The organism is Streptomyces bottropensis ATCC 25435 (assembly GCF_000383595.1).
Taxonomy (GTDB): Bacteria; Actinomycetota; Actinomycetes; order Streptomycetales; family Streptomycetaceae; genus Streptomyces; species Streptomyces bottropensis.
Map to the genome: position 1 here is coordinate 1,676,702 of NZ_KB911581.1, position 115,343 is coordinate 1,792,044.

Here is a 115,343-nt window from a genome sequence, read left to right on the forward strand (position 1 = left end):
AGGCGGCGAACTGTCCTTCGGGGACTTGCGCGTTCGTATTACCTTTGCTTGCGAGCCGTGTAATCATGGCGCAAGACTCGCAATGGCACCCATGCGTCATTTTCGTCGACTGCAGAGATACTGTGGCATGATTCTTGAGGACGGCTTTATCAGTCTAAGGGATCCGCAAGCAGGTTTCATTCCTCATCGATACCCTGCAGTGCCTGATGCTTTTATGGAGCGCTGCCTATGGGCTGCTCGACAGATCCCTTCAGGGAAAGTCGTTCCTTCTATCCAATTTCTGACAGCTATCGGGGCTAGTTCATCTTATGCCCGAGTGCTGCCTCGTTGGTTGTCTGCAGCTAATCTGGCCGACGCGCCTGTCCACAGAGTTCTGACCTCCAGGCTGACTAGTCCTTCATGGTGCCCAGATGCCCTTGATCGTCTAGAAGCTGAAGGGGTTGCACGCCCCGATTTGCATATGCACCAATTCGATCTCGCGAGACATCTCTGGCTGAACTGAGAGTGAAGCTTCAGCATATTGCTGCAGCTGAAATGGGTCCGATTGCCGGAAAGGGTGAGTACTGAGGTTGAACTCGTGATGTCGTGCTGTTGGTCAGGCGGGTCTGATGGCCAGGCCGGTCTCTGCGAGGCAGCCGTCTATGAGATGGGTGCGGTACTGGATGTGCCGTAGGCCGCGTCGGATGCGCCGGACGAGGTGTTCGGGAGTACTGAAGGCAACGTTGGAGAGCCAGCCGCGCCGCAGAAGTGACCAGATCCCTTCGACGGGGTTGAGGTCGGGTGCGTAGGGCGGCAGGTAGTAGATGGTCAGCCAGTCCCGGGTTTCCGCCCATTCCCGCAGATCAGCGGCTTTGTGGACGTTGAGGTTGTCCCAGATGAGCACGATGGGGCCGCCGAGCTGCTGATGTGCGGCGATCAGCAGGTCGCGGTAGTCGCGCCAGGAGAAGCTCTTGCGGCCGTCGCGCCGGCCGTCGTCCCGGCGCGGCCGGTAGATCAGCCGGGACCGATGGCCGGACTTGTAGCAGGTCAGCGCGGCGATCGACACTCGCCTGCGGGAACGGCCCCGGACCCGCACCACGGGGGTCCGGCCGCGCTGCGACCAGGTCTTCGCCTGCGGCGGCGTCATGGAGAATCCGGCTTCGTCCTCGAAGACGATCCAGGCTCCACGGGCCGCCGCGAGTCTTCCGCGCACGGCCACACCTCCTTGACCCACCCCGCGACCGCGTCGTCGTCCCGTTCCATGGCCCGTCGGGCCGGGACCTGGCAGGACCACCCATTACGCACCAGGAGCTTGCGCACACCCTGAAGCGTGTAGGACAGGTGGAAGCGCCGGCCGATCACCGTCTTGACCCGCGCCAGCGTCCAACGCTGGTCTTCCCAGCCATGCGCGGCCGGCCCCTTGGCCAGCTCCGCCTCCAACTGTGTGAACTGCTTCTGGCTCAGCCTCGGAAGCGACGCCGGCCCCTGCGACCGCAGAGCCCGCGGACCGCCCTCGTCCCACATCTGACGCCACCGCTGTACCGACCGGACACTGACCCGCAGGTCCTTCGCGATCACCGAGCTCGCCTCACCCTGGGCGAACCTCTCGGCCGCCTTCAGCCGTAACTCCTCGCGGAACTGCTGCCGTTCGGCGGTCAGCCCGCCCCCTTGTGGATACCGCATGCCTTCGGTGATACCGCACGGGCAACGAGTCGTCAGCCCCTACGACTCCACGAGTTCAACCTCAGTAATTGGTGACGTGAGGTCGGCGGATCGGCTCTGGAGTGGCGCTGCTTTGGCGCGAGTGATCATGGCCCGTAGCTTCCGGCGCGTCGGGCAGGCTGTGGACTTGCCCGATAAAGCACGACGCTGGGGCCATGATCTTCGAGGCTCGTGCCAAAGTGGCTCCGTAAAGCCGCGGAGCTGACCGCCCCAGCCACGAGGTACCCCTTCTCTGGCACCATGCGGCTGCATGCTTCGAGCGCGGCGCGGACGCCGGCCGGGCTGGAGCGGGGCGGAGACAGGAGCGCAGGACCGGCCGGGGGCCGGGCCGCGCGCGGTGAGCGGAGCGAGCCGCCTTGAACCAGTAGAGAAAGTTTGAATCACGCGCTCCTGGCACGCTTGTCCGATCCCGGGTGATGCTTGACAGTTCGATCCCAGCTGATGGTTGACGGTGGCCGTGATCGGCTTTGCTGTGCACGTCGTTGCGGCGTGTGGCGGGAGGCCGGGATTGGCGCTGGTGGAGTTGTCGGTTGTCGAGCAGAGATACCGGGCTGTGTTGGCAGTGCTGGCGGGCGCGACGGTGACCGAGGTCGCTGCGTCGCTCGGGGTGTCGCGGCAGACGGTCAGCGGGTGGAAGTCCCGGTATGAGGCCGAGGGGCTGGCGGGTCTGGCGGACCGGTCACGCAGGCCGGCGTCGTGTCCGCATCAGGCATCCGCCGAGGTGGAGACGGCGGTGTGTGAGCTGCGGCGTCAACATCCTCGGTGGGGGCCGCGGCGGATCGCTCATGTGCTGGAGCGGTCCGGGGCGGTGGCGCCGGTGCCGTCGCGGATGACGGTGTATCGGATTCTGGTCCGTCATGGTCTGGTGGAGCCGGGGGTGCGGCGCCGGAAGCGGTCGGATTACAAGCGCTGGCAGCGCGATCGAGCGATGCAGTTGTGGCAGATGGACATCGTCGGTGGGGTGATGCTGGTCAACCCGGTCACTGGCGAGCTGACCGAGGCGAAGATCGTGACCGGTGTGGACGATCATTCCCGGTTCTGCGTGATCGCGTCGGTGGTGGAGCGGGCGACCGGGCGGGCGGTCTGCGCGGCCTTCGTCCGGGCCTTGCAGGCGTTCGGGGTGCCGGAGGAGGTGCTCACCGACAACGGCAAGCAGTTCACCGACCGGTTCGGGCATGGCGGTGAGGTGTTGTTCGACCGGATCTGCCGGGAGAACGGGATCGCGCACCGGCTCACCCAGCCGGCCTCGCCGACCACGACGGGCAAGGTCGAGCGGTTCCATCAGACGCTGCGACGTGAACTTCTCGACGACTGCGGTGCGTTCGAGAGCATCCAGGCGGCGCAGTCGGCGCTGGACGCGTGGGTGCAGGAGTACAACTCCGTCCGGCCGCATCAGGCGCTGGACATGCACTCTCCGGGTGATCGGTTCACGCCGGTTCCCGAGGAGGAGCGGGATGTGCTGGGGCTGAGGGTGCCGGGGGTGCTGGCTCTGGTGCCGCAGCAGCGGACTGCGCCTGCGGAGCGGGGTCCGGCTGAGGCGATGGCCGTCCGTGCCGGGCTGCCCGAGGAGGTCCCGGCATCGGCGGCGATGGAGCCCGGTGGGCCGGTGGAGTTCGAGCGGGTGGTGCCTGCGAGTGGAAATCTGCAGGTCGCGGGGAAGCAGTTCTGGCTGGGGCCGTCCCGTTCGGGGCTGACGGTGACGTTCTGGGCGGACACATCGGTGATCCATCTGCTGGTCGCCGGGGCGCGGATCAAGAGTGTGCGGTCGCACCTGTCGGTGGCGGATCTCGTGCAGTTGGCCGCCCGGGGAGGTCGCGCGGCCGGTCCCTCTCCACTGCCTGCCGGGGACGGGGTGGCGTTCGAGGTGGACCGGGTGGTGAACAACAGCGGGCTGGTGAACCTGGGCGGGCGCCAGGTGCTGGCGGCGGAGATCCTCGGCGGCCGTCAGGTGGGCATCCGGATCGACGAGGAGACGCTGTCGTTCTTCGATCCGTCGTCGCGGGAGCTGCTGCGGGTGCGGCCCAACCCGCTCACCAGCGAGAAGGTGCAGGGGTTGCACGGCCTGCGGCCCGCGGGTCCGCCGCCCCGGCCCCGGGTGGAGCCGGTCCGCGTGCAGCGGCGGGTCAGCGCGGTGGGCACGGTCATGGTCTGCCGCCAGACCGTCTCCCTCGGCCGCCCCTACGCAGGCCAGACGGTGACCGTGCACGTGTCGGACACAACGATCACCATCGAGCTGGACGGGCAGATCCGGGTCATCCGGCGCACGACCGACGTCCCGGTCCGTAACGTGAAAGCGAACAAGCCCCACGGGGCTTCCCAAGTTGTCTAGGCCCACCGTCAAACAACAGCTGGGACCAGAACGTCAGGCATCAACTGGGACCCGACAGCTCCTGGCACGCTTCTAAAACTGCCGATCATCGTTGACACCTGGGTCTCTGATCACTACGGAGATCCACATGTCGAAGACACCCCCGCTCGATCGTGAGGCCAAGCGGCGCCTGGCGGTCATACGTCATGTCGAAGAGGTCACCGGCAACGTCGCCATGAGTTGCCGGTACTTCGGCATCAGTCGGCAGGCGTACTACATCTGGTATCGCCGCTACCAAGCCGAGGGCGTCGAAGGGCTGCGCACGCGCTCGAAGGCGCTCAAGCACAGTCCGAACGCCACGCACGTCGAGGTGGTCGGGAAGATCATCTATCTCCGGCAGAACTACCACTTCGGGCCCGAGAAGATCGCGATGTACCTCAAGCGGTATCACGACGTCACGATCAGCAAGTCGGGCGTGTGGCGGATCCTCAAGCGCCTGGACATGGGCCGTCTGCCGGCCTCTCAGCGGTACAAGCGGCACGACCGCCGGTGGAAGCGGTACGAGAAGCAGCTGCCCGGCCACCGGGTGCAGATCGACGTGAAGTTCATCGAGCCGCTCGCATCCATGCCTCAAGGCCGGCGCGGCGGCCGCAACAAGTACTACCAGTTCACGGCGATCGACGACTGCACTCGGCTGCGGGTCTTGAAGATCTATCCGACGCTCAACCAGGCCACTGCCATCCAGTTCGTCGACTACGTCCTGCAGAGGCTGCCGTTCCAGGTGGAGGTGATCCAGACGGACAACGGAGCTGAGTTCCAGTCCGCCTTCCACTTCCACGTGCTCGACAAAGGCATCGGCCACTCCTACATCAAGCCCCGTACGCCGCGGCTGAACGGGAAGGTCGAACGCTCGCACCGGATCGATGGCGAGGAGTTCTACCGGCTCCTGGAGGGCGTCATCATCGACGATGCCGAGGTCTTCAACGACAAGCTGCGCGAGTGGGAGGACTACTACAACTACCATCGCCCACACGGCGGCCTCGGCGGCCAGACTCCCTACGAACGCCTCAAGCAGAAGACCGCACCCCAGGCGTAAACGATCATCGTCGGTTGCACAGCGTCTTCGCTACCTTCACCGCCCCCTCCTTCGGCCCCGTGCACAACCGCCCCGGCGGCGGCCGGTGCCGCTGCGGCCGACTCCACCCCGACGACGACCCCGCACTCGGCACACCCCTGGACCCCGACCGCTACGACTACCGCGCCGCAGTCCTCTGGAACGCCCACGCTGGCGCGCTCTGGGCCCGCTTCACCACCTACCTGCGCCAGCAACTCGCCGCCCGTGCGGGCCTCACCCGCTCGGAGCTCCGCGACAGCCTCAAGGTCTCGTACGCCAAGGTCGCCGAGTACCAGCAACGCGGTGCCGTCCACTTCCATGCCGTCATCCGCCTCGACGGCCCCGACGGCGCTGAAGACACCCCACCGCCCTGGGCGACGACCGAACTCCTCACCGACACAATCCGCACGTCGGCGCGCCTCGCCGAAGCCCCCGGCCCTGTCCTCGACGCACGCCCCTACACCTTCCGCTTCGGCAAACAGCTCGACGTCCGCCCCATCCACTCGGCCGACTTCGCGGGCACCTCGGAACTCTCCAGCCGCGCCGTCGCCTCGTACATCGCGAAGTACGCCACCAAGGGCGCCGAGACGGCCGGCACCCTCGACCGCCCCATTCGCAACCCGATCACCGACCTGATCGGATCCGGCGTCACCGACCACGCCCGACAGCTGATCCTCACCTGCTGGCACCTCGGAGCCCGCCCCGAACTCGAAGCCCTCCGCCTGCGCAAGTGGGCCCACATGCTCGGCTTCCGCGGCCACTTCTCCACCAAGTCCCGCGCCTACTCCGTCACCCTCGGCGCCCTCCGCCAGGAACGCGCCGACCACAACGAAGCCCTCACCCGCGCCCGCGCCGCCGAAGCAGGTCACCCCCTGCCCGACCCGGACACCGTGCTCGTCCTCTCCCACTGGCGCTTTGCGGGCACTGGTCTGACCGCTGCTGAGACCTGGTTCGCCACCTCGCGGCGACCCGCTATCCCCGACACCGACACGGAAGGAGACTCGGCGTGGATCGCCGACGAGACGAACTGATGACTGTCCCGCAGGTCCTCACCGAGCTGGGTGGAATCTCCCGCCGCACCTTCTACCGCTGGCGTGAGCTGGGACAGGCTCCGGAAGCGATCAAGCTCCCGAATGGTGAACTCCGCTTCTGGCGCAGTGACTTCACTGCATGGCTTCACGGACTCGGGGAGGCGGCGTGAAGTCGCATGACGTGAAGGTGTGGAGCATCCGTAAGCGGCCGTACAAGACGCCGTCCTACGACGTGCGTTGGAAGGTCGGGGACGTCCCACCGTTCTCCGAGACCTTTCGGACCAAGGCGCTCGCTGACAACTTCCGCGCGAAGCTGCTTCGGGCTGCGCAAAAGGGCGAGGCATTCGACACGGAAACCGGGCTGCCGGACTCCATGGCACCGGTCAAAGAGTCTCTCTCCTGGTACGACTTCGCGCGGGCGTACGTCGCCATGAAGTGGCCGCATGCTGCCCCGAACTCGCGTGACAGCCTGAACGAGACGATGACACTCGTCACGACTCAGCTCCTGGGCGACCGGCCCGGTCGTCCGGCAGACGAGGTGTTGCGGCGTGCCCTGCGCGGCTGGGCCTTCGTCGTCCAGGCCCCGGACGAGGAAGCGCCGCCGGTGGACATCGCCAATGCCCTCCGCTGGGTCGCCAAAGCCTCGCTGTCGCTGGCGACGCTCAAGAATGCGGCAGATATCCGCAGCGTTCTCGACTCGCTCAAGCTCACGTTGTCCGGGGCCCCGGCTGCCGCTGAGACGGTGCGGCGCAAGCGGGCCGTCCTGTTCAACGCCCTGGCCTATGCGGTCGAGCTGGGGGAGCTCCCGGAGAACCCGGTCACGCTCGTGAAGTGGAAGCTGCCGAAGGTGGCCAAGGAAGTGGACCGCCGAGTCGTGGTGAACCCGCGGCAGGCTGTTGAACTCCTTGGCGCTGTCTCGTACGTCGGTGGCTACCGTCGGGCTCGTGGGCGCCGCCTGGTCGCGCTGTTCGCCTGCATGTACTTCGGTGGGCTTCGGCCGGCGGAAGCGGTGGCGCTGCGTCGTCCGGACTGCACGCTGCCGGACACCGGTTGGGGCTCGTTGATCCTGGAGAAGAGCCGTCCCACTGTCGGCAAGCGTTGGACCGGAACGGGGGAGGTGCACGACAACCGCGGGCTCAAGAACCGGCCCGCGAACGAGACCCGCATCGTTCCGATTCCGCCCCGCCTAGTCCGCATCCTGCTCGCGCACATCGAGGAGTTCGGTACGGCCAAGGACGGGCGGCTGTTCGCCAATGAGCGCGGGGGAGTGGTCGCCTCCACCACGTACTGGCGTGTCTGGGACGAGGCGCGGCACCTGGCGCTCACTCCGGAACAGGCGGCGTCGCCGCTGGCTGCGCGACCGTACGACCTACGGCACGCCGCGCTCTCCTCGTGGCTCAACGCAGGGGTGGACCCGACCGAGGTGGCGGAGCGGGCGGGCAACAGCGTGGAGGTGCTGCTGAGCCGGTATGCGAAGTGTCTTGATGGCCGTCAAGACATCGCCAACAGTCGGATCGCCGAACTCCTCGGTGAGGACGGCGACCAGGAGCACGACCAGAAAGACGGCCGACCGGACGAGACCTGATTCGACATACCTGCACACAGCGCAGTGGCCCTCGGACTTCAGTCCGGGGGCCACGATATGCAGCCGCTCCGAGTGGCGCACCGCTACGGTACGCGAACCCAGCCGATATGGCGCAATACGGGCAATATGCGAGTCACCGCATAGAAGGCCGCGTGTGTCCCCTCCTCACAGTCCGGCTCGAACAAGGCGCAAAGCTCACCCTTGCCCGGCCGGTCGCGAGTGATGACTTCTCCCTTGGGCCCGATGTCGGTGATGCCGAGTCGGCACGCCGCTTGGATGAATTTGGCATCGCACACAGCGTCGAGGGCGTCGAGCGTGGGCTGTTGCTGATGGAGGGGCCAGCCATCGGGTTGGAAGGTGATAGTCCGAGCAGTCATCCAAGTGTGGTAAGCGTCGCAGTAGTAGACGCCCGCGCGGCGTCGCTCGTAGAACTTGGCCATCTCTCGGGGCATCTCGGGAAGCTGCTCGGACATGATCGTGCGGATGTCGCGCTCTCCGACCTCCCAAGTGATGTCCCGAACAGTGATGCTGGGGCGCCCCTTGACAGTCAGTAGCCAGTCACCAGCGATGCCCTGAGAACGTTCCTTCGTGAAGGTCAGCCCAGTAACGGTGAACGGTTCCTCGGGAGGCGTGAGAGCTATGCCCACGCCGATCTCAATCTCAGACAATGGAGCTGACCTTTCCCCGCGGGTGCGGTGACTCCGGTGCGTCGGACTGCAACGAAAAGAGCAGGGGGTGTGGCGCCGGGCATGATCCAGCCCCCGTTGGTGCATCAGCGGATTGTCGTGACATTCCGATGTAATGCGACTATAGGGCTCCAATCCTCCTCTGCAACATGGGAGTTGAGAGAGCGATGTACTCCTGCTGCAAATCTTGGAGCCTGTCAGCGTGGTGGCCGCACACCAGTGCTGTGCGCAGTTGATGACATTCGCTAGATCAAGGCCTGGTGTCGCAGCACCTTGCGAAGCCACGGTGCAGTGAGGCTGCCCCCTGGATGTCCGTCCGCATGCGGACGAGGACCTGTTCCCAACGATGTGAGCGTCGCACCGCGCCGGTGTTCCCCCGGAGCTGGCGGAAGTCGCCTCCGCCTCCAGAGCTCACGAGTGCCGCACCTTGGGGAGGAGGGTGACCGAGAGGGCAGCCGGCCGGCCGAGACCTGATCCGACACACCCACGCACGGCACAAGGGCCCCCGGACTCCAGTCCAGGGGCCTCGTCGTTTCCCGGGCCCCACCTGCGGATTCGTGCCCTGCAGCCAGTCCACACATAGTCCACAGCACCCGACATACGGCCGCTCCGAGCGGCATACGGCTGCACATACGCGAAGACCCCGTTCTCAGCTAAAGCGCTGATGGCGGGGTCTTTGGGCACCTCATGCAAGGTGCCCCCGGCAGGATTCGAACCTGCGCACACGGCTCCGGAGGCCGTTGCTCTATCCCCTGAGCTACGGGGGCGTGTCGGGCGCCTTGTGGGGCGGCGACGGGTAGAACCCTACCAGCTCTCCGAGGGAGATCATGAACGGTTTTTGGTGGGTGGAGGGTGGGGTTGAGCTGGGGGAGACCGCCCGCAGGGGGTGGAAGTGGGGAAAACCCGGACGCGGCGGTGGGGGCGGACCTACTCTCGAGTTGTGCCAGGCGCGTCCGGCCGGGTGCTTGTTGTAGACGACAACAAGGTCATCCGGCAGCTGATCAGGGTCAATCTCGAGCTGGAGGGCTTCGAGGTGGTGACCGCGGCCGATGGTGCCGAGTGCCTGGACGTCGTTCACCAGGTGCGGCCCGACCTCATCACCCTCGACGTGGCCATGCCCCGTCTCGACGGCCTCCGTACCGCCGCCCGGCTGCGCAGCGACCCCCGGACGCGGCGCCTTCCGCTCGCCATCGTCAGTGCCTGCTCGCAGTACGAGGTCGAGGCCGGCCTCGACGTCGGCGTCGACGCGTTCCTTGCCAAGCCCTTCGAGCCGGCCGAACTCGTCGCCCTCGTACGGCGGTTGGTGGAGAGTGGGGCCTCCGGCGACGGTGAGGCCGAGCCGGCTTACGGGGTCGGTGGCGATGGTCCCGCCCCAGTCGGTGGCACCGAGCACGCGCACGCCGAGCACACCGAGTGCGCGGAGCGGGCCGGTCGCACCGGCAGCTGAACTCCGTGAGCATGGGAGTTTTCCGGACTGCTGGACTGCTGGACGGCGGGTTGCGGGGGCTCGGAACCTCCGGGAGCCGTAGACACCTCGAAACGCCGGCCCTGCCCGTCAGCCCATGACGCGCTGCCCCGCCGCCGTCCCCTCGTAGACGCCTCAGCCGCAGGCGCCCCACCCAACCCTGTCCACATCCCGGACCTCAGGCCAAACCGGCTCGCATACCCACCCCCCTCCTCCCATACCCTTGTCCCGTGACCCCCGTCGAGCTCTCCCGTACCGTGCTGCGCGCGGTGCGTCGTGCTGTGGACGAAGGGGAGCTGAGTGTCGCCGTGCCCGCACATGCCGTCGTGACTCCCCCCGGGCCCGGGGGGAGCGGGGACTACGCGACGAACATCGCGTTGCAGCTGGCCAGGCCCGCCGGGCGACCGCCGTTGCGGGTCGCCGAGATACTGCGGCCCCACCTCAGCGAGACCGCGGGCGTCGCCGCCGTCGAGATCACCGGCCCCGGGTTCCTCAACTTCCACCTCGAACGGGTTGCCGTCACCACCCTGGTACGCCGGATCCGAGGGACGGCGTGCAGCGTTCAGGGAGCCGGGGGAACCCAGGGCGGCGAGGGCTCCGATCCCCTCCCGTACGGCCACAGCGACGACCTCGCCGGGCAGGTCGTCCGGCTGCGGATCCCGTACGACATCCGTGCGGAGGTCATCGCCGACGCGCTCGTGCGGATCGTCGCCAGCCAGGGCGGTCGCGTCGAGGTCGACCACATCCGGTCCCAGGCCGTCGCCGACGAGGGCAAGTTCGACGGTCCCGAGAGCCCCGACGATCCCCTGAGCCCCGACGGCCCCGACGGCCCCGACGGCCCCGCGAACGCCGGTGACCCAGACCTCGCGCACGAACCCTCCGCCCCCGATCGCCCCGGCGGGACCATCACCCCCAGCCCCAGCCTCACCCCCGCCCTCAGCCCTACCCCCATCAACCTCCGCCCCGTCCCCGCCCCCGAGGACCCCACCCCCCTCGGCCCCGACGCCCTCCGCTGGGCCCTCCTGCATCCGGCCGCCCACGACCGCCCCCGGATCACCGCCGACCTCCTCGTGCAGCGGGCCGCGAACCCCCTCTTCCGGGTCCGTTACGCCCACGCCCGAGCCCGCGCGCTCACCCGCAACGCCGCGGCCCTCGGCTTCACCGCCACCCCTGGGCCCCTGCACGCCCCCTGCGCCCCGGGCGACCTCCATACCTCCTCCATCAACACCGAGCGCACCGTCGACCCCACCAACCCCACCGGCCTCACCGACTCCTCCGCCACCCCCGACACGGCCACCCCCCTCGTCACCGCCCTCACCACCTACCCCTCCGCCCTCACCCGAGCCGCCACGCTCCGCGCTCCCGATCGACTCGCCCGGCACCTGGTCGTCCTCGCCGACGCCCTGCTCGCCTTTCAGCACACGGTGCTGCCGCGCGGCGACGAGAAACCCTCGGCCGCCCACCGGGCCCGGCTGGCGCTTGCCGAAGCCGCCGGGACGGTGCTGGCCGGCGGCCTGTCCCTGCTCGGCATCGACGCACCCGAATATCTCTGAGCGAGCCCGCGAAGCCCCAAGCCACCGAGCCGACAGCCGAGAGCCGAGAGCAGACAGCCGAGAGCAGACAGCCGAACGGCGAATTCCCACCGCCGAAAGCCCACCGCCGAAAGCCCACCGCCGAAAGCCCACCGCCCCCAGCGGAAGCCCGAGCCGAAGCCCAGGCCCAGCCCGAAGCCCAGGCCCAGCCAAGGCCACGCCCCGGTCGTCGGCCCTCCGCGCCGCAGCCCAGAGTTCACAGAAAGCCGTACAGACATGAGCCGTTCCGCACACCCCGCCGGTCCCCGTCACGCCGACGTGCTTCCCGAGGGGCACTACTCCGCCCCGCCCGCCGACCTGAACACGCTGGACCCGAAGGTGTGGGCGCAGACCGTCACCCGCGCGGACGACGGGGTCGTCAGCGTCGGTGGGATCGATGTGAAGGCGCTCGCGGAGGAGTTCGGTACGCCGGCGTACTTCGTCGACGAGGCCGACTTCCGGGCGCGGGCGCGCGCCTGGCGCACGGCGTTCGGGCAGGACGCCGACGTGTTCTACGCGGGGAAGGCCTTCCTCTCCCGGGCCGTCGTGCGCTGGCTGCACGAGGAGGGGCTCAACCTCGACGTCTGCTCCGGCGGCGAGCTGGCGACCGCCCTCTCCGCCGGGATGCCCGCCGACCGCATCGCCTTCCACGGCAACAACAAGTCCACCGACGAGATCCACCGGGCCATCGAGGCCGGCGTCGGCCGTATCGTGCTCGACTCCTTCCAGGAGATCGTGCGGGTCGCCCACATCGCGCAGTCGCTCGGCCGGCGCCAGCGGGTGCAGATCCGGGTCACCGTCGGCGTCGAGGCCCACACGCACGAGTTCATCGCCACCGCTCACGAGGACCAGAAGTTCGGGATCCCGCTCGCCGGCGGACAGGCCGCGGAGGCCGTGCGGCGGGCGCTCAAGCTGGACGGGCTCGAACTCATCGGGATCCACTCGCACATCGGGTCGCAGATCTTCGACACATCCGGTTTCGAGGTCGCCGCCCACCGTGTCGTCGGTCTGCTCAGGGACATCCGTGACGAGCACGGCGTCGAGCTGCCCGAGATCGACCTCGGCGGCGGCCTCGGCATCGCCTACACCAGCGCCGACGACCCCCGCGAGCCCCACGAGACCGCCAAGGCACTCACCGAGATCGTCAACCGTGAGTGCGACGCCGCGAAGCTCCGCACGCCCCGGATCTCCGTCGAGCCGGGCCGCGCGATCGTCGGGCCCACCGCGTTCACGCTGTACGAGGTCGGCACCATCAAGCCGCTGGACGGGCTGCGAACGTACGTCTCCGTGGACGGCGGCATGTCCGACAACATCCGCACCGCGCTGTACGACGCCGAGTACAGCGTCTCGCTGGTGTCCCGGACCTCCGACGCCGAGCCGATGCTCGCGCGCGTGGTCGGCAAGCACTGCGAGAGCGGTGACATCGTGGTGCGGGACGCGTTCCTGCCGGCGGACCTGGCACCGGGTGACCTGATCGCCGTGCCGGCGACGGGCGCGTACTGCCGTTCGATGGCGAGCAATTACAACCACGTACTGCGCCCGCCGGTCGTCGCCGTCAATGATGGACAGGCCCGGGTCATCGTCCGCCGGGAGACGGAGGAGGATCTTCTCCGTCTCGACGTCGGCTGAGCGGCTCCTTCGGGCAGGAAAAGCACCGGGCGGAAAGAGTTCCGTGGGCCGAAAGATCTCCGTCTTACGGCCCGGTGAAAATGAAATAGATGTCTCACGATCCGGACGAGGGATAGAAACTCCCGTCCGGTGAGTGAGACTGGTTCCACCGTATTCGGTATGTCGGTATGTGAGGAAACGAGGTCGGATGATGCGTACGCGTCCGCTGAAGGTGGCGCTGCTGGGCTGTGGGGTAGTCGGCTCAGAGGTGGCGCGCATCATGACGACGCACGCCGACGACCTCGCCGCCCGTATCGGTGCCCCGGTCGAACTCGCGGGCGTGGCCGTCCGGCGGCCCTCGCGGGTGCGTGCGGGCATCGACCCGGCGCTCGTCACCACCGACGCGACCGCCCTGGTCAAACGGGGGGACATCGACGTCGTCGTCGAGGTCATCGGCGGTATCGAGCCCGCCCGCACCCTCATCACCACCGCGTTCGAGCACGGCGCCTCCGTCGTCTCCGCCAACAAGGCGCTCCTCGCCCAGGACGGCGCCGCGCTGCACGCCGCGGCCGGCGAGGCCGGCAAGGACCTCTATTACGAGGCCGCCGTCGCCGGCGCCATCCCGCTGATCCGTCCGCTGCGCGAGTCCCTCGCCGGCGACAAGATCAACCGGGTGATGGGCATCGTCAACGGCACCACCAATTTCATCCTCGACAAGATGGATTCCACGGGCGCCGGGTATCAGGAGGCTCTCGACGAGGCCACCGCCCTCGGATACGCGGAAGCCGACCCGACCGCCGATGTCGAGGGGTTCGACGCCGCCGCCAAGGCCGCGATCCTCGCCGGCATCGCCTTCCACTCGCGTGTGCGGCTCGACGACGTGTACCGCGAGGGCATGACCGAGGTGACGTCGGCCGACTTCGCCTCCGCCCGGAACATGGGCTGCACCATCAAGCTGCTCGCCATCTGCGAGCGGGCCGCGGACGGTGGCTCCGTCACGGCGCGCGTGCACCCCGCGATGATCCCGCTGACCCACCCCCTCGCCTCCGTGCGCGGCGCCTACAACGCCGTGTTCGTGGAGTCGGACGCCGCCGGGCAGCTGATGTTCTACGGGCCGGGCGCGGGCGGCGCCCCCACGGCCTCCGCCGTGCTCGGCGACCTCGTGGCCGTGTGCCGCAACCGGCTCGCGGGCGCCACCGGCCCCGGCGAGTCCGCGTACGCGGCCCTGCCGGTCTCGCCGATGGGTGACGTGGTCACCCGCTACCACATCAGCCTTGACGTCGCCGACAAACCGGGTGTTCTCGCCCAGGTGGCGACCGTGTTCGCGGAGCACGGCGTATCGATCGATACGGTGCGGCAGCAAGGACGGCCGGACGGCGGCGGCGAGGCCTCTCTCGTCGTCGTCACGCATCGCGCCTCCGACGCCTCCCTCAGCGGGACCGTCGAGGCACTGCGCAATCTCGACACCGTGCGGGGTGTCGCCAGCATCATGCGGGTTGAAGGAGAGTAACCAGCAATGACCCACCAATGGCGCGGAATCATCGAGGAGTACCGGGACAGGCTGCCCGTCTCCGACAGCACGCCGGTCGTGACGCTCCGCGAGGGCGGCACGCCCCTCGTGCCCGCGCAGGTGCTCTCCGAGCGCACGGGCTGCGAGGTCCACCTCAAGGTCGAGGGTGCCAACCCGACCGGGTCCTTCAAGGACCGCGGCATGACCATGGCCATCACGCGGGCGAAGGAGGAGGGCGCGAAGGCGGTCATCTGTGCCTCCACGGGCAACACCTCCGCCTCCGCGGCCGCCTACGCCGTCCGCGCGGGCATGGTCTCCGCCGTGCTCGTCCCGCGCGGGAAGATCGCGCTGGGCAAGATGGGCCAGGCCCTGGTGCACGGCGCGAAGATCCTCCAGGTCGACGGCAACTTCGACGACTGCCTCACCCTCGCGCGTGAACTGAGCGACAACTACCCGGTGGCGCTGGTCAATTCGGTGAACCCGGTGCGCATCGAGGGCCAGAAGACCGCCGCGTTCGAGATCGTGGACATGCTGGGCGACGCCCCCGACATCCACGTCCTGCCGGTGGGCAACGCGGGCAACATCACGGCGTACTGGAAGGGCTATACGGAGTACGCGGCCGACGGCATCGCGGCCAGGACCCCGCGCATGTGGGGATTCCAGGCTTCCGGTTCCGCGCCCATCGTGCGCGGCGAGATCGTCAAGGACCCGTCGACGATCGCCACCGCGATCCGCATCGGCAACCCCGCGTCCTGGAAGTACGCCCTGGCGGCGCGGGACGAGTCGGGCGGCTTCATCGACGAGGTGACGGACCGTGAGATCCTGCGCGCCTACCGCCTGTTGGCCGCTCAGGAGGGTGTCTTCGTGGAGCCCGCCTCCGCCGCCTCCGTGGCCGGTCTGCTGAAGGCCGCGGAGAACGGCAAGGTCGACCCGGGGCAGACCATCGTCTGCACGGTCACCGGCAACGGCCTCAAGGACCCCGACTGGGCCGTCGCGGGCGCCCCGCAGCCCGTTACCGTCCCGGTGGACGCGGCGACGGCGGCCGAGCGCCTCGGCCTGGCGTAACCTTCGTCCAGCCGTTCGAAAAGACCTGGGAGTCGCGCGTAGACGACGATTCCCGGGGGATAACCCTGACAGGACCCGACAGGGGGTGCACGGGGGGCTTACGACACGCATCGTGCGCCTCTTGTGCGCCCTATGTCGCCACAGAACCTTCCTTCGATAGGCTGTAGTGAACCCGCCCGCCGCATATGCCCCCCAGGGGCGCGGCGCCGCGCCGTCCTGAACGGCGGCAGGGGCCTCACGTACGCATCGAATGTCATTCGACAATCGTCAATCCCGCAGTTCAAGGAGAGTCATCGAGCGATGGCCGGTCCAGCGTTCCGCGCCGCCGCCGTACGGGTGCGCGTCCCCGCCACCAGCGCCAACCTCGGTCCGGGCTTCGACGCCCTGGGCCTGTCGCTGGGGCTCTACGACGACGTGGTCGTCCGGGTGGCCGACTCCGGCCTGCACGTCGACATCGCGGGGGAGGGCAGCGAGACCCTCCCGCGCGACGAGCGGCACCTGCTCGTCCGCTCCCTGCGCACCGCCTTCGACCTGCTGGGCGGACAGCCCCGGGGCCTCGAGATCGTCTGCGCCAACCGCATTCCGCACGGCCGCGGCCTCGGCTCCTCCTCCGCCGCCATCTGCGCCGGCATCGTCGCCGCCCGCGCCGTGACCATAGGCGGCGACAACCGGCTCGACGACGCCGCGCTGCTCGAACTGGCCACCGAGATCGAGGGGCACCCCGACAACGTGGCGGCCTGTCTCCTCGGCGGCTTCACGCTCTCCTGGATGGAGGGCGGCGCCGCGCGTGCGATCAGGATGAAGCCCGCGGATTCCATCGTTCCGGTGGTTTTCGTGCCCGGGAAACCCGTTCTGACGGAGACGGCGCGCGGACTGCTCCCACGCACCGTCCCGCACGTCGATGCAGCGGCCAACGCGGGCCGGGCGGCCCTCCTCGTGGAAGCCCTGACCAGGCGCCCCGAGCTGCTGCTGCCCGCCACCGAGGACCGGCTGCACCAGGAGTACCGGGCACCCGCGATGCCGGAGAGCGCGGCCCTGGTCGAGCGACTGCGGGCCGACGGCATTCCCGCCGTCATCTCCGGCGCCGGACCCACCGTCCTGGCCCTGGCCGACCACGCGAGCGCCGACAAGGTGGCCGATCTCGCGGGTGCGGGCTGGGCCGCGAACCGGCTGGACCTCGACGCCCGAGGGGCGTGCGTCCTGCCGCTCACCACCACCGTCACCGGACCCGGCGCCGACGGCGCCGAGGAATAGCGGAGTCCGGTTGCGGGATTTCGAGAGGGGGAATGTTTGTTGGATCCGGTAGTGTTAACCTCAAGTCTGCACCTGCCCCAGCCATGGCGAGGTGCTTATCGTCCCCGTCAGGGACAACCTTTCTTCCGGGAGTCTCCCAAGCCGCACTGTGCTTCGTACGTCAAGCTGTACGCCGTACGCAGGCACTGAGCGGTCTGCCGAGCAGGCCCCGGAACCGGCGCGTTGCCGAGCCGCGTGACACAGACACTCAGTGCCACGGCCCGGAAAGCGCCGAATCATCAGAAATTTCCTCCGCCGCCTTTGGCGGACCACCGCCCCGGCACGGTCCACCCGAACAGGGCCGAAGCCGGACAGCACAAACGGTCGCCGAGCCAGAAGGCCGACGTCCGCTCCAGGGAAGGACCCTTCGTGAGCGACACCACCGATCTGATGGGCGCACGTGTCGAGGACACCGCTGCCGCGCCCGCCACGGACGCCGCGCCTGCCAGCGGTGCCGGCTCCCGGCGGCGCCGCGGCACCGGCCTAGAGGGCATGGTGCTGGCCGAGCTGCAGCAGGTCGCATCCGGCCTCGGCATCAGGGGCACCGCGCGTATGCGCAAGAGCCAGCTGATCGAGGTCATCAAGGACGCGCAGGCGGGAGGGGGCGCCCCGGCCAAGGCCGAGGCGGCCACCGAGACCAAGCCGAAGCGCCGCGCCACCTCCAAGGCGCGCACGGGCGACGACGCCGCGCCGGCCGAGAAGGCCGCCGCCAAGAAGGCCGAGGCGCCCGCCGAGAAGGCCGAGAAGGCCGTGGCCCAGCAGCAGATCGAGATCCCCGGCCAGCCGGCCGGCGGTGACGAGGCGCCCACCGAGCGCCGTCGGCGCCGTGCCACCGCCGACGCGGGCAGCCCGGAGACGGTCACCGCCGAGGCGAAGGCCGAGCCCAAGGCCGAGACGCCGGCCCAGGCCGAGGTCAAGACCGACGCCGGTGACCAGGGCGAGGGCCGTCAGGGCCGCCGCGAGCGCGGCCGTGACCGCGGCGAGCGCACCGACCGTACGGACCGCACCGACCGTACGGACCGCACCGACCGCACCGAGCGCGGCCGTCGGGGCAAGGGCGACGAGCAGCAGGGCGGCGGCGGTCAGCCGCAGCGTGACCGCGGCCAGCAGCAGGGCCAGCAGCAGGGCGGCGGCCGCCAGGACCGTGACCGTCAGCGTGACAACGGCCCGCAGGACGACGACGACTTCGACGGCGGACGCCGTGGGCGTCGCGGCCGTTACCGGGACCGTCGTGGCCGTCGCGGCCGTGACGAGATCGGCACCCCCGAGCCGCAGCTCGCCGACGACGACGTCCTGATCCCCGTCGCGGGCATCCTGGACATCCTCGACAACTACGCGTTCATCCGGACCTCCGGCTATCTGCCGGGCCCGAACGACGTGTACGTGTCGCTCGCCCAGGTCCGCAAGAACGGCCTGCGCAAGGGTGACCACGTCACCGGTGCGGTCCGGCAGCCCAAGGACGGCGAGCGCCGCGAGAAGTTCAACGCGCTGGTCCGGCTGGACTCCACCAACGGCATGGCGCCCGAACACGGCCGTGGCCGCCCGGAGTTCAACAAGCTGACGCCGCTCTACCCGCAGGACCGGCTCCGTCTGGAGACCGACCCGGGCGTGCTCACCACCCGCATCATCGACCTCGTCGCGCCGATCGGTAAGGGCCAGCGCGGTCTGATCGTGGCCCCGCCGAAGACCGGCAAGACCATGATCATGCAGGCGATCGCCAACGCGATCACGCACAACAACCCCGAGTGCCACCTGATGGTCGTCCTCGTCGACGAGCGTCCGGAAGAGGTCACCGACATGCAGCGGTCGGTGAAGGGCGAGGTCATCTCCTCGACCTTCGACCGCCCGGCCGAGGACCACACGACGGTCGCCGAGCTGGCCATCGAGCGGGCCAAGCGGCTCGTCGAGCTGGGCCACGACGTGGTCGTGCTGCTCGACTCGATCACGCGTCTGGGCCGTGCGTACAACCTGGCGGCGCCGGCCTCCGGCCGCATCCTGTCCGGTGGTGTCGACTCGACCGCCCTGTACCCGCCGAAGCGCTTCTTCGGTGCGGCCCGCAACATCGAGGACGGCGGTTCGCTGACCATCCTCGCCACCGCGCTGGTGGACACCGGGTCCCGCATGGACGAGGTCATCTTCGAGGAGTTCAAGGGCACGGGCAACGCCGAGCTGAAGCTCGACCGGAAGCTCGCCGACAAGCGCATCTTCCCGGCGGTGGACGTGGACGCGTCCGGTACCCGTAAGGAAGAGATCCTGCTCGGCAGCGACGAGCTCGCCGTCACCTGGAAGCTGCGCCGTGTGCTGCACGCGCTCGACTCCCAGCAGGCGATCGAGCTGCTCCTCGACAAGATGAAGCAGACGAAGTCGAACGGCGAGTTCCTGTTGCAGATCCAGAAGACGACGCCGATGCCCGGTAACGGCGACTAGTCGACCCGTCGCCGGACGAAGCGCTGGGGCCACCCTCCATGTGAGGGTGGCCCCAGTTTTCCGTAGAGGACACGTGTACGATCACGGTCTTCATGCTCTGAACAAACGTTGCACTCCCAGGGGGGAATCGAGTGGCTAGACCCTTGTCCGGAGCCCTTGCCGCCGCGATAGCGGGGGCGTTGCTGCTGACGTCGGCGAGCGGGGTCTCCGCCGACACCGGCACGACGCCCGACGCGCTGGACGTGCGGATCGCCAAGGCCATGGCCGCGGACGACACCGCGAACGCGAACCTGCCGGAGCGGCAGCCGTCGTCGAGCACGAGCTCCGACAGTGGCCTGCAGCAGTCCGCCCAGATCATCGGCGGCTCGACGACCACGATCGGCTCGGCGCCGTGGATGGCGCAGCTCTGGTACTACGACCCGACCCAGGACCTCGGCTTCTTCTGCGGCGGCTCGGTCGTCTCGCCGACGAAGATCCTCACCGCCGCGCACTGCGTCGACAAGGACTACTACAACTGGGTCGAGTACGGCGAGATCATCACCGGCACCGACCAGCTGCCCACAGCCGTCTACAACGACGACGGCACCCTCGACCACGTCGACTACCACGGCGGCACCCGCAGCACGCTGTCGCGCCAGTGGAACCACTCCTCGTGGGACGAGATCGCGATCGACAACGACGTCGCGGTCCTGACGCTCTCTGCGCCGGTCAAGGCCACGCCGATCAAGATGACGTCGTCGGACGACACCGCCTCGTACAAGGCCGGCACCTCGGCCAAGGCCTACGGCTGGGGCCGCACCAGCTCCAAGACCGACGACATCTCGCAGACGCTGAAGACGGCCACGCTGCCGATCGTCAGCGACACGACCTGCGGGAACACGTGGGGCGACTACTTCATCAAGGGGCACATGGTCTGCGCGGGCAAGCCCGCCGGCGGCACCGACGCCACGACCACGGCCACCTGCAACGGTGACTCCGGCGGCCCGCTCGTCGTCAACAACAAGGTGGTCGGCGTCGTCTCCTGGGGCGTCACGGACTGCGTCTACAAGGGCGCCTACCCGGTCTTCGCCAAGGTCAGCAAGTACACCGGCGCGGCCTACCCGCGCGTCGACGACGCCGCCATCACCCGCGACGGCAAGGCCGACGTCTTCCTGCGCAACAAGGAGACCGGCACGGGCTACGTCCGCGCCTCCACGGGCTCCAAGCTCGGCGACCGCCAGTCGCTGAGCTCCAACGGCAGCTGGACCGGCTACAACCTCGTCCAGCAGACCGACCTGAACCGGGACGGCTACCAGGACTTCGTGCTGCGCCGCTCCTCCGACGGTGACGTCTTCTGGCGGCGGTACGTGCCCTCGTCCAAGACCTGGACGACGACGCAGATCTTCGACGACTGGAAGACCCGCACCCGGATCGTCACCCCCGGTGACGTCACCGGTGACGCCCTGCCCGACCTGCTCTCGGTCGACTCGGCGGGCGCCCTGTGGATCTACCCGGGCAAGGGCACCGGTTCCTTCGGTACCCGCGTCAAGGTCGGCACCGGCTGGAGCCAGTACAACGCGGTCGTCGGTCACGGCGACTTCAACGGCGACGGCAAGGCCGACCTGATCGCGCGCACCAAGACCGGCTCGAACGTCTACCTCTACAAGGGCACCGGCAAGTCCGGTACGGGCGCCTTCGCCACCCGGATCAAGGTCCGCTCGGACTGGAGCGCCTACAACACGCTCCTCACCCCCGGTGACGTGAGCGGCGACGGCAGGGCGGATCTCCTGGCCCGTACGCCGGCCGGCACGCTGTACCTCTACAAGGGCACCGGCAAGGCAACGAGCGAGATCTTCGGCACACGGGGCTCGGTCGGAACCAGCTACGCCCAGTACGACCTGCTCGGCTGAAACACCAGGTGAGCCCGGCTCCTCGGGCGCACCGGCCACCCACGGTGCCCATCGCGTTCCACGCGGTGGGCACCGTTCGTCGTGCAACCCTTTCCCGGATTACTCCGTCTGACCGAACGGAGTGACCATGGAGCGGTATGGCCACATCCGTCCCGGCAGGCCTGGGCCTGAGCGCAGGGGGTAACCGACCGGAAAGAGAACCGAGGAGCAGATGTCCGCCGAGAACACGCCGGCAACCGGCAACCCGGGCAGTCCCGGCACCAGCGGCCCGCGCCATCGCGCGAACAGGCGCCGCCGTCGCACGACACGCGGCGGGCACAGCAGGGCGGCGGTCGCCGTCGTCTGGGCCGCGGCGGGCGTGCTCGTGCTGGGCGGCACGGGCATCGGCTACCTGTACTTCAAGCTCAACGGCAACATCAAGAACGTCGACATCAATCAGGCCCTCGGTACCGACCGGCCCCTCGACGTCGACAACGGTTCGCAGGACATCCTCGTCCTCGGCTCCGACACCCGCTCGGGCAGCAACAAGAAGCTCGGCGGCGGTGTCGACGACGGCAGTGCCCGCTCCGACACGGCGATGGTCGTGCACGTCTACGAGGGCCACAAACGAGCCACCGTGGTCTCCATACCCCGGGACACCCTCGTCGAGCGGCCGGAGTGCACCGACGCGGACGGCAGGACGCACCCGGCCGCCTCGTACGCGATGTTCAACTCCGCGTACTCCACGGGGGGCGCCGCCTGTGCGGTGAAGACCGTCGAGTCCATGACCGGTATCCGCATGGACCACTACGTCGAGGTCGACTTCGCGGGCTTCGAGAAGCTGATCAACGTCCTCGACGGGGTCGACATCACGACGACCAAGGACATCAAGGACCCGGACAGCCATCTGAACCTGAAGGCGGGGGAGCACACGCTCACCGGCAAGCAGGCGCTGGGCCTCGTCCGCACCCGGCACGGGGTCGGCGACGGGTCCGACCTCGGGCGCATCCAGCTCCAGCAGGCGTTCATCAAGGCCCTCATCGAACAGGTCAAGGACGTCGGCATCCTCAGCGACCCGAAGAAGGCCTACGACCTCGCGGTCTCCGCGACCGACGCCATCACCACGGACTCCGACCTGGACACGGTCAAGGACCTCGCGTCCTTCGCGAGCGGCCTCAAGGGCATCGGATCCAAGAACATGACCATGGTCACGATGCCGGTCCAGTACGACCCCGCCGACCCCAACCGCGTCCTGCTGGACGAGCCGAAGTCGAAGCAGGTCTGGGCGGCCCTGAAAGCCGACAGGACCGTCCCGAAGTCGGCCGTCAAGGGCACGGCGACAGGCACCGCCGAGGGCGTCGTGACCGCCGGCCGAGGCTAGTCAGGGGCCCGCGCAACCGCGCGACCGGCCACGACGGCCCCGCAGCCGCCATGACGGGCGTCGGCGCACCCCGTGGCGCGTGCCGGGGACGACGGTGCGAGAAACCCGGTGGGAATACCTGAGCCCACCCCCTGGTTTGGGTAGATGGCACCAGTGCTGGCAGACTGGTACGTCGGCTCCGGTTCACGCCCCCGCATCCCGCGACGGCGACCCGGCGCCCTCCCGAACCTAGGAGACACCTTGAAGCGCGACATCCACCCCGAGTACGTCGAGACGCAGGTCAGCTGCACCTGTGGCGCGTCGTTCACCACCCGTAGCACGATCGAGAGCGGCAGCATCCGCGCCGAGGTCTGCTCCGAGTGCCACCCGTTCTACACGGGCAAGCAGAAGATCCTCGACACCGGTGGCCGCGTGGCCCGCTTCGAGGCCCGCTTCGGCAAGGCCGCCGCTGCCCAGAAGTAGCGAGCCCCCAGCGCCGGTCCGCGGTGCCCCTCACGGGGGCATCGGGACCGGCGCTTTGCGGTGCAGCGCACAGGCACGGCCCAGGGGCGACGCCCACGGGAGAGGCCCACTCACAACGTTCGTACAGGGAGCCGGAGAGATGTTCGAGGCGGTCGAGGAACTGGTCGGGGAACACGCCGATCTGGAGAAGAAGCTCGCCGACCCGTCGGTCCACGCCGACCAGGCCAACGCGCGCAAGCTGAACAAGCGCTACGCGGAGCTGACCCCGATCGTCGGCACGTACCGCACCTGGAAGCAGACCGGCGAGGACATCGACACGGCCCGCGAATTCGCCGCGGACGACCCGGACTTCGCCGCCGAGGTCAAGGAGCTGGAGAAGCAGCGCGAGGAACTGACGGAGAAGCTGCGGCTGCTCCTCGTCCCCCGCGACCCCAGCGACGACAAGGACGTCATCCTGGAGATCAAGGCCGGCGCGGGCGGCGACGAGTCCGCCCTCTTCGCCGGTGACCTCCTGCGCATGTACCTCCGGTACGCCGAGCGCGTCGGCTGGAAGACCGAGATCATCGACGCCACCGAGTCCGAACTGGGCGGCTACAAGGACGTCCAGGTCGCCGTGAAGACCAAGGGCGGCCAGGGCGCCACCGAGCCCGGCCAGGGCGTCTGGGCCCGGCTGAAGTACGAGGGCGGGGTGCACCGCGTGCAGCGCGTGCCGTCGACCGAGTCCCAGGGCCGTATCCACACCTCCGCGGCCGGCGTCCTCGTCACCCCCGAGGCCGAGGAGGTCGACGTCGAGATCCACGCGAACGACCTGCGGATCGACGTCTACCGCTCCTCCGGGCCCGGCGGTCAGTCCGTCAACACCACCGACTCCGCCGTGCGCATCACGCATCTTCCCACCGGAGTCGTCGCCTCCTGCCAGAACGAGAAGAGCCAGCTGCAGAACAAGGAGCAGGCGATGCGTATCCTGCGCTCCAGGCTGCTCGCCGCGGCTCAGGAGGAAGCGGAGAAGAACGCCGCCGACGCCCGCCGCAGCCAGGTCCGCACCGTCGACCGCTCCGAGAAGATCCGCACGTACAACTTCCCGGAGAACCGCATCTCGGACCACCGCGTCGGATTCAAGTCGTACAACCTGGACCAGGTCCTGGACGGCGAACTCGACGCGGTGATCCAGGCCTGCGTCGACGCGGACTCGGCCGCGAAGCTGGCAGCGGCGTAAGGCACGTACGAGCACGAAGAAGTACGACGGAGGACTTGCGTGAACCTGCTGCTCGCGGAAGTGGCCCAGGCCACCCAGCGCCTGGCCGACGCCGGCGTGCCCTCGCCGCGCAACGACGCGGAGGAACTCGCCGCGTACGTGCACGGCGTCAAGCGGGGCGAGCTGCACACCGTCAAGAACTCCGACTTCGACGCCCGCTACTGGGAGGTCATCGCCCGGCGCGAGCAGCGTGAGCCGCTCCAGCACATCACCGGACGCGCGTACTTCCGCTACCTCGAACTTCAGGTCGGGCCAGGGGTGTTCGTGCCCCGGCCGGAGACCGAGTCGGTGGTCGGCTGGGCCATAGACGCCGTGCGCGCGATGGACGTCGTCGAGCCGCTCATCGTCGATCTGTGCACCGGGTCCGGCGCCATCGCGCTCGCCCTCGCCCAGGAGGTGCCGCGCTCGCGGGTGCACGCCGTGGAGCTGTCCGAGGACGCGCTGACGTGGACCCGCAAGAACATGGCGGGCTCCCGCGTCGACCTGCGCCAGGGCAACGCCCTGGACGCCTTCCGCGACCTCGACGGCCAGGTCGACCTGGTCGTCTCCAACCCGCCGTACATCCCGCTCACGGAGTGGGAGTACGTGGCGCCCGAGGCCCGCGACTACGATCCCGAACTCGCCCTGTTCTCGGGGGAGGACGGCCTGGACCTCATCCGGGGCATCGAGCGCACCGCACACCGGCTCCTGCGGCCCGGAGGTGTCGTCGTCATCGAGCACGCCGACACCCAGGGCGGCCAGGTGCCCTGGATCTTCACCGAGGAGCGGGGCTGGGCCGACGCGGCCGACCACCCGGACCTCAACAACCGGCCGCGGTTCGCGACCGCCCGCAAGGCGCTGCCCTGATGAGCACGAGCACGAGCATGGGCACGCGCCCCACGACAACCCCCCAGCAGCAGTACGTGTACGAGGAGGCCCGCTAGATGGCACGGCGATACGACACCAACGACGCGACCGACCGCGCCACCGGTCTGCGCGAGGCCGCGTCCGCCATCCGCCGGGGCGAGCTCGTCGTGCTGCCGACGGACACCGTGTACGGCATCGGTGCGGACGCCTTCACCTCCGAGGCCGTCGCCGACCTCCTGGAGGCCAAGGGCCGGGGTCGTAGCATGCCCACGCCCGTGCTCATCGGCTCCCCGAACACGCTGCACGGCCTCGTCACGGACTTCTCCGAGATGGCCTGGGAACTGGTCGACGCCTTCTGGCCCGGCGCGCTGACCCTCGTCGCCAAGCACCAGCCGTCGCTGCAGTGGGACCTCGGCGACACCCGCGGCACCGTCGCCGTGCGCATGCCGCTGCACCCGGTCGCCATCGAACTGCTGACCGACGTCGGCCCGATGGCGGTCTCCTCGGCCAACCTGACCGGGCACCCGGCGCCGGAGAACTGCGACGCCGCCGAGGCGATGCTGGGCGACTCCGTCTCCGTCTACCTCGACGGCGGCCCGACCCCCGGCAACGAGCCGTCCTCCATCGTCGACGTCACGGGCAAGGTGCCGGTCCTGCTGCGTGCGGGCGCCCTGTCGGCGGAGGAGCTGCGCAAGGTCGTACCCGACCTCGAGGTGGCGAATTGACGGCCCCTGACGCGGGGCGTGGCATATGGGACGGGGAAGAGACGCGGACCTTCACGGGGCTGCCGCGGGACACCTTCCGCATCCTCCACGTCAGCACAGGCAACGTGTGCCGCTCGCCGATCACCGAGCGGCTGACCCGGCACGCCCTGGCCGACCGGCTCGGGGACCCGCTGTGGGGCGGTCTCGTCGTCGAGAGCGCCGGGACCTGGGGGCACGAGGGGGCGCCCATGGAGGCGAACGCGGAGGCGGTCCTCGCGGACTTCGGCGCGGACGCCTCCGGCTTCACGGGGCGTGAGCTGCTCGACGAGCACGTCATCCGCGCCGACCTCGTGCTGACGGCCACCCGGGACCACCGGGCCCAGGTCATCTCCATGGGGCACTCGGCCGGGCTGCGCACCTTCACCCTGAAGGAGTTCACCCGGCTGGTCCGCGCCATCGACCCCACCACCCTGCCCTCCCTGGAGGAGGGCATGGTCGTCCGCGCACGCGCCCTGGTCCGCGCCGCCGCCGCTCTACGCGGGTGGCTCCTCGCCCCCACCGCCGAGGCCGACGAGGTCTACGACCCGTACGGGGCGCCCCTGCCGTTCTTCCGCTCGGTGGGCGACGAGATACACCAGGCGATCGATCCGGTGGTCACCGCTCTCACGGGGGTGCCCGCCCGGGCTTGATCCCGGCCGCGGGGTGGGCCGGCGCAGCGTCTCGAAGCCGGGAGGCCCGCCAGGGCCGAGCGTCGCGAGAGACGCGTAGGGGAGCCGGGTCCGGTGGTCACCGCTCTCACCGGAGTGCCCGACCGGGCGTAACAGCACCGGCGACACCGGGCGCCCGGAGCACGGCGGGCCTACATTGGTCGTACGTCACCGTCGACGCCCCGGAGCCCATCATGTCGGTCACCCCTGTCCTAGAGGCCGATGTCCTGCGACGGCAGGACCCCGAGCTGGCCGACGTCCTGCTCGGTGAGCAGGATCGGCAGGCTACGACGCTGCAACTCGTCGCCGCGGAGAACTTCACCTCGCCCGCCGTGCTGGCCGCCCTGGGCTCGCCGCTCGCGAACAAGTACGCCGAGGGCTATCCGGGGGCCCGGCACCACGGCGGCTGCGAGATGGTGGACGTCGCCGAGCGGCTGGCCGTGGAGCGGGCGAGGTCGCTGTTCGGGGCCGAGCACGCCAACGTCCAGTCCCACTCCGGCTCTTCGGCCGTGCTCGCCGCGTACGCCGCCCTGCTGCGCCCCGGCGACACCGTGCTCGCGATGGGCCTGCACTTCGGCGGCCACCTCACCCACGGGTCGCCCGCGAACTTCTCCGGCCGCTGGTTCGACTTCGTCGGATACGGGGTCGAGGCGGAATCCGGACTCATCGACCGCGAACAGGTACGGACCCTGGCGCGCACGCACCGCCCCAAGGCCCTCGTCTGCGGGTCGATCTCCTACCCCCGGCACATCGACTACGCCTTCTTCCGCGAGGTCGCCGACGAGGTGGGCGCCTATCTCATCGTCGACGCGGCCCACCCGATCGGGCTGGTCGCCGGGGGAGCGGCGCCCAACCCGGTGCCGTACGCCGACATCGTGTGCGCCACCACGCACAAGGTGCTGCGCGGGCCGCGCGGCGGAATGCTGCTGTGCGGGGACGAGTTGGCCGAACGCGTGGACCGGGCGGTGTTCCCGTTCACGCAGGGCGGCGCGCAGATGCACACCATCGCCGCGAAGGCCGTCGCGTTCGGCGAGGCGGCGACACCCGCGTTCACCGCGTACGCCCATCAGGTGGTCGCGAACGCCCGCGTACTGGCCCGGGGGCTGGCCGAGGAGGGGCTCGTGGTCGTCACCGGCGGCACCGACACCCACCTGCTCACCGTCGATCCCGCGCCACTCGGCGTCGACGGCCGCACCGCCCGAGGACGGCTCGCGGCCGCCGGGATGGTCCTCGACTGCTGCGCCCTGCCCCACGACGACGCCCGTGGCCTGCGGCTCGGTACGGCCGCGCTGACCACCCAGGGCATGGGGGAGACGGAGATGGCCCGGCTCGCCGTGCTGTTCGCGGGGGCCCTGCGCGACGGCGGGAACGGCAAGCGGACACGTGAGGAAGTACGGGAGCTGGCCGGAAGATTTCCGCCGTATCCGCGCTGAGGTGGGGTAGACGCACCACCAGGCACAGCATCACGTGCAACCATCGTCGCTACCCGGATGTCCTCACCCTTATGCGCGCCTCGCTAGGGTGTGGGGCTGTGATGGCCAGCGAGACCTGTGGGGAAGCCCGTGCGTGAATACCTCCTGACGCTCTGCATCACGGCCGCGGTGACGTACCTGCTGACAGGACCGGTACGGAAATTCGCGATCGTGGCCGGAGCCATGCCGGAGATCCGTGCGCGTGATGTCCACCGAGAGCCGACACCGCGCCTCGGCGGCATCGCGATGTTCTTCGGGCTCTGCGCCGGTCTGCTGGTCGCCGACCATCTGACCAACCTCAGCGAGGTCTTCGCCAGCTCCGACGAACCGCGCGCACTGCTCTCCGGGGCAGCGCTGATCTGGCTCATCGGTGTCCTGGACGACAAGTTCGAGATCGACGCCCTGATCAAGCTCGGTGGCCAGATGATCGCCGCCGGCGTGATGGTCATGCAGGGTCTGACGATCCTCTGGCTGCCCGTCCCCGGTGTCGGCATCGTCGCGCTGACCCAGTGGCAGGGCACGCTGCTCACGGTCGCCCTGGTCGTCATCACCATCAACGCGGTCAACTTCGTCGACGGCCTCGACGGTCTCGCGGCCGGCATGGTGTGCATCGCCTCCGCCGCGTTCTTCATGTACGCCTACCGCCTCTGGTACAGCTACGGCATCGAGGCCGCGGCCCCCGCCACCCTCTTCGCGGCGGTCCTGATGGGCATGTGCCTGGGCTTCCTGCCGCACAACATGCATCCCGCCCGGATCTTCATGGGCGACTCCGGCTCGATGATGATCGGCCTGGTGCTGGCGGCCGGCGCGATCTCCATCACGGGGCAGGTCGACCCGGACATTCTGGGCCTATACAACATCTCGGAGCGCAGCACGGTCTACTCGATGGTCCCGGTCTACATCCCGCTGCTGATGCCGTTGACCATCATCGCGATCCCGGCGGCCGACCTGATCCTCGCGATCGTGCGCCGCACCTGGCGCGGCCAGTCGCCGTTCGCCGCGGACCGGGGGCATCTGCACCACCGGCTGCTGGAGGTCGGGCACTCGCACAGCCGGGCCGTGCTGATCATGTACTTCTGGTCGGCGGTGATCGCCTTCGGCACCCTCGCCTACACGGTGAACTCGGCGTCCATGTGGATCGTCCTCGCCATCGCCATGCTCAGCGGGGTCGGTCTCTTCCTCCTGCTGCTGCCGCGCTTCACCCCGCGTGCCCCGCGCTGGGCGCAGCGCTTCGTCCCGCCGCGCTACCGCCGCCGCGCGGTCGTGACGGCGACCCCGGAGCCGGTCGCGGACCGGACCCCGACTCTCAACGGCGCGACGGCGATCGGCGGGCGCGCCCACGCCCACGACCACGAAGCGGAACGCAGCCCGGCGGGTGCGCGCCACTGAGGCGCGGCCCACTGTCGCGCGCGCCGTCGTGGTGCGCCGATGATCTTCACGAAGCGGCCGGGGGCCGTGTGCGTACGTCGCACACGGCCCCCGGCCGTCCGTCGGGCGGGCGCCGGGGCCGGGCGTCGTGCTGACGGCAAGGTAAGAATCTGACTAACGCTTTGCCGACGCCATGCAAGAACCTGACGGTGCAAAACGGCCTTATACCAGACAAGTCGGCCTGGTTTTTGCACAGACGGGCGGGTTCACTCTCATGTGTGACACCTGGCACAGCATTCAGGTAAAGACCTCATCAAATAGTTTGTGATACGGTTCACGAGAACCCGGGACAGAGTCGCAGGACCCCAGTGAGACGGTCCGACGACGCGAGATTTCCGCTCGCCCCCGGGGTCTACGCTCGTCCATGACGACACCCTGCCCCCTCAGCAAGCGGAGTTGCCGCCATGCCGTCCAATGACGTCCGGACCCTCCTTCAGGCTGCCGTGCCCACGGCCGCCGCCGGCGCGATCGCCGCTGTCATCAGCGCTGTGGTCGTCGGAGGCAAGGGGGCTCTCGGTGCCGTCGTCGCGGCGGTGATCACGATCGTCTTCATGGGGATCGGGTTCTACGTTCTGCAGCGCACCGCCAAATCGCTTCCTCATCTGTTCCAGATGATGGGGTTGATGCTCTACGCGGCACAGATCCTGCTGTTGTTCATCTTCTTGTCCGCGTTCAAGAACACCACGCTGTTCCATCCCAAGGCTTTCGCGTTCACGCTCGTCGCCACCACCCTCGTGTGGATCGCGGCACAGACGCGCGCACATATGAAGGCCAAGATCCTCTATGTCGAACCCGATGCGTCCACGGGCAACAAGCCCGAAAAATCGGGGCACTCGTCGTGAGGAGTAGGGCCGGGATAAGGGCGTGTACGAACTCCTGCTATCGTCCGGTGCCAACTGCGGCATCGCGGGCGCGGGCATCTGAGCTGACGCCTGCTCAATCGCGAGGCTTGATGCCCCCCAGCCGCCCCCACATCCGTAACACCAGTCCAGTGCCGACCCGCGGCTGCGCGCCGCGCCGACACAACGAGGTTGCCGTACCCATGCGTCACGCCGAAGGAGCCCGTGGTGAGTGCTGACCAGACCCAGCTCGCCTTTGACTGGAGCTGTCGGATCATGTCCGACAACGGCTGTGGCTTCCCGGCTCCGGGCCTGCACTCGTTCCTCTTCAAGCCGATCGCCACGGTCGGGGGGTTCGAGTTCAACAAGGTGATGCTGCTCGCGCTCATCACCACCCTCCTGGTGATCACCTTCTTCACACTCGCCTTCGGCAAGGCGAAGGTGGTGCCGGGCAAGCTGCAGATGATCGGTGAGGCGGGCTACGACTTCGTACGCCGCGGCATCGTCTACGAGACGCTGGGCCGGCGCGAGGGCGAGAAGTACGTCCCGCTCATGGTCTCGCTGTTCTTCTTCATCTGGGTCATGAACATCTGGTCCGTGATTCCGCTGGCCCAGTTCCCGGTGTCGTCGATCATCGCCTATCCGATGGTCCTGGCGGCCATCGTGTACGTGGTCTGGGTCTCGCTGACCTTCAAGAGGCACGGCTTCGTCGGCTTCTTCAAGAACGTCACCGGCTACGACAAGTCGCTCGGCCCGGTGCTGCCCCTCGTGATGGTCATCGAGTTCTTCTCGAACCTGTTGGTCCGCCCGTTCACCCACGCGGTGCGACTGTTCGCCAACATGTTCGCCGGCCACCTGATGCTCGTCATGTTCACCGTCGCCTCCTGGTACCTGCTGAACAGCTGGATGATCCCGGCGGCCGGTGTCTCCTTCGTCATGACCATCGTCATGATCCTCTTCGAGCTCTTCGTGCAGGCCGTCCAGGCGTACGTCTTCGTGCTCCTCGCCTGCTCGTACATCCAGGGCGCGCTCGCCGAGCACCACTGAGCCCCGCGCGCCACCAGCCCCCAGAACGTCCGGTGGCCAACCCCCGCCGGTCCATGAAAGAGAAGGAAGAATCAGCATGGCTGCCATGGAGACCCTCGCCGCCCTTGAAGGCAACATCGGTTCCGTCGGCTACGGCCTCGCCGCCATCGGCCCCGGCGTCGGCGTCGGCATCATCTTCGGCAACGGCACCCAGGCCCTGGCCCGTCAGCCCGAGGCTGCCGGTCTGATCCGTGCCAACCAGATCCTCGGCTTCGCCTTCTGTGAGGCGCTCGCCCTCATCGGCATCGTCATGCCGTTCGTCTACAACTGACGAGCCCTGACGAGCAAACCTTTCAACGAAAGGCACTGATGTGATCGCCAACCTGGTACAGCTGGCGGCCGAGGAAGAGCAGAACCCGCTCATCCCGCCCGGCCCCGAGCTGCTCGTGGGCGCCATCGCCTTCGCCATCGTGTTCTTCTTCTTCTGGAAGAAGCTCCTCCCGAACATCAACAAGGTTCTGGAAGAGCGTCGCGCGGCGATCGAAGGCGGTATCGAAGAGGCCGACGCCATGAAGGTCGAGGCCCAGAGCGTGCTCGAGCAGTACAAGGCTCAGCTCGCCGAAGCCCGGCACGAGGCCGCGCGTCTGCGCCAGGAGGCGCAGGAGCAGGGCGCCACGCTCATCGCCGAGATGCGGGCCGAGGGCCAGCGGCAGCGCGAGGAGATCATCGCCGCCGGCCACTCGCAGCTGGAGGCCGACCGCAAGGCCGCCTCTTCGGCGCTGCGTCAGGACGTGGGCAAGCTCGCCACCGACCTGGCCGGCAAGCTCGTCGGCGAGTCCCTGGAGGACCACGCCCGGCAGAGCCGCGTCATCGACCGCTTCCTCGATGATCTCGAGGAGAAGGCCGAGGCCACGCGATGAACGGAGCGAGCCGCGAGGCCCTGGCAGCCGCACGAACGCGTCTCGACGCGCTGACGGACTCCACGTCCGTCGACGCGGCGCGGCTCGCCGACGAGCTGGCCGCCGTCACCGCTCTGCTCCACCGCGAGGTGTCCCTGCGTCGGGTCCTCACCGACCCGGCGCAGTCCGGCGAGGCCAAGGCCGAGCTGGTGGGCCGTATCCTCGGCGGCCAGGTCGGCACGACCACCGCCGACCTGGTGTCAGGACTGGTGCGTTCCCGCTGGTCGCAGCCCCGCGACCTGGTGGACGCGCTGGAGCAGCTCGCCGACGTCGCCGACCTCACGGCCGCGCAACAGGCGGGCACGCTCGACGACGTCGAGGACGAGCTGTTCCGGTTCGGCCGGATCGTCGCCTCGAACACCGAGCTGCGGGCCGCGCTGACCGACCGTGCCGCGGGCGCCCCGGCCAAGAGCGAGCTGCTGCGCAGCCTGTTCAGCGGCCGCGCCAAGGCCACCACCGAGCGTCTGGTGACGCGCCTCGTGGCCGCGCCGCGTGGACGTAGCCTGGAAGCGGGACTCGACTCCCTGTCCAAGCTCGCCGCCGAGCGCCGGGACCGCATGGTCGCCACCGTCACCTCGGCGGTTCCGCTGAGCGACCCGCAGAAGCGACGCCTCGGCGCCGCCCTCGCGAAGCTCTACGGCCGAGCCATGCACCTCAACCTGGACGTGGACCCAGGCGTCCTCGGCGGGATCAGGGTCCAGGTCGGCGACGAGATCATCAACGGCTCGATCGCGGACCGACTCGAGGACGCGGGCCGCCGCCTGGCGAGCTAGCACCAAACTTCATAGCAGTACGTACGTATGTCTGCGGCCCGGTTGGGCCGTGCAGAGGATTCACCTCTTTCAGGGGGGAGTCCCCATCCCCCCAAAGTGAAACTTCGGGCCCAACAAGGAGAGCAGGGAACCCAGATGGCGGAGCTCACGATCCGGCCGGAGGAGATCCGGGACGCGCTGGAGAACTTCGTCCAGTCGTACAAGCCGGACGCGGCCTCGCGCGAGGAGGTCGGTACGGTCACCCTTGCCGGCGACGGCATCGCGAAGGTCGAGGGTCTTCCCTCGGCCATGGCCAACGAACTGCTGAAGTTCGAGGACGGCACCCTCGGCCTCGCGCTCAACCTGGAAGAGCGCGAGATCGGCGCCATCGTCCTCGGTGAGTTCAGCGGCATCGAGGAGGGCCAGCCGGTCACCCGTACCGGCGAGGTCCTGTCGGTCGCCGTGGGCGAGGGCTACCTCGGCCGCGTCGTCGACCCGCTCGGCAACCCGATCGACGGCCTCGGCGAGATCGAGACGTCCGGCCGCCGTGCCCTGGAGCTGCAGGCTCCCGGTGTCATGGCCCGTAAGTCGGTGCACGAGCCGATGGAGACCGGCTACAAGGCCGTCGACGCCATGACCCCGGTCGGCCGCGGCCAGCGTCAGCTGATCATCGGTGACCGCCAGACCGGCAAGACCGCCCTGGCCGTCGACACGATCATCAACCAGCGCGACAACTGGCGCTCCGGTGACGTGAACAAGCAGGTCCGCTGCGTCTACGTCGCCATCGGCCAGAAGGGCTCGACCATCGCCTCCGTGCGTGGCGCCCTCGAAGAGGCCGGCGCGCTGGAGTACACGACCATCGTCGCCGCCCCGGCGTCCGACCCGGCCGGCTTCAAGTACCTGGCGCCGTACACCGGTTCGGCCATCGGTCAGCAGTGGATGTACGAGGGCAAGCACGTCCTCATCATCTTCGACGACCTCTCGAAGCAGGCCGACGCCTACCGCGCCGTGTCGCTGCTGCTGCGCCGCCCGCCGGGCCGTGAGGCCTACCCGGGTGACGTCTTCTACCTGCACTCCCGCCTGCTGGAGCGCTGCGCGAAGCTCTCCGACGAGCTGGGTGCCGGCTCGATGACCGGTCTGCCGATCGTCGAGACGAAGGCCAACGACGTCTCGGCGTTCATCCCGACCAACGTCATCTCCATCACCGACGGCCAGTGCTTCCTGGAGTCGGACCTCTTCAACGCCGGTCAGCGCCCCGCGCTGAACGTCGGTATCTCCGTCTCCCGAGTCGGTGGTTCCGCGCAGCACAAGGCGATGAAGCAGGTCTCCGGCCGTCTGCGCCTCGACCTCGCCCAGTACCGTGAGCTGGAGGCGTTCGCCGCCTTCGGTTCCGACCTGGACGCCGCGTCGAAGTCGCAGCTGGAGCGCGGTCAGCGTCTGGTCGAGCTGCTCAAGCAGCCGCAGTACCAGCCGATGCCGACCGAGGACCAGGTCGTCTCCGTGTGGGCCGGTACCACCGGCAAGATGGACGACGTTCCGGTCGCCGACGTGCGCCGCTTCGAGAAGGAGCTGCTGGAGTACCTGCACCGCAAGGAGCAGGGCCTCATGACCTCCATCAAGGAGGGCGGCAAGATGTCGGACGACACCCTCACCGCTGTCGCCGACGCGATCGCCGAGTTCAAGAAGCAGTTCGAGACCTCGGACGGCAAGCTGCTCGGCGAGGACGCCCCGGCCGTCAACGTCTCCAAGTGACGTAAGGAAGGGACCTGACTCATGGGAGCCCAGCTCCGGGTCTACAAGCGTCGCATCCGATCCGTCACCGCGACCAAGAAGATCACCAAGGCGATGGAGATGATCGCCGCCTCGCGTGTCGTCAAGGCGCAGCGCAAGGTGGCGGCCTCCGCGCCGTACGCGGCCGAGCTCACCCGCGCGGTCACGGCGGTCGGTACGGGTTCGAACACCAAGCACCCGCTGACCACGGAGGCGGAGACGGCGACCCGTTCCGCGGTGCTGCTCCTCACGAGCGACCGCGGACTGGCCGGCGCCTTCAACTCCAACGCCATCAAGGTCGCCGAGCAGTTGACGGCGCGCCTTGAGGCGGAGGGCAAGGAGGTCGACACGTACATCGTCGGCCGCCGCGGTCTGGCCCACTACAACTTCCGCGAGCGCAAGGTCGTGGAGTCGTGGTCGGGCTTCACCGACGAGCCCACCTACGCGGACGCGAAGAAGGTCGCGGGTCCGCTGATCGAGGCCATCGAGAAGGACACGGCTGACGGCGGCGTGGACGAACTCCACATCGTCTTCACCGAGTTCGTCTCGATGATGACGCAGTCGGCGCTCGACGCCCGTCTGCTGCCGCTCAGCCTCGACGAGGTGGCGAAGGAGGCGGCGCCGAAGGGCGAGATCCTTCCGCTGTACGACTTCGAGCCGTCGGCGGAGGACGTCCTCGACGCCCTGCTGCCGCGCTATGTCGAGAGCCGTATCTACAACGCGATGCTTCAGTCGGCTGCCTCCAAGCACGCCGCCACGCGCCGTGCGATGAAGTCGGCCACCGACAACGCGGGAGACTTGATCAACACGCTCTCCCGCCTTGCCAACGCGGCCCGCCAGGCCGAAATCACCCAGGAAATCAGCGAGATCGTCGGTGGCTCCGCAGCCCTCGCCGACGCGAACGCGGGGAGTGACAGGTAATGACGACGACAGTTGAGACGGCCGCTGCCACGGGCCGCGTCGCCCGGGTCATCGGCCCGGTCGTCGACGTGGAGTTCCCCGTCGACGCCATGCCGGAGATCTACAACGCCCTTCACGTCGAGGTGGCCGACCCGGCCCAGGACGGCGCGAAGAAGACGCTGACCCTGGAGGTCGCCCAGCACCTGGGTGACGGCCTGGTCCGCACGATCTCGATGCAGCCCACCGACGGTCTGGTCCGCCAGGCCCCGGTCTCCGACACCGGCGCCTCCATCACGGTGCCGGTCGGCGACTTCACCAAGGGCAAGGTGTTCAACACCCTCGGTGAGGTGCTGAACAGCGACGACACCTACGAGGGCGAGCGCTGGGGCATCCACCGCAAGGCCCCGAACTTCGACGAGCTCGAGTCGAAGACCGAGATGTTCGAGACCGGCGTCAAGGTCATCGACCTTCTCACCCCGTACGTCAAGGGTGGAAAGATCGGCCTGTTCGGCGGTGCCGGTGTCGGCAAGACGGTGCTCATCCAGGAGATGATCTACCGCGTCGCCAACAACCACGACGGTGTCTCCGTGTTCGCCGGTGTCGGTGAGCGCACCCGTGAGGGCAACGACCTCATCGAGGAGATGTCCGAGTCGGGCGTCATCGACAAGACCGCGCTGGTCTTCGGTCAGATGGACGAGCCCCCGGGCACCCGTCTGCGCGTGGCCCTCGCCGGTCTGACCATGGCGGAGTACTTCCGCGATGTGCAGAAGCAGGACGTGCTGTTCTTCATCGACAACATCTTCCGCTTCACCCAGGCCGGCTCCGAGGTGTCGACCCTGCTCGGCCGTATGCCCTCCGCGGTGGGCTACCAGCCGAACCTGGCCGACGAGATGGGTCTCCTCCAGGAGCGCATCACCTCGACCCGCGGTCACTCGATCACCTCGATGCAGGCGATCTACGTCCCCGCGGACGACCTGACCGACCCGGCCCCGGCCACCACCTTCGCCCACCTCGACGCGACGACGGTTCTCTCCCGTCCGATCTCCGAGAAGGGCATCTACCCGGCCGTGGACCCGCTGGACTCCACGTCCCGCATCCTGGACCCCCGCTACATCGCGGCGGACCACTACAACACCGCGATGCGCGTCAAGACGGTCCTGCAGAAGTACAAGGACCTTCAGGACATCATCGCGATCCTCGGTATCGACGAGCTGGGCGAGGAGGACAAGCTCACCGTCCACCGTGCCCGTCGTGTGGAGCGCTTCCTCTCCCAGAACACCCACGTCGCCAAGCAGTTCACCGGCGTCGACGGGTCGGACGTGCCGCTGGACGAGTCGATCACCGCGTTCAACGCGATCATCGACGGTGAGTACGACCACTTCCCGGAGCAGGCGTTCTTCCTCTGCGGTGGTATCGAGGACCTGAAGAAGAACGCGAAGGAGCTCGGCGTCTCCTGACGCCCGGCGACTCGTGAACAGTGGGGGGCGAGGCCACACCTCATGGGGTGCGTCCCGCCCCCCTCTGTACTCCCTCTAGAATTGAACCCAACACCCGGCCAAGGCGCCGGGTGGTGACCCGAGGAGCCATCTTGGCTGCTGAGCTGCACGTCGCGCTGGTCGCGGCCGACCGAGAGGTCTGGTCGGGCCAGGCCACCCTGGTCGTCGCCCGTACCACGTCCGGCGACATCGGCGTCATGCCCGGTCACCAGCCGCTGCTCGGTGTGCTGGAGTCGGGCCCGGTGACCATCCGTACGAGTGAGGGCGGCACCGTCGTCGTCGCCGTGCACGGCGGTTTCATCTCGTTCGCGGACAACAAGCTGTCCCTGCTGGCCGAGGTCGCCGAGCTGGCCGACGAGATCGACGTCCAGAGCGCGGAGCGGGAGCTGGAGCGCGCGAAGGCGGCGGGCGACGCCGCCGCCGAGCGCCGCGCGGATGTACGACTGCGTACGGCGGCGGCGCGCTGAGCCCGCACGTCGTGTGATGCTGTACCTCAGCCGCGGCTGGGTCTGGATGTCTTCATCCTGATCCGGCCGCGGCTGAGGCGAATGTGGGTGTTTTTTACGTTCCATTACCTAGCAGTGGCATTACCTAGGAGACGAGGAGGTCGGTGTCGATGGTCCTCGCTCTGACTGTGTGCGGGTCGGTGATCGCGCTCGTGGTGGTGGGGCTCTTCGTCTTCGGACTGCGCCGGCGCCTCATCCAGCGCTCCGGCGGCACCTTCGACTGCAGCCTGCGGTGGAACGCACCCGAGAAACCCGGGGACGACAAGAACGGCAAGGGCTGGGGCTACGGGGTCGCCCGCTACAACGGCGACCGCATCGAGTGGTACCGCGTCTTCTCGTACTCCATCCGCCCCCGCCGCGTCCTGGAGCGTTCCTCGATCGAGGTGGCCGGGCGCCGCACCCCCGAGGGCGAGGAGGAGCTGGCGCTCCTCTCCGACGCCGTGATCCTCGCGTGTCTGCACCGCGGGACCCGGCTGGAACTGGCGATGAGCGACGACGCGCTGACCGGGTTCCTCGCATGGCTGGAGGCAGCCCCGCCCGGACAGCGAGTGAACGTGGCGTAGCCACATCCACTCGCTGGGGGGGGCTCCCCGGACGAGGGTCCGGGGGAGCGTCAACGCAGCGTGATCCTTCAGTCGGTCACTTCAGCCCGTTGCTGATCGCGCTCACCAGCTCCCCGTTGCCGGTGTCGCCGCTGAACTCCCAGAAGAAGGCGCCGCCCAGGCCCTGGTTCTTGGCCCAGGTCATCTTGGAGCCGATCGTGGCCGGGGTGTCGTAGGACCACCACTGGTTGCCGCAGTGCGCGTACGCCGTGCCGCCGACGGTTCCGTTGGCCGGGCAGGAGTTCTTCAGGACCTTGTAGTCCTCGATGCCGGCCTCGTACGTGCCGGGCGCCGCGCCGGTCGCCGTGCCGCCGGGGGCGGACTGGGTGACACCGGTCCAGCCGCGCCCGTAGAAGCCGATGCCGAGCAGCAGCTTCGAGCCGGGGACGCCCTTCGACTTCAGCTTGGCGATCGCGTCGGCGGAGTTGAAGCCCGCCGCCGGGATGCCGGGGTACGACGTCAGCGGCGAGTGCGGGGCGGTCGGACCGTCCGCGTCGAAGGCGCCGAAGTAGTCGTAGGTCATCACGTTGTACCAGTTCAGGTGGGTCGCGGCGCCGCCGTAGTCAGCCGCGTCGAGCTTGCCGCCGGAGGAGCCGTCGGCGGTGATCGCGGCGGTGACCAGGTAGTTCGAGCCGAACTCGGTGCGCAGGGCCGACATCAGGTTCTTGAAGGCCGCGGAGCCGCTGGTGTCGCAGGTCAGCCCGCAGGCGTTCGGGTACTCCCAGTCGATGTCGATGCCGTCGAAGACGTCGGCCCAGCGCGGGTCCTCCACGACGGCCTTGCAGGACTTGGCGAAGGCGGCCGGGTTCTGCGCGGCCTGGCCGAAGCCGCCGGAGTAGGTCCAGCCGCCGAACGAGTACAGCACCTTGATGTGCGGGTACTTGGCCTTGAGCTGCCGGAGCTGGTTGAAGTTGCCCCGCAGCGGCTGGTCCCAGGTGTCGGCGGTGCCGCTGACGGACTGGTCGGCGGTGTAGGCCTTGTCGTAGGCGGCGAAGGTGTCGTCGACGGTGCACTGGCCGTTCTTGACGTTGCCGAACGCGTAGTTGATGTGGGTGATCTTGGACGCGGAGCCCGAGGTCACCAGGTTCTTGACGTGGTAGTTCCGGCCGTAGACGCCCCACTCGGTGAAGTAGCCGAGGTTGACCTTCGAGCCGGGGTTCGGGTTCGTGCCGCCGGTCGTCCGTACGGCCGCCGCGCCGCTCACGGGGCCGGTCTGGTCGGCGGTGTCGCGGGCCTGGACGGTGTACGAGTAGTCGGTGCCGGCGCTCAGGCCGGTGTCCGTGTAGGTGGTGCCGGTGACGGTGGCGACCTTGCTGCCGCCCCGCAGGACGTCGTAGTTCTTGACGCCCTTGTCGTCGGTGGCGGCGCTCCAGCTCAGCTTCACCGAGGTGTTGGTGACGTCCGAGGTGGCCGGGGTGCCCGGGGCGGAGGGTGCCGCGTCACCGGGGACGCTGGGACCGCCGTCGCAACTCCCGCCGTTGAGCTTGCAGTTGGCCGGGGAGCCTGAGCCGCTCCCGTTGAAACCGAAGGAGACGGAGGCACCCGGCGCGAGGGTGCCGTTCCAGGACTTGTTCTTGGCGGTCCAGTGGGTGCCGGAGGAGGTGACGTCCGCGTCCCAGGCGGAGGTGACGGAGGTGCCGGAGGGGAAGTCCCATTCGACGGTCCAGGAGCTGATCGTGGTCGTCCCGGTGTTCTTGACGGTCCACTTGCCTTCGAAGCCGGTGCCCCAGTCCTGGGGCTTGGCGTAGGTGGCGGTCGCTTGCGTGGCCGCCTGCGCGGGGCCGGCGAGGCCGACCAGTGCGGCGAGGGGGAGGAGGAGGGTGGCGAGACCCGCTATGGCTCTGTGCCTGAAGCGCATGTGCGCCTCCTTGTGGGGTGTCTTGAGCACGAGGCTCTTGAGCATGAGCATGACGTGGCGCAGTGTGGCGAGAATAGAAAGGTCTGGACCATAGGTCAATGGGTCTGGACCAGTGCGCTCATGCGGGACACCCCGGTGAGGTCAGACCCCCAATTCCTGCGCCAGCACCGCCGCCTGCACCCGGCTGCGCAGATCGAGCTTCCCCAGCAGACGGCTGACGTGCGTCTTCACCGTCGCCTCGGCCATGTCCAGCCGCCCGGCGATCTCCGCGTTCGACAGCCCTTCACCCAGGCAGGACAGGACCTCCCGCTCGCGCCGGGTGAGCGAGTCCAGGACGGACGGATCGACGGCGGGCTCGCGTACGGGCCTGGCGGCGAACTCGGCGATCAGCCGCCGGGTGACGGCCGGGGCGATCAGACCCTCGCCGCGCCCCACCGCCCGTACCGCCTCGATGAGGTCCCTCGCCTCCGTGTTCTTCAGCAGGAAGCCGGCGGCACCGGCCCGCAGCGCCCCGAAGACGTACTCGTCGAGGTCGAACGTGGTGAGCACCAGCACATCGGCCAGACCCTCGGCGACGACCTGCCGGGTCGCGGACACCCCGTCGAGCCTCGGCATCTGCACGTCCATCAGCACCAGGTCGGGCCGCAGCTCCCGGGCGAGCGCCACCGCCCGCTCGCCGTCCGCCGCCTCACCGACCACCTCGATGTCCGGCGCGCTGCGCAGGATGAGGACCAGTCCGGCCCGTACGGCGGACTGGTCCTCGGCGACGAGCACACGGATCACGCGGGTTCTCCTTCGATGACGGGGAGGGCGGCACGGACGCTCCAGACCTTGCCGTGGGCCATGCTCTCGGGGCCCGCCTCGAACGTGCCGCCCAGCAGGGCGACCCGCTCCCGCATGCCGACCAGACCGGCGCCGGAACCGGGCGCGCTCGGACCGTCGCGGTCGCCGTACGGGCTGGTCACGGCGATGTCGAGGGCGCCGTCCGCCTGGCGCAGCGCGACGGTGACCCGGCCGGGGCAGGCGTGCTTGAGGGCGTTGGTCAGCGATTCCTGGACGATGCGGTAGGCCGCCAGTCCGACCGGGGCGGGGAGGGTGCCGTCGTGGTCGGCGTCGAGGGTGACGTCGAGGCCGTTGGTGCGGGCGCCGTCGACGAGGGAGTCGAGCCCGTCGAGCGTGGGCGCGGCGGACGGCTCGGTGTCGTCGCCGGCGTCCCGCAGGATGCCGATCAGCCGGCGCATCTCGGCCAGGCCCTCGACGCTGTTCTCACGGATGACCCCGAGGGCCTTCTGGGAGGTGTCCGGGTCGTCGATGGAGAGCGCGGCCGTGGAGTGGATCGCGATCGCCGACAGGTGGTTGGCGACCAGATCGTGCAACTCCCGTGCCATGCGCGCCCGTTCGGACACCACCGCCTGGGTGCGGTCCATCTCGGCCAGCAGGGCCGTCTGTTCGGCGCGCAGCCGGGCGGCCTCGGCGGCGTCGCGGTGGTTGCGGACGATCCAGCCGGTGGCGGCGGGGGTGAAGCCGACCAGCCCGACCACCACACCGGTGAGCAGTGCCTCCGGTCGCCGCCACACGGCGATGGGGACGACCGTGGCGGCCACGGTCATCAGCCCGGCGATCCAGGGGACCCGGCGGGCCGTGGCGGGTGAGCCGTACAGCACGGCCGAGTACACCAGATCGGTGAACATCAGCACGGTGAGCAGGCTGCCCCGGGTGATGGTGTCCACGGTCAGCGCGGCCCATCCGACCAGCAGGGCCGTGCGCGGCATGGCGCGGCGCAGCGTCTCGCAGCCGGCGGTCACGACGAGCGGCAGCAGGATCCACCACTGGCCGTGGAGCAGCACGATCCCCTCGTCGGAGGGGCGGGTGTACAGGCCCAGCCCCCACAGCAGCAGGCCTCCGAGCAGTCCGGCGAGGGCCGCGTACAGGTCGAAGCGGTGCGGGCGGGGCGGTCGTACGGCCATGGCTCCATCCAACACGTCACGGGTGCCCGGCGCCTGATCCCCGCGAAGGGTCCTGGACTGCATCTTTCGATGTACCGCGACTTCGTCACCGCCGACGACGCGTCGGCGGTGGCCCGCCGGGAGCCTGGAAGGGTGACCGAGAGGAGCGAGTCGTGATCGTCGCGTTGATCATCGCCTGTGAGGTCGGCTTCTGGGTGCTGCTGGCGCTGGCCCTGGCCGTCCGCTACCTGCTGAAGAGGCGCCGGGCCAGTGTCGTGCTGCTGCTCTGCGAGCCGGTGCTGGAACTGGTGCTCTTCGTCGTGACCGCGATCGACCTGAAGAACGGGGCCGAACCGAGCTGGGAGCACGGCGTGGCGGCCCTCTACATCGGCTTCACCCTGGGCTACGGCCACTACATGATCAGTCGGCTGGACGCCTGGGCGGCGCACCGGCTGGGCGGCGGGCCCAAGCCGCCGGCACCACCGAAGTACGGTCTGGCCCGCGCCCGGCACGAGGGGAGGCTGTGGACGCGGACGGTGGTGGCGGCCGGGGTGGCGCTGGCGCTGCTCCAACTGGCCGTCTGGTACGTCGGCGACGACGGGAACGTCGATTCGCTGAGGTCGTTCCAGTGGGTCGCGCTGCGGGCCGCGGGCATCCACGGCCTGGTCGCCCTGGCCTACACGATCTGGCCGAAGAAGGACCCGGGCGCCGCTAAGGGCGAGGACCGGGTCACCGTCGAGAAGGAGAGGGCCGGGCGATGAGCGGGGCGGCGGCCGGGGCGTCGAGGAACGTCTGGGAAGGGGCCGGCACCTTCGTGATCGGCCTGGTGCTGTGGCTGTTCACGGACGGGGTGGAGGTGCCGGTCGTCACCCTGACCAAGGTCGGCGTGGTGATGATGTGCGTGGGTGGCGTCCTCGTCGCGACGGGCCTCTACCAGCGGGCCCGCGGCACGACGGGCGGGTAGCGCCCCGGCGCGGCGGCTACCGCTCCCCGCCCGGCACCCACAGCACGTCCCCGACCTCCTTGTTCGCCGTTCTCGCCAGGATGAACAGGAGGTCGGAGAGGCGGTTGAGATAGGTCGCGGTGAGGGCGTTCATGTCCTCGCCGTGGGCCTCCAGGGCCGCCCACGTCGAGCGCTCGGCGCGCCGGACCACCGTGCAGGCCTGGTGCAGCAGGGCCGCTCCGGGGGTGCCGCCGGGCAGGATGAAGGAGCGGAGCTTCTCCAGCCGCTCGTTGAAGCGGTCGCAGTCCGCCTCCAGCTTGTCGACGTAGAACTGCTCGACGCGCAGCGGCGGGAACTCGGGGTTCTCGACGACGGGCGTGGAGAGGTCGGCGCCCACGTCGAACAGGTCGTTCTGGACGCGGGTGAGGACCTTGACGATCTCCTCGTCCAGCCCGCCCAGTGCGATCGCCGTCCCGATGGCCGCGTTGGCCTCGTTGGCGTCCGCGTACGCCGAGATCCGCGGATCGGTCTTGGGCACCCGGCTCATGTCGCCGAGGTTGGTGGTGCCCTTGTCGCCGGTCCTGGTGTAGATGCGCGTCAGATTGACCATGCGACCAGCGTAGTTACGCTCCGGCCGTCCGGAAGACACGTGTGCCCACCGTCACGGCGAGCCCCGCGAGACCGACGGCGACCAGGACGCCGTACAGCATGGCGGGGGTGGCGTAGGCGCCGACGTACGCGTCGCGCACGGCGTCCACCAGGTAGCGGAACGGGACCAGGTGGGAGAGGACGTCGAGCCAGCCGGGCGCCAGGGACATCGGCAGCATCAGGCCCGACAGCAGCATCGACGGCATGGTGAGGGCGTTCACCGTCGGGCCGAACTCGTGCTGGGAGCGGGCCTTCATGGCGAGCGCGTACGACAGTGAGGCGAGCGAGACCGTCAGCAGGGCCACGAAGGCGAAGCCGATCAGGACGCCCGCGAGCGGTGCGCGCAGGCCCATGAGCAGGGCCGCGAGGACGAGCAGGACCGCCTGGAACACGAAGACCGCCGCGTCGCGCAGCACCCGGCCCAGCAGCAGGGCGAGCCGGCTCACCGGGGTGACCCGCATCCGCTCGATCACCCCCGTCTGCTTTTCGAGGATCACCATGAAGCCGGCGAACGAGGCCCCGAACAGGCTCAGTTGAAGCAACAGGCCGGGCACCAGCACCTGCCAGGAACTGCCCCGCGAGCCGAGCGGGACGCCGGTGAGCAGAGGGCCGAAGAAGAGCAGATACAGCAGCGGCATCAGCACGCCGAACAGCATCGCGAAGCGGGAGCGCAGGCTCTGGCGGGCGTATCGCCCGAAGATCAGCGCGGTGTCGTGAAGAAGCATCGAAGTCCTCGGACCGGTTCTAGACGGCTACGGCGGTGGTGTCGGCGGGGGAGGGCCCGCGCCCGGTGATGGCCAGGAAGGCGTCCTGGAGCGTGGCGTCGGCCGAGCCGCCGTGCCGCAGTTTGAGCGCGCTCGGGGTGTCGTCCGCCACGACCCGCCCGTGGTCGACGACGACGATCCGGTCGGCGAGGGCGTCCGCCTCGTCGAGGTAGTGCGTCGTCAGGAAGACGGTGGTGCCGTGCTCGTCGCGCAGCCGGCGGACCAGCTCCCAGAGCCCGGCGCGGCTGCCGGGGTCGAGTCCGGTCGTCGGCTCGTCCAGGAAGAGGACCCGGGGGCGGTGGGTGAGCGCCATCGCGATGTCGAGGCGCCGCCGCTGCCCGCCGGAGAGGGCGGCGCACGTGCGGTCGAGCAGTTCGGTCAGGTCCAGCTCGCGGGCCAACTCCTCGGCGCGCTCCACGGCCCGGCTTCTCGTCAGGCGGTAGAGCCGTCCCTGGGTGACCAGCTCCTCCCGCACGGTGATCTGCGGGTCCACCCCGCCCGACTGGGCCACGTATCCGCAGGCCCGGCGCACCCCTGCCGGGTCGGTCGCCAGGTCGTGGCCCGCGACCGTGGCCGCGCCGCCGGTCGGCGGGAGCAGGGTCGTGAGCATCCGCAGGAACGTCGTCTTTCCCGCGCCGTTCGGTCCGAGGAACCCGAGGATCTCGCCGGGCCGGACGGTGAGGTCGATACCGCGCACGGCCTCCAGGGGGCCGCGTTTCGTCCGGAAGGTGTGGGCCAGGCCGGCCGTACTGATGATGGGCATGACCTCAGAAAAACAGAGTCCCTCAAATTTTGCAATGGCTCCAAACTTTAAGAGACCGCAGGGAAATCCCGTCGGCCGACGCGGCGACCTACGATGTGGCCATGGCAGAGGGGCTCAGGGAGCGCAAGAAGCGCGAGACGCGGCAGCGGATCTCGGACATCGCCACCGGGCTGTTCCTGGAGCACGGTTTCGTGACCGTCACCATCGCGGAGGTGGCCGAGGCGGCCGACGTCTCCGTGAACACGGTCTACAACTACTTCCCGGCCAAGGAGGACCTCTTCTTCGACCGCAGCGCGGGCATCGTCGAACGCCTCGCCCGCTGGGTGCGCGCCCGCGACCGGGGCGAGTCGGCCGTCGCCGCCGTCCTGCGCGAACTGCGTGCCGAGGTCGAGGCGGTCTCGCCGCGCGTCGGCCTGATGGAGGGCTACGACCGCTTCATGCGCGCCATCCACGAGGCGCCCGCCCTGCGGTCCCGGCTGTGGAGCATCCAGCAGGAGGTCCAGGGCAACCTGGAGGCGGCCCTGCGGGAGGAGACCGGCGCGGCCCCCGACGACTCGATGCCCACCCTGATCGCGGGTCAGATCAACTGGGTCCACCAGACGGTGATGGCCGTCATCGGACGTGAGATGCTCGCCGGGCGCAATCCGGGCGAAGTGTCCCGAGAGGTACTTCTTCTCCTGGACGGGATGGAGGGCCTGTTGAGCGAGAAGGTGCTCAACTACGCCGTACGCCCCTCCGAGTGAGCGCTGCCGGTGTGACGTCCGCCCCTTGAGACGTGACTCGCGTTACTAAGCGGTCACACGACCCCTCACGAGCGCTAGTGTCCGCCGGAGAGGTAACCCATCGACAGCGCGTACCAGGGGAGTCGCACAGTGGCACGGAAGCTCGCCGTCATCGGAGCCGGGCTCATGGGGTCCGGCATCGCCCAGGTGTCCGCGCAGGCGGGCTGGGACGTCGTCCTGCGCGACGTCACCGACGAGGCGCTGAACCGTGGCATCGGCGGCATCACGGCGTCGTACGACAAGTTCGTGAGCAAGGGCAAGTTGGCCGCCGAGGACGCCGAGGCGGCGCTGGGCCGGATCACCGCCACCACGGACCTCGACGCGGCGGCCGACGCGGACATCGTCGTCGAGGCGGTCTTCGAGAAGCTGGAGGTGAAGCACGAGATCTTCCGGGCGCTCGACAAGGTCGTCCGCGAGGACGCCGTGCTCGCCTCGAACACCTCCGCGATCCCGATCACCAAGATCGCGGCGGCCACCGAGCGCCCCGAGCGCGTCGTCGGCGTCCACTTCTTCTCGCCGGTGCCGATGATGCAGCTGTGCGAACTGGTGCGCGGCTACAAGACGAGCGACGAGACGCTCGCCACCGCGCGGGAGTTCGCCGAGTCGGTCGGCAAGACCTGCATCGTCGTCAACCGTGACGTCGCCGGCTTCGTGACGACCCGTCTCATCTCCGCCCTCGTCGTGGAGGCCGCGAAGCTGTACGAGTCGGGCGTCGCCACCGCCGAGGACATCGACCTCGCCTGCAAGCTGGGCTTCGGCCACGCGATGGGGCCGCTGGCCACCGCCGACCTGACGGGCGTCGACATCCTGCTGCACGCCACGAGCAACATCTACACCGAGTCGCAGGACGAGAAGTTCGCCCCTCCAGAGCTGATGCGCCGGATGGTGGACGCCGGTGACATCGGACGCAAGAGCGGGCAGGGCTTCTACACCTACTGACGCCGATCCACGCGTCACGGGCGGCACTTCCCACGCATGTGAACGCATGAGCCTCTCCGGCCTCACCCCTTGAGGTGAATTCGGTATCGGTTCGCTCACAGACGGCAACCTGGCGGTGTCAAACGCCGTCAGACGTTGCATCACCCACATCACGGAGTACGAGACGCACTCACGGGGAGCGCTTATGTACATCAGGGGCGACCACGCCGAGCTGGTCGTCGGGGGCCGCCTCGACGTACGCAGCGCGGCGGACGCCCGTACGGTCCTGCACTCGGCCGTCGACGACGGAGCCGGCGACCTGGTGCTCGACCTGTCAGAGCTGGACTCCTGGGACGCCACCGGACTCGGGGTGATCATGGGAGCCCACCGGCGGGCGGGACGGTGCGGACGGCGGCTGGTGTTGCGCGAGGTGCCACCGCAGATGCAGCGGCTGCTCGTGGCCACCCGGCTGCACCGCATCCTGGCGATCGAGGGCGGCATCGGTCTGGAGTCGTTGCCCAGAGTCTGAACGCGTGTGTGGATCTCTACGTATGCCTCGGTGTGTGCGGGACACCCGGTCGGCATGACCCACCGGTCGGTACGACCCTTCGGTCGGTATGGACCCTCCCGTCGTCATGGACCCCGAGGGCCGTGGAGACGCAGGGGGTCATGGGGACCATGAGGGCGAAACGCACCACACGCGCAATCCTCACGAGACCGTGATGTCTCGGACGGCGCGGGACCCCGGACTGTCGGAGATACTGTGCAAAGGTTTAGGGTTCGGCTGCCCGCTGCCAGCTACCCTCGCGCGGGTTCCGGACCAGAAGCGACAGCGCGGTGTGCGGCAAGGCCGGGAGGGGCTCCAGCACACGAGACGCTTTTGGGGGGCTTGAACCGATGGACCCGAACAACCGGGGACCCGAAGAGTACGGCCACGACGACGGACAGGCGCAGAGCAAGCGTCCGCCACGGGACGCGCTGACGCAGGACTTCGACCGGCACGCTCCGGCACTCGCCCGCACCGTCCAGCTCGTCTCGGGCGACTTCCTGCTCACCGTCAACCCCGTCGACGGCAGTGAGATAGAGACCTGCCCACCGGCCGAACTGCCTGGTCGGCCCATGAAGCACACGCCGGACGACCGCGCCGCGCTCGACCGCGCCGCCCGTCCGCCGGTGCCCCCGGGCCCCTCGCTGCCCCGGCTCCCCCTGCTCCAGCGCGACGAGGAGAGAGACCGGCTCGTACGGCTCCTCGCCCGCGGCCGCTCCGTCCGCCTCACCGGATCCCCCGGCTCCGGTCGCACCACCCTCCTCGACACGGTCGCCGAGGACTGCGCGGACCTGGCCCCCGACGGCGTCGTCCGGCTGAGCGGTTTCCGGCGCACGGCCGACGACCTGCTGTACGAACTGTTCGCAGCCGTGTACAGCACACCCCTGTTCCGGCCGGCCCGGCAGCAGATCATCGACATCGTGCGGGACATCGGCGCGGTCGTCGTCCTGGACGACCTGGAGTTCGGCGGCATCGCGCTCGACGAGCTGCTCGACGCGACCCCCGAGTGCGCCTTCCTCATCGCCGCCACCCCCGACATCCCCCTGCCGTCCCCCGACGCGCCCCTGGAGGAGATCGTCCTCGGCGGTCTCGACCGGGTCGGCAGCGAGCAGCTCCTGGAGCGCGTCGTCGGGCGGCCGCTCACCGAGGACGAGTCGAACTGGGCCGGCGACCTCTGGTTCGAGTCCGAGGGGCTGCCGCTGCGCTTCACCCAGGCCGGGGCGCTGCTCAGGCAGCGGGACCGGCAGCGGGCCGGCGAGGACGCCGTCGACGAGTTCGGGGTCTTCCAGGAGGCACCGCCCGCCGACGCCCCCTACGACGCCGCCGGCGAGCACGACGTCCCCCTGCCCTCGCTCGCCGAGGGAGCCGCCCCCGCCGCGCTGCTCGCCTCCCGGCTGGGCGCCTCGGCCCGCGAGACCCTCAGGTTCGCGGTCGCCCTCGGCGGGGAGATCCCGCACCAGGCGCACCTGCCCGCGCTCGTGGGCGACACCCACGCCGACGCGGCCCTCGGCGAACTGGTCGGCTGCGCGCTGGTGACACCTGTCGGTACCCGCTACCGGCTCGCCGCCGGGGTGCGCGCCCAACTGGAGGCCGCCGGGTACGCCGACGACGCCGAGACACGCGCCGGCGCCGCCGCCCAGCACTACGCCTGGTGGGCCGGGCACCCCTCGGTCACCCCCGAGCGGGTCTCGGCCGAGGCGGACGCCGTACTGGCCGCCCTCGCCGCGCTCGTCCCGGGCACGACCCCGCCCGGCGAGGACGGCGAGAGCGCCGCCCTGGTGCTGGCCCGGCAGGCCGCGCCCGCGTTCGCGGCGGGGCAGCGCTGGAGCGCCTGGGAGCGGGCGCTGCGGGCCGGCGCCGAAGCGGCGGCCCTCGCCGACGAGACCGGCGAACAGGCCTACTTCCACCACGAGCTGGGTGTCCTCGCGCTCTGCTGCGGGCAGCTGGAGCGCGCCCGGGCCGAGCTGGAGGCCTCCATCGGGCTGCGCAACGTCCTCGCGGACAAGCGCGGCACCGTCGCCGGCCGCCGGGCACTCGCCCTGGTCGCCGACCGCTCCGGGGCGACCCCGCCCGGCGGGCGTACGGCGGTGGGGGAGGAGGTGCCGGGCGCCCGGCACGAGGAGTCGGTCTCACCTCCCGGGGGCGTGCCGTCCGCCTACCCGCCGATGGGCTTCGGGGTGGTCGGCCCGGGGACGACGGGCGCGGCAGCGGCGAGCGGCGGTGGATCGTCGTCGTACCCCCCGGGCCACGACAGCACGCTCGTCACGCACCGGTCCGACGGCGCCTTCGCCGCGCTCCGGTTCGGCGGCTTCAAGAGCCTCGTGGGCGGCGCCCGGCGCAACCTGGTCGCCACGAGCGCGGGGGCCCTGCTCGCGGCCGTCCTGGGCACCGTGGTGATTCTCGGCGCGACCTCCGACCGGGGCGGCGACACCCCGGCGGAGAGGGTCGGCGTCAACCCCTCCGCCAGCGCGGGCGTCGACGACGGCGGGCTCGTCGCGGACCGCCCCAAGACGGGCGAGGACGGGGACGCCCCGGGTGCCGTGCCCGAGCCGACCGATCCGGGCCCCGACGGCACGTACGGCACGTCGGACGACCCGACGCCCACGGACAGCGCGGACCCGTCGGACGACCCGAGCGGTACGGAGGGGCCGACGGGCAAGCCGACGCCGTCCCCGACGAAGTCGTCGCCGAAGCCGACGCCGTCGGAGTCCGAGGACGAGTCCGGCTCGCCCACGCCGACCCCGACACCCACCCCGACGCCGACTCCCACGCCCACCCCGACGCCGACCGGTGGCGGGAGCCAGGACCCGCCGCCGCCGGACGACACCAACAGCGCCAGTGCGCCGACCTCCGGGCGGGCCGTCGAGTCCACCGGTGCCGCGGGCGCCCCGGTGGCCACCGCCGAGTCACGGGGCGGGACGCCCGCCTGAGCTTCCGTGCCGTCCGTTCGACGCCTCGTTCAACGCTTCGTTCGACGCGGGAGGGCCGGGTCCGTCCACCGGACCCGGCCCTCCCGCGTGTTCCTCGAAGGCGCTCAGAACAGCCGCAGCTTGTCGTCCTCGATGCCGCGCAGGGCGTTGTAGTCGAGGACCGCGCAGCCGATGCCGCGGTCGGTGGCGAGGACGCGGGCCTGGGGCTTGATCTCCTGAGCGGCGAAGATGCCGCGGACCGGCGCGAGATGCGGGTCGCGGTTCAACAGTTCCAGATAGCGGGTGAGTTGCTCCACCCCGTCGATCTCGCCGCGCCGCTTGATCTCGACCGCGACCGTCGCGCCGTCGCCGTCCCGGCACAGGATGTCGACGGGGCCGATGGCCGTCATGTACTCGCGGCGGATGAGCGTGTAGCCCTCGCCGAGGGTGTCGATGCGGTCGGCGAGGAGTTCCTGGAGGTGCGCCTCGACGCCGTCCTTGATCAGGCCCGGGTCGACGCCCAGCTCGTGCGAGGAGTCGTGGAGGACCTCCTCCATCGTGATGATGAGCTTCTCGCCCGCCTTGTTGATGACGGTCCAGACGCCCTGTTCGTCCCCCGACCCCTCCTTCAGCGTGCAGGGCGGCGACATCCAGTTGAGGGGCTTGTAGGCCCGGTCGTCCGCGTGGATCGACACGCTGCCGTCCGCCTTCACGAGGATCAGACGGGGGGCCGAGGGGAGATGGGCGGTGAGCCGGCCCGCGTAGTCGACGGAGCAGCGGGCAATGACGAGACGCATGGTCGGCAACGCTACTCGACGCCGACGGGTGCGCGCGATTCGACCGTCGTGAGGGCTCGGCCGGAGGTCACTGCGCCGCTGACGCGTCCGGCAGGAGTCCGTTCGACTGTCAGGCCGATCCCGTGCGGTCGCTGTCGCCCTCCGTCACCTTCCCCAACCCCCTCACGTGGGCTTCCGTCGTCCTCCGGCATGTGCCTCTGACAACTCCTGTTCGGCATTGGCTGATTGTGAGCGTCTCGCGCCGTGTCGGTGCGCGCAATCTCCTGGTGCGGCCCCGTTCGGTTCCTTACCGTAGAAACTGGAGGTCGCGAACCATGCACTCTGCGTGTCCGGCGCGCGCCCTCCGCCCTTGTCCGTCAACCCCTGTTGTTGTGGGGGTGCGAGAGGAGAACCCATGTCGCTCGACGTCTCACCGGCCCTACTCGAACAGGCCGAGCGAGGCGAGGTCGACGAAGCCGCCTTCGTCGACTGCGTCCGGACCTCCCTGCCCTACGCCTGGGAGATGATCAGCTCTCTGGTGGCCCAGCTGAAGGTCGACGGCGGAGAGTTCGCCGACAACCAGACGCCCCCGCCGGACGAGCAGGCACGCGGACAACTGCTGCGCGCGCTCGCCAGCGACGCGATCCGCGGCGCGCTGCAGCGGCACTTCGGTGTACGGCTGGCCTTCCAGAACTGCCACCGTGTGGCGGTGTTCCCTCTGGACCCGTCCGTGGACGACAGGCTGGCCCGCTTCACCTCGATCCGTGGCCAACTCCTCAACCAGTCCCCGGAACTCAGGGACTGCTGAGGTCGTGACGCAGCACGGCTTGCCGCTCCGACCGCGGGAGGTGCATCGGTAACCGGGGCGGCAAGCTCCCCGTAGTGGCTCAGCCGAGGTGAGGCAGCACCTCGGCACCGAGTCGTCGTACGTTCTCCTCCGTGGCCGCCAGATCGCCGGAGCCCTCGACGAGCAGGGCGAAGCGGGAGATGCCCGTCCGCTCGCTGGTGGCCGCGAGGCGGTCGGCGCACAGCCGGGGGGTCCCCACCGGATGCAGCCCGCAGAGCAGTTCGGTGTACGCCAGCGGGTCGCGCATGGCGCGGGCGCGGCCGTCGACGGTCACATGGGCGTCGAGGCCCTGCTTCAGCCAGCCCGGCATCGCCTTGGTGAGCGCCTCCACGGCGTCGGTGCGCCGGTCCGCGATCTGGCAGACGCCGGCCGAGACATGGGCCGCGCCGGAGATCTCCTCCGGTGAACGGCCCGCCGCCCGGGCGTGCTTGCGCCACAGGGCGACCATCTCGGACTTCTCCTCGTCCCCGACGTGCATCCCGAGGAGCATCGACAGCCCCCGCTCGGCGGCCAGCCGTACGCTCGTGGGTGAGGTACAGGCGACGACGACCTCCGGACCGGGCGTCTCGTCCAGGTCCTCGGCGGGCCTCGGGACGACCGGGACCTCGCGGAAGCTGAATCGTTCCCCCGACGCCGACACCGACGGCTCGCGCAGCCAGCGCATGAGCAGATCGAGTGATTCCGGGAACCCCTTCTCGTAGGCCTCCAGTCCGGCGCCGAAGACCTCCAGGTCGACCCACGGGCCGCCGCGTCCGACGCCCAGGGAGAAGCGTCCGCCGGACGTCACATGCAGCAGGGCGGCCTGCTCGCCCAGGGCCACGGGATGGACGGTGGGCAGCACGCTGACCGCCGTGCCGACCCGGATGCGCCGGGTGCGGCCCAGCAGCAGCGCGGCGAGGGTGATCGCCGACGGGCAGGTGCCGTACGGCACGAAGTGGTGCTCGGCCAGCCAGACCGCGTCCAGCCCGGCCTCCTCGGCCACTTCCGTGGTCCGTACCGCCCGGTGGAGCGCCTCCCCCTGGCCCTGGCCGGGGAACTGGGCGCCCAGTACAAATGTTCCTACGTGCATCGATCTTCCTGCTTCCTCGGCTCCGAATCGGGAGCTCCCCCACCGGCATAACCGTGTGACACGTGCCGAAGTCACGGCCTGGCGGCGAGATTTGCCGATTGTCTGCAGAATGGGCCGAGCGGAGGGCGATCTGGGGGGTTTGGTGACGTACGCGTACCCCTGCCGGGCGCGCGTAGGCTGGACCAATCCTGCTCCCTGTATAGCCCCGTGAGGTGTCCCGTGTCCCCGCGTCGCAACCGCCCCAAGGACCAGGGTTCGTCGGGTCCGTCGGGTCCGTCAGGCCGCAGCGCGGAGGACGACCGGTCGGACCGCTACGGCGGCTGGCAGACCAGCGAGCCCTGGCGGGGCGAGGAGTGGAGCGTGCGTCATGTGGCGGGCGCGAGCGCGGCGGGCAAGACCTACCGCTGCCCCGGCTGCGACCAGATGATCCCCTCCGGGGTGCCGCACGTCGTCGCCTGGCCCGAGCACTCGGGCGTCGACGAGCGCCGCCACTGGCACAAGGCGTGCTGGAACGCGAAGGACCGCCGCACCTCGCGGGTGCAGCGGTCCCGTAACGCGCCGAGGTTCTGACACCCCTCGGTCCCCGGTCACACGTCCCGCTGCTCCAGCAGCGCGTAGGCGCCGACGAACGCCGCCCCCGTCAGCGCGAACATGATCCACAGAGGCTCCCAGCCGGACGGGCCGGACTGGCTGAGCTCCGCGCCGTAGAAGACGCTCAGCTGGCTGGGGATCGAGTACTCCAGCAGGAACTCCTGGACCTCCTTCAGCGACTCCGAGAACATGAAGATCGCGATGACCAGCGGGGCGAGGAAGACGCCGAGCATGAGGGTGATCGCGCCCGCGGAGTGCCGGATCAGCGAGCCCATCAGCAGCGCCAGCAGCCCGAACAGCGCGAGGAACAGGCTCACGCCGACGGTGGCCTTGAACCACTCCTGGCCGTCGGGGCTCGTGGCGCCGTTGCCCTCCAGGATCGCGACCTGGGCGAAACCGACGAACGCGGTGGTGACCAGGGTGACCGTGAACGTGAGCGCGAAGAACACGATCGCCTTCGCGGCCAGGACCCGGCCGCGGTTCGGGCACGCGGTCATCGTGGTCCGGATCATGCCCGTGCCGTACTCGGAGGCGGTGGTCAGCACCCCGAGCGTGAGGACGCAGACGCTGCCGATCATCAGTCCGAACAGACCGAGGCCCAGCGGGGACTCGCCCTCCAGGTTCATGTCCGTGGAGGAGGCGATCAGGGCGAAGAGCAGACCCAGGCCGATCACCAGGACGACGAAGACGCCGAGCGTCCAGATCGTCGAGCGGACCGACTTGATCTTCGTCCACTCGGAGGAGATCGCGTGCCCGAGGTGGGTGCGCACCACCGGGATCGGCGAGGTGTACGACGTGCCCGGCGCGCCCTGCCACTGGGGGGCGGGCGGCGCTTGCGTGAGGGGCGGCTGGGGCGTGCTCATCGGGCGTCCTCGGACTTCGTCAGGTCGGCGGCGGGCGCGGCGGAGGCGGCCGGTGCCGGGGCCGGCGCGGCGGCGGGCTGCGCGGGGGCCTGGGGCGCGGCCTGGGCGTACGGGTTGGGCTGGGGCAGGCCGGGCGCCGGAGCCCCGTAGGGACCGGCAGGCGGCTGGCCCTGCTGCCCGGGCGCCACGGGCCGGCCCTGCGGCGCGTACGGCCGGCCGTTCTGGGGCGCCGGCGGGGCGTACCAGCCCGGCTGGCCCTGACCGGGCACCGGCATCGGCGGCTGCGCGCCGGGCGGCAGGGGCTGCTGGAGGCCGGCCTTCTGGTCGGTCGTCGAGCGGTAGTCGACGGCGCCCTGCGTCATCCGCATATACGCCTCCTCCAGCGACGCCTGGTGCGGCGACAGCTCCCACAGGCGTACGTCGGCGCCGTGCGCGAGATCGCTGATGCGGGGGAGCGGCAGACCCATGACCCGCAGCGCGCCGTCCTGCTCGGGCAGCACCTGGCCGCCCGCCTCGGTCAGCGCGGACGTCAGCTTCTCGCGCTGCTGCGGCTCGGCGTCCGGCGTCCGGACCCGCGCGAAGTCGGCGGAGTTGGCCGAGATGAAGTCCTTGATGCTCATGTCGGAGAGCAGCTGCCCGCGCCCGATCACGATGAGGTGGTCGGCGGTCACCGCCATCTCGCTCATGAGGTGCGAGGAGACGAAGACCGTACGGCCCTCGGCGGCCAGCGCCTTCATCAGGTTGCGGACCCAGAGGATGCCTTCGGGGTCGAGGCCGTTGACCGGCTCGTCGAAGAGGAGCACCTGCGGGTCGCCGAGCAGGGCGGCGGCGATGCCGAGCCGCTGGCCCATGCCGAGGGAGAAGCCCTTGGAGCGCTTCTTGGCCACGTCCTGGAGGCCGACGACACCGAGCACCTCGTCCACCCGGCGGGCCGGGATACCGGACAGCTGGGCCAGGGACAGCAGGTGGTTACGGGCGTGCCGGCCGCCGTGCACCGCCTTGGCGTCGAGGAGGGCGCCGACCTGCCGGGCCGCGTTCGGCAGTTTGCGGTACGGATAGCCGCCGATCGTCACCTGCCCGGAGGTGGGGTTGTCCAGGCCCAGGATCATGCGCATCGTCGTCGACTTGCCGGAGCCGTTGGGCCCCAGGAAGCCGGTGACGGCCCCCGGCCGCACCTGGAAGGAAAGGTTGTACACGGCCGTCTTGGCGCCGTAGCGCTTTGTCAGGCCGACTGCCTCGATCATGCTCCGCACCCATCGAACGGTTCAGGACGTCCGCGGACGTCGGGGCGCACGCCCCCGTATGGATGAGGAGCTTATCGGGGCGTTGACGGTTCCGCCCAAGAGGGAGTAAAACCTCGCAGGTCACCGCCCCATCGACTTGGCATGTACGTAACCGCTGGTCAGGCCGCTGGTCAGGCCGCTGGTCAGGCCGCCGGTCACGGGGGACGGCCGGTGCGCGACGCTCACGCGTCCCGTTGCCTCAGCATCAGATACCCGCCGAGCAGGGCCGCCGCCACCCACAGCGCCATGATGGCGAGACCGCCCCACGGGCCGTACGGCGTGTCGTCGTCCAGGGGGGTGACGACCTGCATGATCTTGCTGCCGGCCTGGTCGGGCAGGTACCGGCCGACCTTCTCGGTGGCGCCGACGTTGCCGAGGATGTTGGAGATCAGGAAGAAGAACGGCATCAGGATGCCGAGCGACAGCATCGGGCTGCGCAGCATCGCCGCGACGCCCATGGAGAACATGGCGATGAGGGTCATGTAGAGCCCGCCGCCGAAGACCGCGCGCAGGACGCCCGGGTCACCGATCCCGGCGCGGTGCGAACCGAGCATCGCCTGCCCCAGGAAGAAGGTCACGAAGCTCGTCACGAGCCCCACCGCGAAAGCGAGGGCGGTGGCCACCGCGATCTTGCCGAAGAGGAAGGTGCCGCGCTGCGGGACGGCGGCCAGTGAGGTCCGGATCATGCCGGTGCTGTACTCGTTCGACACGACCAGCACCCCGAACACGATCATCGCCAGCTGTCCGAGGGTCATCCCGGCGAAGCTGATGAACGTCGGGTCGAACGACAGCCTGTCCTGGCGGCTCAGATTGTCGAACTCGTTCTTCGACAGCAGCGAGATCAGCACGCCGAGGGCGATCGTGACGACCCCGGCCAGCGACAGCGTCCACACCGTGGACGCCACCGAACGGATCTTGGTCCACTCCGAGCGGACCACCTGGGCGGCGGCCATGGTCAGCCCTCCCGCTTCCAGGTTCCGCCCCAGCCGGCGACGGGGGCCGGGGTCCGCGCCGGGGTGCCGTCGTGCGCGTGGTACTCCACCGACTCGGCCGTCAGCTGCATGAACGCCTCCTCCAGTGAGGCCTGTTGGGGGCTCAGCTCGTGCAGCACGATCTGGTGCTGGGCGGCCAGCTCGCCGATCTCCTCCGGTTTCCCGCCGTCCACCTCCAGCGCGCCGCTGCCCGTCTCCACGACCATCAGGCCGACGGCGTGCAGCACGTCGAGCAGTCGCTCTCGCTGAGGTGTGCGAATGCGTACGTACGAGCGTGAGTTCTGCCGGATGAACTCCGCCATCGAGGTGTCGGCGAGCAGCCGGCCCTGCCCGATGACGACGAGGTGGTCGGCGGTCAGCGCCATCTCGCTCATCAGGTGCGACGACACGAAGACGGTCCGGCCCTGCGCCGCGAGGGACTTCATCAGGTTCCGGATCCAGTGGATGCCCTCGGGGTCGAGGCCGTTGACCGGTTCGTCGAACATCAGGATGCGGGGGTCGCCGAGCAGCGCGCCTGCGATCCCGAGCCGCTGCCCCATCCCGAGGGAGAACCCCTTGGCCTTCTTCCGCGCGACCGTGGTGAGGCCGACGGTGTCCAGCACCTCGTGCACCCGTGCCCGGGGGATCCCGTTGCTCTGGGCCAGACAGAGCAGGTGATGGAAGGCGCTGCGGCCGCCGTGCACGGCCTTGGCGTCCAGCAGCGCTCCGATGCGGGTGAGCGGATCGCGGAGACCGGCGTAGTGCGTGCCGTCGATCCGTACGTCCCCCGCGGTGGGCCGGTCGAGCCCCAGGATCATCCGCATCGTCGTCGACTTCCCGGCCCCGTTCGGCCCGAGAAACCCGGTCACGATCCCGGGCCGCACGGCGAAGGTCAGATTGTTCACCGCCACCTTCTCGCCGTACCGCTTGGTCAGCCGGTCGATCTCGATCATGCGGCAACGCTAGAACGGGCCCCGGAGCCCTGCCACCGGAACACCCGCCGACCACCACCCAGCCCTCCGGGCGCCGCACCGGGACACCAAAGACCCGCGCCCCCCGGAGGGGAGACGCGGGTCCGTTGCCTCGTCCGGCCGCTGCCGACAGGCGAAGGCGTTACCGGGACTGCTGCGCCGGAACCCCACGCGAGATCGGCTCGTCGTCGGCGACCGGCGAGCCGGCCGCGGCGACGGCCGCTCCCGTGAGGGTCGCCAGCATCTCGCGCACGTTCGTCAGCTGGGCGTTGATCGAGTCGCGGCGGTTGGTGAGCGCCGCCAGCTCGCGCTCGGATTCCGAACGGATCCGGTCGGCCTTGGCGTTCGCGTCCGCGACGATGTCCTCGGCCTGACGCTGCGCGGTCTCCACCGTCTGGCGGGCGCGACGCTCGGCGTCGGTGCGCAGCTTCTCGGCCTCCAGGCGAAGCTGCTCCGCGCGGTGCTCGATCTCGGCGAGACGCTTCTCCGCCTTCTGCTGACGCGAGGCCAGGTCCCGCTCGGACTGTTCGCGCCGCTTGGCGAGGTTCGTCTCGAAGTCGGCGGCGGCCTGAGCGGCCTTGGCGCGGGTCTCCTCGAAGAGGGCGTCCGCCTCCTCGCGCTTGGACTGAGCGTCCTTCTGCGCCTCGGCACGCAGCTGCGAAGCGTCGCTCTTGGCCTTCTCGACGATCCGGACGCCCTCGTCCTCGGCCTTGGCCTTGCGCTCCGCGGAGAAGGACTCCGCGTCGTTGCGCACCTGCTGGGCCGCCGACTCGGCGAGCTCGCGGTGCTGCTCCGCGGCGCGGCGGGCCTCTTCGCGCAGGTCCTTCGCCTCCTCCTCGGCGAGGCGGAGGATCTTCTCGACGCGCGCGCCGAGACCGGCGTAGGACGGCTCGGCGTCGGTCACCGCGGCCTGGGCGTTCTGCGTCTCGAGGTGGAGCTCCTCGATGCGCTTCTCCAGAGCGGTGATGCGGGCGAGAGCGGAGTCACGGTCGGAGACGAGCTTGGAGATACGTTCGTCCACCTGAGCGCGGTCGTATCCACGCCGCACAAGCTCGAAGCCGTAGGGGGAAGTGTCGCTCATGGGGTTCCTGTCGAATGAGACCGGTGAGGTGATAGGTGGAATCCTAGGGGGCGAAGCGGCGTGTCATCGAGCAGATGCACGTTTGATCTGGAGAATGACACCCCTTTTGGTGGCCGACCATCGGAATACTTGCCAGAAACTTTGCATAACCGCCTTGGCAAGCACAGAACGGGCACGAATAGGTCTCCGTAGCGCCCGAGGCGGGGCGGGAACATACCCGCAACGCCCCGGTACCGCTAGCTGTCTGACGACTTGCCACCCGAACGGGTCGCACCCGCCGTGGCGCCCGTCTTGACTCCACCGTCCTTGCCGCCCGACGGGGCCTCAAAAGACTCCAACGCCACCAGGACGTCCTGGACACGGGAGATCTCCGCATTGATGTCCTCGCGGCGCCGGACCAGAACCTCCAGCTCGCGCTTGCCCTCCTCGACCGTGCGGCGCGCCTCGCGGATCGCCTCGGCCTTCAGCTCCTCGGCCTCGCGGATGAGCGTGGACTTCTTCTGCTCGGCCTCCTTCAGGAGACCCTCGGCCTTCTTCACCGCGGCGATACGGACCTTGCCCGCCTCGGAGTTGGCCTCGGAAACGATCTCCTTGGCCTTCGACGTCGCCTTCTCCAACTGCTCCTCGGCCGCTTTGATGAGCGCGTCACAGCGGTCGCCGGTCGATTTCATCGTCTCGGCGGCCTCACGGCGGGCCCGCGTGTGCAGTGCCTCGATCTCGGCGGTGATGCGGTCCCGCAGCTCCTCGGCCCGCTCCCTTATGGCGGTTGCGTCCCGGCGCGCCCCGACCAGCAGCTCGTCGGCGTCCGTGCGGGCCCTCTCCACGGTGGAGTTGCCCTCGACGGTCGCCTCGGCGACCAGCCGGTCGGCCTCCTTGCGGGCCGCGCCGACCATGGAGTCGGCCTGCCCCTCGGCGTCCGCGGTGGTCTTCAGGGCCTGCGACTGCGCCTCGGCGAGCAGCTTGTCGGCCTCGGCGGCCGTCTCGGTGATGAGCGTGTCGACCTGCTCGGCGGCCTCGGAGCGCCGCTTGTTGGCGTCCTTGCGGGCCGCGTCGAGCGTGTTGTCGGCCTCGTCGCGGGCGTGCGCCATGAGCCGGTCCGCCTCCGCCTCCGCCTCGGCCCGCGCGCGTTCGGCGTCGGCCCGGACCCGCTCGGCGTGCTGCTGTGCGGAGCCCACCGTCGCGGCCGCCTCGGCCCGCAGCCGCTCGGCCTCGTCGGTGGCCTCGCCGATCAGCCGGTCGGCCTTGGCGACGGACTCGGCCCGGACGCGCTCGGCCTCCTCGTTGGTCTCCCGCGTCAGCCGCTCGGCCTCGGCCGTGACCTCGGTGATGAGGGTGTCGGCCTGGGTGGCCGCGTCCGACCGCATGCGGTTGGCGTCGTCGCGGGCCTCCGCCCGGGTGCGCGAGGCGTCCTGGTCGGCCCGCGCGATGGCGTCCGAGGCCTCCGTACGGACCCGCTGGGCGTGCTCGGACGCCTCCGAACGGATGCGTTCCGCCTCGCTGATGGCCTCGCCGACCGTGCGCTCGGCGAGCGCCTTGGCGGCGTCCGTCTCGTCCCGGGCCTGCCGGCGGACCCGGTTGGCGTCCTCGGTGGCCCGCTCCCGCTCCGCGTAGGCGTCGGCGCGGACCCGGTCGGACTCCTCCTCGGCCTCCCGGCGCATACGGTCCGCCACGTGCTCGGCGGTGTTGCGCAGCCCGGCGATCTCCTCCTGGGCCTGCTCGTGCAGCCCGGCGACCGACTCCCGTACCTGCTGGGCGTGCTGCTCGGCCGCCGACACCATCTCGCCGGCGCGCCGCTCGGACTCCTCGACCAGCCGTACGGCCTCGGTCTGGGCCTCCTCCACGCGGGTGCGCGCCGAGGCCAGCAGCTCCTCGCTCTGCTCGCGGGCCCGACGGCGCTCCTGGTCGGCCTCATGCCGGGCCGCGCCGAGCAGCTCCTCGGCCTCGCGGCGGCGCCGGGCGGCCTCCTCCTGCGCGGCGGCCAGGGTCTCCGAGGCCTCCGTGGCGAGCCGCTCGGCCGCGGCCTGCGCCTCCGCCCGTACCCGGTCGGCGGTGTCCTTCGCCTCGGACTTCAGCCGCTCCGCCTCGGCCGCGGCCTCGGAGCGCAGCCGTACGGCGACGGACTCGCCCTCGGCGCGGGACACGGACGCGTCGGCCGCGGCCTCGTCGCGCAGCCGCTCGGCCTCGGCCTCGGCCTGCGCCTGGAGCGTACGGATGCGCTCGGCGGCCTCGGAACGCAGCCGGTCGCTCTCCTCGCCGGCCTCGCGGCGGATCCGCTCGGCCTCGGCGCGGGCGTCGGCGAGCGCCTCCTCGGCGGAGGCCAGACGGCCCTCGGCCTCGGTGTGCAGCCGGGTCAGTTCCTCGGCGGCCTCGGCCTTGCGGGCCTCGACGCCCCGCTCGGTCTCCTCGCGCAGCTCACGGGCGGCGCGCTCGGCCTCGGCCTTCAGCTCCTCGGTCTGCTCGGCGGCCTCGGCGCGGTAGCGCTCGGCCTCCTTGCGGGTGCGCTCCAGGGTCTCCTCGGCCTGGCGGCGCAGCGTGGACGCGCGCTCGATGGCCTCGGTGCGGACCTTCTCGCTGTCCGCGGTGGCCGTCTGGCGCAGTTCGTCGGCGTCCGTGCGGGCCTTGGCGAGCAGCTCCTCGGCGGTCTTGGCCGCCTCCTCGATCTGCTGGACGGCCTCGCGCCGGGCCTCGGAGCGGATCCGCTCGCCCTCGGCGACCGCGTCGGAGCGCAGCTGCTCGGCCTCGCCGCGCAGCCGGCGCGCCTCCTCCTGCAGCTCGACCGTCTTGGCGCGGTACTCCTCGGTGTCGTCCTTCGCCGTGCCCTTGAGCTGTTCGGCGAGGTCGTGTGCCTCGGCGCGCAGCCGGTCGGCCTCGGCCTCGGCCTCGGCGCGGATGCGCTCGGCCTCCTCGACGGCGGCCTTGGTGGTGCTCCTGGCCTCCTCGGACGCCTTGTTCAGCACGTCCTCGGCGGTCTTGGCCGTCTTGGCGAGCTGGGAGGCGGACTCCTCCGCCGTGATCGAGCGGGCCTTCTCGGAGGCCTCGGCGACGATCTTCTCGGCCTGGGCCCTGGCGTCCGCGACGGCTTCCTCGGCGGCCGCCTTGGTGGCCTCGGCCTCCTTCGTGGCCTCCGTGACCAGCCGGGCGACCTGCTCCTTGGCCGTACGCGTGCGCTGCTCGTTGGTCGACTCGGCGCCGGCGACGGCCTTGGCCGCGTTCTCCTTCGCCTCCGTGACCAGCTTCTCGGCCTCGGCGCGAGCCTCGCGCAGGGCCGTCTCGGCCTCCGCCATGCGCTGCTCGGCGGTCCGGCTCAGCTCGGAGGCCTGGCGGCGGGCCGAGTCCGACTCGGTGGCGGTGGAGCTGCGCAGCTGCTCGGCGTGCTCGGTGGCCTCCTGGGCCTGGGTGGAGGCCGCGTTCAGCAGCCGCTCCGCCTCGGCACGGGCCCGGCGCAGGATCTGGTCGGCCTCGCCGCGGGCGGCCTCGGCATCGCTCTGCAGCCGCTGGCGGGCCTCGGTGGCGAGCCGCTCGGCCTCGGCGCGGGCGGCGGCCAGCGCCTGCTCGGCCTCCGCGCGGGACTCGTCGACGAGCCGGCGGGCCTGGGCCTCGCTGCGGGCGCGCAGCTGCTCGGCCCACGCCACGTTCTCGTTGACGTGCGACTCGACCGTCTGGCGGCGCTCGGAGAGCTCCTGGTCCAGCTGCTGGCGACGGGTGACGGCCTCCTGGTGCAGCTCCGCCTGGAGCCGCGCGGCCTGCTCGGCGTGCTCCTGCAGGATCCGCTGGGTCTGCGCCCGCGCCTGGCTCAGCTCGCGCTCGGCGTCCGTGCGCAGCTGGTCGGCCTGCATCTGGGCCTGGCGGAGCATCTGCTCGGCCTGGTACCCGAGGTCGCCACCGTTGTCGTAGGCGGGCCGGGACATGAGGGTGCGGCGCGCCTCGTGCAGCTTGGCGCGCAGCACCTCGACCTGGTAGCCGAGGTCCTCGGCGTGCTGGATCGCCTTTTCCCGCTCGGTCTTCAGCCGCTCCATCTCGGCCTCGAACCGAGAGAGGTGGTCGACGTCAGCCGCCGGCTCTCGCTCCTGGCGTTCGTAGCCCCGCACTGCGCGGTCCCATCCGTCCCCTGGTCGCAACCTCTGGCAAACGGGCTCCGTCCAACCGCCGAACGGTGCCCCCCGGGGAATGGTGTCAGATCAACGGCGGAGCACGGGCTGCCGCCCTCACCCTCGTCCCCCGAAACCTGGACCCCGGCCCTCGGGCAGCCGCTGATGGATCGCCGCGGTGCCCTTGGATCCCGCTCGTCGCAAGGCGGCGGAACCCGGGCCGTCCCCCTCGAAGGCGACGGCCGACCCCAACCCTACCGGCCCATATGTACGGGGGTCAGTGCTCAGGTGACTCAACTGGCGCCGAAGTGACCAGTTCTGTCAGTACGCCATGGCAATCCTTGGGGTGCAGAAACGTGATCCGTGACCCCATGGAGCCGATGCGCGGCTCCTCGTACAGGACGCGTACGCCCTTTTCCTTGATCGCGGCGGCCTCGCCGTCGACGTCCGCCGTGCCGAAGGCGATGTGGTGGACCCCCTCGCCGTTCTTGGCCAGCCACTTCGCGACGGTGGAGTCCTCGCGGGTGGGCTCCAGGAGCTGCAGGTAGGAGGCTCCGCCGTCGTCCGTGCTGTTGATCCTGAGCATGGCCTCGCGCACGCCCTGCTCCTCGTTGACCTCGGAGTGGTACACCTCGAAGCCGTAGGTGGCCCGGTAGAACTCGACAGTCCTGTCCAGGTCGAAACAGGCGATCCCGATGTGGTCGATTCGCGTCAGCATGGTGTCAGTGCAGCGCCCCGGCGCCGGTTACGCAACGTGCGCGCGATCACACCGACAGCCCGGTGACGGCACGGAGTGCCACTCAGTACATTCGAAGTAAACCCTCGTTCACTCACTTCTCGGCTGTGCAAGCTGGAAGGGGATCGCACCTCATGACTGGAACGAACGGCAGGACCTCGGTCATCGTCGCGGGCGCCCGTACGCCCATGGGACGACTGCTCGGTTCGCTGAAGTCCTTCTCCGGAGCCGACCTCGGCGGATTCGCGATCAAGGCCGCACTGGACCGCGCGGGCATCGGCGGCGACCAGGTGCAGTACGTGATCATGGGCCAGGTGCTCCAGGCCGGGGCGGGGCAGATCCCGGCACGCCAGGCCGCCGTCAAGGCGGGCATCCCCATGAACGTGCCCGCGCTCACGATCAACAAGGTCTGTCTCTCGGGCCTCGACGCCATCGCCCTGGCCGACCAGCTGATCCGCGCCGGCGAGTTCGACGTGATCGTGGCCGGCGGCCAGGAGTCCATGACGAACGCCCCGCACCTGCTCCCGAAGTCCCGTGAGGGCTACAAGTACGGGGCGATCCAGATGCTCGACGCGATGGCGCACGACGGGCTCACGGACTCCTTCGAGAACATCGCCATGGGCGAGTCCACGGAGAAGCACAACACGCGCCTCGGCATCCTGCGCCCCGAGCAGGACGAGATCGCCGCCCAGTCCCACCAGCGGGCCGCCGCCGCCCAGAAGAACGGCCTCTTCGAGGCGGAGATCACGCCGGTCGAGATCCCGCAGCGCAAGGGTGAGCCGGTCGTCTTCAGCCAGGACGAGGGCATCCGCGGCGAGACGACCGCCGAGTCCCTCGGCAGGTTGCGGCCCGCCTTCGCCAAGGACGGCACGATCACGGCCGGGTCGGCCTCGCAGATCTCCGACGGCGCGGCGGCCGTGGTCGTCATGAGCAAGGAGAAGGCGCAGGAGCTGGGCCTCACGTGGCTCGCCGAGATCGGCGCCCACGGCAACGTCGCGGGCCCGGACAACTCCCTGCAGTCGCAGCCCTCGAACGCGATCCTGCACGCCCTGAAGAAGGACGGCCTGGACGTCGCCGATCTCGACCTGATCGAGATCAACGAGGCCTTCGCCGCGGTCGCCGTGCAGTCAATGAAGGATCTCGGTGTTTCCCCGGAAAAGGTGAACGTCAACGGTGGCGCGATCGCCCTCGGGCACCCCATCGGCATGTCCGGTGCCCGTCTCGTCCTGCATCTGGCCCTGGAGCTGAAGCGGCGCGGCGGCGGTGTCGGCGCGGCCGCGCTGTGCGGTGGCGGCGGGCAGGGTGACGCGCTGGTCGTGCGGGTACCCAAGGCCTAAAGCCTCGGTGCACGACGTACCGCCTTCCTCGTGAACGGAGCTGTGATGCAGGACGTCTCCACCCTGGTGGCCCAGGCCAGGGAAGGCCGGCCGCGGGCCGTGGCCCGGCTGATCTCCCTGGTGGAGGGGGCGTCCCCGCAGCTCCGTGAGGTCATGGCGGCACTGGCCCCGCTGACCGGCGGGGCGTACGTCGTCGGTCTCACCGGCTCGCCCGGCGTGGGCAAGTCCACGTCCACGTCGGCGCTGGTGACGGCGTACCGGCGGGCCGGGAAGAGGGTGGGCGTGCTCGCCGTCGACCCCTCGTCGCCCTTCTCGGGCGGCGCCCTCCTCGGCGACCGGGTCCGGATGTCGGAGCACGCCTCCGACCCCGGCGTGTACATCCGTTCGATGGCGACGCGCGGCCATCTGGGTGGTCTGGCGTGGTCGGCCCCGCAGGCGATCCGGGTGCTGGACGCGGCCGGGTGCGAGGTGATCCTGGTCGAGACGGTCGGCGTGGGCCAGTCCGAGGTGGAGATCGCCTCGCAGGCGGACACGTCCGTGGTGCTGCTGGCACCCGGCATGGGGGACGGCATCCAGGCGGCCAAGGCCGGAATCCTGGAGATCGGTGACGTCTACGTCGTCAACAAGGCCGACCGGGACGGCGCCGACGCGACCGCGCGCGAGCTGAACCACATGCTGGGGCTGGGCGAGTCCCGTCGTCCCGGGGACTGGCGCCCGCCGATCGTCAAGACGGTCGCGGCGCGGGCCGAGGGGATCGACGAGGTCGTCCAGGCCCTGGAGAAGCACCGGGCCTGGATGGAGGAGCGCGGGGTCCTCGCGGACCGCCGGCGGGTCCGGGCCGCGCGCGAGGTGGAGACCATCGCGGTGACCGCGCTGCGGGAGCGGATCGGGGACCTGCACGGCGATCGCCGCCTGTCGGCTCTCGCCGAGCGGATCGTGGCGGGGGAACTGGATCCCTACCGGGCGGCGGACGAACTGGTGGCGGGCCTGACGGAGGGCTGAGCCCGGCCGTCGCCCGCCCCGCACCCACCCGAAAGCCCCTGGGGACGTGTCGCGGGCGGCTGCTAGTTTGACCGCATGTTCCTTCACCGTGCGTAGAGGCGGACCCTCCCGCCGGCGACGTGTCGTCGCCGCGCGGGACATCGGTGTCCCCCTTTTCGCCTCCAGGTGAGGAACATTTCGCATGTCCGCGACCATTCCGCGGCCGTCGTACGCCTCGGTGCTCCGCATCCCGTACGCCCGCCGCGCCTTCGCCGCCGTGCTCGTCGGCCGGCTCTCCTACGGCATGGTGTCCATCGCCGTGCTGCTCGCCGTGACCCGGACGACCGGGTCGTACGCCGTCGCCGGCACGGTGATGGCCCTGTTCGGGGCCACCAGTGTCCTGCTGTCGCCCGCGCGGGCGGCGCTCGTCGACCGCTACGGCCCCCGCCGCGCGCTGCTGCCGATGGCCTCGTCGTACGCCGCGCTGCTCGGGGCGCTGGCCGTGGCGAGCTGGCGGCCGGGGGCGTCGGGGGCGGTGCTGGGGGCCGTCGCGGTGGCGGCGGGGGCCTGTACGCCGCCGCTCGGCCCGACGATGCGGACGGTGTGGAGCGAACTCGCCGCGGACCCGGGGCTGCTGCGGCGCGCGTACAGCCTCGACGGGGTCGCGGAGGAACTGCTGTTCGTGTCGGGGCCGCTGGTGGTGGGCGGGATCGTGCAGGTCGCCGCCCCGGCCGCCGCCGTGGCCGGGGCGGCGCTGCTGGTCGTGGCGGGAACGTGCGGGTTCGTGACCTCTCCGGCCGTGGCGCGTGTGCCGGGGCGTGCGCCCGCGCCGCAGGAGGGGGCCCGGAAACGGACGCCCCGGATGGTGACCGGGATCGTGCCGCCCGTCGTCGCGGCCGGCGGGGTCGGCCTGTCGCTCGGCGCACTCGACCTGCTGGTGCTGGCCTTCGCCGAGCACCACGGGCGCGGGGACACCGTCGTGGCCTGGATCTTCGCCGCGCTGTCCGCCGGAAGCGCGGTGGGCGGCCTGGCGTACGGCGCGATCGAGTGGCGCTCCGGCGCCCGCGTACGGTTGTCGCTGCTGACGGGAGGCCTCGGCCTCGCCCTCGCCGCCGCCGGGCTCGCCCCGAACCTCGCGGCACTCACCGGCGCCGTCGTCTGTGCCGGCCTCTTCGTCGCACCGGCCCTGACCACCGCGTACCTCGTCGCCGACGCCTCCGCCCCGTCCACCGCACGCACCCAGGCCGGTGCCTGGGTCAACACGGCCGTGAACGCCGGTATCTCGGCGGGCGCGGCCGCCTCGGGCCTGCTGGTGGCCCACTTCCCCCCGGCCCTCGGCTTCGCCCTCGCGGGCGGCGCGGCCCTGCTCGCGGCGAGCGCCGTCGGCCTCGGGCTCCGTACGGCGGGCGACGCCGGCTGAAACGGCGGTAGGGGCACCCGGTGCCATGCGCCGGGTGCCCCTACCTGTGGGGGGAGAGTGAAGCCTGGTGGCCGAGGGGTGCGGGAGGTCAGTCCTCGGTGCGGTCGGCGGTGAGCTTGCCGGAGTCGAGGGCGACCCTCCAGTCGCTGCCGGTGCCGTCGGCGGCGGTGGTGTCGACCTCCCACGCCCGGTCCGTGCTCTCCTCGTCGAGGTCGACGGAGGTCACGGTGCCCTTCGCGGCGGCGGCCTCGGCGGCCTCCGCGGCGGTCACCTCGCTGCCCTTCAGCGCGGCGCGGATCTGCCGGGTCTCGGCGGCGTCGTCACCGTCGTCGTCGCGGTCGGCGTGGGAGCCGAGGACCTTGCCGTTGCCGGGGTCGACCTGGACGCTGAACCACTTGCCGCCGTCGGTCAGCACGTCGACGTCCCACACCAGGGTCGTGCCCTCGTCGTCGAGGTCGGCGGAGACCGCCGTACCGGACCTGTGCTTCAGGGCCGTCGCGATCGCGTCGGCGGCCGTGACCTGGCCCGCCTTCGCCTCGGCGGCGTTCTCGGCCTTGTCCTCGGCGTCCTGGTCCGTGTCGCGGGCGGCCTTGTCCTCGGCCCTGTCCTCCGCCTTGTCCCGGGCCGAGTCGTCGCGGTCGTCCGGGTCGTTGACGTCGTCGCGGTCGTTGTCGTCGTTCGACACCGACACGGTCTTCTTCGCGGGCGCCTCGTCGTCACCCGCCACCGCGATGGCGGTCGCGGTGCCGCCGCCGATCAGCGCGACGGCCGTGAGGGTGGCGATGACGATGTTGCGCTTCATGGGTTTCCTCCAGAATGCGACTGGCTGCAACCAGTTACGGATGATCTCGCCGGTTGCAGGCGGCTTGTCGGCCTCGTCTGCTTGCGACGAGGACCAATCTGGCGGACCGACGCTGAAGCGGACCTGAAGCCCCCTGAAGACCGCTTCAGGTTCGGTTTGCCAAGCTGAAGGCATGCGCCTGTTGATCGTGGAAGATGAGAAGCGGCTCGCGGTGTCGCTGGCCAAGGGGCTGACGGCCGAGGGGTACGCCGTGGACGTCGTCCACGACGGGGTCGAGGGCCTGCACCGGGCGAGCGAGGGGGCGTACGACCTCGTGATCCTCGACATCATGCTGCCCGGCATGAACGGCTACCGCGTGTGCGCCGCCCTGCGCGCCGCCGGACACGACGTGCCGATCCTGATGCTCACCGCGAAGGACGGCGAGTACGACGAGGCGGAGGGCCTGGACACGGGCGCCGACGACTATCTGACCAAGCCGTTCTCCTACGTCGTCCTCGTCGCCCGGGTGAAGGCACTGCTGCGGCGGCGCAACGCCTCGGGCGGCGCCTCGCCCGTGCACGAGGTCGGCGAGCTGAAGCTCGACACCGCCGCCCGGCGCGTGTTCCTCACCGAGGAGGAGATCACCCTCACCACCAAGGAGTTCTCCGTCCTGGAGCAGCTCGTGCTGAGAGCCGGTGAGGTCGTCTCCAAGGCCGACATCCTGGAGCACGTCTGGGACTTCGCCTACGACGGCGACCCGAACATCGTCGAGGTCTACATCAGCACCCTGCGCCGCAAGCTCGGCCCCACGCTCATCAAGACCGTGCGCGGGGCCGGTTACCGACTGGAGGCCCGCCCGTGAGACGCCGCCTGGGTTCGGTGCGGGCCCGCGCCACCCTCGCCGCGACCGTCGTCGTCGCCGTCGCCCTGGTCGCGGCGGGCACCGCCGTCCTGCTCTCGCTGCGGTTCACCCTCGTCGACAAGGCGGACACCGAGGCCGACTCCGTGGCCCGCAACGCCGCCTCGGCGCTGGCGAACGGGTTCGCCTACGACGAGCTGAGACTGCCGGACGGCGACGAGAACCCCGTCGAGGTCCTGGACCGCGCGGACAAGCCCGTCGCGGTCGGCGAGGACGTCGAGGGCATGAACGTGACCGCCGTCGCCTCGGACCGGCTGAACTCCGAGACCAACGACGACGTCGACGACCGGGCGGAGGGCGACCGGGACGCCGAGGACGACGGCACGCTCGGCGCCCGCGAGGTCGCCGACGAGAGCTGGTACGGCGAGGGCACCGCGACCGTCGAGGGGGTGACGGCGGACTACCGGTTCGCCGCCGTCGACGTGGTCACGCCCGCCGGCGTGCCGCTCACCGTCTACGCGGGCGCCCCGCTGTCCACCGAGGAGGACGCCGTCGGCACCACGCTGACGACGATGCTCATCGGCCTGCCGCTGCTGCTGCTCACCGTCGGCGGGGTGACGTACGCCGTCACCCGGCGGGCGCTGCGCCCCGTGGAGGGCATCCGGTCCGAGATGGCCGCCATCACCGCCTCCGAGGACCTCTCCCGACGTGTCCCCGAGCCGGACACGCACGACGAGATCGCGCGGCTGGCGCGGACGACGAACGAGACGCTGGCCGCGCTGGAGACCTCGGTGAAGCGGCAGCGGGCGTTCGTCGCGGACGCCTCGCACGAGCTGCGCAGCCCGATCGCGTCCCTGCGCACCCAGCTCGAAGTGGGCGCGGCACACCCGGAGCTGCTGGATCTGGAGGGGGCGGTCGAGGACACCGTACGGCTGCAGAGCCTCGCCGCCGACCTGCTGCTGCTCGCCCGGCTGGACGCGGGGGAGAAGCCGCCGCCGGAGGCGCGGTTCGACCTGGCGGAGGTCGTACGGGAGGAGGTGGCGTCCCGGGAGGGCGTGACCTGGGACGGCGAGGAGTCCGTCGAACTGCGCGGCTCGCGCACCCAGATCTGCCGCGTTCTCGGCAACCTCCTGGACAACGCCCGCCGTCACGCCCACGACCGGGTCGCCGTCACTCTGAGCACCACCCCGCAGTGGGCGATTCTCCAGGTCACGGACGACGGCGCGGGCGTCCCCGAGGCCGACCGTGAACGGGTCTTCGAACGCTTCGTCCGGCTGGACGAGTCCCGGGCCAGGGACGACGGCGGCGCGGGCCTCGGCCTGGCCATCGCCAGGGACATCGCGCTCCGCCACGCGGGCACCCTGACGATCGGGGACGCACCCGGCGGGGGAGCGCTGTTCGAACTCCGGCTGCCCCGGGAGAGCCAGGGGCGCGGGGCGGCGACACAGGCGGCTCCGCCCCGGGGGCGCGAGCGGCGACGGGGGACCCGCGGCCGAAGCTGAGGCCGCGGTCCCCGGTCGTCACCGAAGGAGGGTCACGGCCTGCCGCGATGGCTTCGGAGGTGATCCGCGATCGGTGTCAGCGACTTGTGCAGTTCCTCCAGCGACTCCTCCGGCAGCAGGTCGATGAAGTGCCGTCGTACCGAGGCGACATGGTGCGGCGCGACCCGCTGCATCGTCTCCAGACCGTGCTCCGTCAGCACGGCGAACAGTCCGCGCCGGTCGGACTCGCAGTTCTCCCGGCGCACCAGGTCCGCGTTCTCCATGCGGGTGACCTGGTGCGAGAGACGGCTCTTGGACTGGAGGGTGGCGGCGGCGAGGTCGCTCATCCGCATCCGGCGGCCCTCCGACTCGGAGAGGTTCACCAGGATCTCGTAGTCGTTCATCGTCAGGCCGAACGGCTGCAGGTCTCTTTCGAGCTGGTGGGTCAGCAGCCTGTTGACGTCCAGATGGGTGCGCCAGGCGCACTGCTCCGCATCGGTCAGCCAGCGTGTGGCCGTTTCGGTCTCCATGAATGAAGTCTACCTAAAATGTTGAAAGGCGAACTAGTGAGGGTGAGGTCGTTCCGGTCGTACGGACAGGTCAGGTCTTACGGGGGTGGAGCATGACAACGCGCACACGTTCGATGTCACACTCCGCAGACTACCGCTCACAGCCCGAAGCGACGCTGGAGGTCCCCCAGCTGTCCGGGAAGGCGCGGTGCCCCCGCCGGCTGTCCGTGCTGACCCGGTACCCCACCGCCACCGGGTACGCCGGGCTCGTGCGGAACCATGCCCGTGGCCTGCTCGGCCATGAGGGTCTCGGAGGACTGGAGCAGGACCGTGCCCGCCCCGACGAACTCGAACTGGTGCTCCTCCCCGGAGGCGCCGCCGAGGCCCGTCATCGCACGTAGACCGCCCATGAGGCCCGCCATGTAGCCGTGGTCGTAGTGGTGGCAGGGCGAGGGGCAGTCGGCCCACCCGACCAGGGCCTGCGGATCCACCCGGATGGGGGGTTCCATGAACACCACCGGGCCGTTGGAGGCCGCCACGAACTTGCCCGTTCCGATGAGGGTCAGGAAGCCCGGAACGATCGACTGCTTGAGCGCGAGACTTGGCTGAAAAGCGAGGAGATTGCCCGAGCGAATGGTCAGGTTGCCGTCCTCCAAGTCATACGAATTGACGTCGAAGGCCCGGTCGGCGAGGAGCATCTTGCCCGACCCCTCCGCCACGACCCAGTCGCTCGCGTGCAGAGGCGAATGGAACGACGTACGGACGAGACCGCCGAATCGGCCGTGCCCGATGCCGTTGAACTCCATCTGGCCGTAGTAGGCGATCATCTTGCCCTTCTGCAGGAACCACTGGCTCCCCTTGAGCTCCACGCAGAAGGTGTAGTTGTTGACGTTGTCGTCGGACGGCAGCGTCATCGGGTCGAAGACGGCCGGGCCGGCGACCGGGGCCCCGTACATGCTCACAGCTTCTCCTCCGAGGCCTGGACGTACACCGCACCACTGCCGCTCAGCTCCAGCTGGAACGCCTCGCCGGAGCCCCGGCCCACCATGTCGCGCCAGCCGAGCGCGGTGGAGAGCTTGTTGCGTACGTCGCCGTGGTGCGCCACGTACGCCTGCGGGTCGACGTGGACCGGGCGCTGGGGGGTGATCGGCACCTCGATGACCCCGCCGTGCGCCATGACCGCGACCGCCCCGTGCCCCTTGAGGGTGGTGGTGAACAGGCCCTGGCCCGTCACCTGACCGCGCACCATGCCCATGACGCCGCCCTGGGAGCCCATGAACATCGTGCCCTGCTGGAGGGTGCCGTCGAAGGCCAGCAGACGGTCGGCCTCCACGTACAGGGTCTCGCCCGTCAGGCTGATCACCTGGATGTGGTGGCCGCCGTGCCCGAACAGCACCGTGCCGCTGCCCTCGACGGTCATCAGCGGGGTCGCCTCGCCCGCCACCCGGCGGCCGATCATCGAGGCGATACCGCCCTGACCGCCCTGCACGTTCGGCGTGAAGGACACCTCGCCCTTGTAGGCGAGCATCGCGCCGCGCTGGCTGAACAGCCGCTGGCCCGGCATCACGGTCGCCTCGATCATCTTCGAGTTGATCTCACGGAAGGCCATGTCACACGTCTCCCGCCACCGTGTTGCGCTCGCTGGGCTGGACGTAGACGAGTCCGTCGCCCTCGAAGCGGATCTGGAAGGCCTCGCCGCCGCCCTCGCCCATGAGCGTGCGGAACGTCACGCCGGACTGGAAGGACTGCTGGAGGTTGCCCTGGTGCGCGATGTACGCCCCCGGGTCGACCGTCAGCGGGTACTGGTGACTGACCCGCAGTACCACCGCCGGGCCGTCGGACATGATCGCCGCCTGGCCGTGGCCCTCTATGGTCGTCGTGAACAGGCCGTTGCCCTGCGAGGCGCCGCGCAGCCCCGTGAAGCTCGTGCCCGTCCGCAGCCCGGAGTCCGTCGCGAGCAGGTTGCTCGACTCCACGAACAGCTTGTCCCCCTGAAGATTCACCAGGTTGATCTCGGACGCCCGGTCCGCGAACCAACAGGTCCCCTGGCCGGTCACCTCCATCAACGTCATCTGTTCACCCGTGAGGCGCCGCGTCACCATCCCGCGCAGACCCTCACCGCCGCCGCTCAGTTTCTTGAACGACATCTGACCGTCGTAGGCGACCATCGAGCCGTTCTTCGCCTTCACGGCGTCCCCGGTCATGTCGACGGCCAGCACCTTGCTGCCTTGAAGTCGGAACATTGCCACGGGGTGACGGTAACCGGCCGAAGGCGGGACAGGACAGGTCCCAGAGGAGGATCTCGACCCTGAAGGGACCCCTGGGACATCCGAAGGTTGACGGATGCCAGAATGGACGTCGCTTGTGCTTCCTTTCACAAGGATCCCCGAGCGACGCGACGACTCCCCCGCCGACCCCGCCGACCTCACCGAAGGTGACCCGTGGACATACAGACCGCCTCCGCCCTCCGCCGCCTGCGCCTCGTCTCCGCCCCCGAGGCCGTCTCCTTCCTGCTGCTGCTCGTGTGCTCGGTGCTCAAGCGCACCACGGAGTTCAACGCGGTGCCGGTGATGGGCTGGGTCCACGCCGTCCTCTTCCTCCTGTACCTGCTCTTCTGGGCCGACGCCTGGAACCGCACCAAGTGGCCGCTGAAGACCGCCGCGCTCTACTTCGCCCTCTCCGTCCTGCCCACGGGTGGCTTCTTCGCCGACCGCAGGCTCCGCCGCGAGGCCGAGAGCGCGGTCGGCGTGGCGCTCGCGTCCCGCGCGCGCGGCGACGAGAGCGAAGGAGCCGTGAAAGCGTGATCGTCGCCTTCTCCGTGACCCCGCTGGGCGTCGGCGAGGATGTCGGTGAGTACGTCGCCGAGGCCGTCCGGGTCGTCCGTGACTCCGGTCTGCCGAACCGGACCGACGCCATGTTCACCTCGATCGAAGGTGAGTGGGACGAGGTGATGGACGTCGTGCGGCGCGCCGTCGCCGCCGTCGAGGAGCGCGCGCCCCGCGTCTCGCTCGTCCTCAAGGCCGACATCCGGCCCGGTGTGACGGACGGCCTCACGTCGAAGGTGGAGACGGTGGAGCGCCACCTGTCGGCGTAGCCGCCGTCCCGCTGCCGCGAGACCCCGGTCCTTGTGGGCCGGGGTTTTTGCGCGCCCACTGATTGAGCGATCGCTCAAAACCGTGTACGGTCCTGTGCCATCGGGGTTGAGCAGTCGCTCAAAAACGTCACCGACCTGGGGGAACGGGCATGGGGCTCTATGTGGAGGTACGGATACGGGCCGATCTGGAGGAGCTGTGGGCACGCAGCCAGGACCCGGCCCGCCATCAGCGCTGGGACCTGCGCTTCACCGAGATCCGCTACCTCCCGCGCGCGGAGGGCGAGCCGCAGCACTTCCGGTACGCCACCCGCGTCCTGCCAGGCCTGGCGATCGCCGGGACCGGGATCTCGGCCGGCGAGCGGGAGCGGCCGGACGGCACCCGGACCTCGGCACTGCGGTTCGCCTCCCCGCACGCCCTCTCCCTGATCGCCGAGGGCAGCGGCTACTGGCGTTACGTACCCGACGGCGACGGGGTCCGCTTCCTCACCGGCTACGACTACCGCCCCCGCTGGGGCCGCACCGGCGCCCTCGCCGACCGGCTGCTGTTCCGGCCGCTCATGGGCTGGGCCACCGCCTGGTCCTTCGACCGCCTGCGCCTCTGGCTGGAGCGGGACATCACCCCCGAGCGGGCCCTGCGCCACTGGCTCGCCGAGGCCGCCGTCCGCGCGCTGACGATCGTGGCCGCCTGCGCGGGGCTTGCGTACGGGGCGCTGGTGGACCCGGCCGGACCCCTCGCCCCCCTGGCACTGTTCGCCACGCCGGTCCTTGCCGTGTCGGCGGTCCTGGCCGCCCTGATCGTGCCGCCGCTGCCCGGCACCCCGTCCGCCCGCCGCTGTCTGCGGACCCCGCCCCCGCGCGCGCGTGCGCCGCGTCTGCTCGCGACCCTGAAGGGATAGCCGCCGTGCACGGAACGGTTCCGAGGACTTCTCCCTCCTCTCCCTCCTCTCCGCCCTCGATCTTCCGGACGGTCATGGGCGCGGACTTCGACCGGCTCCATCCCGAGCTGCGCCGGCGTTTCTCGGTCGGGCTGGCGAGCGGTGAGGCCTGCACCGGCCGGGGCACGATGGAACGGATCTGGCACGGCCGGGGCCTGGTGAAGCCGTTCCTCGCGCTCGGCGGCACCCGCAACATCCTGGTCCCGCGCGAGGGGCGGAACGTCCCCTTCACCATCGAGAACGTGCCGTACGCCGACCGCTTCGGCCGTGAGACGGTGACCTTCGTGCGTACTTTCGACCTGCCCGGCCGCTCCCGCCGGTTCGACGCCCAGATGGTGCTGAGCCCGAAGGGCGACCGCGTCCTCGACTATCTCGGCACCCACCAGCACCTGGCCAGCGACCTGTACTTCGGCGCGGAGGCCGACGGGTCGCTGCTGATCCGCTCGGGGGAACACCGGTTCCGGGAGGGGCCCGTCGACGTCCGGGTCCCGGAACTCGTCGGCGGGGAGGCGGAGGTGCGGGAGCGGTTCGACGAGCGGACGGGGCGTTTCCGGATCCGGGTGCGGGTGGTGAACCGGCACTTCGGGCCGCTCTTCGGTTACGAGGGGTCGTTCGCCGCGACCTACGAGGACATCCGGGTGCGCGGGGTCCGGGCGGGGCTGCGGCCGGTCCGTGAGGAGGCGCGGGCGTGAGCGAGGCGACCCGGGCGAAGCTGCTGGAGGGCGCGCTGCGCACGCTCGTCGAGCAGGGGATCGCCAAGACGTCCGCCCGCTCGATCGCCGCGACCGCCGGGGTGAACCAGGCGCTCGTCTTCTACCACTTCGGGTCCGTGGACGAACTCCTCGCGGCGGCCTGCCGGTTCGGGGCCGAGCAGCGGGTCGCTCGTCACCGGGAGCGGCTGGCGGCGATCGGCTCGCTCGGCGAACTGCTGGCCTTCGGGCGGGAGATGCACGCGGAGGAGCGGGCACAGGGGCATGTGGCCGTGCTGGGGCAGCTTCTCGCGGGGGCGCAGACCCAGCCGCGGCTGGCGCCGGCCACCGCGGCCGGGCTGGAGCTGTGGATCACGGAGGTGGAGGGGGTGCTGCGGCGGGTCCTGTCGGGCTCGCCGCTCGGGGAGTTCGCGGACGCGGGCGGGCTGGCGCGGGCCGTGGCGGCGTCGTTCGTGGGTCTTGAGCTGTACGAGGGGGTCGATCCGCAGGGTGCGGAGGCCGCCCTCGGCGCGCTCGAACAGCTCGCGGCGCTCGCGGCCGCGCTCGACGCTCTGGGACCCGTGGCCCAGCGGGCGGTCCGTCACCACCTCCGGAAGACCGCGGGGCGGTGACGTCCGCAAGGGCCGACCGTCGCGGCCGGGGCTCCGACCGGAAGCGGTGGTACGGGGGCGAGGTGTACCGAAAGGCGAGACGGGGCTGACCAGCATATGACCGGCCGGTAAGGTCGATGCCGTGCCGAAGCCGCTCAGCCTCTCCTTCGACCCCATCTCGCGCGCCGACGAGCACTGGAAGCAGCGCTGGGGAAGCGTCCCGTCCATGGCCGCGATCACCTCGATCATGCGCGCCCAGCAGATCCTGCTGGCGGAGGTCGACGCGGTGGTCAAACCGTACGGGCTGACGTTCGCGCGCTACGAGGCCCTCGTGCTGCTCACCTTCTCCCAGAAGGGCGAGCTGCCGATGTCCAAGATCGGCGAGCGGCTGATGGTGCACCCCACGTCCGTGACGAACACCGTCGACCGTCTGGTGAGGTCCGGCCTCGTGGACAAACGCCCCAACCCCAACGACGGCCGCGGCACCCTCGCCTCGATCACCGACAAGGGCCGCGAGGTCTGCGACGCGGCCACCCGCGACCTCATGTCCATGGACTTCGGCCTGGGCGTCTACGACGCCGAGGAATGCGCGGAGATCTTCGCGATGTTGCGACCGCTGCGGGTGGCCGCGGGGGACTTCGAGGAGAGCTGACCGTCCCCGTCGACGGGCGGATTGCCCGGCGACGGCGGGCCGAGCGCCCTCGGGTCCGTCCCGGCTCAGGCCGCGGCGGGGTCCGGGACCGCGTCCTTGATGATCAGCGGCTCGACCTCGCGGCTCACCTGGCGTTCCACGAAGAAGGCGGCCGTGGGGACGGTACCGGCGAGCAGCACCCAGGCGAGGCGGCCCAGCGGCATCTTCGCCTTGCTGCCGAGGTCGAAGGCGAAGACCAGGTACAGCACGTACAGCCAGCCGTGCGCGAAGCCGACCACCGTGACGAAGCTGTCGAAGCCGTCCAGGTCGAGCAGACGCTTCCCGATCACGCCCGCCGTCAGCAGGATCAGCAGGACGGCGGTGACGTAGGCCATCACCCGGTAGCGGGTCAAGACGCTCTTCTTCATGGCGTCGAGCGTAACGGGTGCTTTTCGGTGCCTCGCGCGCGCGTCCCGGCCCGCGTCCCCGGGCATTTACTAGGACGTCCTAGTAAATTGGAGGCATGGACGCTGACGCCATCGAAGAGGGACGCCGACGCTGGCAGGCACGTTATGACTCCGCCCGGAAGCGGGAGGGGGACTTCACGAGCCTTTCCGGGCAGCGGGTGGAGCCCGTGTACGGGCCCCGGCGCGGGGACGTGTACGAGGGCTTCGAGCGGATCGGATGGCCGGGGGAGTATCCGTTCACGCGGGGGCTGTATCCGACGGGCTACCGGGGGCGGACCTGGACGATCCGGCAGTTCGCCGGGTTCGGGAACGCGGAGGGGACGAACGAGCGGTACCGGTCGATCCTCGCCAAGGGGGGCGGGGGGCTGTCCGTCGCGTTCGACATGCCGACGCTCATGGGGCGGGACTCGGACGATCCGCGCTCGCTCGGTGAGGTCGGGCACTGCGGGGTGGCCGTCGACTCCGCCGCCGACATGGAGGTGCTGTTCCGGGGGATCCCGCTCGGGGACGTCACCACGTCGATGACGATCAGCGGGCCCGCCGTCCCGGTCTTCTGCATGTACGTCGTCGCCGCCGAGCGGCAGGGTGTCGACCCGGCCGTCCTCAACGGCACCCTCCAGACCGACATCTTCAAGGAGTACATCGCGCAGAAGGAGTGGCTCTTCCCGCCCGAGCCCCATCTGCGCCTCATCGGCGATCTGATGGAGTACTGCGCGGCCCGGATCCCCGCCTACAAGCCGTTGTCCGTCTCCGGCTACCACATCCGTGAGGCCGGGGCCACGGCCGCGCAGGAGCTGGCGTACACGCTGGCGGACGGGTTCGGGTACGTGGAGCTGGGGCTCAGCCGTGGGCTGGACGTGGACGTGTTCGCGCCGGGGCTGTCGTTCTTCTTCGACGCGCACCTCGACTTCTTCGAGGAGATCGCCAAGTTCCGCGCCGCCAGGCGGATCTGGGCGCGGTGGATGCGGGACGTGTACGGGGCGCGGACCGACAAGGCGCAGTGGCTGCGCTTCCACACCCAGACCGCCGGGGTCTCGCTGACCGCGCAGCAGCCGTACAACAACGTGGTGCGTACGGCGGTGGAGGCGCTGTCCGCGGTGCTCGGCGGGACCAACTCCCTGCACACCAACGCCCTCGACGAGACGCTGGCGCTGCCGAGCGAGCGGGCGGCGGAGATCGCGCTGAGGACGCAACAGGTGCTGATGGAGGAGACCGGGGTCGCCAACGTGGCCGATCCGCTGGGTGGTTCGTGGTACGTCGAGCAGCTGACGGACCGCATCGAGGCCGACGCCGAGAAGATCTTCGACCAGATCAGGGAGCGGGGTCTGCGGGCGCGTCCCGACGGGGTGCATCCCGTCGGGCCGATGACGTCCGGGATCCTGCGGGGGATCGAGGACGGGTGGTTCACCGGGGAGATCGCGGAGGCCGCGTTCCGGTATCAGCAGGCCCTGGAGAAGGGAGAGAAGCGGGTGGTCGGGGTCAACGTCCACCAGGGGTCGGTGACCGGGGATCTGGAGATCCTGCGGGTCGGGCACGAGGTGGAGCGGGAGCAGGTGCGGGTGCTGGACGGGCGGCGGGCGCGGCGGGACGGTGGGGCCGTGCGGGCGGGGCTCGACGCGATGGTCGCCGCCGCTCGGGACGGGGGCGACATGATCGGGCCGATGCTCGACGCGGTGCGGGCCGAGGCGACGTTGGGGGAGATCTGTGGGGTGTTGCGGGAGGAGTGGGGGGTGTATATGGAGCCGGCGGGCTTCTAGTGGGGGCTCCTTCAGGCGGCTTCACGGGCGGGGTGGGGGCCGGTGGGCGTCACGGACCCGGGGCTCGCCCCGGACCGCGTTCGCACAGTTCCCCGTGCCCCTGAGAAGCGCCGGGGCCCCGCACCCCGCACAACGACAGGGCCCCCTCACTCGGACGGAGTCGCTGCCGTGCCCTTCAGGCCCGTCAGCAGCAGCCTGGTGAAGTCGCCCACCCATTGTTCGTCCGCCGGGCCCGCGCTGATCAGGGTGCGGTGGACCACCGCGCCGGCCACGACGTCGAAGATGAGGTCGACGGTGCGGGAGGCGGTGGTGGCGTCGGGTTCGAGGGGCAGTTCGCCTCGGGTCTGGGCGCGGGTGCGGCCCTCCAGGACGAGGCGTTTCTGGCGGTCGACGATGGACGCGCGGATGCGTTCGCGCAGGGCGTCGTCGCGGGTGGACTCCGCGATGACCGCCATCAGGCCGCTCCTGGCCTCGGGCCGGGCCAGGATCGCCGCGAATTGGAGCACGACGCCCTCGATGTCGGCCGCCAGGCTGCCCCGGTCGGGAAGGCGCAGTTCGTCGAAGAGTTCCGCGACCGCGTCCACGACCAGTTCGTTCTTGCCCGCCCAGCGGCGGTAGAGCGTCGTCTTCGCGACGCCGGCCCGCGTGGCCACGTCACCCAGGGTCAGCTTCGACCAGCCGAGATCGACCAGCGCCTCCCGGGTCGCCGCCAGGATCGCGGCGTCCGCGGCGGCACTGCGCGGTCGGCCGCCCGTGGCGCGGGAGGCGGGGGTGCGGCTCTGCATCCGCCGACCATATCCGGCCGTTGTCGAAATCCTGGGTGGTGGCGTGAGGCAGATCACTGCGGAGTGGGTAGTGAGGGGTACAGGGAGTCGCCCGGGGCAGTTACGCTACGAGTCGTAGCGAAAGCTGGGGGTGGGCACCTGGCTCTCGGGACGCTTTTCACCCGCGCGCTCGGAAGGGGGAGGATGTACTCATGCAGCCACGGAACATGTCCATGAGCGGAGTCGTCGACCTCGCCGCGGTGAAGGCGGCCCAGGAGGCCAAGGCGAAGGCGGAGCAGGCGCGCGCCGAAGCGGCACGGCAGGGCGGCGGAGGGGCGGTGTCCCCGGCCGACCTGGTCATCGACGTCGATGAGGCCGGGTTCGAGAGCGAGGTTCTGCAGCGGTCCACCGAAGTGCCCGTCGTCATCGACTTCTGGGCCGAGTGGTGCCAGCCCTGCAAGCAGCTCAGCCCGGTGCTGGAGCGGCTGGCCGTCGAGTACGCCGGCAAGTTCGTCCTCGCCAAGATCGATGTCGACGCCAACCAGATGTTGATGCAGCAGTTCGGTATCCAGGGGATCCCGGCTGTGTTCGCCGTAGTAGCCGGGCAGGCGCTGCCCCTCTTCCAGGGAGCCGCCCCCGAGCAGCAGATCCGCTCGACCCTCGACCAGCTCGTGCAGGTCGCCGAGGAGCGCTTCGGGCTCACCGGCCTCGTGGTGGACCCGGACGCCGAGGCCGGCGCCCCCGTCCAGGCGGCCCCGCAGATCCCGGCCGGCCCGTACGACCACCTGCTCGAAGCCGCCGTGCACGCCCTGGACGCGGGCGACTTCGGCGGCGCGGTGCAGGCGTACAAGAACGTGCTGAGCGACGACCCGGGCAACACCGAGGCCAAACTGGGCCTCGCACAGGCCGAGTTGCTGCAGCGTGTGCAGGGAGCCGATCCGCAGGACGTGCGCAAGGCGGCCGCCGACAACCCCGGTGACGCGCAGGCGCAGATCGCCGCGGCGGACCTCGACCTCGTCGGCGGACATGTGGAGGACGCGTTCGGTCGACTCATCGACACCGTGCGGGTCACCGCGGGGGACGACCGGGAGGCCGTACGGACGCGGCTGCTGGAGCTGTTCGAGGTGGTCGGCGGCGACGATCCGCGGGTGGCCACGGCGCGGCGCGCGCTGGCGCGGGCGCTGTTCTGACCCGCTGGTGAACCCTCGTCCCGGCTGAGCGCCGGCTCCGCCGGGCGGGGGGTTCGGGGGCCGGGGGGCCTTCGTCCCGGAGTGCCGGGACGTGTGTTGCGCGAGTGAGAGATTTGGCGACACAGCGACACCGCGGCCGCGTTTTGCCAAATCTTGGTAAACGCGGCCGCTGTTACTGGCAGTAAGAGAATCTCGTCGATCTGTCGGACTCTGTCCATCTGTCAGCCGTTGTGTCACCTCACTCGGCGACACCCTGGGTCGCTGGCCGATGCCGATGGGTCGTTGTTCGGTTATCCGTCCGTTACTAGCCAGTAACGACCCCCCTTGCGGGGGCGGCGAGAATGCACCACGATCGGCGACGCTCGGTCCTTCCCCGTACCCCGCCAACCAGGCGGGTCAACGGTTTTCTGGGTCCCCACCGAGTAGAGCGGGCGACAGTGGCGCCTTGCTCTTGGACAGGGGGGTCTCCGCCCGAGGGTGGAGCCTGTCCAGCAGGTTGTGCGTGATGCGTGTCAGGCGCGGCCAGTGGTTGTCGCTCGGGGGTGATCGCCGGTGAGTTCGGGCGCTGTTCGCGCCACCGAGCGCGGGCGCTCTCCTTCCCGAGGACGTAGCACTTCTCCCATCCCTGCCTGGCTGAGCCGCCACCTATGGGGGCGAGCCGGTGTCAGGAGATGTACGTCCGAGAAGGAGGAAATATGGAGTCCCAGGTGCGTGGCGGGACCAGATGGAAGCGGTTCGCTGTGGTCATGGTGCCCAGCGTCGCCGCTACGGCAGCGATAGGTGTCGCCCTCGCGCAGGGTGCTCTCGCAGCGTCGTTCAGTGTGTCGGGCCAGTCGTTCAAGGTGACGGCTGACCAGCTCGACGGTACGGGCTTCTCGCAGTACGGAGCGCTCGACGAGGGGTACACCCTCAAGGGCGAGAAGACGGTTCACCCCGTCGCCGTCTCGGCGTTCAAGTCCGCGTCGATCACCAACATGTGCCAGTCGGTCGTCACCCCGGGCGTCCCGTTGCTCGGTAGCGTCAGCCTCAAGCTGACCGCCGGTACGGGTGGCAAGAAGGTCGAGGCCGAGAACCTCTACATCGACGTCGAGGACCTCTCGGCGGATGCCGTCTTCCGCGGCATCGACATCGGTGTGGCGGCCAAGGACGCCAAAAAGGGTCCGGGCATGAAGGGTGGCTCGGAGCAGGCCAACCCCTACGGGTTCGCCCAGCAGGCCGACTCGGCCTCGCTGACCGACGTGAAGCAGACGGCGTGGGCCACCACTGCCGGAACCTTCAAGCTGAGCAACCTGAAGATGTCGCTCCACAAGGGCACGGTGGAGTGCTACTAGGCACTCCCTGGGCGGGTGAGGGGGCCTGTGCTTCCTCGCCCGCCCGTCCCCCAGCGCCGTGCGCTCCGCCGCGCACGCGCAGTCCGTACGTGAATTCCGTACGCGCGCTTCGGCGTACGTGAACTTGTCACAGCAACACCGTTCCAGGGAGCTGTTGTCCATGAGCGCCGAGTCAACGGGGCAGAACGAAGACTATCTCCGCGTCCTCCGGCGGCGCTTCCGCGACTGGAGGGGCAGCCGTCCCTTCTGGGCGGGCCTGTTGGTACTGCTCAGCGGCTTCCCGATCATGTACTTCCCGTACGCGAACCTGCAGCTCGGTCACCTCACACTCGCCATGGCGACGACGGGCGGTTCGGGCTCCCTCATCATCGGCGTGCTGCTGGTGGTGCTCGGGGTCAGCCTGTGGTTCCAGCGGCACGTACGCACCTTCGCCGGTACGGCGGCGATCCTCCTGGCCCTCGTGTCCATCCCCGTCTCCAACCTCGGAGGCTTCGGCTTCGGCTTCCTGCTCGCCCTGATCGGCGGCGCGCTGGCCATCGCCTGGGCGCCCGGTCACGACGAGGCGCCGGTGCCGTCCACGTACCGCACCCCGGCTCGGGCCGGGGCCGCCCAGGACGCGACCGCCGGGAACACGACGGCTGAGAGCACGGCACAGCAAGGTGCGGTCCTCCTGCACAAGGGCGACGCCCCCGAGCCCGCGACAGCGGGTTCGATGAGCGGGGCGGCCAACGGCGAGGGCGACGACCTGTCAGGTACCACCCCCACGAACGGGACGAACGGGAGGCACAGTGCCGGCTGACGAGGTGACCCACGGGACTTCGGTGGGAGAGTCCCGTGCGAGATCCGGACCGCGGCACGCGGCACCCAGGAAGCCCCTTCTCACCCGGCTGAACATGCCGGCGGGCAAGGCGATAGCCCTGGCGGCCATGCCTACGGCGGTCCTCATGGGCATGGGCTTCACCCCCACCCTGGCACTCGCCGAGGACCCCGCGTCCAAGAGCCTGACGGCCGACGAGTACAAGGACTGCGTGACGGCCCTGGAGGCCGCCGAGGACGGCAAGGACACCTCCGCCTCCCCGACCCCGACGCCGTCCGCCTCCGCCACGGAGAGCGCCGACTCCTCGGACGACGAGGCGAAGGACGAGGACAAGCCCGCGGGCGACGACGCCGCGGACGACTCCGCCTCCGACGACACGCCCTCCGACGACTCCTCTTCGCCGGATTCAGGTTCCGACGACAAGGAGACGGGGGACGACTCCGCGCCGACGGACACCTCCGACAAGCCGGCCTCGGACGACGCGGCCTCCGACAAGGCGGCCGCGGACACGGCGTCGGACTCCGCCTCGGAGAGCGGCAGCGGCGGCAACGTCCTGGAGGACATCGGCAGCGCGCTCGAGGACCTGTTCACGCCCGACGACAAGGAGTCGGGGAGCGACACCCCGTCCCCGTCCACCAGCCCGTCCCCGTCGCCCTCGGCGGCGGACAGCGGCTCCGGCGAGGACACGGACGACGACAAGGACTCCGGCAAGGACGGCAAGGGCTCCGTCGACGTCACCGACAAGGTCGAGGACTCCGCCAAGGACGTCACCGGCACCGCCGACGACGAGACCGACGAGAAGACCGACGACAAGACCGACAAGGCCGACGACGCCGAGGACACGGCGAAGGACACCGCCGCCGACGCCACCGCGACGCCGAGCCCGTCCCCGAGCGAGAGCACGGACCTGGACGACTGCTTCGTCGCCACGGACGACGAGAGCGGCGTCGAGAAGGGCATCCCCGCGCTGCCCTCCGACCCCTGGTACCTGAACGCAAGCTCGCTGCTCCTCAAGGGCGCCGACTACAAGGGCGTCGTCAAGGTGCGGACCGCCGACGGCAAGGTCAAGGAGGTGCTGAAGTACGTCATCTCCGACGGCACCGACATCGGCGACCTCCACCAGACGGTCGACGACAAGCAGGCCGGCGTGACCTACCACGTGCAGGCCGGCAAGGGCACGACGTCCACCATCCGCGACGGCCAGACGGTCATGTACACCGAGAGCATCTCCGGCAACCTGCTCGGTCTGATCCCGGTGACCTTCGACCCGAAGCACCCGCCGCCGCTGAACATCCCGCTGATCTACTTCACCAAGGTGAAGGTCGTCCAGGCGGGCCAGTTCGGCGGGACGCTCACCGTGCCGGGGCTGCACCAGTTCACCACCAAGTGAGCACCCGCCTCCCCGCGGCCCGCTGAGCGCCGCACAGGACCCTTCCGGGAGCCGCACAGACCGAGGGCGCCCCCTGTTCCAGGGGGCGCCCTCGGCGCTCTTGCGGACGATCTCGGGCCGCGTCAGTCGCGGGCGCCGCCGCCCAGGTGGTGCACCCGGACCATGTTGGTCGTGCCCGGGACACCGGGGGGCGAGCCGGCGGTGATGACCGCGATGTCGCCCTCCTGGAAGCGCTTGAGCTTGACCATCTCCTGGTCCACCAGGTCGACCATCTCGTCGGTGCTGTTCACGAACGGCACGACGTGCGACTCGACACCCCAGCTGAGCGCCAGCTGGTTGCGGGTGGACTCGTCGGTGGTGAACGCGACGATCGGCTGGGAGGCGCGGTAGCGCGACAGCCGGCGGGCGGTGTCACCGGACTGCGTGAAGGCGACCAGGGCCCGGCCGCCGAGGAAGTCGGCGATCTCGCAGGCGGCACGGGCGATCGAACCACCCTGCGTCCGCGGCTTCTTGCCCGGCACCAGCGGCTGCAGGCCCTTGGAGAGCAGCTCCTGCTCGGCCACCGTGACGATCTTCGACATCGTGCGGACCGTCTCCAGCGGGTACGCGCCCACGCTGGACTCCGCCGACAGCATGACCGCGTCCGCGCCGTCCAGGATGGCGTTGGCGACATCGGACGCCTCGGCGCGCGTGGGGCGGGAGTTGGTGATCATCGACTCCATCATCTGGGTCGCCACGATCACCGGCTTGGCGTTGCGGCGGCACAGCTCGATGAGCCGCTTCTGCACCATGGGGACCTTTTCGAGCGGGTACTCGACGGCCAGGTCGCCACGGGCGACCATCACGCCGTCGAACGCCATCACGACGTCCTCCATGTTCTCCACGGCCTGCGGCTTCTCCACCTTGGCGATGACGGGGACCCGGCGGCCCACCTCGTCCATCACCTTGTGGACGTCCCGCACGTCCTCGGCGTCCCGCACGAAGGACAGCGCCACCAGGTCGCAGCCCATCCGCAGCGCGAAGCGCAGGTCCTCGACGTCCTTCTCGGACAGCGCCGGCACGTTGACGGCCGCGCCGGGCAGGTTGATGCCCTTGTGGTCGGAGATGACCCCGCCCTCGATGACCTCGGTCCGCACCCGCGGGCCGTCGATCTCCAGGACCTTCAGCTCGACGTTGCCGTCGTTGATGAGGATCTGGTCGCCGGGGGAGACGTCACCGGGCAGACCCTTGTACGTCGTACCGCAGATCTGCTTGTCGCCCGGCACGTCCTCGGCGGTGATGGTGAACTCGTCACCGCGCACCAGCTCCACCGGGCCCTCGGCGAAGGTCTCCAGGCGGATCTTGGGGCCCTGCAGATCGGCGAGGACACCGAGAGCCACACCGGTCTCGGCGGAGGCGGCCCGGACCCGGTCGTAGCGACCCTGGTGCTCGGCGTGGCTGCCGTGGCTGAAATTGAAACGGGCCACGTTCATGCCGGCCTCGATGAGGGCGACCAGTTGCTCGTGGGAGTCGACCGCGGGGCCGAGAGTACAGACGATTTTCGAACGGCGCATGGGACGATCCTATCGGTTTGTTTCGCTGCGGAATATTCCGTCTGATGGAATAGCAAATGTGCGGCTATGCGCTCAGGCGTGTTACCGGTGTGTATTACTCGGCTGTTCTCCGCTCACTCACGTCCTCTTCGCTCATGTGACGACCAGGGCATACGTTTGTGTCGCGATCTCCAGTTCCTCGTCCGTCGGCACCACCGCGACCGCGACCCGGGCGCCGGCCGGCGAGATCAGCCGCGGCTCCCCACCGCGTACGGCGTTCAGCTCGCCGTCGACCGCGAGGCCCAGCCCCTCCAGGCCCGCCACGGCGGCCTCCCGCACGGGCGCGGCGTTCTCGCCGACTCCGGCGGTGAACACGACCGCGTCCACCCGGCCGAGGACCGCGCAGTAGGCGCCGATGTACTTCTTCAGCCGGTGAATGTAGATGTCGAAGGCCAGCTTCGCCCGCTCGTCGCCCTCGTCGACACGGCGGCGAATTTCCCGCATGTCGTTGTCGCCGCACAGTCCGATCAGACCGCTCTTCTTGTTGAGGAGAGTGTCGATCTCGTCCGTGGACATTTCGCCAACGCGCATCAAATGAAAGATGACGGCCGGGTCCAGGTCTCCGGACCGTGTACCCATCACGAGTCCCTCCAAGGGCGTGAGCCCCATGGAGGTGTCCACGCACCGCCCGCCCTCGACCGCCGAGGCGGACGCCCCGTTGCCGAGGTGCAGCACGATCACGTTCACGTCCTCGGGGGCCCTGCCGAGCAGTGCGGCCGTGGCCCGGGAGACGTACGCGTGCGAGGTGCCGTGGAAGCCGTAGCGCCGGATGCGGTGGGCGTCGGCGGTCTCCACGTCGATCGCGTAACGGGCCGCGGACTCCGGCATCGTCGTGTGGAACGCGGTGTCGAAGACGGCGACCTGGGGGAGGTCGGGCCGCAGGGCCCGGGCGGTGTGGATACCGGTGAGGTTGGCCGGGTTGTGCAGCGGCGCCACGGGGATCAGGCGCTCGATCTCGGCGAGGACGGTGTCGTCGACGACCGTCGGCTGCGTGAAGCTCTGCCCGCCGTGCACGACACGGTGCCCGATGGCGGCCAGCTCGGGGGAGTCGAGGCCGAGCCCGTCGGCCGCCAGTTCCTCGGCGACGGCCTTCAGGGCGGCCTCGTGGTCGGCGATCGGGCCGGTGCGCTCACGGGAGACGCCGCCGCCGGTGAGCGGGGTGTGCTTCAGCCGGGAGTTCTCCTCGCCGATCCGCTCGACCAGCCCCACGGCCAGCCGGCCGCTGTCGCGCATGTCGAGCAGCTGGTACTTCACCGAGGAGGAGCCGGAGTTGAGGACGAGTACGCGGGTGGCGGTCACGGTCTGCTTCCTGACGGGGTTCACTTGCCGGGGGTGCCGAGGGTGCCGGGGGTGCCGGGGGTGCCGGGGGTGCCGGGGGTGCCGGGGGTGCCGGGGGTGCCGAGGGCGGCGGTGGTCTGCGCCTGGATCGCCGTGATGGCGACCGTGGTGACGATGTCCTGGACGAGCGCGCCCCGGGACAGGTCGTTGACCGGCTTGCGCAGCCCCTGGAGGACCGGCCCGACCGCGAGCGCGCCCGCCGACCGCTGCACGGCCTTGTAGGTGTTGTTGCCGGTGTTGAGGTCCGGGAAGATCAGCACCGTCGCCTGGCCCGCGACCTCGGAGTCCGGCAGCTTCGTCGCCGCGACACTCGGCTCGACGGCGGCGTCGTACTGGATCGGCCCCTCGATCAGCAGGTCGGGCCGTCGCGCGCGCACCAGCTCGGTGGCCTGGCGCACCTTGTCGACGTCGGCGCCCGAGCCGGAGGTTCCCGTGGAGTACGACAGCATCGCGATCCGCGGTTCGACCCCGAACTGCCGCGCGGTGGCGGCCGACTGGACGGCGATGTCGGCGAGCTGCTCGGCGTTCGGGTCCGGGTTGACCGCGCAGTCCCCGTAGACCAGCACCTTGTCGGCGAGGCACATGAAGAACACGGACGAGACGATGTCCGCGTCCGGCCTGGTCTTGATGATCTCGAAGGCCGGGCGGATGGTGGCGGCGGTGGAGTGCACCGACCCCGACACCATCCCGTCGGCGAGCCCCTCCTGGACCATGAGCGTGCCGAAGTAGTTCACATCGGACACCACGTCGTACGCCAGCTCGACGCTGATGTTCTTGTGGGCGCGGAACCGGGCGTACTTCTCGGCGAACATGTCCCGCCACGTGGAGGTCGCCGGGTCCACCAACTGGCTGTCGCCCAGGTCGATGCCGAGGTCGGCGGCCTTCTTGCGGATCTGCTCGACCGGGCCCAGCAGCGTGAGGTCGCAGACCCCGCGCCGCAGCAGTACCTCGGCCGCGTGCAGGACGCGCTCCTCGGTCCCCTCGGGCAGGACCACGCGACGCCGTTCGGAGCGGGCCTGCTCCAGCAGCGTGTGCTCGAACATCATCGGCGTGACCCGGTCGCTGCTCGGCGCGGAGACCCGGCCCCGCAGCTCGACGGTGTCGACGTATCGCTCGAACAGCCCGAGCGCGGTCTCCGCCTTGCGCGGTGTCGCCGCGCTCAACTTGCCCTCCATGGAGAAGAGTTCGGAGGCGGTGAGGAAGGAACCCGTCTCGACGGCGACCACGGGGGTGCCGGGCGCGAGCCGGGACGCGAGGGTCAGCACCTCCTTGCTGGGCCGCTCGTTCAGGGTGAGCAGCACACCGGCGATCGGCGGGGTGCCGGCGCTGTGGGCGGCGAGGGCGCCGACGACGAGGTCCGCGCGGTCGCCGGGGGTGACGACCATGCAGCCCGGGGTCAGGGCGTTGAGGAAGTTCGGCAGCATGGCCCCGCCGAAGACGAAGTTCAGCGCGTCGCGGGCGAGGCCCGCGTCGTCGCCGAGGAGGACCTTGCCGCCGAGGGCGTGGGTGATCTGGGCGACGGTGGGCGCGGAGAGCGCCGGCTCGTCGGGCAGGACGTAACAGGGCACGGGCAGGGGCAGCCGGGAGTCGCCGAGCCGCTCGGCTATCTCGGTGCGGTCGGCGGGCGCGACCCGGTTGACGACCATGGCGAGCACGTCGCAGCCGAGGCTCTCGTAGGCGCGGAACGCGTTGTGCGTCTCGGCGGCCACCGAATCGGCGGTCTGCTTGCGGCCGCCGACGACCGGGATGACGGAGGCGCCGAACTCGTTGGCGAGCCGGGCGTTGAGGGAGAGCTCGTCCGGGAACTGGGTGTCGGCGAAGTCCGTACCGAGGACGAGGACGACGTCGAAGTCGCGCGCGACGGCGTGGAACCGGTCCACGAGCGTCGACACCAGCTCGCCCGTGCCGTGCTCGGCCTGGAGCGTGGACGCCTCGTGGTAGTCCATGCCGTACACGGTCGCCGGGTCCTGGGTGAGCCGGTACCGTGCGCGCAGCAGATCGAAGAGGCGGTCCGGTCCGTGGTGCAGCAGCGGCCGGAACACCCCCACCCGGTCGACCTGGCGGGTCAGGAGCTCCATGACCCCCAGCTCGACGACCTGGCGGCCGTCGCCGCGGTCGATCCCGGTCACGTACACGCTGCGCGTCACGTGTGCTCTCCGTTTCATGTGGGACGTGTAGGACGTGTGGTGCGGTTGGTGGGGGCTCGGTCGGCAGGGGTGAAAATCACCGTCGCGGCGGACAGAAACCCTCTTGACAATACCCTTGACCATGGATAAGGCGCCCATCAGCCCGTCGTGGTGCCCGGGCGGGAGCGGACGGGCGCGGCGACCCCCTGGGAGCCGTGAAACAATCGGACTGGCTCATAAGTACCAGCACCGAGCAGGACCGATCAGGACGATCAGGAGACACAGCACGATGCGTATCGGAGTTCTCACCGCAGGCGGCGACTGTCCGGGCCTGAACGCAGTGATCCGGTCGGTCGTGCACCGAGCGGTCGCCCAGTACGGCGACGAGGTCATCGGCTTCGAGGACGGCTACGCCGGCCTGCTCGACGGCCGCTACCGCAGCCTCGACCTGGAGTCCGTCAGCGGCATCCTCGCCCTCGGCGGCACCATGCTCGGCTCCTCCCGCCTCCAGCGCGACCGCCTCCGCGAGGCCTGCGAGAACGCGCAGGACATGGCGAACCGGTTCGGTATCGACGTACTCATCCCGATCGGCGGCGAGGGCACGCTGACGGCGGCGCGGATGCTGTCGGACGCGGGCCTGCCGGTGGTCGGCGTCCCGAAGACCATCGACAACGACATCTCCTCGACGGACCGCACCTTCGGCTTCGACACGGCCGTCGGGGTCGCCACCGAGGCGATGGACCGCCTGAAGACGACCGCCGAGTCGCACCAGCGCGTGATGGTGGTCGAGGTCATGGGCCGGCACGCGGGCTGGATCGCGCTGGAGTCGGGCATGGCGGCTGGCGTGCACGGCATCTGCCTGCCCGAGCGCGCGTTCGACCCGGCCGATCTGGTGAAGATGGTCGAGGAGCGCTTCGCGCGCGGCAAGAAGTTCGCGGTGATCTGTGTCGCCGAGGGCGCCCACCCCGCCGAGGGCTCGATGGACTACGGCCACGGCGCGATCGACCAGTTCGGCCACGAGCGCTTCCAGGGCATCGGTACCGCGCTGGCGTACGAGCTGGAGCGCCGCCTCGGCAAGGAGGCCAAGCCGGTCATCCTCGGCCACGTCCAACGGGGCGGCACCCCGACCGCGTACGACAGGGTGCTCGCCACCCGCTTCGGCTGGCACGCGGTGGAGGCCGCGCACCGGGCCGACTTCGGCCGGATGACCGCGCTGCGCGGCACCGACGTGGTGATGGTGCCGCTGGCGGAGGCCGTGACCGAGCTGAAGACGGTGCCGAAGGACCGGATGGACGAGGCGGAGTCGGTGTTCTAGACCGGTTGCCGGTGAGGAGGGCGTCCCGGCCCCTTCAGTGGGCCGCCGTTCTCCGCACGAGTGCCCAGAAGTGGCCGACGACGTGGTCCAGGTAGTCACGGCCCGCTTCGCCGGAGTCGGTGGCGGCGGTGCCGTCGGCCCAGGTGAGGGTGGCGGTCATCAGGTCCTGGTAGTCGGTGTGCATCTCCCGCAGGACGTCCTCCAGCAGACGCCGGTCGAGGTGTCTGTCGAGGGACAGCAGCTTGAGGGCGGGCCGCACATACGCCTGCCAGCGGGTGGTCACCGCGCTGCGCAGCAGTTCCCTGAGCCGTTCCTCGCGTCCGGTGGCGACGACGAGTTCGGGGATCGTGAGATCGAGTGCGACGCCGAGGGCGGCGGACTGGCGGTCGGTGCCGCGCCACTCCTCGCTCTCCTCCATCCCCAGATAGGCGGAGACTTCGAGCCCGACCGCGCGGGCGACGTCCTCGGCGGCGATCCCCCGCGCCGTGCGGTGCTCGCGCACGGACCGGGGCGTGCCGATGAGTTCGCTGGTCGAGCACCACAACACACCGGCGAGCGCGGTGAGTTCGGGGCCGGTGGGCGCGATGCCGCCGCGCTCCCAGGCGGCGACCAGGTCCGGGGTGACATGGGGGAGCCCGTACGAGGAGCGCATGCCGTACGCGACGTGCTCGGGCCCCATGCCGAGGGCGATACGCAGTCGCCGGGCCGCGGGGGCGTTGAAGGGCGGAGTGGGGGTGTCGGCTGTCCGGGGTTCCGGGGGCGGCTGGTGGAGCTGCCGTTCGGGTTCGTTGGCTGAACGTCGGTGCACGCGCACACCGTAGATCCGCGCGGCGCCGATGACTACGGGCTGTTCGGCCACAATCACGGATGGTGGGAACCCCTGGCCGGTGAGACGTCTGTGACTCGTCGGTTCCGGCGCGCCTCGGCGAGGATGCCCGGGTAGGAATGACCGCATGACGAAGCTGGACGGACACATGCGCGAGCGCCTACTGGCGCCGAACTTCTGGCACTTGGCGACGGTCGGGCCGGACGGCGCGCCTCAGGTATCACCCATGTGGGTGGACATCGAGGCCGTCGGCGACACCGAACACGTCATGGTCAACACCTCCGTCGGGCGGGTGAAGGAGGAGAACCTGCGCCGCAACCCGCTGGTGTCCCTGTCCCATCACGACCCCGAGAACCCCTACGACCGGGCCGAGATCCGGGGGCGGGTGGTGCGGTTCGTGGAGGGTGACGAGGCGCTGCGCGCCATGGACCGGCTCACCCGCAAGTACATCGGGCAGGAGCGGTATCCGTGGCTGCTGCCCGGGGAGCGGCGGCTGATGATCCTGATCGAACCGCTGCGGGTACGGCGGGTCGTGGGCGTGGAGCCGTTCCGGGCGGGGGTGCTGCCGCAGGGGTGAGGGGAGGGGACCCCGGCCGGCCGCGGAAGCCGGCCGGCCTCACCCCTTGACCGCCCCGCCCAGCGCGAACCCACCGCCCAGCCGCCGGGCCACCGCCACGTACAGCAGGATCACCGGCGTCGAGTAGATCACCGAGAACGCCGCCAACTGGCCGTAGACCACCGTTCCCCGGTTCCCGAAGAAGTCGTTGATGCTGACGGCCGCCGGCATCTGTTCCGGGGTGAGCAGGAGCATGAACGGGACGAAGAAGTTCCCCCACATCATCACGAAGGAGAAGACGGTCACCACGGCGACGCCCGGTCCCATCAGCGGGAGCACCACCCGCAGCAGCGACTGCGACGACGACGCGCCGTCCGTCCACGCCGCCTCCTCCAGTTCCTTCGGCACCCCGTCCATGAAGTTCTTCATCAGCCAGATCGCGAACGGCAGTTGGGAGGCGGCGAAGAAGAAGATCGTGCCCTGCATGGTGTCGATCAGGTTCACCTGGACGAAGAGCGCGTACACCGGGACCATGATCGCCGTGATCGGCAGGCTCGTCGCGAAGAGGATCGTCAGAAGGAAGGGGCGGTTCAGACGGGAGCGGAAGCGGGAGAGCGGGTAGGCCGCCAGAGCCGAGCACACCACGGTCAGCGCCGTGCCCGCGCCGCACAGGAGCAGGCTGTTGAGCAGCGGCGTGAAGGTGATGTCCGGGGTCAGGACGGCGTCGAAGTTGTCGAGGGTCACGCCGTCGGGGATCCTCACCGTCAGGTCCGCACGCGGATCCACGGAGGAGAGGACCACCCAGGCCAGCGGGAGCACGAAGGCCGCGGCGACGACGAGGAGGCCGCCGTCGGCGGCCAGCCGGTGGCGGACCGCGCGGCGGGAGAGAGGGGCCCGGGTCTTCGGGGCCACGGGAGTCACACCTCCGTCCGCAGCAGGCGCAGATAGAGCACCGAGAACAACGAGCCCACCACCAGCAGCAACAGGGCCACCGCGGTGCCGTAGCCGATCATGCTCTTCTGGAACGCCTCCTCGTACATGAACAGGGGCAGGGTCTGGCTCCGGCCGCCGGGGCCGCCTCGCGTCATCACCCAGATCAGGCCGAACACGGACAGCGTCTGCAGGGTGATGAGCATCAGGTTGGTGCCGATGGAGCGGCGGATCATCGGGAGCGTGATGTGCCACATGCGGCGCATGCCGCTCGCGCCGTCGACCTCCGCCGCCTCCGTGATCTCCTTCGGGATCTCGTTCAGGGCCGCCGAGTACACCAGCATCGAGAACGCCGTGCCCCGCCAGACGTTCGCGAACGACACGGCCAGGATCGGCAGCGTGTAGAGCCAGTTCTGGGACGGCAGACGGAGCCAGTCCAGGACCGCGTTCAGCGTCCCCTCGCGGCGGAAGAACGCGTAGAGGAGGAAGCCGGCCACGACCTCCGGCAGGACCCAGGCCGTGACGACGATGCCACCGACCAGCGTGCGCACGGGTTTCGAGGCGCGCCGCATCAGGGCGGCCAGGACCAGGCCGAGGGTGTTCTGGCCGAGCAGCGCCGAGACCACCGTGAAGACCAGGGTGAGCCAGACCGCGTTGAGGAACGCCTCGTCCCCGAACGCCGTACGGAAGTTCTCGAAGCCGACGAAGGAGTCCTCGGCCTGGCCGGTGAGCTGGAGGTCGGTGAAGGCGATGTACGCGCAGTAGCCGATGGGGCCGGCGAGGAAGAGGAGCAGGAGGACGGTGGCGGGGGTGAGGGGGAGGGCCCGGGTGAACGCCCGGAACGCGGGGCGGGGCGGTCCCTTCGCGGCCGGCCCCTTCATGCGCGGGGGCTCATTCCTCGGTCACCTGGCCGTCCGTGGCCGCCCGCAGTTCCTCGTCGTAGTTCTCGGCCGCCTCGGACACGGACGCGTCGCCCGTCGTCACGGATTCCATCGCTTCCTGGATGGCCGTGGAGACCTTGGGATAGGCCGGGTACGCCGGCCGGTAGTGCGTGCTCGACACCAGGTCCGTGAAGAACTCGATGCCGGGCTGGGCCTTGGCGTACGCCGGGTCCTCGGCCACGTCCCTGCGGACCGCGATCCCCGAGTTGGCGATGTACCACTTCCGGGCGTTGGCCTTGGACTGCATGGTCTTGACGAACGCGAAGGCGAGATCGGGGTTCCCGGCCTTGTCGGGGATCGCCCAGGTCCAGCCGCCGGACATGCTCACCTTGCCGGGGGACTGGCCGTGCTGGGTGGGCATGGGGGCGAGGCCGAGCCTCTGCGACCACTGGGGCCATGCGTGGCCGCTGCCGGGCAGCCAGTCCTGGGGGAGCCAGGAGCCGTCGAGGTTGATGCCGAGCCTGCCCTCGGGGAGGAGTTCACCGCGCACCCGGGTCGCGATGTTGGGGTCGAGGGCGTCGGAGACCTCCGGCCCGAGCTTCTCCTTGAAGACCGTCTCCACGAAGCCGAGGGCGTCCTCGAAACCCTGGGTGCCGGCCTTCCACTTCTTCGACTTCTCGTCGTACAGCGGGTCACCGGCCCCGGCGGCGGTGGCCCCCTCCGTGCCGTAGAGGAGCATCTCGAAGCCCTGCATGGTCGCCGCCTCGCCCGCCGGTTTCCCCGTGTAGATGTTCAGGGGGATGACGCCGGGGACCTTCCGCTTGATCGTGCGGGCCGCGTCCAGGACGTCGGCCCAGGTCTTCGGCCGCCAGTCCGCCGGCAGCCCCGCCTTGTCGAAGACCGCCTTGTCGAACCACAGCCCGCGGGTGTCCGTGCCGTCCGGGATGCCGTACGTCTTCCCGTCCTCGGCCTTCGCCGCCGCCTTGGCCGTGTCGATGAACTGGTCCCAGTCCTTCCAGTCGGCCAGATAGTCGTCCAGGGGCCGCAGATAACCGCTCGTGATGTCGGAGTTGATGAGGAAGGTGTCCTCGTAGACCAGATCCGGTGCCGTCTTCGGCGACCGCAGCATCTGCTGGACCTTGGTGTAGTACTCCGAGTCCGGGGCCTTGATCGGGACGAGCTTCACCTTCTTGCCCGGATTCGCCTTCTCGAACTGCTTCTTGACGTCGGCGAGGAAGGTGTCCATCACCCGGACCTGGTTGTCCGTGGACTGTTTGTAGGAGACCTCCACGGTGTCCGGGTCACTGCCGGAACCGCCGCCGCAGGCCGTGAGGACGCCGGGAGCGGTGATCGCCAGAGTCGCGGTGAGGAGGAGACGGAGGGGGGATCGGTGGGGGCGGGGTGCGGTGGGGCGCACGGGCACGACCTCCTGCTGGCTACGTCGTTGTGGCCTTGGGTGGTGCCCGGTGACGGTACGAGGAATGGTCTAGTCAGGTCAATGCGTCTGCACCGATCCCCGGGAGGGCCGCGGAGATCCGCCGGAAGGGCCCTACCCCTTCACCCACCGGTACTGCAGCTCCGGCCGCCCCACCTGCCCGTACTGCGGACTCCGCGCCGCCCGCCCCCCGTCCACCAGGTGCTCCAGGTACCGGCGGGCCGTGATGCGGGAGATGCCGACCGCCTCCGCGACGCCGGCCGCCGTCAGGCCCTCGCCCGCGTCGCGCAGGGTCACCGTCACCCGCTCCAGGGTCGGCGCGCTCAGCCCCTTCGGCAGGGCCGCCGGGCCCGGGGCCCGCAGGGTCGCCAGGGCGCGGTCCACCTCGTCCTGGCCACTCGCCTCGCCGGCCGCCGCGTGGAACTCGGCGTAGCGGATCAGACGGTCGCGCAGGGTCGCGAACGTGAAGGGTTTCAGGACGTACTGGACCACGCCCAGCGACACGCCCTCGCGCACCACCGTCAGGTCCCGGGCCGACGTCACCGCTATCACGTCCGCGTGATGGCCGGCCGCGCGCAGGGAGCGGGCCAGCTGCAGACCGTGCACGTCCGGGAGATGGAGGTCCAGCAGCAGCAGGTCCACCGGCATACGGTCCAGCGCGCGCCGCGCCTCCGCGCCCGTGTGCGCCTTGCCGACCGCCGTGAAGCCGGGGACGCGGCCGACGTACATCATGTGCGCGTCGGCGGCCACGGGGTCGTCCTCGACGACCAGGACTCTGATGGGATCGGCACCGGTCATACGTCGTCGCCTCCAGCCACAGTGGCCCGAGGGGCCTGGACAGCCTTGTCCCGCACGGCCGGGACCGTCCGGTCGCCGCCGCCCGCGCCCAGCGGCAGCCGCACCTCGAACCGGGCCCCGCCCCCGGCCGCCTCCGACACGGTCAGCGTTCCGCCGTGGCGGCGCGCGGTCTGCCGTACGAGGGCCAGACCCAGCCCCCGGCCGCCGGGGCCCGCGGGCTTCGTCGAGAAGCCGCGCTCGAACACGGCCTCCGCGTGGGCCGGGTTGATGCCGCTGCCGGTGTCCGACACCCGCAGCACCAGCACGGGGTCGTCCACCGGTCCGTCCGCGCCGTCCGGCGGGCAGGTCTCGTCCGTGTACGCCGTCACCGTCACCCTCGCCCCCACCGAACCCTGCGCCGCGTCCACCGCGTTGTCGATCAGGTTGCCCAGGACCGTCACCAGGTCACGCGCGGGCAGCGACTGCGGGAGCAGGCCGTCGTCGATGCGGCTGTCCTCGGACACCACCAGCTCCACGCCCCGCTCGTTCGCCTGGGCCGCCTTGCCCAGCAGCAGGGCCGCCAGCACCGGTTCGCTCACCGCCGCGACGACCTTGTCCGTGAGGGCCTGCGCCAGTTCCAGTTCCGCCGTCGCGAAGTCGATCGCCTCGTCCGAGCGGCCCAGTTCGATGAGCGACACGACCGTGTGGAGGCGGTTCGCGGCCTCGTGCGCCTGCGAGCGCAGCGCCTCGGTGAAACCGCGCTCGGAGTTCAACTCGCCCGTGAGGGACTGCAGTTCCGTCACGTCCCGCAGCGTGACCACCGTGCCCCGGCGCTGGCCTCCCGACACCAGGGAGGTGTTCACCACGAGCACCCGTTCGGCGGTGAGGAGCACCTCGTCCACCCGGGGCTCGGAGGACAGCAGGGCGCCCGTCAGCGGGGCCGGCAGGTTCAGGTCCGCCACCGAGCGGCCGACCACGTCGTCCGTCACCCCCAGCAGCTCCCGGGCCCCGTCGTTGATGAGCGCCACCCGGTACTGCCCGTCGAGCATCAGCAGGCCCTCGCGCACGGCGTGCAGGGCGGCCTGGTGATAGTCGTGCATGTTGCTCAGCTCGGCGGCGTTCATGTTGTGCGTGTGGCGGCGCAGGCGGGCGTTGACGACGTAGGTGCCCATGCCGCCGAGGGCCAGCGCACCGAAGGCGACGCCCATGAGGGCCGTGAGCTGTTCCTGGACCCGGTCGCTGATCGCCTGGACCCGGATACCGGCGCTGACCAGGCCGATGACCTTGCCGTTCTCCATGATCGGGGTGACCGCGCGAACCGACGGGCCGAGGGTGCCCGTATAGGTCTCGGTGATCGAACCGCCCTGCCGCGCCTTCTCTATGTGGCCGAGGAAGTGCTCACCGATCCGGTCGGGGTCCGGGTGCGTCCAGCGGATGCCGTCGGGGGTCATGATCGTCACGAAGTCGACGCCGGCGTGCCGCTGCACCTCGGTGGCGTACGGCTGGAGCCGCGCGGTGGGATCGGCGGTGCGGATCGCCGCCCGGACCGAGGGGGCGTCGGCGACGGTGGCCGCGACGGCGAGGGCCTGGCGGGTTCCCGCCTCCTCCGCCTGCGAGCGGTCGCTGACGTAGGTGAACAGCGCGTATCCGGCCAGGAGGGCGGCGATGAGCACCGCCTGCACGGCGAAGAGCTGGCCGGCCAGGCTGCGGGGGCGGAGGCGGTGCGGGACGCGCATGGCAACAGTCTGCACGCACGGGTTGGCGTGAACTAAATGAACGGAAGGGTGACCGCCCTCACAGGGCGGGGGATAGTCAGCGCATCGGCTCGTCCAGCACATGGACACCGACACGGAGTACGACTCCCGCACCGGGACCTCTACCCCGAGCCGCCGGGAGCCCGTCTCCCACCCCAGGGAGGCACCTCTCCCACCACCGGGAGCCCCCCAGCTCCCAACCGCCGGAAGCCCCCCAGCCTCCGGCCCGGAAGCCCGCCGGCTTCCACCGCCGGGAGCCCCGGCTCCCACACCCCACGGGAGCCCCGTTCCCACCGCCGCCGGAAGTCCCCCAGCTGCCGGCTCCGGGAGCCCGCCGGCTCCCGACCCCGGGAGCCGGTCTCCCACCCGGGAACCCGCCGGTTCCCACCCTGGGAGACCGTCTCCCGAATTCCCCCGGTCGTGAGCCGCACGCCGGAACAGCGAGCCGACGACGTCGTCGACGAGGAGGGCAGCCGTGGCCAGCAGCACCCATACGGCACCTACCGCTCCCGCCAAGCGGGACCGCACCCACTACCTGTACATCGCCGTGATCGTGGCTGTGGCCATCGGCATCGCCGTGGGCCTCATCGCCCCGGACTTCGCCGTCGAGCTCAAGCCCATCGGCACCGGCTTCGTGAACCTGATCAAGATGATGATCTCGCCGATCATCTTCTGCACGATCGTGCTGGGCATCGGCTCCGTACGGAAGGCCGCGAAGGTCGGCGCCGTCGGCGGTATCGCCCTCGCCTACTTCACGGTGATGTCGCTGGTCGCCCTCGGTATCGGCCTGGTCGTCGGCAACATCGTCGAGCCGGGCACCGGCCTCGCGGTCACCGACGCGATCAAGGAGACCGGCCAGGCGCAGGTGTCGGCCGAGGCCAAGGACACCACCGAGTTCCTGCTCGGCATCATCCCGACGACGATCGTCTCCGCCTTCACCGGCGGCGAGGTCCTCCAGACGCTGCTCGTCGCGCTGCTCGCCGGTTTCGCGCTCCAGGCCATGGGTGACGCCGGTCAGCCGGTCCTGCGCGGTGTCGAGCACATCCAGCGCCTCGTCTTCCGCATCCTCGCCATGGTGATGTGGGCCGCCCCGATCGGTGCCTTCGGCGCCATGGCGGCCGTCGTCGGCTCCGCCGGTCTGGACGCGCTCAAGAGCCTCGCCGTCCTGATGCTCGGGTTCTACGCCACCTGCTTCCTCTTCGTCTTCATCGTTCTCGCCGCGCTGCTGCGGATCGTCGCCGGCATGAACATCCTCTCGCTGTTCAAGTACCTGGGCCGTGAGTTCCTGCTGATCCTGTCCACCTCCTCCTCCGAGTCGGCGCTGCCGCGCCTCATCGCGAAGATGGAGCACCTGGGTGTCAGCAAGCCCGTCGTCGGTATCACCGTCCCGACCGGCTACTCCTTCAACCTCGACGGCACCATGATCTACATGACCATGGCGTCCCTGTTCATCGCCGACGCCATGGGTACGCCGATGTCGGTCGGGGAGCAGATCCCGCTGCTGCTCTTCCTGCTGGTGGCCTCCAAGGGCGCGGCCGGTGTCACCGGCGCGGGTCTGGCCACCCTCGCGGGCGGTCTGCAGTCCCACAAGCCGGCCCTGGTGGACGGTATCGGCCTCATCGTCGGCATCGACCGCTTCATGAGCGAGGCCCGCGCCCTCACCAACTTCGCGGGCAACGCGGTCGCCACGGTCCTCATCGGCACCTGGACCAAGGAGATCGACAGGGAGCGCGTCGACCAGGTCCTCGCCGGACAGCTGCCCTTCGACGAGAAGACGCTGCTGGACGACGGGCACGGTTCCGCGGCGCCCGCGGCCGAGCCCGACGGCGAGAAGGAACTCGCCAAGGCGTGACGCGCCCCGGAGGGGCCCAAGGCCCCCCCGAGAACCCCGTACGGCCGGGTCCTCCCCCCGTAGACCCGGCCGTACGGTTCCAGGACACACAACTGAACAGCTTCCCAGAACACCGAGCGGCCAGGTCCTCCCCCTATAGACCTGGCCGCTCGGCTTTCGCCGTCGTGGTGCGCGGGCTTTCCCTGACGTCGGCGTCAAGGAATACCGTTCTCGTATGCGCATCGGGGAGCTGGCGGAACGCGCCGGGACGACGACACGGGCTCTGCGGTACTACGAGGCGCGGGGGCTGTTGCCCGCGCGGCGGGCCGGGAACGGCTACCGGACGTACGACGAGGCGGACCTGAGGCTGCTGCGGCAGATCCGGACGCTGCAGGACTTCGGGTTCGACCTGGAGGAGACGCGGCCGTTCGTGGAGTGTCTGCGGGCGGGGCATCCGCAGGGCGACTCGTGCCCGGCGTCGCTGGCGGTGTACCGGCGGAAGCTGGACGAACTCGACGCGCTGATCGGTGAGTTGGCGGCCGTGCGGGCGTCGGTCGGCGAGCAGTTGGCGCGGGCCGAACGGGCACGGGAGCGGCTGGCGGCCGAGGCGGAGGTTCCGGGGGGCCCGGAGCCGGAGTGTGAACTGGGAGGCGGACAGCTGTGATCAGGGCGGCCGGTGTGGCAGAGGTGACGGACGCGGACTTCGAGGCGGAGGTGATCGGGGCGGAGCTGCCGGTACTGGTGGAGTTCACCGCCGACTGGTGTCCGCCCTGCCGGCAGATGGGTCCGGTGCTCAGCGCCCTCGCCGCCGAGGAGGGCGGGCGGCTGAAGGTGGTGCAGCTGGACGTGGACACCAGTCCGGAGACGACCAACGCGTACCGGGTGATGTCGATGCCGACGTTCATGGTGTTCAAGGGCGGTGAGCCGCTGAAGTCCATGGTCGGCGCGCGGCCGAAGCGGCGGCTGCTGGACGAACTCGCCGACGTGCTCTGAAACCCTGACGTATACAGGAAATCCCCCGAGCAATTGCGCTCGGGGGATTTCCTTGCGTATATTTGATGGTTCGCGACTTCAATCTTATTGAGTCGCAGAGAAGTTCAGTGAGCACAGTATATCCGGGCGGGAGTGGAATTGTCAAACACCGGCTATTCGCACGATGAATTGCGGCGCGAGCAGGAATTCATCGACGGGGTGTACGCCCGGGTGGACGCCCTGCGCGGTGAGACCGAGGGCTCGGTCACGGACGCGCTCGCCCAGGGCAACACGCCCATGCAGGCCCGTCTGGAGCGGGACATCCTCGTCGCCGAGCGCTCGGGGCTGCTGGCCGCGCTGAACGCCGTCGACGGTTCGCTCTGCTTCGGCCGGCTCGACCTCGCCGACGGGGGCGTCCACCACATCGGCCGCATCGGGCTGCGGGAGGACGACGCCGAGCGCACACCGATCCTCATCGACTGGCGCGCCGACGTCGCCCGCCCCTTCTACCTCGCCACCGGCCACACCCCGATGGGTCTGCGCCGCCGCCGGCACCTGACCACCGAGGGCCGCCGGGTGACCGCCCTGCACGACGAGATCCTCGACCTCGGCGACGCCACCCGCACCGGCTACGAGGACCCCACCGGCGACGCCGTCCTGCTCGCCGCCCTCGACTCCGCCCGCACCGGCCGCATGGGCGACATCGTGCAGACCATCCAGGCCGAGCAGGACCGCATCATCCGCGCCCCGCACCAGGGCGTGATGGTCGTCGAGGGCGGCCCCGGCACGGGCAAGACCGCCGTCGCCCTGCACCGGGCCGCCTTCCTCCTCTACGAGCAGCGCGAACTCCTCGCCAAGCGCGCCGTCCTCGTCGTCGGCCCCAACCCCGCCTTCCTCGGCTACATCGGCGAGGTGCTCCCCTCGCTGGGCGAGACGGGCGTCCTGCTGTCCACCGTCGGCGAGCTGTTCCCCGGCGTGCGGGCGACCGCGGCCGACACCCCGCGGGCGGCCCGGGTGAAGGGAAGCGCCGCCATGGCGGAGGTGCTCGCGGCCGTCGTACGGGACCGGCAGACCCTGCCCGACCCGGTCGTCGCCATCGAGCACGACCGGGAGATCCTCATGCTCGACGACGACCTCGTCCGGGTCGCCCGCGAGCGCACCCGTGAGGCGAAACTCCCGCACAACGCCGCCCGTGAGTACTTCGAGGGCCACATCCTCAACACCCTCACGGAGATGGTCGCCGAACGCATCGGCACCGACCCGTACGACGGCTCCAACCTCCTGGACGCCAGTGACATCACCCAGATCCGCGACGAGCTGGCCGAGAACCCCGAGGTCTGGGCCGCCATCGGCCGGCTGTGGCCCCGGATCACCCCGCGCCGCCTGATCGCCGACTTCCTCGCCGAGCCGGACGCGTACCTCTCCCCGGAGGACGCCGACGCCGTACGCCGTCCCGTCACCCGGGCATGGACCGTCGCCGACGTTCCCCTGCTCGACGAGGCCGCCGAACTGCTCGGCGAGGACGACCGGTTGGCGCGGGCGCGGGCCGAGCGCGAGCGGGAGACACAGATCGCGTACGCGCAGGGCGTGCTGGAGGTGTCGTACGCCTCCCGGACGTACGAGTTCGAGGACAAGGAGGACAGCGACCCCGACAGCTCGGAGGTGCTGTCCGCGCACGACATCATCGACGCCGAGCGGTTCGCCGAGCGGCACGAGGAGGACGACCACCGCAGCGCCGCCGAGCGGGCGGCGGCCGACCGGACCTGGGCGTTCGGGCACATCATCGTCGACGAGGCGCAGGAGTTGTCGCCGATGGCCTGGCGGCTGCTGATGCGACGCTCCCCGACCCGCTCGATGACCCTCGTCGGCGACCCGGCCCAGACCGCGGAGGCCGCGGGCGTCGGCTCCTGGGCCGACATCCTCGCTCCGTACGTCCAGGACCGCTGGGAGCACACCCGGCTCGGCGTCAACTACCGCACCCCCGCCGAGATCATGGCCGTCGCGGCCGCGGTCGTCCGCGCCGAGCGGCCGGACTTCGAGCCGCCCAGCTCCGTACGGTCCACGGGTGTACGGCCCTGGGCGCGGCGCGCGGCGGCGAAGGAGCTGCCCGCCGAGGTGGCCAAGGCGGCGGCCGAACTGACCCCCGCCGAGGGGCGGCTCGCCGTCATCGCGCCGCGCGAACTGCACCGGGCGCTCGCGGCCCGGCTGGACGGGGTGACGGCGGGCGCGGAACCCGACCTGACCAGGACCGTCGTTCTCCTCGACCCCCGGCAGGCCAAGGGCCTGGAGTTCGACTCCGTCCTCGTCGTCGAGCCGGGGCGCCTCGGCACCAGCGATCTGTACGTCGCGCTGACCCGGGCGACCCAGGCGCTCGGCGTCGTCCACGCGGAGGACCTGCCCCGGGCGCTCGGGGAGGAACTGACGCCGGCGTGAGGCCGACGGCGGGAGCCGTCTGCCTGCTAGCGGGCAGACGGTGTTCCGGTCACCGTCACCACCGGTGCATCGGGGATCACCAACCCGTAACAGTTCTGGTCATCGTCACTGCTTGTGCACGGTTCATGCGGTATGCGTGTCGGTCATGGAAACACATCCGTTCGCGGCCGCTCCCGCCGGTGGCCCCGGCCTGGAATCGCTGCGCGTGGAGCCGTTGCTGACCTCGGAGTTCGACGCGGACCCGGGCGGCGTCTACGAGCGACTGCGGAGCACGTACGGTCCCGTGGCACCGGTGGGGCTGCTGGGGGTCCCGGCGTGGCTGGTTCTCGACTACCGCGAGGTGCTGGAGGTCCTGCGCAACGACACCGTCTGGCGGCGCGACGTGCGGCACTGGCGGGCGCGGGCGGAGGGGCGGCTGCCGAGGGACTGGCCGCTCCTCGCCGGGTACGAGGTCCGGCAGACCATGTTCTTCGACGACGAGGAACACCGGCGTGCCCGGCTGAGCCACCACTCGGCGCTGCGGCCCTTCCAGGACGGTCACTCGCCCGAGGGCTGGGAACTGCGGGCGGCCGTCGCACGGTACGCCGACGAGCTGATCGCCGTGCTCGCGGCCGAGTCCGGGACCACCGGGTTCGCCGATCTCGCGGCGCAGTACACCCGGCCGCTGCTCCTCATGGTGACGACCAAGCTGTTCGGGTGCCCCGTCGAACTCGGCGACGAGATGGTCATGGACCTGTGGCGGATGCTGGACGGCGGGCCGGACGCGGGGCCGGCCACCGAACGGTCGCTGGGCGCGATGATCCGGCTGGCGGCTCATCGGCGCTCGCGTCCCGGGGAGGACCTGACCTCCTACATGCTGCTGTCCGACCCCTCGCTGAGCGACGAACAGCTGGGCCGGGAGCTGTTCATGAACGCGGTCTATCTGAACGACATCACCGGGAACATGGTCTGCAACACGCTGCTGGAGGTGCTGCGGGGCAACGCCACGGTCCGCCGCAGCCTGTCCGACGGGCAGCTGGGGGAGACCGTGAACAGGGCGGCGCTGGCGAATCCGCCGACGGCCAATCTCTGCTTCCGGTTCGCGGCGCGTGATGTACGGCTGGGGAACTACCTGATCCGAGCCGGTGACATCGTGTCGCCGTCGGTGGCGGCCGCGCACCGGGACCTGCTCGCGGTCGGCTCCTCCCACATCGTCGACTCCACGATCAGCACGCGGGCCCATCTGGCGTGGGGGGCGGGGCCGCACCAGTGCCCCAGCGCCGCGCGGGAGTTGGCGGGGACGATCGTGACGACCGCGGTCGGGCGGATCTTCGACCACTTCGCGCGGGCGGAGCTGACCCTGCCGCCGGACCAGCTGCCGTGGCGGTCGGGGCCGGTGGTGCGGGGGCTGCGGTTGCTGCCGGTGCGGTACGAACTCGCGGTGCACAGCGCGGCTCGGGGGGCGGCGGGGCGGCGAGGGCCGGACGGGGGCGGGGGTGTGCCGTCCATGCCGCCGCCGGTGACGCCGTCGGCGCAGCGGGTGACTCCGTCGGTGGAGCCGGTGGGGGAGCGGGGCGGGAGAGGGTTGCTGGGGGCGTTGCGGCGGATGATGTTCGGGGGACGGAGGGGCGGGTGACCCGTCGCCCGGGGGCGCTCGTCTGCCGCTTCGGTGGGGGCCGGCCACGCGGTTCCCCGCGCCTCTAGGGGCGCGGGGAACCGCGAGACAAGCCCTCACCGCGCCTGCGGACGATCTCAGGCCGGGCGGAGCCAGACCGTCGACAGGGGCGGCAGCGTGACGCGGATGCTGGCCGGGCGGGCGTGCCAGGGGAGCGGGTCGGGTTTCACCGGCGCGGAGGTCGTGGCGCCGGTCCCCCCGTAAGCCTCCGCGTCCGTGTTGAGGACCTCGCGCCAGGCCGGGACGTCCTCGGGCACACCCAGCCGGTACTCCTGCCGGAGGACCGGGCTGAAGTTGGACACGGCCAGCAGGGGCGTACCGTCCTCGGCGAACCGCAGGAACGCCAGGACGTTGTCGTCCGCGGAGTCACCCGTGATCCAGGAGAACCCGGCGGGCCGGGTGTCCTGCTGCCAGAGGGCCGGAGTGTCGCGGTAGGTGGTGTTGAGGTCACGGACCAGGTCACGCACCCCCCGGTGGTCGGCCTCGGCGCCGTACGCGGGATCGAGCAGCCACCAGTCGGGGCCGTGCGCCTCCGACCACTCCGCGCCCTGGGCGAACTCCTGCCCCATGAAGAGGAGTTGCTTGCCGGGGTGGGCCCACATGAATCCCAGGTAGGACCGGTGGTTCGCCCGCCGCTGCCACCAGTCGCCCGGCATCTTCGACACCAGTGAGCCCTTGCCGTGCACGACCTCGTCGTGGGAGATCGGCAGGACGTAGTTCTCGCTGTACGCGTACACCATCGAGAAGGTCATCTCGTGGTGGTGGTGCTTGCGGTGGACGGGGTCCTTGGCCATGTAGTCCAGCGAGTCGTGCATCCAGCCCATGTTCCACTTCAGGCCGAAGCCGAGACCGCCGAAGCCGCCGGGGCCGGTGTGGTGGGTGGCGCGGGTGACGCCGTCCCAGGCCGTGGACTCCTCCGCGATCGTCACGACGCCCGGCACCCGCCGGTACACCGTCGCGTTCATCTCCTGGAGGAAGGCGACCGCGTCCAGGTTCTCCCGGCCACCGTGCTCGTTCGGCGTCCACTGGCCCGGCTCGCGCGAGTAGTCGAGGTACAGCATCGACGCGACGGCATCCACCCGCAGCCCGTCGATGTGGTACTCCTCGCACCAGTAGACGGCGTTCGCCACCAGGAAGTTGCGCACCTCGCGGCGGCCGTAGTCGAACTCCAGCGTCCCCCAGTCGGGGTGCGCCGCCCGCAGCGGGTCCGCGTGCTCGTACAGCGGACGCCCGTCGAACTCGGCCAACGCCCAGTCGTCCCGCGGGAAGTGGGCCGGCACCCAGTCCATCAGCACACCGATCCCGGCCCGGTGCAGGGCGTCGACCAGGTACTTGAAGTCGTCGGGGGTGCCGAGGCGGGCGGTCGGGGCGTAGAAGCCGGTGACCTGGTAGCCCCAGGAGCCGCCGAAGGGGTGCTCGGCGATCGGCAGCAGCTCGACATGGGTGAAGCCGAGGTCGGCGACGTACGCCGGGAGCTGCTCCGCCAGTTGCCGGTACGTCAGGCCCGGTCGCCAGGACGGCAGATGGACCTCGTAGACCGAGAACGGCGCCTCGTGCGCCGGGGTCTGCGTACGCCGGGCCAGCCACTCCTCGTCGTTCCACTCGTACCGCGAGGCGTGGATGACGGACGACGTGTTCGGCGGGACCTCCGTGCGGCGGGCCATCGGGTCGGCCCGGAGCGTCTTCGACCCGTCCGGCCGGGTGATCTCGAACTTGTACAGCTCGCCCTCGCCGATCCCGGGCACGAACAGCTCCCACACGCCCGAGGAGCCCAGCGAACGCATCGGGTACCCCGTGGCGTCCCAGAAGTTGAAGGTCCCGGCCAGCCGCACGCCGAGCGCGTTCGGCGCCCACACGGTGAAGCGGGTGCCGGTCACGCCCTGGTGGGTCATGGGCTCGGCGCCGAGTACCTTCCACAGCTCCTCGTGCCGGCCCTCGTTGATCAGATGCTGGTCCAGCTCACCGATCGCGGGCAGGAAACGGTACGCGTCCTCCGTCTCCTGCACGGCGCCCTCGTACGACACCAGCAGCCGGTACGCCCCCGGCACCTCCCGCAACGGCATCAGCGCCGAGAAGAAGCCGCCCCCGTCGTCGTGCAACTCCGCCCGCAGCGACTCCACGACCACACTCACGCCGAGCGCGTAGGGCCTGAACGCCCGGAACACCACACCCCCGGGCACGGGGTGGGCCCCCAGCACGGAGTGCGGCGCGTGATGGGTCCCGGCCAGCAGCCGCTCGCGATCGGCGCCGTGCATCGCGGGGGAGACGACGGGGTGGGCGAGGGCGGGGTCGTCCTGGGGGATGCCGGACGCCTCGGGGGTGTCCTGCCGGGGGACCGACGGCTGCGGGGCCGGCGGCTCGGCGGCGCTCTGCTCGGGAACCACCGGCTCGGCGGAGGCCTGCTGGGGCAGCACGGCCTCCGGGGCCGGTGCGTCGGCCGGCCCCGGTGGGGGAGGGGCCGCCCCGGCGCCCGGCGGGACGGCGGGGACCAGCACCGGGCTCTGCGCCCTCTTCGCCTGCCGCGGCGTCCGCACGGCACTCTTCGCGGCGGTGCGCCTGGCGGCGGCCTCGGTCGTGACGGCTTCCCCGGACGCGGACGTCTCGACGGCTGCCTTCTTGGCGGCTGCTTTCTTGACGGCGTCGTTCTTGACTCCCGCCTTCTTGGCGGCCGTCTTCTTCGAGCCCGTGGCCTTCGTGGCGGCCTTCGTCGACGCGTCGGGCTTCACCGCGGCGGTCTTCGCGGCGGCGGCTTTCGCGACAGCGGTCCGAGCGGCGGTGGTGGTGGCGGGCTTCGCGGTGACGGCTTTCTTCCCGACGGTCTTCTTCGCCACGGCCTTGTCCGCGACGGTCTTCTTCGCCACGGTCTTGTTCGTGACCGCCTTCTTCGCCACCGCCTTCTTCGCCACGGCCTCGGCCTTCTTCGCCGTGGATTTCGTCGTGGTGGCCTTCTTCGCCGGTGCCTTCGCGGCCACACCCTCGCGCTCGGCGGCCTTTCCCGGCGCGGACGTCCCGGCGGCCGGCTCGCCCTCGATCGGCTCCTTCGCCGCCGGTGCCCCCTCGCCGGCCCTCTCGGCCGCCGCCTCGATCTCGGCGGCCTTGACGCCCGCCGTCTTCCTGGGCTTCCGCGTCCCGCCGGCCGTCCGCACCGGCTGCGGGGTCTCCTCGGCAGCGGCGGTGGGCGTGCTGCCGGCAGACGGGGTCGTCGCTTGCTTCGTCGCCGCCTTTTTCGTCGCCGTCTTCTTCGCGGTCGCCTTCTTCGCCACGGCTTTCTTCGCGGCCGTCTTCTTCACGGCCGTCCTCTTCACCGGGGCGGGCCCCTCGTCGGCGGGGCCGGTGGGCTGGGTGCTGTCGTCGGACGGCGGGCGGGGTGTCACAGGTACTGCCTCCTCGGCAGGGCTGGGCTGGGGCGTGTCAGGGGGTGTCGGCGTTGGGGTCCGTGGCGAGCCGGTGCACGGCGGCCAGGGGGACCGGTAGCCAGTCGGGGCGATGGCGGGCCTCGTAGAGGACCTCGTACACGGCCTTGTCGGTCTCGTAGGCGCGCAGCAGCACGGGATCCGTACGGGGGTCGGCCCCGGCGACGTCCGCGTAGCCGGAGCAGTACGCGGCCCGGCAGGCGGTCGCCCAGTCGGCGGCCGGGGGCTGCAGGGAGTGCGCGGCGTAGTCGAAGGAGCGGAGCATGCCGGCGACGTCACGGGCGACGGGCTGCGGCATCCGCCGCTCGGCCAGCGGCTTCGACGGCTCGCCCTCGAAATCTATGAGCGACCACTCCCCGGAGGGCGCGCGGAGGCACTGCCCGAGGTGGAGGTCGCCGTGTATGCGCTGGGCGGTCCAGGTGCGCCCCTCGGCGGCCAGGTCGGCGAGCGCCTCGAAGGCGGTGTGCAGACCGGGGGCGTACGGCCGCAGCGCGGGTACGGCCTGCGCGGCGGACTCCAGACGGCCGGTCATCCCGTCGACGAGCGACTCCAGCTGCTGTCGGCCCAGGGTGACCGTGGGCAGGGCCCGCCCCAGCGCGGTGTGCACCTCGGCGGTCGCCCGGCCCAGCGCCCGCGCCTCGGCGGTGAAGTCCTCGCCCTTGGCCAGCATGCTCAGCGCCAGTTCCCAGCCGTCGGCCGCGCCGTGCAGGAACGGCTGGAGGACGCCCAGGACGTGGTGGCCCTCGGCGCCGGTGCCCCGGTCCAGCTCCGCCACCATCCAGGCCACCGGCGCGGGTACCCGGGGGCAGCCCTCCAGGGACAGCTCCCTCGGCAGTTCCAGGTCGGGGTTGTCGCCGGGCACGACCCGGCGGAACAGCTTCAGAATGAACGTATCGCCGTAGACGAGCGAGGAGTTGGACTGCTCCGAGGTGATCAGGCGGGGCACCAGGCCCTCGGGGATGTCGTGCCGGGTGTCCCGCCCGCAGCGCAGCTCCCCGACGTGCGCCTCGGTCCGCATCGCCTCCAGGAGGACCTCGGCCAGGCGCGGGTCGTGCATGGCCTCGTAGACCGTGCGTCCGGCCAGGGGCCCCTCCGCCACGTGCCCGATCAGCGCGGGCGCCAGCCGGGGCGGCAGCGTCTCGCGCACGCCGAGCAGCAGTTGGTAGCAGTCGCCGGGGTGGGCCGGGGCCCCCTGGGACGGCACCAGCGGCTGGTGGGCGCGGACGAGCAGATGGAGCAGCCCGGCCTTGGCGGTGCCCACCGGCAGCAGCTCGGTGGCCGCGACCAGACTGAACCCGGCGACCGGCCGGCCCTTCCCCGCGAACCAGCGCTGCCGTGGCAGCCACTCCCGCAGCAGCGGCTCCAGGGAGAGGAGCAGCCCGGGGGCGGGCTCCGTGGCGGGCGGTGGAGCAGGACTTGGCGCGGTGGGGTGCGTGGCGGCTTCCGACATGGCCTCGCGTCCTTTCCCCGGGGGCGGGGTGTTCCTGTCTGCGTGCCCCGGGCGGGCCGGGAGAAACCGGCCCGCCCGGGGTTCGGGTGGGCTTACACGGTGTCCTTCCGCAGGCGGAACCAGTAGAAGCCGTGGCCCGCGAGGGTGAGGAGATAGGGCAGTTCACCGATGGCGGGGAAGCGCACTCCGCCGATGAGTTCGACGGGGTGGCGTCCTTCGTAGGCGCGCAGATCGAGTTCGGTGGGCTGCGCGAAACGCGAGAAGTTGTTCACGCACAGAACCAGGTCGTCCCCGTCCCCCTCGGTCGAGGGCGCCTCCCTGAGGAAGGCGAGGACGGCCGGGTTCGACGACTGCAGCTCGGTGTAGCTGCCGAGGCCGAACGCCGGGTTCTGCTTGCGGATCTCGATCATCCGGCGGGTCCAGTGCAGCAGCGACGAGGGTGAGGACATCGACGCCTCGACGTTGGTGACCTGGTAGCCGTAGACCGGGTCCATGATCGTCGGCAGCGACAGCCGTCCCGGGTCGCAGGAGGAGAAGCCGGCGTTGCGGTCCGGCGTCCACTGCATGGGGGTGCGCACCGCGTCGCGGTCGCCGAGCCAGATGTTGTCGCCCATGCCGATCTCGTCGCCGTAGTAGAGGATCGGCGAGCCGGGCAGGGAGAGCAGCAGGGCGGTGAAGAGTTCGATCTGGTTGCGGTCGTTGTCCAGGAGGGGGGCGAGGCGGCGCCGGATGCCGATGTTGGCGCGCATGCGCGGGTCCTTGGCGTACTCCGCGTACATGTAGTCGCGCTCTTCGTCGGTGACCATCTCCAGGGTCAGCTCGTCGTGGTTGCGCAGGAAGATGCCCCACTGGCAGCTTGAGGGAATGGCCGGGGTCTTGGCGAGGATTTCCGAGACCGGGTAGCGCGATTCCCTGCGCACCGCCATGAAGATCCTCGGCATCACCGGGAAGTGGAACGCCATGTGGCATTCGTCGCCGCCGCTGGGGAAATCGCCGAAGTAGTCGACGACGTCCTCCGGCCACTGGTTCGCCTCGGCCAGCAGCACGGTGTCCGGGTAGTGCGCGTCGATCTCCTTCCGCACCCGCTTCAGGAAATGGTGGGTCGCGGGAAGGTTCTCGCAGTTGGTGCCCTCCTGTTGGTACAGGTACGGCACGGCGTCCAGCCGGAAGCCGTCGATGCCCAGGTCCAGCCAGAAGCGCAGCGCCGAGATGATCTCCTCCTGCACGGCCGGGTTCTCGTAGTTGAGGTCCGGTTGGTGGGAGAAGAAGCGGTGCCAGTAGTACTGCTTGCGGACGGGGTCGAAGGTCCAGTTGGAGGCTTCGGTGTCGACGAAGATGATGCGGGCTTCGGGGAACTGTTTGTCGTCGTCGGCCCAGACGTAGTAGTCGCCGTAGGGGCCGTCGGGGTCCTTGCGGGACTCCTGGAACCACGGGTGCTGGTCGCTGGTGTGGTTCATGACGAAGTCGATGATGACGCGCATGCCGCGTTGGTGGGCGGCGTCGACGAATTCCACGAAGTCGGCGAGGTCGCCGAATTCGGGGAGGACGGCGGTGTAGTCGGAGACGTCGTAGCCGCCGTCGCGCAGGGGGGATTTGAAGAAGGGCGGCAGCCAGATGCAGTCGATGCCGAGCCACTGCAGGTAGTCGAGTTTGGCGGTGAGGCCCTTGAGGTCGCCGACGCCGTCGCCGTTGCTGTCCTGGAAGGAGCGGACGAGTACCTCGTAGAAGACGGCGCGTTTGAACCAGTCCGGGTCCCGGTCCTTCTGCGGAGTGTCCTCGAAGGTGTCAGGAACGGGCTCGTTGACGATCATCGTGTGGGTGACCCCCCGATCTGCGGGTTGGACGGTCGCAGGACGGTCAGTACGTGGGCGGGCGTGCGTCCCGGTTCCAGCCGTACGTAGTTGTTCCTGCCCCAGGTGTAGACCTCACCGGTGAGCTCGTCTCGTACCAGCACGGACTCGTGCCAGTCGAGGCCGAGTTGCGGCATGTCCAACGAGACCGTGGCCTCCTGGGTGTGGTGGGGGTCGAGGTTGACGACCACCAGAACCGTGTTCGAGCCCGCCCGCTTCGAGTAGACGATCACCGCGTCCTGGTCGGCGTGGTGGAAATGCAGATTCCGCAACTGGCGCAGCGCCGGGCTCCGACGCCTGATCTCGTTGAGCTTGCCGAGCAGGGGGGCGATGGTGTGTCCGTCCCGTGCGGCTGTGTCCCAGTCTCGGGGGCGGAGCTGGTACTTCTCGGAGTCGAGGTATTCCTCGCTGCCGGGTTTGAGCGGGGTGTTCTCGCAGAGTTCGTAGCCGGAGTAGATGCCCCAGGTGGGGGAGAGGGTGGCGGCGAGGACGGCGCGGAGTTCGAAGGCGGGGCGGCCGCCTTCCTGGAGGAAGGCGTGGAGGATGTCGGGGGTGTTGACGAAGAAGTTGGGCCGCATGTAGGCGGCGGCCTCACCGGCGAGTTCGGTGGCGTAGTCGGTGAGTTCGGCTTTGGTGGTGCGCCAGGTGAAGTAGGTGTAGGACTGCTGGAAGCCGGTGGCGGCCAGGGTGTGCATCATCGCGGGGCGGGTGAAGGCCTCGGCGAGGAAGATGACGTCGGGGTCGGTGGCGTTGATGTCGGCGATGACCTGTTCCCAGAACACGACCGGTTTGGTGTGGGGGTTGTCGACGCGGAAGATGCGTACCCCGTGGTCCATCCAGTGCCGCAGGACGCGGGTGGTCTCGGCGATGAGGCCGGGCAGGTCGGCGTCGAAGGCGATGGGGTAGATGTCCTGGTACTTCTTGGGCGGGTTCTCCGCGTAGGCGATGGTTCCGTCGGGGCGGTGGTGGAACCATTCGGGGTGCTTGTCGACCCAGGGGTGGTCGGGGGAGCACTGCAGGGCGAAGTCCAGGGCGATCTCCAGGCCCTGGGCGCGGGCCTGGGCGACGAAGAAGTCGAAGTCGTCCAGGGTGCCGAGGTCGGGGTGGACGGCGTCGTGGCCGCCCTCGGGGGAGCCGATCGCCCAGGGCACGCCGACGTCGTCGGGGGTGGGGGAGAGGGTGTTGTTGCGGCCCTTGCGGTAGGTCGTGCCGATGGGGTGGATCGGGGGGAGGTAGACGACGTCGAAGCCCATCGCGGCGATCGCGGGCAGGCGGCGGGCGGCGGTGCGGAACGTTCCGTGGGGCTGGGCCGGGGTGCCCTCGGAGCGGGGGAAGAACTCGTACCAGGAGCCGAACAGGGCCCGTTCCCGCTCCACCAGCAGCGGCAGCGGCTCGGAGGAGGTGACCAGTTCCCGCAAGGGATGACGGGTCAGGACCTCGTCCACCTCCGGCGCCAACGCCGCCGCCAGCCGGGAGGACGCGGGCCTGGCCGTGTCCCGCAGCGCGTCCACGGCGGCACGGAGGGTGGCCCGTCCGCTCTCGCCCTCGGGGATGTCGTCGGCGGCGCGTTCGTACAGCCGCGCGCCCTCCTCCAGGACCAGTTCGGTGTCCATGCCGGCCGGGATCTTGATGCGGGCATGATGGCGCCAGGTGGTGACCGGGTCGCCCCAGCCCTCCACGGCGTAGGACCAGACGCCCTCGCTCGGTACGGAGACGGTGGCGCCCCAGCGGTCCGTGCCGGGGGCGACTTCGCGCATCGGGGTCCAGCCGGCCGGGCGGCCGTCCGGGTCCGTCAGCACGACGTTGGCGGCGACCGCGTCATGGCCCTCCCGGATGACGACGGCCGAGATCTCGAATTCCTCGCCCACGACCGCCTTCGCCGGGCGGCGGCCGTGGTGGACGGCCGGCCGTACGTCGATGACCGGTATGCGCCCGATGGTGGGGGCGCCCGGCCTCCCGGGGGCCTTGCGGGGTGGCGTGGCCGGGGCGGGCGGACCCGTGCGCGCGGGGCGTGCGGCGGTGCTCTGTGGTGTGGCGCTGGTGGTACTGGTCGTCGGGGGTGGTGACGAATGGTGCGTGGCGGGCATGACCGCTCCTGTCCGCGTCAACGTGGGTGGGCGGATAAGGGTGTGGGGAGGTGGGGCCAGCGGGACTACCGGTGGAGCCTTCCCACACAGTGCGGGTGGGCATTCCGGCACTTTGTTAACTACTCACGCGTATGTCTACACACAAGACCGGCCTCGTCCGAAAGGGTCGGGGCCGGTCACTGTAGTCGCTCTCGGTAAAGAGACCTTCACCTCCGGTGTTACGGACTCCTACGAATAGTCGACTTGAAGAAGCCTGTTCGGGGAGCCCGCCTTCCTGTCCTTCACCTTGCCCGAAACCGCTCGCTCAACCAGGGCCCCGCCCACCTCGGCCGGTGACGCCCTCGGACGGTCGGCCAGATACAGGGCCGCCGCGCCCGCCGCGTGCGGGGCGGCCATGGACGTACCGGAGTGGGTGGCCGTGCCGGTGTCGCTCCGGTGGGACGCGGACGGCACGGACACACCGGGGGCGAACAGGTCCAGGCTCGGGCCCCAGTTCGAGAACGCGGCGCGGACGTCCTTCCTGCCGGTGGCGCCGACGGTGATCGCCTGTTTCACCCGGGCGGGTGAGGAGAGGCTCGCGGCGAGCCCGTCGTTGCCCGCCGCGACCGTGTAGGTGACCCCGGACGCGATGGAGTTGCGTACGGCCGCGTCGAGCTGGGCGTTGCTCCGGCCGCCGAGGCTCATGTTGGCCACGGCCGGCTTCACGGCGTGCCCGGTGACCCAGTCGATGCCCGCGATGACCTGGGCCGTCGTCCCCGCGCCCGCGTCGTCGAGCACCCGTACGGCCACGATCCGGGCCTTCTTGGCGACGCCGTGGACGGTGCCGGCGACGGTGCCCGCGACATGGGTGCCGTGGCCGTTGCCGTCCTGCGCGGTCCGGTCGTTCTGGACGAAGTCCCAGCCGTTCACGGCCCGGCCGCCGAAGTCCTTGTGCGTGACCCGTACGCCGGTGTCGATCACGTACACGGTGACGCCCCTGCCCGCCGACCGCGGCCAGGTGTAGCTCCTGTCGAGGGGCAGGCCCGGCTGGTCGACGCGGTCCAGGCCCCACGCGGACGGGTTCGGCTGCCGGTGCCCGCTCGGGGCCCGGTCGTAGGTCACCTTCGTGTCCTGGACGACCGAGGCGACGCGGGAGTCCCCCGCGAGACGCCTGGCCTCCGTCTCACCGGCCGTCACGGCGTAGCCGTTCAGCGCGGTGCCGTACATATGGCGTATTTCCGCCCCGTACTTCGCCGCTACGCCCTTTCCGTCCGGCGACGGAGCCCGGATGCCCGCCTTCAGGGTCACGATCCAACTGCCCTTGACGGAACCGGGAGCACCGACCCCCTGGACGAGCCCCTCCGGGGCGGCCCGCGCGGGCAGGGTGACGGCCGAGAGCACCACGGCGG

The 115,343-nt window shown here is 70.3% G+C and carries 99 protein-coding genes, 1 tRNA gene and 1 pseudogene (1 of these 101 cut by a window edge); 62 read left to right on the top strand and 39 right to left on the bottom strand.

The window, feature by feature from the left end:
- Positions 1-595 precede the first annotated feature (595 nt).
- A protein-coding gene (locus STRBO_RS45880; protein WP_425336017.1) for an IS630 family transposase occupies positions 596-1,662 on the bottom strand; the annotation gives its coding sequence in 2 pieces (ribosomal slippage) (positions 596-1,213 and positions 1,216-1,662; 1,065 coding nt in all).
- Positions 1,663-2,224: 562 nt separating this feature from the next.
- On the opposite strand from STRBO_RS45880, the gene STRBO_RS0107560 reads away from it, so the two are divergent.
- The 5 genes and pseudogenes from STRBO_RS0107560 (at position 2,225) to STRBO_RS0107580 (ending at position 7,739) form a co-directional block, all read left to right on the top strand.
- Complete coding sequence (locus tag STRBO_RS0107560) at positions 2,225-4,030, top strand: IS481 family transposase (RefSeq protein ID WP_425336034.1); 1,806 nt, start codon at positions 2,225-2,227, stop codon at positions 4,028-4,030.
- 127 nt (positions 4,031-4,157) lie between these two features.
- Positions 4,158-5,105 (top strand): IS481 family transposase, encoded by a 948-nt coding sequence (locus STRBO_RS0107565; protein WP_020114018.1) that lies wholly within the window; start codon positions 4,158-4,160, stop codon positions 5,103-5,105.
- Between the two features lie 23 nt (positions 5,106-5,128).
- A pseudogene (locus STRBO_RS0107570) lies at positions 5,129-6,154 on the top strand (replication initiator); the annotation flags it as partial.
- Positions 6,154-6,324: a helix-turn-helix transcriptional regulator gene (locus STRBO_RS0107575; protein WP_005480293.1), complete on the top strand. Its 171-nt coding sequence runs from the start codon at positions 6,154-6,156 to the stop codon at positions 6,322-6,324. The pseudogene STRBO_RS0107570 and the gene STRBO_RS0107575, both read left to right, overlap by 1 nt.
- Positions 6,321-7,739 (top strand): tyrosine-type recombinase/integrase, encoded by a 1,419-nt coding sequence (locus tag STRBO_RS0107580; protein ID WP_005480292.1) that lies wholly within the window; start codon positions 6,321-6,323, stop codon positions 7,737-7,739. The genes STRBO_RS0107575 and STRBO_RS0107580 overlap by 4 nt, the downstream gene beginning before the upstream one ends.
- Positions 7,740-7,822: 83 nt before the next feature.
- Here the strand turns inward: STRBO_RS0107580 and STRBO_RS0107585 are convergent, their stop codons facing one another.
- Both STRBO_RS0107585 and STRBO_RS0107590 read right to left on the bottom strand, forming a co-directional pair.
- Positions 7,823-8,407 (bottom strand): hypothetical protein, encoded by a 585-nt coding sequence (locus STRBO_RS0107585; RefSeq protein WP_020114019.1) that lies wholly within the window; start codon positions 8,405-8,407, stop codon positions 7,823-7,825.
- Positions 8,408-9,120: 713 nt separating this feature from the next.
- Positions 9,121-9,192: transfer RNA gene (locus STRBO_RS0107590), tRNA-Arg, on the bottom strand.
- 194 nt (positions 9,193-9,386) lie between these two features.
- Here STRBO_RS0107590 and STRBO_RS0107595 point away from each other — a divergent pair.
- The 26 genes from STRBO_RS0107595 (at position 9,387) to STRBO_RS0107720 (ending at position 38,298) form a co-directional block, all read left to right on the top strand.
- Positions 9,387-9,872, top strand: a complete 486-nt coding sequence (locus STRBO_RS0107595) for a response regulator (RefSeq protein WP_020114020.1) — start codon at positions 9,387-9,389, stop codon at positions 9,870-9,872.
- A 248-nt stretch (positions 9,873-10,120) separates the two neighbouring features.
- Positions 10,121-11,443, top strand: coding sequence for an ArgS-related anticodon-binding protein NrtL (gene nrtL / locus STRBO_RS0107600; protein ID WP_028796529.1), 1,323 nt, complete (start codon positions 10,121-10,123; stop codon positions 11,441-11,443).
- 255 nt (positions 11,444-11,698) lie between these two features.
- A complete protein-coding gene (gene lysA / locus STRBO_RS0107605) occupies positions 11,699-13,090 on the top strand; it encodes a diaminopimelate decarboxylase (RefSeq protein WP_005480288.1) in 1,392 nt (463 codons plus the stop codon).
- 190 nt (positions 13,091-13,280) lie between these two features.
- Positions 13,281-14,579 (top strand): homoserine dehydrogenase, encoded by a 1,299-nt coding sequence (locus tag STRBO_RS0107610; RefSeq protein WP_028796530.1) that lies wholly within the window; start codon positions 13,281-13,283, stop codon positions 14,577-14,579.
- 6 nt (positions 14,580-14,585) lie between these two features.
- Positions 14,586-15,644 (top strand): threonine synthase, encoded by a 1,059-nt coding sequence (gene thrC / locus STRBO_RS0107615; RefSeq protein WP_005480286.1) that lies wholly within the window; start codon positions 14,586-14,588, stop codon positions 15,642-15,644.
- Between the two features lie 300 nt (positions 15,645-15,944).
- Entirely contained in the window at positions 15,945-16,898 is a 954-nt protein-coding gene (thrB, locus tag STRBO_RS0107620) for a homoserine kinase (RefSeq protein WP_005480285.1), read from the top strand.
- Positions 16,899-17,306: 408 nt separating this feature from the next.
- Positions 17,307-19,364, top strand: coding sequence for a transcription termination factor Rho (rho, locus tag STRBO_RS0107625; RefSeq protein WP_028796531.1), 2,058 nt, complete (start codon positions 17,307-17,309; stop codon positions 19,362-19,364).
- 179 nt (positions 19,365-19,543) lie between these two features.
- Positions 19,544-21,253, top strand: coding sequence for a trypsin-like serine protease (locus STRBO_RS0107630; protein WP_005480276.1), 1,710 nt, complete (start codon positions 19,544-19,546; stop codon positions 21,251-21,253).
- Positions 21,254-21,464: 211 nt separating this feature from the next.
- Positions 21,465-22,613: an LCP family protein gene (locus STRBO_RS0107635; RefSeq protein ID WP_005480274.1), complete on the top strand. Its 1,149-nt coding sequence runs from the start codon at positions 21,465-21,467 to the stop codon at positions 22,611-22,613.
- 240 nt (positions 22,614-22,853) lie between these two features.
- Positions 22,854-23,075 (top strand): 50S ribosomal protein L31, encoded by a 222-nt coding sequence (gene rpmE / locus STRBO_RS0107640; protein ID WP_005480273.1) that lies wholly within the window; start codon positions 22,854-22,856, stop codon positions 23,073-23,075.
- 139 nt (positions 23,076-23,214) lie between these two features.
- Positions 23,215-24,291 (top strand): peptide chain release factor 1, encoded by a 1,077-nt coding sequence (gene prfA / locus STRBO_RS0107645; RefSeq protein WP_005480271.1) that lies wholly within the window; start codon positions 23,215-23,217, stop codon positions 24,289-24,291.
- Positions 24,292-24,330: 39 nt separating this feature from the next.
- Positions 24,331-25,176: a peptide chain release factor N(5)-glutamine methyltransferase gene (gene prmC, locus STRBO_RS0107650; protein ID WP_005480269.1), complete on the top strand. Its 846-nt coding sequence runs from the start codon at positions 24,331-24,333 to the stop codon at positions 25,174-25,176.
- A gap of 77 nt (positions 25,177-25,253) precedes the next feature.
- Positions 25,254-25,901: an L-threonylcarbamoyladenylate synthase gene (locus tag STRBO_RS0107655; RefSeq protein WP_005480267.1), complete on the top strand. Its 648-nt coding sequence runs from the start codon at positions 25,254-25,256 to the stop codon at positions 25,899-25,901.
- The gene (locus tag STRBO_RS0107660; RefSeq protein ID WP_005480266.1) at positions 25,898-26,569 is read left to right on the top strand and encodes an arsenate reductase/protein-tyrosine-phosphatase family protein; all 672 of its coding nucleotides are present in this window, start codon (positions 25,898-25,900) and stop codon (positions 26,567-26,569) included. The genes STRBO_RS0107655 and STRBO_RS0107660 overlap by 4 nt, the downstream gene beginning before the upstream one ends.
- 212 nt (positions 26,570-26,781) lie before the next feature.
- On the top strand, positions 26,782-28,020 hold the full coding sequence (locus STRBO_RS0107665; RefSeq protein WP_005480264.1) for a serine hydroxymethyltransferase: 1,239 nt from the start codon (positions 26,782-26,784) through the stop codon (positions 28,018-28,020).
- Positions 28,021-28,149: 129 nt separating this feature from the next.
- Positions 28,150-29,448 carry an MraY family glycosyltransferase gene (locus STRBO_RS0107670; RefSeq protein ID WP_005480262.1) on the top strand — a complete coding sequence of 433 codons (1,299 nt, stop codon included), beginning with the start codon at positions 28,150-28,152 and terminating at the stop codon, positions 29,446-29,448.
- Positions 29,449-29,891: 443 nt separating this feature from the next.
- A complete protein-coding gene (locus tag STRBO_RS0107675) occupies positions 29,892-30,329 on the top strand; it encodes a Cg1360 family ATP-synthase-associated protein (protein WP_005480260.1) in 438 nt (145 codons plus the stop codon).
- Between the two features lie 225 nt (positions 30,330-30,554).
- A complete protein-coding gene (atpB, locus tag STRBO_RS0107680; protein ID WP_483414622.1) occupies positions 30,555-31,373 on the top strand; it encodes a F0F1 ATP synthase subunit A in 819 nt (272 codons plus the stop codon).
- A gap of 76 nt (positions 31,374-31,449) precedes the next feature.
- Entirely contained in the window at positions 31,450-31,683 is a 234-nt protein-coding gene (gene atpE, locus STRBO_RS0107685; RefSeq protein ID WP_013000660.1) for an ATP synthase F0 subunit C, read from the top strand.
- 40 nt (positions 31,684-31,723) lie between these two features.
- Positions 31,724-32,272 carry a F0F1 ATP synthase subunit B gene (locus tag STRBO_RS0107690; RefSeq protein ID WP_005480253.1) on the top strand — a complete coding sequence of 183 codons (549 nt, stop codon included), beginning with the start codon at positions 31,724-31,726 and terminating at the stop codon, positions 32,270-32,272.
- Positions 32,269-33,084 (top strand): F0F1 ATP synthase subunit delta, encoded by an 816-nt coding sequence (locus STRBO_RS0107695; protein WP_005480251.1) that lies wholly within the window; start codon positions 32,269-32,271, stop codon positions 33,082-33,084. The genes STRBO_RS0107690 and STRBO_RS0107695 overlap by 4 nt, the downstream gene beginning before the upstream one ends.
- 135 nt (positions 33,085-33,219) lie before the next feature.
- Positions 33,220-34,815 (top strand): F0F1 ATP synthase subunit alpha, encoded by a 1,596-nt coding sequence (atpA, locus tag STRBO_RS0107700; protein ID WP_005480248.1) that lies wholly within the window; start codon positions 33,220-33,222, stop codon positions 34,813-34,815.
- Between the two features lie 21 nt (positions 34,816-34,836).
- Complete coding sequence (locus tag STRBO_RS0107705) at positions 34,837-35,754, top strand: F0F1 ATP synthase subunit gamma (protein ID WP_005480245.1); 918 nt, start codon at positions 34,837-34,839, stop codon at positions 35,752-35,754.
- Positions 35,754-37,190: a F0F1 ATP synthase subunit beta gene (gene atpD, locus STRBO_RS0107710; RefSeq protein WP_005480242.1), complete on the top strand. Its 1,437-nt coding sequence runs from the start codon at positions 35,754-35,756 to the stop codon at positions 37,188-37,190. The genes STRBO_RS0107705 and atpD overlap by 1 nt, the downstream gene beginning before the upstream one ends.
- Positions 37,191-37,321: 131 nt before the next feature.
- A complete protein-coding gene (locus tag STRBO_RS0107715) occupies positions 37,322-37,696 on the top strand; it encodes a F0F1 ATP synthase subunit epsilon (RefSeq protein ID WP_005480240.1) in 375 nt (124 codons plus the stop codon).
- A 149-nt stretch (positions 37,697-37,845) separates the two neighbouring features.
- Positions 37,846-38,298 carry a DUF2550 domain-containing protein gene (locus STRBO_RS0107720; protein WP_005480238.1) on the top strand — a complete coding sequence of 151 codons (453 nt, stop codon included), beginning with the start codon at positions 37,846-37,848 and terminating at the stop codon, positions 38,296-38,298.
- 76 nt (positions 38,299-38,374) lie between these two features.
- Here the strand turns inward: STRBO_RS0107720 and STRBO_RS0107725 are convergent, their stop codons facing one another.
- The 3 genes from STRBO_RS0107725 to STRBO_RS0107735 all read right to left on the bottom strand — a co-directional run bounded on the left by STRBO_RS0107725 (position 38,375) and on the right by STRBO_RS0107735 (position 42,162).
- On the bottom strand, positions 38,375-40,195 hold the full coding sequence (locus STRBO_RS0107725) for a glycoside hydrolase family 18 chitinase (protein ID WP_028796532.1): 1,821 nt from the start codon (positions 40,193-40,195) through the stop codon (positions 38,375-38,377).
- A 141-nt stretch (positions 40,196-40,336) separates the two neighbouring features.
- Positions 40,337-40,978 carry a response regulator gene (locus STRBO_RS0107730; protein WP_005480228.1) on the bottom strand — a complete coding sequence of 214 codons (642 nt, stop codon included), beginning with the start codon at positions 40,976-40,978 and terminating at the stop codon, positions 40,337-40,339.
- On the bottom strand, positions 40,975-42,162 hold the full coding sequence (locus STRBO_RS0107735) for a sensor histidine kinase (protein ID WP_020114025.1): 1,188 nt from the start codon (positions 42,160-42,162) through the stop codon (positions 40,975-40,977). Before STRBO_RS0107735 ends, STRBO_RS0107730 begins: the two co-directional genes overlap by 4 nt.
- 152 nt (positions 42,163-42,314) lie before the next feature.
- Here STRBO_RS0107735 and STRBO_RS0107745 point away from each other — a divergent pair, with 152 nt between their 5' ends.
- Both STRBO_RS0107745 and STRBO_RS0107750 read left to right on the top strand, forming a co-directional pair.
- The gene (locus STRBO_RS0107745; protein ID WP_005480224.1) at positions 42,315-42,902 is read left to right on the top strand and encodes a hypothetical protein; all 588 of its coding nucleotides are present in this window, start codon (positions 42,315-42,317) and stop codon (positions 42,900-42,902) included.
- Positions 42,899-43,105 (top strand): DUF5708 family protein, encoded by a 207-nt coding sequence (locus STRBO_RS0107750; RefSeq protein ID WP_005480223.1) that lies wholly within the window; start codon positions 42,899-42,901, stop codon positions 43,103-43,105. Before STRBO_RS0107745 ends, STRBO_RS0107750 begins: the two co-directional genes overlap by 4 nt.
- Positions 43,106-43,121: 16 nt before the next feature.
- Here STRBO_RS0107750 and STRBO_RS0107755 read toward each other — a convergent pair whose 3' ends face one another.
- Genes STRBO_RS0107755 through STRBO_RS0107765 form a run of 3 tightly spaced genes read right to left on the bottom strand, consistent with a single transcriptional unit; the run spans position 43,122 to position 45,259 of the window.
- Entirely contained in the window at positions 43,122-43,694 is a 573-nt protein-coding gene (locus STRBO_RS0107755; RefSeq protein WP_005480221.1) for a cob(I)yrinic acid a,c-diamide adenosyltransferase, read from the bottom strand.
- A 13-nt stretch (positions 43,695-43,707) separates the two neighbouring features.
- Positions 43,708-44,457, bottom strand: coding sequence for an ABC transporter permease (locus STRBO_RS0107760; protein ID WP_005480218.1), 750 nt, complete (start codon positions 44,455-44,457; stop codon positions 43,708-43,710).
- Positions 44,458-44,476: 19 nt separating this feature from the next.
- Complete coding sequence (locus tag STRBO_RS0107765) at positions 44,477-45,259, bottom strand: ABC transporter ATP-binding protein (RefSeq protein ID WP_005480216.1); 783 nt, start codon at positions 45,257-45,259, stop codon at positions 44,477-44,479.
- 101 nt (positions 45,260-45,360) lie between these two features.
- On the opposite strand from STRBO_RS0107765, the gene STRBO_RS0107770 reads away from it, so the two are divergent.
- The 4 genes from STRBO_RS0107770 (at position 45,361) to STRBO_RS0107785 (ending at position 50,436) form a co-directional block, all read left to right on the top strand.
- Positions 45,361-46,002, top strand: a complete 642-nt coding sequence (locus STRBO_RS0107770; protein WP_020665511.1) for a TetR/AcrR family transcriptional regulator — start codon at positions 45,361-45,363, stop codon at positions 46,000-46,002.
- A gap of 129 nt (positions 46,003-46,131) precedes the next feature.
- Positions 46,132-46,980, top strand: a complete 849-nt coding sequence (locus tag STRBO_RS0107775; RefSeq protein ID WP_005480214.1) for a 3-hydroxyacyl-CoA dehydrogenase family protein — start codon at positions 46,132-46,134, stop codon at positions 46,978-46,980.
- Between the two features lie 184 nt (positions 46,981-47,164).
- Complete coding sequence (locus tag STRBO_RS0107780; protein WP_005480213.1) at positions 47,165-47,488, top strand: STAS domain-containing protein; 324 nt, start codon at positions 47,165-47,167, stop codon at positions 47,486-47,488.
- 368 nt (positions 47,489-47,856) lie between these two features.
- A complete protein-coding gene (locus STRBO_RS0107785; RefSeq protein ID WP_005480210.1) occupies positions 47,857-50,436 on the top strand; it encodes a hypothetical protein in 2,580 nt (859 codons plus the stop codon).
- A 104-nt stretch (positions 50,437-50,540) separates the two neighbouring features.
- Here the strand turns inward: STRBO_RS0107785 and nucS are convergent, their stop codons facing one another.
- The gene (nucS, locus tag STRBO_RS0107790; RefSeq protein ID WP_005480208.1) at positions 50,541-51,212 is read right to left on the bottom strand and encodes an endonuclease NucS; all 672 of its coding nucleotides are present in this window, start codon (positions 51,210-51,212) and stop codon (positions 50,541-50,543) included.
- A 394-nt stretch (positions 51,213-51,606) separates the two neighbouring features.
- Between nucS and STRBO_RS0107795 the strand changes: the two genes are divergently transcribed.
- Positions 51,607-51,999, top strand: a complete 393-nt coding sequence (locus STRBO_RS0107795) for an SCO5389 family protein (RefSeq protein WP_005480204.1) — start codon at positions 51,607-51,609, stop codon at positions 51,997-51,999.
- A 79-nt stretch (positions 52,000-52,078) separates the two neighbouring features.
- Here STRBO_RS0107795 and STRBO_RS0107800 read toward each other — a convergent pair whose 3' ends face one another.
- Complete coding sequence (locus tag STRBO_RS0107800; RefSeq protein WP_005480201.1) at positions 52,079-53,107, bottom strand: LLM class flavin-dependent oxidoreductase; 1,029 nt, start codon at positions 53,105-53,107, stop codon at positions 52,079-52,081.
- 219 nt (positions 53,108-53,326) lie between these two features.
- On the opposite strand from STRBO_RS0107800, the gene STRBO_RS0107805 reads away from it, so the two are divergent.
- Positions 53,327-53,677 (top strand): hypothetical protein, encoded by a 351-nt coding sequence (locus tag STRBO_RS0107805; protein WP_005480199.1) that lies wholly within the window; start codon positions 53,327-53,329, stop codon positions 53,675-53,677.
- 17 nt (positions 53,678-53,694) lie between these two features.
- Here STRBO_RS0107805 and STRBO_RS0107810 read toward each other — a convergent pair whose 3' ends face one another.
- From STRBO_RS0107810 to mce, 7 genes are all read right to left on the bottom strand, one after another.
- Complete coding sequence (locus STRBO_RS0107810; protein WP_005480198.1) at positions 53,695-54,561, bottom strand: ABC transporter permease subunit; 867 nt, start codon at positions 54,559-54,561, stop codon at positions 53,695-53,697.
- Positions 54,558-55,805, bottom strand: coding sequence for an ABC transporter ATP-binding protein (locus tag STRBO_RS0107815; RefSeq protein WP_005480197.1), 1,248 nt, complete (start codon positions 55,803-55,805; stop codon positions 54,558-54,560). Before STRBO_RS0107815 ends, STRBO_RS0107810 begins: the two co-directional genes overlap by 4 nt.
- Positions 55,806-56,026: 221 nt before the next feature.
- Entirely contained in the window at positions 56,027-56,797 is a 771-nt protein-coding gene (locus STRBO_RS0107820) for an ABC transporter permease (protein WP_005480196.1), read from the bottom strand.
- Positions 56,798-56,799: 2 nt separating this feature from the next.
- Positions 56,800-57,768, bottom strand: coding sequence for an ABC transporter ATP-binding protein (locus STRBO_RS0107825; RefSeq protein ID WP_005480195.1), 969 nt, complete (start codon positions 57,766-57,768; stop codon positions 56,800-56,802).
- A gap of 160 nt (positions 57,769-57,928) precedes the next feature.
- On the bottom strand, positions 57,929-58,867 hold the full coding sequence (locus tag STRBO_RS0107830; protein ID WP_005480194.1) for a coiled-coil domain-containing protein: 939 nt from the start codon (positions 58,865-58,867) through the stop codon (positions 57,929-57,931).
- Positions 58,868-59,103: 236 nt separating this feature from the next.
- Positions 59,104-62,955 (bottom strand): polarized growth protein Scy, encoded by a 3,852-nt coding sequence (gene scy, locus STRBO_RS0107835; protein ID WP_020114026.1) that lies wholly within the window; start codon positions 62,953-62,955, stop codon positions 59,104-59,106.
- 277 nt (positions 62,956-63,232) lie between these two features.
- Positions 63,233-63,673: a methylmalonyl-CoA epimerase gene (gene mce, locus STRBO_RS0107840; protein WP_005480187.1), complete on the bottom strand. Its 441-nt coding sequence runs from the start codon at positions 63,671-63,673 to the stop codon at positions 63,233-63,235.
- 152 nt (positions 63,674-63,825) lie between these two features.
- Here mce and STRBO_RS0107845 point away from each other — a divergent pair, with 152 nt between their 5' ends.
- The 3 genes from STRBO_RS0107845 to STRBO_RS0107855 all read left to right on the top strand — a co-directional run bounded on the left by STRBO_RS0107845 (position 63,826) and on the right by STRBO_RS0107855 (position 67,429).
- The gene (locus tag STRBO_RS0107845; RefSeq protein WP_005480186.1) at positions 63,826-65,028 is read left to right on the top strand and encodes an acetyl-CoA C-acetyltransferase; all 1,203 of its coding nucleotides are present in this window, start codon (positions 63,826-63,828) and stop codon (positions 65,026-65,028) included.
- Positions 65,029-65,073: 45 nt separating this feature from the next.
- On the top strand, positions 65,074-66,030 hold the full coding sequence (meaB, locus tag STRBO_RS0107850; protein ID WP_005480185.1) for a methylmalonyl Co-A mutase-associated GTPase MeaB: 957 nt from the start codon (positions 65,074-65,076) through the stop codon (positions 66,028-66,030).
- Positions 66,031-66,211: 181 nt separating this feature from the next.
- Positions 66,212-67,429: an MFS transporter gene (locus tag STRBO_RS0107855; RefSeq protein ID WP_005480184.1), complete on the top strand. Its 1,218-nt coding sequence runs from the start codon at positions 66,212-66,214 to the stop codon at positions 67,427-67,429.
- 88 nt (positions 67,430-67,517) lie between these two features.
- Here the strand turns inward: STRBO_RS0107855 and STRBO_RS0107860 are convergent, their stop codons facing one another.
- The gene (locus STRBO_RS0107860; RefSeq protein ID WP_005480183.1) at positions 67,518-68,231 is read right to left on the bottom strand and encodes a PepSY domain-containing protein; all 714 of its coding nucleotides are present in this window, start codon (positions 68,229-68,231) and stop codon (positions 67,518-67,520) included.
- 172 nt (positions 68,232-68,403) lie between these two features.
- Between STRBO_RS0107860 and STRBO_RS0107865 the strand changes: the two genes are divergently transcribed.
- Both STRBO_RS0107865 and STRBO_RS0107870 read left to right on the top strand, forming a co-directional pair.
- The gene (locus STRBO_RS0107865; RefSeq protein WP_005480182.1) at positions 68,404-69,072 is read left to right on the top strand and encodes a response regulator transcription factor; all 669 of its coding nucleotides are present in this window, start codon (positions 68,404-68,406) and stop codon (positions 69,070-69,072) included.
- Complete coding sequence (locus STRBO_RS0107870; protein ID WP_020114028.1) at positions 69,069-70,571, top strand: sensor histidine kinase; 1,503 nt, start codon at positions 69,069-69,071, stop codon at positions 70,569-70,571. Before STRBO_RS0107865 ends, STRBO_RS0107870 begins: the two co-directional genes overlap by 4 nt.
- A 32-nt stretch (positions 70,572-70,603) precedes the next feature.
- Here the strand turns inward: STRBO_RS0107870 and STRBO_RS0107875 are convergent, their stop codons facing one another.
- From STRBO_RS0107875 to STRBO_RS0107890, 4 genes are all read right to left on the bottom strand, one after another.
- A complete protein-coding gene (locus tag STRBO_RS0107875) occupies positions 70,604-71,080 on the bottom strand; it encodes a MarR family winged helix-turn-helix transcriptional regulator (protein ID WP_005480174.1) in 477 nt (158 codons plus the stop codon).
- Positions 71,081-71,217: 137 nt separating this feature from the next.
- Positions 71,218-72,015, bottom strand: coding sequence for an AIM24 family protein (locus STRBO_RS0107880; RefSeq protein ID WP_005480173.1), 798 nt, complete (start codon positions 72,013-72,015; stop codon positions 71,218-71,220).
- A gap of 2 nt (positions 72,016-72,017) precedes the next feature.
- Positions 72,018-72,668 (bottom strand): AIM24 family protein, encoded by a 651-nt coding sequence (locus STRBO_RS0107885; protein ID WP_005480172.1) that lies wholly within the window; start codon positions 72,666-72,668, stop codon positions 72,018-72,020.
- 1 nt (position 72,669) lies between these two features.
- A complete protein-coding gene (locus tag STRBO_RS0107890) occupies positions 72,670-73,302 on the bottom strand; it encodes an AIM24 family protein (RefSeq protein ID WP_005480171.1) in 633 nt (210 codons plus the stop codon).
- 198 nt (positions 73,303-73,500) lie between these two features.
- On the opposite strand from STRBO_RS0107890, the gene STRBO_RS0107895 reads away from it, so the two are divergent.
- From STRBO_RS0107895 to STRBO_RS0107920, 6 genes are all read left to right on the top strand, one after another.
- On the top strand, positions 73,501-73,863 hold the full coding sequence (locus STRBO_RS0107895; RefSeq protein ID WP_005480169.1) for a DUF3817 domain-containing protein: 363 nt from the start codon (positions 73,501-73,503) through the stop codon (positions 73,861-73,863).
- A complete protein-coding gene (locus STRBO_RS0107900) occupies positions 73,860-74,153 on the top strand; it encodes an MTH1187 family thiamine-binding protein (protein ID WP_005480167.1) in 294 nt (97 codons plus the stop codon). The genes STRBO_RS0107895 and STRBO_RS0107900 overlap by 4 nt, the downstream gene beginning before the upstream one ends.
- 149 nt (positions 74,154-74,302) lie before the next feature.
- A complete protein-coding gene (locus STRBO_RS0107905) occupies positions 74,303-75,049 on the top strand; it encodes a hypothetical protein (RefSeq protein ID WP_005480160.1) in 747 nt (248 codons plus the stop codon).
- 74 nt (positions 75,050-75,123) lie between these two features.
- Positions 75,124-75,780, top strand: coding sequence for a DUF4166 domain-containing protein (locus STRBO_RS0107910; RefSeq protein ID WP_020114031.1), 657 nt, complete (start codon positions 75,124-75,126; stop codon positions 75,778-75,780).
- Positions 75,777-76,409 (top strand): TetR/AcrR family transcriptional regulator, encoded by a 633-nt coding sequence (locus tag STRBO_RS0107915; RefSeq protein WP_005480155.1) that lies wholly within the window; start codon positions 75,777-75,779, stop codon positions 76,407-76,409. The genes STRBO_RS0107910 and STRBO_RS0107915 overlap by 4 nt, the downstream gene beginning before the upstream one ends.
- Before the next feature lie 121 nt (positions 76,410-76,530).
- Complete coding sequence (locus STRBO_RS0107920; protein ID WP_005480153.1) at positions 76,531-77,040, top strand: MarR family winged helix-turn-helix transcriptional regulator; 510 nt, start codon at positions 76,531-76,533, stop codon at positions 77,038-77,040.
- Between the two features lie 65 nt (positions 77,041-77,105).
- On the opposite strand, the gene STRBO_RS0107925 is transcribed toward STRBO_RS0107920, so the two are convergent.
- Positions 77,106-77,447 carry a DUF3817 domain-containing protein gene (locus STRBO_RS0107925; protein WP_005480151.1) on the bottom strand — a complete coding sequence of 114 codons (342 nt, stop codon included), beginning with the start codon at positions 77,445-77,447 and terminating at the stop codon, positions 77,106-77,108.
- Positions 77,448-77,542: 95 nt separating this feature from the next.
- Here STRBO_RS0107925 and icmA point away from each other — a divergent pair, with 95 nt between their 5' ends.
- Positions 77,543-79,243, top strand: coding sequence for a coenzyme B12-dependent isobutyryl-CoA mutase large subunit (gene icmA, locus STRBO_RS0107930; protein ID WP_020114032.1), 1,701 nt, complete (start codon positions 77,543-77,545; stop codon positions 79,241-79,243).
- 146 nt (positions 79,244-79,389) lie between these two features.
- On the opposite strand, the gene STRBO_RS0107935 is transcribed toward icmA, so the two are convergent.
- Entirely contained in the window at positions 79,390-80,028 is a 639-nt protein-coding gene (locus STRBO_RS0107935; protein WP_005480148.1) for a TetR/AcrR family transcriptional regulator, read from the bottom strand.
- A 191-nt stretch (positions 80,029-80,219) separates the two neighbouring features.
- Between STRBO_RS0107935 and STRBO_RS0107940 the strand changes: the two genes are divergently transcribed.
- From STRBO_RS0107940 to STRBO_RS0107955, 4 genes are all read left to right on the top strand, one after another.
- The gene (locus tag STRBO_RS0107940) at positions 80,220-81,197 is read left to right on the top strand and encodes a tetratricopeptide repeat protein (RefSeq protein WP_005480146.1); all 978 of its coding nucleotides are present in this window, start codon (positions 80,220-80,222) and stop codon (positions 81,195-81,197) included.
- A gap of 695 nt (positions 81,198-81,892) precedes the next feature.
- Positions 81,893-82,528: a DUF6230 family protein gene (locus tag STRBO_RS0107945; protein ID WP_020114033.1), complete on the top strand. Its 636-nt coding sequence runs from the start codon at positions 81,893-81,895 to the stop codon at positions 82,526-82,528.
- A gap of 160 nt (positions 82,529-82,688) precedes the next feature.
- Complete coding sequence (locus STRBO_RS0107950) at positions 82,689-83,327, top strand: DUF6114 domain-containing protein (protein ID WP_020114034.1); 639 nt, start codon at positions 82,689-82,691, stop codon at positions 83,325-83,327.
- Positions 83,317-84,735 carry a hypothetical protein gene (locus STRBO_RS0107955; RefSeq protein ID WP_028796534.1) on the top strand — a complete coding sequence of 473 codons (1,419 nt, stop codon included), beginning with the start codon at positions 83,317-83,319 and terminating at the stop codon, positions 84,733-84,735. Before STRBO_RS0107950 ends, STRBO_RS0107955 begins: the two co-directional genes overlap by 11 nt.
- A gap of 122 nt (positions 84,736-84,857) precedes the next feature.
- Here the strand turns inward: STRBO_RS0107955 and pyk are convergent, their stop codons facing one another.
- From pyk to pta, 3 genes are all read right to left on the bottom strand, one after another.
- Complete coding sequence (gene pyk / locus STRBO_RS0107960) at positions 84,858-86,288, bottom strand: pyruvate kinase (protein ID WP_005480139.1); 1,431 nt, start codon at positions 86,286-86,288, stop codon at positions 84,858-84,860.
- Positions 86,289-86,420: 132 nt separating this feature from the next.
- Complete coding sequence (locus STRBO_RS0107965) at positions 86,421-87,626, bottom strand: acetate kinase (protein WP_020114035.1); 1,206 nt, start codon at positions 87,624-87,626, stop codon at positions 86,421-86,423.
- Positions 87,627-87,646: 20 nt separating this feature from the next.
- Positions 87,647-89,812, bottom strand: coding sequence for a phosphate acetyltransferase (gene pta, locus STRBO_RS0107970; protein ID WP_005480136.1), 2,166 nt, complete (start codon positions 89,810-89,812; stop codon positions 87,647-87,649).
- A 268-nt stretch (positions 89,813-90,080) separates the two neighbouring features.
- Here pta and STRBO_RS0107975 point away from each other — a divergent pair, with 268 nt between their 5' ends.
- Entirely contained in the window at positions 90,081-91,106 is a 1,026-nt protein-coding gene (locus STRBO_RS0107975; RefSeq protein ID WP_005480133.1) for an ATP-dependent 6-phosphofructokinase, read from the top strand.
- A 34-nt stretch (positions 91,107-91,140) separates the two neighbouring features.
- Here STRBO_RS0107975 and STRBO_RS0107980 read toward each other — a convergent pair whose 3' ends face one another.
- Entirely contained in the window at positions 91,141-91,914 is a 774-nt protein-coding gene (locus STRBO_RS0107980; protein WP_245170581.1) for a helix-turn-helix domain-containing protein, read from the bottom strand.
- A gap of 145 nt (positions 91,915-92,059) precedes the next feature.
- Between STRBO_RS0107980 and STRBO_RS0107985 the strand changes: the two genes are divergently transcribed.
- Positions 92,060-92,509, top strand: a complete 450-nt coding sequence (locus tag STRBO_RS0107985) for a PPOX class F420-dependent oxidoreductase (RefSeq protein WP_005480129.1) — start codon at positions 92,060-92,062, stop codon at positions 92,507-92,509.
- A gap of 39 nt (positions 92,510-92,548) precedes the next feature.
- Here the strand turns inward: STRBO_RS0107985 and STRBO_RS0107990 are convergent, their stop codons facing one another.
- From STRBO_RS0107990 to STRBO_RS0108010, 5 genes are all read right to left on the bottom strand, one after another.
- Positions 92,549-93,400 (bottom strand): carbohydrate ABC transporter permease, encoded by an 852-nt coding sequence (locus tag STRBO_RS0107990; protein WP_005480128.1) that lies wholly within the window; start codon positions 93,398-93,400, stop codon positions 92,549-92,551.
- Positions 93,401-93,405: 5 nt separating this feature from the next.
- On the bottom strand, positions 93,406-94,299 hold the full coding sequence (locus tag STRBO_RS0107995; RefSeq protein WP_005480126.1) for a carbohydrate ABC transporter permease: 894 nt from the start codon (positions 94,297-94,299) through the stop codon (positions 93,406-93,408).
- A 10-nt stretch (positions 94,300-94,309) separates the two neighbouring features.
- Positions 94,310-95,722: an extracellular solute-binding protein gene (locus tag STRBO_RS0108000; RefSeq protein WP_425336018.1), complete on the bottom strand. Its 1,413-nt coding sequence runs from the start codon at positions 95,720-95,722 to the stop codon at positions 94,310-94,312.
- Positions 95,723-95,848: 126 nt separating this feature from the next.
- Entirely contained in the window at positions 95,849-96,532 is a 684-nt protein-coding gene (locus STRBO_RS0108005) for a response regulator (protein ID WP_005480122.1), read from the bottom strand.
- Entirely contained in the window at positions 96,529-98,247 is a 1,719-nt protein-coding gene (locus STRBO_RS0108010; RefSeq protein ID WP_005480119.1) for an ATP-binding protein, read from the bottom strand. Before STRBO_RS0108010 ends, STRBO_RS0108005 begins: the two co-directional genes overlap by 4 nt.
- A 493-nt stretch (positions 98,248-98,740) precedes the next feature.
- Between STRBO_RS0108010 and STRBO_RS0108015 the strand changes: the two genes are divergently transcribed.
- The 5 genes from STRBO_RS0108015 (at position 98,741) to STRBO_RS0108035 (ending at position 105,116) form a co-directional block, all read left to right on the top strand.
- Complete coding sequence (locus STRBO_RS0108015) at positions 98,741-100,117, top strand: C4-dicarboxylate transporter DctA (RefSeq protein ID WP_005480115.1); 1,377 nt, start codon at positions 98,741-98,743, stop codon at positions 100,115-100,117.
- Positions 100,118-100,331: 214 nt separating this feature from the next.
- Entirely contained in the window at positions 100,332-100,760 is a 429-nt protein-coding gene (locus STRBO_RS0108020) for a MerR family transcriptional regulator (protein ID WP_005480114.1), read from the top strand.
- 14 nt (positions 100,761-100,774) lie between these two features.
- Positions 100,775-101,089 (top strand): thioredoxin family protein, encoded by a 315-nt coding sequence (locus tag STRBO_RS0108025; RefSeq protein ID WP_158690964.1) that lies wholly within the window; start codon positions 100,775-100,777, stop codon positions 101,087-101,089.
- Between the two features lie 168 nt (positions 101,090-101,257).
- Complete coding sequence (locus STRBO_RS0108030) at positions 101,258-103,501, top strand: HelD family protein (RefSeq protein WP_005480111.1); 2,244 nt, start codon at positions 101,258-101,260, stop codon at positions 103,499-103,501.
- Between the two features lie 145 nt (positions 103,502-103,646).
- Entirely contained in the window at positions 103,647-105,116 is a 1,470-nt protein-coding gene (locus STRBO_RS0108035; protein WP_037627124.1) for a cytochrome P450 family protein, read from the top strand.
- Positions 105,117-105,232: 116 nt separating this feature from the next.
- On the opposite strand, the gene glgB is transcribed toward STRBO_RS0108035, so the two are convergent.
- From glgB to STRBO_RS0108065, 5 genes are all read right to left on the bottom strand, one after another.
- Complete coding sequence (gene glgB / locus STRBO_RS0108040) at positions 105,233-108,529, bottom strand: 1,4-alpha-glucan branching enzyme (protein WP_005480109.1); 3,297 nt, start codon at positions 108,527-108,529, stop codon at positions 105,233-105,235.
- Positions 108,530-108,566: 37 nt separating this feature from the next.
- Positions 108,567-110,018, bottom strand: a complete 1,452-nt coding sequence (locus tag STRBO_RS0108050; protein ID WP_005480108.1) for a maltokinase N-terminal cap-like domain-containing protein — start codon at positions 110,016-110,018, stop codon at positions 108,567-108,569.
- Positions 110,019-110,110: 92 nt separating this feature from the next.
- Positions 110,111-111,829, bottom strand: coding sequence for a maltose alpha-D-glucosyltransferase (gene treS, locus STRBO_RS0108055; protein WP_020114037.1), 1,719 nt, complete (start codon positions 111,827-111,829; stop codon positions 110,111-110,113).
- Positions 111,826-113,955 carry an alpha-1,4-glucan--maltose-1-phosphate maltosyltransferase gene (locus STRBO_RS0108060; RefSeq protein ID WP_020114038.1) on the bottom strand — a complete coding sequence of 710 codons (2,130 nt, stop codon included), beginning with the start codon at positions 113,953-113,955 and terminating at the stop codon, positions 111,826-111,828. The genes treS and STRBO_RS0108060 overlap by 4 nt, the downstream gene beginning before the upstream one ends.
- A gap of 228 nt (positions 113,956-114,183) precedes the next feature.
- Positions 114,184-115,343, bottom strand: partial view of a S8 family peptidase gene (locus STRBO_RS0108065; protein WP_020114039.1) — the 3' portion only. Its footprint extends 40 nt past the window's final position; only the last 1,160 of its 1,200 coding nucleotides appear in the window; its start codon lies off the right edge, out of view — the gene reads right to left on this strand; it ends in the stop codon at positions 114,184-114,186.

Coding starts and splice junctions, on each gene's coding strand:
- STRBO_RS0107770 (WP_020665511.1), top strand. CDS start 45,361: ATGGCAGAGGGGCTCAGGGAGCGCAAGAAGCGCGAGACGCGGCAGCGG.
- thrC (WP_005480286.1), top strand. CDS start 14,586: ATGACCCACCAATGGCGCGGAATCATCGAGGAGTACCGGGACAGGCTG.
- icmA (WP_020114032.1), top strand. CDS start 77,543: ATGGACGCTGACGCCATCGAAGAGGGACGCCGACGCTGGCAGGCACGT.
- STRBO_RS0107865 (WP_005480182.1), top strand. CDS start 68,404: ATGCGCCTGTTGATCGTGGAAGATGAGAAGCGGCTCGCGGTGTCGCTG.
- STRBO_RS0107910 (WP_020114031.1), top strand. CDS start 75,124: ATGGGCGCGGACTTCGACCGGCTCCATCCCGAGCTGCGCCGGCGTTTC.
- STRBO_RS0108060 (WP_020114038.1), bottom strand. CDS start 113,955: ATGCCCGCCACGCACCATTCGTCACCACCCCCGACGACCAGTACCACC.
- STRBO_RS0108005 (WP_005480122.1), bottom strand. CDS start 96,532: ATGACCGGTGCCGATCCCATCAGAGTCCTGGTCGTCGAGGACGACCCC.
- lysA (WP_005480288.1), top strand. CDS start 11,699: ATGAGCCGTTCCGCACACCCCGCCGGTCCCCGTCACGCCGACGTGCTT.
- STRBO_RS0108020 (WP_005480114.1), top strand. CDS start 100,332: ATGCGCATCGGGGAGCTGGCGGAACGCGCCGGGACGACGACACGGGCT.
- STRBO_RS0107765 (WP_005480216.1), bottom strand. CDS start 45,259: ATGCCCATCATCAGTACGGCCGGCCTGGCCCACACCTTCCGGACGAAA.
- STRBO_RS0107705 (WP_005480245.1), top strand. CDS start 34,837: ATGGGAGCCCAGCTCCGGGTCTACAAGCGTCGCATCCGATCCGTCACC.
- STRBO_RS0107760 (WP_005480218.1), bottom strand. CDS start 44,457: ATGCTTCTTCACGACACCGCGCTGATCTTCGGGCGATACGCCCGCCAG.
- STRBO_RS0107795 (WP_005480204.1), top strand. CDS start 51,607: ATGTCGCTCGACGTCTCACCGGCCCTACTCGAACAGGCCGAGCGAGGC.
- STRBO_RS0107855 (WP_005480184.1), top strand. CDS start 66,212: ATGTCCGCGACCATTCCGCGGCCGTCGTACGCCTCGGTGCTCCGCATC.
- atpD (WP_005480242.1), top strand. CDS start 35,754: ATGACGACGACAGTTGAGACGGCCGCTGCCACGGGCCGCGTCGCCCGG.
- STRBO_RS0107925 (WP_005480151.1), bottom strand. CDS start 77,447: ATGAAGAAGAGCGTCTTGACCCGCTACCGGGTGATGGCCTACGTCACC.
- prfA (WP_005480271.1), top strand. CDS start 23,215: ATGTTCGAGGCGGTCGAGGAACTGGTCGGGGAACACGCCGATCTGGAG.
- STRBO_RS0107845 (WP_005480186.1), top strand. CDS start 63,826: ATGACTGGAACGAACGGCAGGACCTCGGTCATCGTCGCGGGCGCCCGT.
- STRBO_RS0107780 (WP_005480213.1), top strand. CDS start 47,165: ATGTACATCAGGGGCGACCACGCCGAGCTGGTCGTCGGGGGCCGCCTC.
- STRBO_RS0107750 (WP_005480223.1), top strand. CDS start 42,899: ATGAGCGGGGCGGCGGCCGGGGCGTCGAGGAACGTCTGGGAAGGGGCC.
- treS (WP_020114037.1), bottom strand. CDS start 111,829: ATGATCGTCAACGAGCCCGTTCCTGACACCTTCGAGGACACTCCGCAG.
- STRBO_RS0107735 (WP_020114025.1), bottom strand. CDS start 42,162: ATGGCCGTACGACCGCCCCGCCCGCACCGCTTCGACCTGTACGCGGCC.
- STRBO_RS0107755 (WP_005480221.1), bottom strand. CDS start 43,694: ATGGTCAATCTGACGCGCATCTACACCAGGACCGGCGACAAGGGCACC.
- atpE (WP_013000660.1), top strand. CDS start 31,450: ATGGCTGCCATGGAGACCCTCGCCGCCCTTGAAGGCAACATCGGTTCC.
- pyk (WP_005480139.1), bottom strand. CDS start 86,288: ATGCGCCGTTCGAAAATCGTCTGTACTCTCGGCCCCGCGGTCGACTCC.
- mce (WP_005480187.1), bottom strand. CDS start 63,673: ATGCTGACGCGAATCGACCACATCGGGATCGCCTGTTTCGACCTGGAC.
- STRBO_RS0108035 (WP_037627124.1), top strand. CDS start 103,647: ATGGAAACACATCCGTTCGCGGCCGCTCCCGCCGGTGGCCCCGGCCTG.
- STRBO_RS0107860 (WP_005480183.1), bottom strand. CDS start 68,231: ATGAAGCGCAACATCGTCATCGCCACCCTCACGGCCGTCGCGCTGATC.
- STRBO_RS0107655 (WP_005480267.1), top strand. CDS start 25,254: ATGGCACGGCGATACGACACCAACGACGCGACCGACCGCGCCACCGGT.
- STRBO_RS0107940 (WP_005480146.1), top strand. CDS start 80,220: ATGCAGCCACGGAACATGTCCATGAGCGGAGTCGTCGACCTCGCCGCG.
- STRBO_RS0108050 (WP_005480108.1), bottom strand. CDS start 110,018: ATGTCGGAAGCCGCCACGCACCCCACCGCGCCAAGTCCTGCTCCACCG.
- STRBO_RS0107565 (WP_020114018.1), top strand. CDS start 4,158: ATGTCGAAGACACCCCCGCTCGATCGTGAGGCCAAGCGGCGCCTGGCG.
- STRBO_RS0107885 (WP_005480172.1), bottom strand. CDS start 72,668: ATGGCCTTCCGTGAGATCAACTCGAAGATGATCGAGGCGACCGTGATG.
- STRBO_RS0107975 (WP_005480133.1), top strand. CDS start 90,081: ATGCGTATCGGAGTTCTCACCGCAGGCGGCGACTGTCCGGGCCTGAAC.
- STRBO_RS0108010 (WP_005480119.1), bottom strand. CDS start 98,247: ATGCGCGTCCCGCACCGCCTCCGCCCCCGCAGCCTGGCCGGCCAGCTC.
- STRBO_RS0107815 (WP_005480197.1), bottom strand. CDS start 55,805: ATGATCGAGGCAGTCGGCCTGACAAAGCGCTACGGCGCCAAGACGGCC.
- atpA (WP_005480248.1), top strand. CDS start 33,220: ATGGCGGAGCTCACGATCCGGCCGGAGGAGATCCGGGACGCGCTGGAG.
- STRBO_RS0107905 (WP_005480160.1), top strand. CDS start 74,303: ATGGGGCTCTATGTGGAGGTACGGATACGGGCCGATCTGGAGGAGCTG.
- STRBO_RS0107935 (WP_005480148.1), bottom strand. CDS start 80,028: ATGCAGAGCCGCACCCCCGCCTCCCGCGCCACGGGCGGCCGACCGCGC.
- STRBO_RS0107825 (WP_005480195.1), bottom strand. CDS start 57,768: ATGATCGAGATCGACCGGCTGACCAAGCGGTACGGCGAGAAGGTGGCG.
- STRBO_RS0107820 (WP_005480196.1), bottom strand. CDS start 56,797: ATGGCCGCCGCCCAGGTGGTCCGCTCGGAGTGGACCAAGATCCGTTCG.
- STRBO_RS0107830 (WP_005480194.1), bottom strand. CDS start 58,867: ATGAGCGACACTTCCCCCTACGGCTTCGAGCTTGTGCGGCGTGGATAC.
- STRBO_RS0107785 (WP_005480210.1), top strand. CDS start 47,857: ATGGACCCGAACAACCGGGGACCCGAAGAGTACGGCCACGACGACGGA.
- STRBO_RS0107810 (WP_005480198.1), bottom strand. CDS start 54,561: ATGAGCACGCCCCAGCCGCCCCTCACGCAAGCGCCGCCCGCCCCCCAG.
- STRBO_RS0107800 (WP_005480201.1), bottom strand. CDS start 53,107: ATGCACGTAGGAACATTTGTACTGGGCGCCCAGTTCCCCGGCCAGGGC.
- STRBO_RS0107945 (WP_020114033.1), top strand. CDS start 81,893: ATGGAGTCCCAGGTGCGTGGCGGGACCAGATGGAAGCGGTTCGCTGTG.
- nucS (WP_005480208.1), bottom strand. CDS start 51,212: ATGCGTCTCGTCATTGCCCGCTGCTCCGTCGACTACGCGGGCCGGCTC.
- STRBO_RS0107695 (WP_005480251.1), top strand. CDS start 32,269: ATGAACGGAGCGAGCCGCGAGGCCCTGGCAGCCGCACGAACGCGTCTC.
- STRBO_RS0107880 (WP_005480173.1), bottom strand. CDS start 72,015: ATGTACGGGGCCCCGGTCGCCGGCCCGGCCGTCTTCGACCCGATGACG.
- STRBO_RS0107950 (WP_020114034.1), top strand. CDS start 82,689: ATGAGCGCCGAGTCAACGGGGCAGAACGAAGACTATCTCCGCGTCCTC.
- STRBO_RS0107635 (WP_005480274.1), top strand. CDS start 21,465: ATGTCCGCCGAGAACACGCCGGCAACCGGCAACCCGGGCAGTCCCGGC.
- STRBO_RS0107995 (WP_005480126.1), bottom strand. CDS start 94,299: ATGAAGGGGCCGGCCGCGAAGGGACCGCCCCGCCCCGCGTTCCGGGCG.
- STRBO_RS0107675 (WP_005480260.1), top strand. CDS start 29,892: ATGCCGTCCAATGACGTCCGGACCCTCCTTCAGGCTGCCGTGCCCACG.
- thrB (WP_005480285.1), top strand. CDS start 15,945: ATGGCCGGTCCAGCGTTCCGCGCCGCCGCCGTACGGGTGCGCGTCCCC.
- STRBO_RS0107875 (WP_005480174.1), bottom strand. CDS start 71,080: ATGGAGACCGAAACGGCCACACGCTGGCTGACCGATGCGGAGCAGTGC.
- STRBO_RS0107985 (WP_005480129.1), top strand. CDS start 92,060: ATGACGAAGCTGGACGGACACATGCGCGAGCGCCTACTGGCGCCGAAC.
- STRBO_RS0107720 (WP_005480238.1), top strand. CDS start 37,846: ATGGTCCTCGCTCTGACTGTGTGCGGGTCGGTGATCGCGCTCGTGGTG.
- STRBO_RS0107665 (WP_005480264.1), top strand. CDS start 26,782: ATGTCGGTCACCCCTGTCCTAGAGGCCGATGTCCTGCGACGGCAGGAC.
- STRBO_RS0107575 (WP_005480293.1), top strand. CDS start 6,154: ATGACTGTCCCGCAGGTCCTCACCGAGCTGGGTGGAATCTCCCGCCGC.
- STRBO_RS0107725 (WP_028796532.1), bottom strand. CDS start 40,195: ATGCGCTTCAGGCACAGAGCCATAGCGGGTCTCGCCACCCTCCTCCTC.
- meaB (WP_005480185.1), top strand. CDS start 65,074: ATGCAGGACGTCTCCACCCTGGTGGCCCAGGCCAGGGAAGGCCGGCCG.
- STRBO_RS0107890 (WP_005480171.1), bottom strand. CDS start 73,302: ATGTTCCGACTTCAAGGCAGCAAGGTGCTGGCCGTCGACATGACCGGG.
- STRBO_RS0107610 (WP_028796530.1), top strand. CDS start 13,281: ATGCGTACGCGTCCGCTGAAGGTGGCGCTGCTGGGCTGTGGGGTAGTC.